Below are 115,343 nucleotides of genomic sequence, written 5' to 3'. Positions count from 1 at the left end.
ATTATGCGCCATAATCAGCGTCGGTTTATTGACTTCTTGAATCACGTTGGACACCGTGAACGTTTTTCCTGTTCCGGTTGCCCCAAGCAAAGTTTGGTGTTTTAGGCCGCTATTTAAGCCAGCAACTAATTGCTCAATTGCGCGCGGTTGATCTCCAGATGGTTGATATTCTGAGACGAGTTCAAATTTATCGGTCAATGTGAGTCCCCCATTCCTGCTTCATTTTTTTCTCCACTTTCAGCTCTTCTATTTTACCATAAAGCACAATTATATCCTAGCAAAAACCGAAAATACGTTCGGTTGTTTTTGTAAAACAGAAAGAACGCAATCATTTTGATTACGTCCTTCTTTTTCTATTTTACCACTTTATCGCATATTTACCTATTTATGTGCTTCCTCTCGGCCGCGAATACGTTTCAACATATTTGTTGCTACCATAAACCCCACTGTCATGGAAAAAGCATCAATTATAATAAGCCACCACGTATCCGTGTAACCAAGTTTGGCGCTAGCAGCAATGAGTCCCACCATTAAAATCAACGCCACAAAACGATTTAACGTGACACGCGCAAAAATAATGACAAGTACGCCCGGGAAGAAAATTGCCGATAAAATTTGGTCCAGCATCGTTCATCTTCCTCTCACCATTTCGCTAGTTTTGTCCGTCTTGAAGCGCTTTTGTTGTTATTTCAGCCGTAAGTTCTGGCAAGTCCGTTTTGCGAATGCCTTTTTCACCAAGCATGTCTGGTAAAATTTCACGCAAGAAATATTTCACACTTTCCATATCACGATACTCATAAATTGTTGCGAGTGCTTCACTATAAATTTCAACAAAAATATTTTCTGGGTTGCCTTTACGAATTTCGCCAAATGATTCGTACAACAAGTCAACTTTATCTGAAATGGCTAAAATTTTCCCTTCAAGCGTCATATCTTTACCTTCTTTTAAAAGATGGCGATAAGTCGGCTGAAATTCTTCTGGTATTTCCCGCTCAATAAAATTTTGCGTCATGCTTTCTTCCACTTCAGAGAGCATTTCACGGAGTTCAGCTGTGGCGTATTTGACGGGTGTTTTAATATCGCCAATAAAAAGCTCCGAGTAGTCGTGATTTAATGCGCGCTCATATAGTGAGCGCCAATCCACTTCATTTCCTGCTTGCTCTTCCACATTTCCAAAAAACTGAGCGATTTGTGTCACTTTAAATGAATGTTCTGCCACTGAGTGCTCTTGATATTTAAATTTCCCGGGACAACGATAAATGTTTTCTAAATCAGATAAACTTTGAAAATATTGATGAATGCCCATCAAAATCACTCCTTCCATTCATTATTCTTCGCGTTTTTGATTTTTGTTTGCTGGATTCGTATTTTCTACTTCGCGCATAATGAGCGCGGAACCGTATCCTAACAGCGCAATGATTGCACCGGAATAGGATCTGAAGTTTTCTGGAGCAAAAATGGCAATGATTGCTGAAAATAAAAACGTGGTTAAAATTCCCCAACTAAATAGCTTAGTGCCTCTTGAAGTGCCCACTTTCATTTGTGAATATATGCCAACATAGCAAACTGCTTGTATGAGTATAAATTGGATGACGCCGAGCACGATGACAACAGCCAATTGATTGTTCCAAATAAGTCCTAAAACCGTTACTGCAACCATCAAAATGATTCCAATAATCACTAACATTTTTTGTGTTGCCGTTAATTTTTTCAATGCTTTTCCCCCAAAGATTTGTTTGCTTTTACTTTACCATAAAAAAACAAATAATGCTGTAAGGCTACTCGTGGTGAACATGCCGGATAGCTTGCGCGAGTAGTTCTAGCACATGGTTATCATCTTGAGAATAAAAAATGGTCGTCCCTTGTCTACGTGATTTTACTAACCGCAAATTTTTTAAAAACCGCAATTGATGCGATACAGTCGTTTGGTTAAATTCAAGTGTCCGGGCGATTTCATTCACTGAATACTCTCGTTCCTGAAGTAAATTTAAAATTTGCACGCGCGTAGGATCCGCTAGTGCTTTAAATATTTGAGTCACATTAAAAAGGGTTTCTTCATCTAAGATTGAATGGTTCATTTCCTCACTCCATTATTATATGGTCATATATTCATATGATAGCGTTAACCAATCCATCACGCAACTAATGTGCCAACATATGCCTGAACAATTTGGTTAAATATGCACTTCATTTTGCTAGGTGTTGCATGCAAAAGAGTACATTTTTTCTATGAAGATGCGAGTGTGCTATACTTAACATTATAGATGTAAGCCCGTAGTTTAAACTTACCAAGGTGTCTACACGACAAGCAAATATTGTTCCCAAAAGTTTTTTTGAAAAGCAAGGATTCTAAAAAAAAATGTGATTTTTATAGGTACGCCACTTCATTCGACTTGTTTTACAAGGAAAACTCCCTTTTTATCCAAAAAACTTGCTCATACTTTAACAAAACGGGCAAACTTCTGATGCGAAATGAAAATTGATAACGTTTTCAAGACCTTGTAATTTATCACTCTAAATCTTAAGGAGAATCATGCATGTACTTATTTACTGGACTATTTGTATTTGCCCTCTTCTCAAATTTCATCGCTCAATTTATTCCTATTGGTGGAATCTTGGAAAACGGTATTGTACTTGTATTCCTCATTGCCGCCTTCTTTAAAGCTGTGTATGAATCTGCACAGGGCAAAAAAAGCATTTCAGGCAGCGGAATTTTCTTAATTGGTGTCATCTTTTTATTGTTCATTGTTGCGATGTCGCCGAATGCGTTTTCTCTGCATCAAAATACGCTTATCAATCAGCTGCTTACTTTTTTTAGTATGGTTAAATTTGTTTTGCTTTATTTAAGCGGGCAATATCTTTTTCAAAACATTGAGCTCACCTCTACCAAATCGTTTTTTACAGGCTTAGCTCGGTTCATAACACTTAGTTGTTTAGCCGTCTACATAATCAACTTTTTTATCCCTCTCTTGCAGCCATTTGATATGCGCTTTGACCGTTATACCTATTCATTTGGTTTCGGTCATCCTGCGCAGTTTGCCTTAGTTATTTTAATTTTATCAAGTTTAGCTACCTTTTTTAAACTCATTGATCAAAAAAAGCCGCCTTATCTTTATTTAGCGCTCAATTTCATTTTGATTTTTATTGCAGGGAGAAGTACTTCCATCGGCTTTTATCTTTGTCTATACCTTTTACTGCTTCTTTTTCCGTATCTTAAACGGATTCCAATTGCGATTATCGCGTTACTTGGTGGGGGATTCATTTGGCTAAATGCAGATCGGATTATGAATCAACTTATCGGAAACACACAAGAAGCTCGTGGCTTGTTGCTCAGAACTTCGTTTAAAATCGCCCAAGACTATTTTCCATTTGGCGGGGGACTGGGCATGTTTGGCTCCCATGCTGCGCGCGTCAATTATTCACCGTATTATGCGTATTACAATTTAGACAGTGTATGGGGACTCGCGCCAAGCAACCCCCAATTTGCCACGGATTCTTATTGGGCGATGCTGCTTGGCGAAGTAGGTTTTCTCGGTTGTTTGCTCATGATTATTCTTTTTGTCGCGCTACTGATTACCATCACAAAAAATCTTCCAACTACAGATATCAAATTAAAGTTTATCGTCATTTTACCCCTTGTTTATGCCCTCATCACAAGCCCAATTGACACCACTTTAGTATCGAAAAGCATTGTTGTTATCACATTTAGCGTACTTTATATGCGTATTTTCCTTCAAAACAAAAAACCTAGCATTAAATGCTAGGTTTGATAATCACGTAGGAAATAATTTTACAGATTCGTGCTTCTTTTTTGTGATTCTCGAATTCAAATACATCGGCGAAATAGACGTGCTGACCATTTTTTTGAATCATCGTTCCGTTAAGTGAGCCCAATTTGCCGTGCGATACAATGGTTTCAAGCTCTAGTGATTTTATTGGTTCAGAATGGCTGAAAAGCTCGTTCATAAAGTTAGTTCGGCCACGGATTTCAAATTCACCTGGGACACTCCAAACAAAGTTTTCCACCAAAAGTGCTTCTAGGGTTTTACGGTCTGCTTTTGCTGTTGCGATGGTGTAATCCCGCATGATTCGACGTTTAGGTGCGTTGTCACAGTCGGCTGGTACGATGATGGTAAATGCTTGATTCCCGTATTTTGTTTGAAACGCTAATCCGCTCTCGGCTAGCGCTTTCCGCAGTATTTCAATTGCTTTTGGACCAACTCCGTGCAAAGCGAGGAGTGTCTTTTCGTCGTACGCTACGACTTGTTCTAACGTCGTAATTCCCTCGGCTTCCAAAGCTGATGTTGCCGGTTTGCCAATTTTCGGTAAGTTCGTCATCCACTTCGCCCTCCCTTGTTTACGAATATTATAGCATAACTATGCAAAAAGCGTGTCCCTCCCACAAGGAACACGCTTTTGCTATTGATTCAGCTCTTCAATTTCGCCGCTCTCCAAGTACACAATCCACTCTGAAACGTTTGTAATATAGTCACCAATCCGCTCCAAATTTTGCGCAACTAGTAGTAAATGCGTAATATCCTCTAAATGCTCAGGATCTTCTTGCATTAAATCAATACATTTTTTCGAGACTAGACGGTGCAATTTGTCGACTTCGTTATCGCGGGCTGCAATTTCGCGGGCAGCGTTTGCGTCTCCTGCTAGGTAGGCGTTTAAAACGTCATGAAGCATATTTTTGACGATTTCGCCCATTTCAGGAATTTCCGGAATCGGTTTTAGCGCTTTGCTGTTGCCAAGATGAATTGTCGCTTTCGCAATGCTGACAGCGTGGTCGCCAATTCGCTCCAAATCGGAACTGGCCTTCATCACCGTTACAATTTTACGTAAATCTGTTCCAACTGGTTGTTGGAGGGCAATTAATTCGAAGGAGCCTTGTTCAAGCGATAGCTCCATGTCATTAATTGCTTTGTCTTCCGCAATGACTTGTTCTGCCAGCAATTGATCTCTTTCCACTAGCGACTTGACTGCCTTAAAAATTGCTTCGTTTACAAGGACGCCCATTTTCAACAAGTGTTGGTGTAACTCATTTAACTGCTCTGTAAATAATTTTCTTACAACCATCTATGCACACTCCTTATCCAAATCGACCAGAAATATAGTCTTCTGTTTTTTGTTCTTTCGGGTTTGTAAAAATCGTCGTCGTATCGGCAAACTCAACAATCTCGCCGTTCAAAAAGAAAGCTGTTTCATCGGAAATACGCGATGCTTGTTGCATGTTATGCGTCACAATGACAATCGTATAATCTTTCTTTAGCTCTAAAATAAGGTCTTCTACTTTTGCGGTTGAAATTGGGTCAAGCGCCGAAGTTGGCTCGTCCATTAAAATGACTTCCGGTTTGACGGCCAGCACCCGTGCGATACAAAGACGTTGCTGTTGCCCGCCTGACATCCCTGTTGCTGGTTTATCTAAGCGGTCATGAACCTCTTCCCACAAAGCCGCCTGTCTTAAACTGCGCTCAACGATAGCATCGAGTTCCTTTTTATTTGTCACGCCGTGCATGCGCGGGCCATATGCGACATTGTCATAAATGGAAAACGGGAATGGATTTGGTTGTTGGAACACCATGCCCACACGCTTTCTAAGGTTTACCATATCTAATTTCGCTTGATTGACTTCTTCATCTGCAATTCGAATGCTTCCGGTCGTCTTCACATTCGGAATCAAATCATTCATGCGGTTTAGCGTTCTTAAAAACGTGGACTTCCCGCAACCTGATGGGCCGATAAGCGCCGTCACATAGTTTTCTTTAATCTGTAAGGAAACTTGTTTGAGGGCTTGTTTTGTTCCATAAAATAAATCGACTTTGTCCGTCTCAATCATAAATTTCGTTGCTTCAGCAGTTTCTACCAATTTATTCGCCTCCCCTTATCCAAAGTTTCCTGAAATATAATCTTCTGTACGTTTTTCTGCCGGATTTGTGAACAATTCTGTTGTGCTCGTAAATTCGACCACTTCGCCTAAATAGAAGAAAGCTGTATAGTCGGATACACGAGCCGCTTGTTGCATGTTATGCGTCACGATAACAATCGTATATTTTTCCTGTAGTTCATTAATTAAATCTTCTATTTTACTTGTGGAAATCGGGTCAAGCGCTGATGCTGGTTCATCGAGCAAGAGAACTTTCGGCTGCATTGCAATGGCACGAGCGATACAAAGACGCTGCTGCTGCCCGCCGGAAAGTGAAAGCGCACTTTTGTTGAGGTCGTCTTTTACTTCGTCCCAAAGCGCTGCACCGCGCAAGCTTTTTTCCACACGTTCCATCAATTCTTTTTTATTTTTCATGCCGTGGCGTTTTAAGCCAAACGCAATATTTTCATAAATCGATTTTGAAAATGGGTTCGGCTTTTGAAACACCATACCAATTTCCTTGCGCACTTTGTATAAATCGACTTCTTTACGGTTGATATCAATGCCGTTATATAAAATTTGTCCGTCCATGCGGCAGCCTTCAATTTCATCATTCATTCGGTTTAAAGCTCGTAAATACGTGGATTTACCGCAGCCAGAAGGCCCGATAAGAGCCGTCACTTTATTTTCTGGGAAAGCAAGATTGACTCCTTTAATCGCATGGTTATCACCGTAATAAACGTGAAGATCCTTCGTTGCCATCGCGTGACTATCCATTTCAAAAGGAGGAACAATCGCTTGTGTTTCTTCGACTTCCACATTTATTGGCATCGTTTTTGTGATCATCATTTACAAAACTCCTTTTAAGACGAAGACGTCATTTTTTTGAATACAACTTTTCCAAGGATACGCGCTAAAATGTTGAAAAGCAGTACAGAGAGAATGAGCACCGCCGAAGCACCATCCGAAACTGCACGTGCATCTGGCATGATTCCTTCTCCGTTAATTTTCCAAATATGAACCGCAAGCGTTTCCGCAGGACGGAAAATATTTAATGGCGACGTAATCTCAGCCGGATTCCAGTTTGTAAAATCAAGCACCGGCGTACTTTGCCCCGCCGTAAAAATGAGCGCCGCCGCTTCGCCGAACACCCGACCAGCTGCCAGAATAATTCCGGTAATAATCGCTGGTAAAGCTGCTGGGATTAAAACGCGCGTAATGGTCTCCCACCGGGTTAACCCGAGAGCCAGTCCTGCTTCGCGCTGAGTGTTTGGAATCGCATTTAAAGCATCTTCCACTACTCGAATTAAAAGCGGTAAGTTAAAAATCGTGAGCGTCAGTGCTCCGGAAATCACCGAGAAGCTCCAGCCCATTTGAATAACGAATACGAGGAAGCCGAAAAGGCCGACAACGATAGATGGAAGTGAACTTAAAACTTCGATTGTTGTCCGAATCAAGTCCGTCAACCAATTTTTCCGAGCGTATTCCGCCATGTAAATTCCCGCGCCTAGCGCAATCGGAACTGAAATGATCATTGTAATAATGAGCATGTAAAATGAATTCCAAATTTCAGGTCCAATCCCGCCGCCCGCTTGGAATGATTTCGGCGGTGTCGTTAGAAACTGCCAACTAAGTTGCGGGACACCTTTGACTAAAATATAACCGAGAAGGCTTGCTAAAATGATGACGATGATAGCTGCAATGGCATAAAATACGCCCGTTGCAATTTTATCTTTAGTTTTTACATTCATTTCGCTTTCCTCCTACGACCGATGAATCGGATAATGATGATGAAGAATAGGGACATCGCAAGTAATACCATGGCAAGCGACCATAAAACGTTATTTTCAAGTGTACCCATGACAGTATTTCCCATACCCATCGTTAAAATACTGGTTAAAGTGGATGCCGGCTCAAATAATGAAGTTGGAATAACTGCCGAGTTCCCGATAACCATTTGAACGGCTAAAGCTTCGCCAAATGCGCGTGCCATACCGAATACGATGGCGGTCATAATACCTGCTCGCGAGGAGCGTAGCACCACACGCCAAATGGTTTGCCATCTAGTTGCCCCAAGCGCAAGAGAAGCCTCGCGGTAGTGACGTGGCACCGACTTAATCGCGTCCACAGAAAGCGATGTGACCGTCGGCAAAATCATAATTGTAAGAACGACAGTAGCCGCCGCAATTCCGAAGCCGCTACCTGAAATGTGTTCCCGAATAAACGGTACGACCACACTCAAACCAATGAAACCATAAACGACCGAAGGAATACCTACAAGGAGCTCCATGACTGGTTGTAAGATTTTTTTCCCAAAGCGAGGAGAGATTTCAACCATAAAAATGGCGGCGCCAATTGCAAGCGGACCAGCGATACATGCGGCTAGAAGTGTGACCGCAAATGATCCGATAATCATCGGTAGTGCGCCAACTAAAGCATTGCCTGCCGCATCAACTTTTGACGGATTCCAATCTGTTCCCGTGATAAAGTCAACAAATGAAACATTATTTACAAAAAAGGTGGATAAACCTTTTGAAATGACAAGATAAAGGATAGAGATTGCCGCTAAGATCATAATACTAATGCAGAGGAATGTAATGAGCTTTCCTCTTGTTTCTAAACGCGCTTTTTTCGATGTTTTTGTCAGATTTTCTTCATTAATGATTTCCAAGGCTAAAAACTCCTTTCAGTCCCTAACATGCGGGTAAGTCTCCCTTGTTAAACAAGAAAGACTTCCCGTAAGTAGCAGGCTTCCGGTCATTTTTTCCTTTGCCTGCTTATTTTTTTATTTTACGTCTGTTAATTTTCCGTCCGCGTCACGTTCCACTTTCATGGAGTGAATCGATTGGTAACCTAATTGTGGCACTAGGTCATTTTGAATCGTTTCGCTCGTCATATATTCCAAGAACGCTTTCGTTGCGCCTTTAGGCTCACCATTCGTGTACATGTGCTCGTAAGACCAAATTTTCCAATCGTTTGTTGCAACGTTATCTTCATTTGGCTCGACGCCATCTACTTTTAGACTCATAATAGAATCATCAATATAAGAGAAAGCAAGGTAGCTAATTGCGCCTGGCGTTTCGCTGACAATCTTACGAACCGTTCCAGAAGAATCTTGCTCTTGTGCTTTCATTGGCGTAGCGCCTTTTAAGCCCCATTTTTCGAAAGTAGCACGCGTTCCGCTACCTTCAGCGCGGTTGATAACTGTAATTTTTTCATTTTTACCGCCAAGCTCTTTCCAGTTTGTTACTTTACCAGTGAAAATATCAATTAATTGTTGTTGTGTTAAATCTTTCACGCCAACGTCTTTATTTGCAACAGGCGCCATTCCGACAACCGCTACTTTATGATCAACAAGTTTCGAAGCATCTACTCCGTCCTTCTCTTCTGCAAAAACATCGGAGTTCCCAATTTCAACTGCCCCTTGCCCAACTTGTGTTAAGCCAGTACCAGAACCGCCGCCTTGCACGTTAATTTGTGTTTTCGGGTTCTCTGATTGGAACTGTTTACCGCCCGCCTCTACAAGCGGTTGAAGTGCCGTTGAACCAACTGCTGTCACTGAACCAGAAACTTCGTCGCCAGTTCCATTTGCTTTATCACTCGATGAACTGCTCCCACAAGCAGCTAAAACTAACATTAACGCTGAAAGAACTGTAAGTAATCCCAAAACTTTTTTATTCATAATTTCGTTACCCACCTTATTTTTTAAATTAGTGTTTCTTACATGTCTAACTATAACCGCTCGTAGTTAAGCTCATATGTAGCTAATGTTAAGAAATTGTAAACCCGCTTGTTTTATGTAAATTCCGTTAAAAAGAGATGATAAAAACATGGTTTTTACGCCGTTTTCATTACAAAAATTTGTAGCTGCCGTAAATAAAAAAAGTGCCAAATTAAATTTGGCACTTTTAAGGACTTTACCATTTAGCATACGACCATAGAAGTGGATTTATTAATATCCGATGCGTTGCTGGGCCATATTGTCCATCCACTTTTAGACCATTACGTGCTTGAAAAGCTTTCACCGCTGCATAAGTCGCTGGACCATATTGTCCATCCACATCAAGCGTTGGATACCCTGAGTAATAATCTTTGCTGTTTACCACATGATGATAATTATTTAACCACGTTTGAATCGATGCAACATTATAGCCATTGTAGTATGCTGCTTCTACTTTTTGTTCCGGAGCAACGGTTGAAACACCAACAAAGCCAACTGATAAAATCGCCACCATACAAATACTTGTTAATACTTTTTTTAGAATCATGTTTTCCATCTCCTTCTCTTTAGTATGGAGTTTATTATATCATTAGAATAGTATGAATTGTGTGAACTTTTTAAGTATTTTTTTCAACACTATATAAAAAATCCATACTTTTTTATCACAAAATTGTTAGTTTTTAAAAGTAGTTTCATTTACGCCCATTAAATTCCCCTTTACAAACCACAAAAATATCCTCCTTTTTTGAAAAAAGGAGGATATTTCTTTAGTTATGTGATTTTGGTAAACGCACATAAAATTTAGTACCAACATTTTCCTCGCTAGTCACTTGAATGGTTCCGTCCATCATTTCGACTAAGTGTTTCACAATTGACAGACCTAAACCTGTTCCGCCAGAATGCCTAGTTCGCGCTTTGTCGACGCGGTAGAAACGTTCAAAAATGCGGTCTAAATCCTTCGCCGGGATTCCAATTCCGTTGTCTGCCACAACCAATTGGATTTCGTCGCCTAGGTCTTCTAGTTGGAGGACAATGCGGCCTTTTAGAGGCGTGTATTGAATCGCATTGGATAGCAAATTAATTAAAATTTGTTGCAAGCGGTCACGCTCATTTTCAATGAAAAGCGGCTTTTCATGGTCCCAAATTTGTTCAATCGTAATTTCTTTTAATGAAGCAAGCTCGCTCACCGTTTTAACCGACTGCTCCATCACTTCATTCATATTGACTAGCTCCACTTGAAGCGGCAGCGTTTTTTGTTCAATTCTCGACAAGGCTAGAATATCTAAAATTAAACGGTGCAGGCGGTCGCTTTCGTCTTTGATGATTGTTAAAAACTGCTTTAATAGCGCCTCATCGTACATCGCGCCGTCAAGAAGCGTTTCCGCAAAACCTTTTAGCGCCGTGACAGGCGTTTTTAGTTCATGCGAAACGTTTGCAACGAATTCTGAGCGGACGTTTTCCAAATGTCTAATTTGAGTAATGTCATGCAGCAGGAGGACTAGACCCGAAATCTCACCATCTTCCATCAAAATCGGCGATACGCTCGCATCTAAAATCATTTCTCTTGGGAAATAAATCGCAATTTCTTGTTGCTTCATGCGTTTGGTTTTCAGCGTTTCCTCAATCAATTCGCTTAAGCCGTAACTTTTAATGACCTCATAAAACGGCTTGCCCGTAATCTCCTGTTCTCCGAGAATATGGTACATCATTCGGTTCGTCATCACAATTTCCTTATCATGATTAATCAACATGACCCCGCTCACCAAATTTTCCACAATAGCCGTAAGTCTTTGCGAGTTCTCACGGATTTCAAACATTTGCGTTTCTAAACTTTCGGCCAGTTTGTTCACACTGCTGGAAAGATCCTGTAGCTCCCCGCTTGATTTCCCGTAAATTCGACTGCTATATTCGCGATTTGCTAAATCCGTTGAAACATCAATAATTTCCTGAACGGGCTTCGTAATCCGACGCGCAATCACAAAACTAATGAGCGCAATCAAAATGAGTGCCAAACTGAAAATCAGGAAGAGATTGCCCCAAAGCGTGTTGATTGCGGATTCTACCGATTCAAGCGAAACCGAAATTCGAAGCGCCCCAGCCGTTTCACCGTCTTGTACGATTGGCACCGCCACATAAAGCATACTATAACCGAGCGTATCACTTTCACGCGTCGCAATCCCAACCGAATCCCCATTTTGCAAAACTTCTTTAAATTCCGGGCGATTCGCATGATTTTCAAGTTGTGTCGGATCCTCTTTCGAATCAGCAATGACACGCCCGTCTTTATCAACTATCGTAATACGCGCATCCACTTCTTCTGTCAGCGGACTAAGCTCTGCCTGAATTTCAGCACTATTTTTATCTAAATCCGTATTTTCAATGTTTGTCGTATGCAAAAGCACCCGCGCCTCATCTTCCAACTGGCTTTCTTTCATACTTAAATAAGTCGTCTTCATCAGTTCGCCTGAAAACAAACCAACGATGCCCATTGTTACAAAAAATAAAATGAAAAAGGAAATCCCGATTTTAAACCATAACTTTTTCATAGCTCATCCTTTACATTCTCCATTTTATAGCCAAAACCGCGAATCGTCTTAATATAGCGCGGTTGTTTCGTGTCCGCCTCAATTTTATCGCGCAAATGACTTACATGCACGTCCACAATGCGCGTTTCTCCGATATAATCGTAATTCCAAACCGCGTCCAGCAATTGGTCACGCGAAAACACTTTCCCGCGGTGGTTCGCCAAATATAACAGCAGCTCAAATTCTTTCGGTGTTAAATCAAGTTGCTCACCGCGCATAAAAACCTCGTAGCTTTCCCGGTGTATTTCTAACTCCCCAATTTCCAAAATATTTTCAACAGAAGCAGGCTCTTTCTCGTCACGCACCTTATCCACACGGCGCAAAATGGCTTTAATTCTCGCAACTACTTCTCTTGGGCTAAACGGCTTCGTCAAGTAGTCGTCCGCGCCTAGTTCGAGGCCGATAATTTTATCAAGCTCCTCATCTTTAGCCGTCAACATCAAAATCGGAAAATCATATTTATCTTGGCGCAATTTTTTGGTCACTTCAATGCCGTCCATTTTCGGGAGCATTAAATCAAGCACAATTAAATCCGGTTTTTCCGAAATCGCAAGCTCATAGCCCATCTGACCATCTGTTGCCGTCACCACTTCATAGCCCGCTTTTTCAATATTAAATTGAAGTAACGTCACAATTGAAACCTCATCATCTACAACTAAAATTTTAGCCACAAAAATCTCCCTTTCCTGACAAATTCCGCACTTTATCTTAAATATAGCATGAATTTACAATTTCTGGATAGCAATACATCTATCTTTACAAAAACTTAAAACGAGCACCAAACAAAATCCAAATTTTGCTTAGCACTCGTTTTTATTTATCGTGGTTCAACTAAAAGAATCCCAAGCTCAAACGACTCATTATCGTATAGCGCCGTCTGTTCAATGCGCGGCTCCCCGTTTTGATCCATCACCTTCAAGCGACAGAAAGCTCGATTAATATTAAGCGCCTCATACATGTCCGCCCGCGTTTTAACCGCCATTCCGTTCACTTCCGTAATTTTTTCACCCGGCGTTAAATTCATTCGCGCTGACGGCGAACCCGCTCTAGCACCCAAAATTACAATGCCATCAGGTTGCGGCGCGTATTTTTGCGGTGCCATCTTATCATTTCGATAATAGCGCCACATAATCCAAAACCTAGAAATAATTGCGAGCACAAAAGCAAACAATGTCAGCACCGGTATCACAATACTCAATAAACCAATTCCCGCAATAAAGACCGCGAGCGTCATTACTTGTCCCGAAATCTGTTTGCTTAAAACTTGCGGCAGTTCCGAACGCGTCTTTTGCTCAAAACCAATAATAAGCGGCAATATAATGAGCGTATAAGAATCCGTTCCAATATTAAAGACCGGCCACCACTCAAACAAATGGGTGATTTCCGTCCCCGGAATGAAAACAACAAGTGGGATAAACCATAGCTTGCGCAATTGAAATGCGCCAACTAATTTCCCGCGCCTGCTTTTCCGAAGTGACGGAGAAGGTGAGCTTGCACTCGTGTGGCTGATTAAATAGGCTTCAACAAACAATGCAATCGCTAGTAAAAACGTCATTGCCACCATAAAATTATCTACATTTAAATTATCATAGAGTAAGTACTTATCTTGAAGCGGCCCAAATTGTATATCGAAATAATAACAATAATAAAAGACTAAACTCGAAATACCAATCGTAATCGCTGCTGAGCTTAAACGAAACATTGATGTAAGTAGTGCTAAAATTGTTATGGCATTAAAAATAACGAGCCATGAAATCATCACACTAAATCCAGAGAAGAACAATAGAATAGAGATTAAAAGCGCAACAAACACACCTAATGTGAAAAAGTTTTTAAGTTCTAGCCATGGTGAATAGATTCGCACGCTAAATGACTTACGTTCCCACTTGATGCGGTTAAATCCAGCAAGAATAACGAAGAGGATGGCCAAATAAAAGACCGGCTGAAGAAATAAACTCACCAAACCTTTTAAAATGATTTCGATTACTTCCATTTCCATCCCACCCTTCTACTTTCTTTCTATAATATTGGCGCCAGCAATCTGCTGACAGCTTCTTTCAATTTTATCCAAACCGAACGCTCTTTATAAAGTTCAGGCGTAAGCTGATAGGATTTCAAAATATCTTCCAAAAAGATATCTTCCAATTTTTGTGCAAAAGCCTTCTCATAAATAAACGCATTCACTTCAAAATTTAGTCTAAAACTACGAAAATCCATATTCGCCGTTCCAACCGAAGCAATTTCTCCATCAATGACAAGCATTTTGGCATGAATAAAGCCATTGTCATAAATGAAAATTTTCGCCCCCGTCTCCATCAATTCACCTGCATAACTTGTCGTAGCGCGGTAAACAAACGCATGGTCCGGCTTATTTGGAATCATGATACGCACATCAATTCCCGAAAGTGAGGCAATTTTTAAAGCCTCAAACAAACTCGCATCAGGAATAAAATACGGTGACTGCAAATAAATTGATTTTTTAGCGGAATTAATCATTTTAATATAGCCATTTTTAATTTGCTGCCATTCCGAATCTGGGCCGCTTGAAACAATTTGCAAACTCGTATGCCCACCACCATAAAAAGCAGGGAAATAACGCGCTTTATAGTCCACCTTATGGCTCGGCGCAGCCGAATTCCAGTCCATAATAAACCGCGTCTGCATCGCATAAACCGCTTTCCCGTGCACACGAAGATGCGTATCACGCCAGTAACCAAACTTTTTCGATAGACCCAAATATTCGTCACCGATATTAAACCCGCCAATATAGCCAACTTCACCATCAATAATCGCTAGTTTTCGGTGGTTTCGATAATTCAATCGAAAGTTAATCAGCGGAAGCTTCGAAGGAAAGAACGGCCTCACTATACCTCCATTTTTCTCCAGTTGATGAAAGAACGACTTCTTCGTTGTCCTTGAGCCCATGGCGTCATAGATGACTTTCACGTTTAGTCCCTCCGCGGCTTTCCTTTCAAGCAGGCGGACCATTCGCTTTCCAAGCTCATCCGAATGAAAAATATAATAAATAATATGAATGTGATCCGTTGCATTTTCAATATCCTTCATCAAGGCTTCAAACTTCTCATGCCCATCCACATAAACATCCACTTCATTGTCTTGCGTCAAGATTGCACCATCATTTACAAGTAGCAAATAAATTAAATCCCGATATTTTCTTACATTCGAATCACTAAACGGAAATTCTTTCTGTCGAATTAATTCAATTTGATTGTCTGTTGATTCTCTTATCCCAATTTTTTCCTGCCCTTTCCAGTCAAAAATCTTCTTATTTGAAAGTTTTCTACCAAATATCAGGTAAATAACGAATCCAAGGATAGGAATAAACGTTAAAACTAGCAGCCACGCCCAAGTTGCTGACGTATCTCTACGTTCTAAAAATACTGTTACCGCTGCGAAGAAAACATTTAAAATTAACAGGACAATGAGAATTGCTGTCAAAATCCCCATTTTGCTCTCTCCCTTTTTGATTTATTCTATCCAATCATATCATAAAATCCCCGTTTCCGCCCATTTTACAACAAAAAAGCAGATAAAATTACATTTTAGCAATTCTTTTCCAATAGCAAAAAAAGTTTGGAACAAAATTTTGTCCCAAACTTTTTTAAAACTTATAAATATGGTGCTGGATTGACCGGAACGCCATTTTTATGAATCTCAAAATGCAAATGCTGTCCTGTCGACTGACCCGTAGAACCCATAATTCCAATGTTTTGTCCTTGCATCACTTTTTGACCTGCGACAACACTCAAGCTTCCCGCACGCATATGTCCATAAAGCGTTTGATAACCATTACCATGATCAATTTCCACTACGTATCCGTAGCCTCCATAACCACTACCCGATGCTCCGAAACCGGAAAAAACAACCGTTCCACTTGCGGCCGCAAAAACAGGAACCGTTCCCCCTGCTGCAATATCTTGCCCTTTATGAGATTCATATTGCCCTGTTACCGGGTTTGTCCGCTCACTAAATCCTGAGGTTAAAATACCCGCGGCTGGTTTGATAAACATTCCGCCAGAAGATGCAGGCGCCGAGTATGAACTTCCTTGTGAAGGTTGCGACGGCGCGCTTGCGCTACTTGTAGTTTGTCTACTGCTCGCCTTACGCTTCGCTTCAGCAGCTTGTTTCGCCGCCATTTCTTTCTTATGTTGCTCTTCCGCATACGCGGCCGTTAAGTTCGCAGCCACTTGCTGTTCTTCCTTCGACAAATTGGCTTTTTGTGCTTCCAAGACAGCCTTTTCCTGATTTGTCTTATCTTTTTTCGTTGCTAGCGTAAGTAGCAAATCATCCTGCTCCGCTTTTTGACTCTCCAAATTATTTTTGATTACTGTAATTTGCGTAGCAAGCTGATTCAATTCTGCTAATTTCTTCTCAGAAGTATCTTGCATTTTTTTCAAAAGATCTTGATCTTCCTTCTGCTTCTTCATGATTTCCTGATCGGCATTCACAATCTCAGTAACAAGTGATGCCCTTCCAAAAAAGTCGGCAAAATCTTCTGCTTGTAGAAGTACGTTTAAATAACTCTGTCCGCTTCCATTCGTTTGAATCGCACGCGCCCGATTATCAAGCACACCTTTGCGCTGTTTAATTTCTTCTTTCAAGTCCGCAATATCAGCCTTTAATTGCTTAACTTTGCCTTCCTCCGTGACCACTTTCGCTTGTTGCTCTTTTAACTTCTTGTTCGTTGCTTCAATTTCTTTTGAAACTTTCTCTAGCGATGCCGCTACATCTTGTGACTCCGCTTCTAAGCTTTCCATCTCCGAGTTCTTTTGGCCAATATTGCCTTCCACTGAAGATTGTTGTTCTTGTAACTTTTTCTTTTGACTCTCCATACCATTTATATCATCTGCAAGTACATTCAGCGGTTGCGTAAGGAATGCAACAGTAGTCAGTACCATTACCCCAGATATTAATTTCTTTTTCATTTTTTGGAAAAACCCCTAACTTTTTTATTACTTTTGGCAAAAAAGGATAGAAAAATACCCTTGCCGCCAAGACAAAGGTACTTTTCTATTTTCAATACATCAAATTTATTTTTAGAAGTTAGCTACACGACCGTAACCAACTAAATACTTAGCCCAGTAGCCGCTAGAAATATTATCATACATAACGCCATTATTTTGTGCGTTAATCATTTGACCGCCACCAACATAGATACCTACGTGTGCGATTCCACTTCCATAGTTAAAGAATACTAGGTCGCCTGGTTTCGCTTGGCTAGCACTAATTTTTTGAGCAGCTGCATATTGTCCACCAGAAGTTCTTGGTAAGCTAATGCCTGCTGCACGGAAAGCGTAAGAAGTAAATCCAGAACAGTCAAATGCGCTTGGACCAGATGCACCTAATGAATAAGGTTTACCAAGTTGTGCACGTGCCGCTGAAATCATTGCAGAATATCCGCTTCCAGATGGTTGTTGTACATTACTGCTGGAAGAGCTATTATTGTTGCTATTTTTGTTCGCAGACGTTTTAGCCGTTGAAGATGATGATGTTCCTGAATTGTTATTTTCAACACCTGCAGTTGGCGCTGCCGCTGCTGTTAATGCGCGTGCACGTTCAGTTGCTGCCGCCGCTTGTTTATCACGTTCACTTACTAAGCCTGCTTTAGCATTTTCAGCACTTGCTTGGTCAGCCGCTAATTGTGCTACAACAGCTTCTTTTTCAGCTTTTTGTGCTTCAATTTTATTTTGTTCAGCTTCAAATTTATGAATCGCTTCTTTTTGAGATTCTTGTTTTTTCTTCACAGAAGCTTGCTTTGTTTTTAACGCTTCTTCATCATTTTTTTGATCATCCAAAATTGCTTTGTCAGAATCAACTAGTTGGTTAACTGCAGAAACACGGTTAACTAAATCAGAGAAATCTTCAGACCCTAAAATTACATCTAAGTATGCGTTGGAGTTAGAAGTTTTTTGCATTGCGCGTGCGCGCTCTTTAAGTACTTCTTCACGCTCTTTAATTCTCTCGTTGATTTCTTTAATATCACTGTTTAATTCTTTAAGCTCTTTAGTAGTATTGTCAAAATCCGCTTGAATTTTCTTAGCATTCTTTTGAGCAGCTTCCATATCAGCAACTAATTTAGATAGTTCAGATTCTAAATCACCTTTTTTTGCCTTTAAGTCGTTAATTTTTTTGTCTTGTGATTGAATGTCAGTATTAACGTCTGCAAATGCGTTTGTTGTAAATACCGGTGCGATTGTCATTACTGTTGCTAGTGATACTGCAATTAAAGCGTTCTTTTTCAAAGAATTTACCTCCTAAAAAGCTCCCTAAGCTTTTCTTTGTTTTTTTTGTTATTATTTTCGTTCTTAAACTTTTAAAAATCTTCTAATTGAGATAGCACTTCCCCAAACACCAATTAAAACGCCGATAACAATAATTAGCGCGCTAATTTCATACGCAAAAGGTGTCGGTGGTAAGAGCGAAAGTGATGATGTTGCAAGTTTCGGGTTTAATAGGTTATACGTGTTAATGTAACCTACAAAAGTTAATACAACTGGAATGATTGAACCGATAAGACCCAACCACGCCCCTTCTAAAACGAATGGCCAGCGTATAAACCAGTTTGTCGCCCCAACAAGTTTCATGATTTCAATTTCTTTTCTTCTTGAGAAGATTGCAATCTTGATTGTGTTTGAAATGAGGAACATCGCTGTTAATAGTAACCCAATGCTTAATACTATACCAGCATATCTTGCCCATTGCAATGTATCAAATAATTTATCTACGGTTTTTTCACCATATTCTGCATCATCTACGTATTTTAATTTTTCAATCTTAGTTGCTACAGTCTTCGTTTGTTCTGGCTGTTCTGCTTGAACGATAAATACATCATGAAGTGGATTATCTTGCTTGAATAACTCGAAATTCTTTCCATATGTTCCTACTAAATTCTCCAATTGTTCATCTTTAGAGGAGAAAGTTACAGTATCCACACCGTCAATCTTTTCGATGTTTTTCTTTAGCTCATCTTCTTGTTCTTGTGTAGCTCCGAGTGAAATATGCACGTTAATTTGCACATCATTTTCAACATCTGAGGCTAGCTTATTCATATTCATTAAAATGGAGAAGAACACGCTCACAAGAATAAGTGTTACTGTGACTGCACTCGCTGCTGCAAAAGTCATCCAACCATTTCTGTAAAGACTTTTGAAGCTTTCTTTCATATGTCTTCCAAAGGTTTTAAATTTCATATCCATATTCTCCTTGCTGCTCATCACGTGCGATACGACCATTTTCGATAGCAATAACACGATGTTTCAACGTGTTCACAATTTCTTTGTTGTGTGTTGCCATCACAATCGTAGTGCCTTGACGATTAATTTCCTCAAGGATATTCATGATTTCCCATGAAGTATCTGGATCGAGATTACCGGTTGGTTCATCGGCAATCAAAACTTTTGGCATATTCGCGATGGATCTAGCAATCGAAATACGTTGCTGTTCTCCACCTGAAAGCTCATCTGGTAGCATTCTAACTTTGTGCTTTAAATTAACTAAATCTAGAACTTCCATAACACGTTGTTTAATTTCAACCGGGTCTTTTTCTACTACTTCCATTGCGTAGGCAATATTTTCATATACCGTTTTGCTAGAAAGTAATTTAAAATCCTGGAAAACAACGCCAACATCACGTCTTAAATATGGAATTTCTCGATTTTTCAAGTTGATTAAATCAAAATTATCAACTTGAATGTTTCCTTTGGTCGCTCGTTCTTCACGATAAATCATTTTTATAAAAGTGGATTTACCTGCTCCACTTGGACCAACCACATAAACGAATTCCCCTTGGTCAATTTTGATATTTAGACCATTAGCAGCAGTAATGCCGTTTGGGTACTTCTTATACACGTCTTCCATCAATATCATTTTATCACCTAATTTGCCTTTCTTAATAAAGCGTCATTTGTAAGGTAATGCAATGATAACCTTTGACATAAAACTGTTATGCTGTGCCGGATACACTTCAACACAAAGTCTATTATAACATCCTAGTTTTTCATCAGTAGGTTAATTGCATTACAGTTATATTTCAGCCTGTGACAATCTCATTTGTTAACTTATAAAGAACTTTTTCGTATGTTTAAAAACTAAATTTTTGAGTTTCGTTTTGAGTTGGAATTACAACCTATTTTTAGGCACATTAAAAACCATCTACATGGTCCCTCTTTCCACTGCTCCTATTGTATCCTTTTTCCCCTCAAAATAACATTACAGCCAGATTAAAAATGATTACAGTTTCCAACGATTGGGATAGACCAGTCTTCCTTACTACCTCAACTTGTTTGCATATGCACAGATGCTTTCTGTCATATATCTGTTATATAAAAAAGGTGTAACTAATCACTTGTATTAGTTACACCTTTTTTAGCAAGCCGCTCACCGCACCATACTCAGCTACTGACAAACAGTAAAACTCTAGGCAAAAGGGAGCGGAATACAGGCTTTAACAGCGAAGATTGCCGTTTGTCATCCATATCGCGTTACACCGTAAAACCTTCACCCATCACTTCACTAGCGCTCATCACAACAACAAACGCGTTGGCATCAATTTCCTTCACCACTTCTTTCAGCTTCGGAAACTCTCGTTGTGAAATCACACAAAGCAAAATTTGCTTTTCATCTTCGGTATAACCGCCTTTAGCAGAAAGACGCGTAATCCCTCTATCAATTTTGAATAAAATCGCCTGCCTAATTTCCTCTTGATTTTCAGAAATAATAAGCACCGTTTTGGACTGGTTTAAACCGACTTGAACCAAATCGATTGTTTTGCTAGTCGCGAACAAGGCAATTAAGGCGTAGAGGCCCGACTCAATACTAAAGACAAACATCGCCGAAATCACGACAAGCCCATCAATGATTGCCACACAGATGCCTAGCGACAGATGGAAGTATTTATGCACAATTTGGGCAAGGACATCAGTCCCACCAGTGGAAGCCTTCCCGCGAAAGACAATTCCAAGCCCGAAGCCCACTAAAATGCCGCCAAACAAAGCAGCGATAAGCGGTTCGTGCGTCCACGGAGCAAAATCCTGTGACAGATAAACAAAGAGCGGAATGGTCATCGTTCCTATAAATGTTTTAATCCCAAATTGGTAGCCCAAAAAGAATACACCCGCAATGAAAAGCGGAATATTGAGCGCCCACTGGATAAAAGCTGGCGTCCATCCCGTCAAATAATTCACAATTGTACTAATACCACTTACGCCGCCAGAAGCAATGTGATTGGGGAGCAACAGCACATTAAAGGCTATCGCAATAAAGGCTGCCCCCAAAACAACATACAAATAATCTAGCGTTTTCATAAGCCACAATTTTCTCGGCGCGCGATTTCGTTTTTTAGTCATACGAACACCCGCCTTATTGAATGCGCGAACGCAAATATGCATTCACGAATTCATCCAACTCACCGTCCATGACAGCTTGTGTATTCCCCGTTTCCACATTCGTCCTGTGATCCTTCACCATCGAATATGGGTGGAAAACATACGAGCGAATTTGGCTACCCCAGCCGATTTCCTTTTGTTCTCCGCGAATTTCTGCTAGCTCTGCCTCTTTCTCCTCTTGCTCTTTTTGATAAAGCTTTGCCTTAAGCATTTTAAGCGCCTGTTCCCGGTTTTTCAATTGCGAACGTTCCGACTGGCAAGTAACCACAATTCCAGAAGGCATATGCGTCATCCGCACAGCAGAATCCGTCGTATTAATATGCTGACCACCAGCACCCGTCGCGCGGTACGTATCAATTTTCAAATCTTCCGTCCGCACTTCAATTTCAATATCATCATCCATTTCAGGCATCACATCAATCGACACAAAAGACGTATGGCGACGACCAGATGAATCAAATGGCGAAATCCGCACCAAACGATGCACGCCTTTCTCAGCTTTTAAATAACCATAAGCATTATGCCCTTTAATGAGTAGCGTAACGCTTTTGATCCCCGCTTCGTCGCCCGCCTGATAATCCAGTGTCTCCACCTTGAAGCCTTTTTTCTCCGCAAAACGTTGATACATACGTAAAAGCATCGAACCCCAGTCTTGTGATTCCGTACCACCAGCCCCAGGATGAAGCTCTAAAATTGCATTATTTTTATCATAAGGATCACTTAACATAAGCTTGAGTTCAAACTCATCAAGCTCTTTTACAAACGTCATGAGTTCCGCTTCCAGCTCATTTTGCAAATCAGCATCCGTTTCCTCACGAAGGAGCTCCAAGCTCACCTCTAAATTTTCCTGTTCTTCTTCTAATTTATGAAAAGCATTGTAAACCTCTTTCAAACCATTCGACTCATTGATAACTTTTTGCGCCGCCTGTTGATCATTCCAAAAATTTGGATCAAGCATTTGATCTTCCAACTCCGCAATGCGCACCTCCATCGTTTCTAAGTCAAAGAGACCCCCTAAAGTCTGTGATTTGGCTCGCCGTTTTCTCAAGCGAATTACGAATTTCTGCTAATTCCATAGTTATTTCCACCTTTTTTTATTATTCTAAACTTATTTTAGTATATAAAAATCAAGAGCATAAAGCCAGAACATTTTTTCCGAAGAAAAGGAGCGCCAAAATAGCGCCCCGAGATTTTTATGCTTCCTTACCATGACAATTTTTATATTTCTTACCGCTGCCACAAGGACAAAGATCGTTACGTCCGATTTCCTCACCCTTAACAACTGGCTTGCGTTTCGCTTCTGGCTTCCCTTCATCCGGATTAACAGCTTCCCCTTTCGCCACTTGCTCACGTTCAAGGTTCTGTCTAATTTCAGCTTTCATGATGTAGCGTGCAACATCTTCATCGATTGAAGAAATCATTGCCTCAAACATCGCGAAACCTTCCGATTGATACTCACGAAGCGGATCAATTTGACCATACGCACGCAAATGAATCCCGTCACGAAGGTGATCCATCGCATCAATGTGGTCAACCCATTTCGTATCCACAACACGAAGCAGGACAACTTTTTGGAACTCATTAAATTCTTCTTCAGGTAAAAGCTGCTCTTTTTCGTCATAAGCTTCTTTAATTTTTTCTAAAATAAAGGCTTCAATGTCTTCCGTGATACGACCTTGTAAATCATCTACCGTAATCGCGCCTTCATGAAGTAAATTCGCATCCACATAATCCACAATACCTTGTAAATTCCAATCTTCTTCAGCCTCATGCGACGAAGCATTTGAAATGACAACATAATGAACCGCACGTTCAATCATTTTTTCAATAATTTCACGCAAGCCATTTTCCGCTGTAATAACATCATAACGCTGTTTATAAATCACTTCACGTTGTTGACGTAAAACATCGTCATACTGAAGAACTTGTTTACGAGAATCGAAGTTGTTTCCTTCAACACGTTTTTGTGCAGACTCAACCGCCCGACTAACCATCTTGCTTTGAATCGCTTCCTCATTCATTCCGAAGCGTTCCATCATACTCTTCATGTTGTCAGAGCCAAAGCGACGCATTAACTCATCTTCCATCGAAAGATAAAATTGTGTCACCCCTGGGTCCCCTTGACGACCCGAACGACCACGCAACTGATTATCAATACGACGTGACTCATGACGTTCCGTACCAATTACAGCTAAACCACCCGCCGCAACCGTTTCCTCATCAAGTTTAATATCTGTACCACGACCGGCCATATTCGTTGCGATAGTAACCGCGCCGTGTTTCCCTGCATTCATAATAATATCCGCTTCGCGCTCATGTTGTTTCGCATTCAAGACGTCATGGCGAATCCCTTTGCGTTTCAACTTGCTCGCAATCAATTCAGATGTTTCAATTGCCACAGTACCAACAAGAACAGGTTGCCCTTTCGCATGGCGCTCAGCAATATCTTCCACAACCGCATTAAATTTCGCATCAATTGATGTATAAATCAAGTCTGGGCGATCATCACGAACAATTGGGCGGTTCGTTGGAATTTCAATAACACGCATATTATAAATATCGCGGAATTCTTCTTCTTCCGTTTTCGCCGTACCCGTCATCCCCGCCAATTTTTTATACATACGGAAATAGTTTTGGAACGTAATCGTCGCCATCGTTTTCGACTCATTTTGAATCGTCACATGTTCCTTCGCCTCTAAAGCTTGGTGTAAACCTTCACTGAAACGACGACCTTTCATAATACGACCCGTAAATTGGTCAACAATTAGAACTTCATCATCTTGAACCACGTAATCCACATCAAGCGCCATCGTGTAGTTTGCTTTCAGCGCTTGCGCAATATGATGCAGCAAAACAGTATTTTCTAAATCATACAAGTTCTCAACATCAAAATATTTTTCACCACGTGCCATACCTTCTTCGGTTAAATTGACAGATTTTGTTTTAATATCAACCGTATAGTCTTTCTCCTCCGTCAAAGTCGTCACAAAAGTGTCTGCGCGAACATATAAAACATTCGATTTTTCAGCTTCACCCGAAATGATTAGCGGTGTACGCGCCTCATCAACTAAAATCGAGTCAACTTCATCAATAATCGCGAACGAAAGCGGTCTTTGTACCATTTGGTCTTTATAAACCACCATGTTGTCACGTAAATAATCAAAACCTAATTCATTATTCGTACTATACGTGATGTCACACGCGTATTGTTCCCGTTTCTCCTCGCTAGAAAGTGCATTTAAATTTAACCCAACCGAGAGACCTAAAAAGTTGTACAACACGCCCATTTCTTCCGAGTCACGTTGTGATAAGTATTCATTGACCGTAACAACGTGGACACCTTCACCAGAAAGCGCATTTAAATAAACCGGTAACGTCGCCGTCAAAGTTTTACCTTCCCCGGTTTTCATCTCTGCAATGTTACCTTCATGAATAACAATACCACCCATAAGTTGAACACGGAATGGATACATGCCAAGCGCACGTTTTGCACCTTCACGCGCAACAGCAAAAGCTTCAACTAGAATATCATCTAAAGTTTCACCTGCTTGCACACGTTCCTTGAATTCTACTGTTTTTGCTCGAAGATCGTCGTCTGAAAGCGCCGCTGTTTCATCAGCCAGTGCTTCAATTTGATCGGCTTTCTTTTCAAGATATTTGATATCTCTTTTACCCGATTCAAAAATCTTTTTTAACATTCCTGCCATAATTGATTCTCCTCCACATAAATTGACTGCTACCTCTATTTTAAATTTCCAGATTATCTTATACAAGATACACTTATTAATTTTATCACTTATTCTCCAAAATTGAAAATAGGATTGATTATTTATACCCCGATTTATAAGCTACCAACCATTATAACACCTTATACCCAAAATAGATGTGGATATTGTGTGAAAAAGTTTAACTTCCTGAAAAAAATTTTGTTTTTTTGGTTCACATAAAAAAACTACTTATAACTTCTTTCACTGCAATTTGGTCTATACCATATTAATATATATCTTATTTTTCCATGTTTAGCCTCGATTTCCTCGGGTATTTTCAAGAGCACGACCAAATCGCGCTCACAAATGTAAGCGCGTACAAAAAGAAGGAGGGTTTTTATGTTAACTCAAAAAAGAAGATGGATAGCAGGAAGTGTTTTAGCAGGTATTGTTGCAATTGGACTTAGCTTTACGGGAGGCGAAACAGCCAAAGCAATAACAGATGATGCCACAATCATGCCAGACCTTACAAGCAAACAAGTACTCGTAGGTTATTGGCATAGTTGGAAATCAACTGGAAATGATGGCTACAAACAAGGCACATCAGCAGACATCGCGTTAAAAGATGTAAACTCAGCTTACAATGTCATTCCTGTTGCCTTTATGAAAGGCGATGGCGTTAACCGCATTCCAACATTCAAACCAGTTGGCCAAACAGATAACGAATTTCGCGCCCAAGTCGCGGACCTAAATAAACAAGGACGAGCTGTACTTTTAGCTCTCGGCGGTGCTGATGGACACGTCCAACTGCAAACTGGCGACGAGCAGGCTTTCGCAAATGAAATTATTCGTCAAGTTGAAACATACGGCTTTGACGGCCTAGATATCGACTTGGAACAAACTGCCATCACGGCAGGAAACAATCAAACCGTTATTCCCGCGGCACTAAAAATAGTAAAAAACCATTACGCAACAGAAGGAAAAAACTTCATGATTACAATGGCGCCTGAATTCCCTTACTTAAAACCAGGCGGTGCCTACGAAACGTATATTACTTCCCTAAATGGCTATTATGACTACATCGCACCACAACTATACAACCAAGGTGGCGATGGCGTCTGGGTGGACGAAACGAACCAATGGATTGCGCAAAACAATGATACCCTCAAAAAAGAATTTTTATACTACATGTCCGATTCGTTCATTCACGGAACACGCGGCTTCCTTAAAATTCCTGCCAACAAATTAGTCTTAGGTCTTCCAGCCAATAACGATGCTGCCGCAACCGGCTACGTCATAAATCCACAAAACGTTTACGATGCCTTCAACCAATTGAAAGCTGACGGCACCCCACTTAAAGGACTCATGACCTGGTCCGCAAATTGGGATGTCGGTAAAGATAAAAACGGCGTCCTTTATAACAATGGATTCGCAAACGCATACGGTCCATTTTTAGGAACTAAATAAATAAAAAACGTCCTGCTCGATGTGGCAGGACGTTTTAATTTCAAATTAATTTGTTTCAATCAAACCATATTTTCCGTCTTTACGACGGTAAACGATATTTGTACCATCAGATTCAGCATCTGTATAAACATAAAAGCTATGCCCTAACAGATTCATTTGAAGTACCGCTTCTTCACTATCCATTGGTTTCAAATCAAATTGTTTTGTACGTACAATTTCTAAATCAGATTCATGTTCATCTGGTGCGCTTTCACTAACTTCTCCAAAAGCAAAGAAGTCTTGTTGTGCACCTTTATCACGCATTTTACGATTCACTTTTGTTTTATGTTTACGGATTTGTCTTTCTAATTTATCTGCAATCAAATCAATACTTGCATATAAATCTCCGCTTGTTTCTTCAGCACGAAGAACAAGATTTGGGAGAGGAATTGTTACTTCAACCTTTGCATTTTTATCAGAGTAAACTTTTAAATTCACATGCACATTTGCATCTGGAACCTCTGTAAAATAACGTTCGAGTTTATCGATTTTCTTCTCAACGTAATTACGAATCGGTTCTGTTACTTCAATATTTTCACCACGAATGTTGTACTTAAGCATTGTAATTCCTCCTTTGGGATAAAACAAAAATTCTTTCGAAGAAGAAGCTTCTCTTCTTACTTCTAGTCTAAGGTATAATGCCACTTTTTGCAAATATTTACTTAGGCAAATACGGAATTTTCGTCTTCTCCTACTTTACTAATTCATTCCACTTTTTCTAAAAAACAAACCTCATTTTCAACTATTTTCCGAATAAAGCAGTAAAGTAAATCTCTTCAACACTTTTTATACAATATTTTCCAATGAATTCTTGCTCACGCTCCTTTTCCCATTCTACAATAGTGAATATATTTAAATAAGCAACCTCATCCATTTTAGTTACGTGAGCAACCTCAAGTCCCGCTTGCTTTAACACTTCTAGCTCAGGATTATAGCCTAAATCATCGTTTATTTTTTCCGTTTCAATATACAGTAACTTATCAAAACTATAGATTTCGGCTATCAACTCACTAAAGACCCCAACTAATGCATAATCACCTAGTTTTAAAAATCGTTCTAGCAATTCTTCAACAAAAATCGATTTCTTAAAAAGGACTATTTTATTTTCCGCACTCAACTCCTCACAAATAAACTCTTCACGGCAATTTGAGCACATCAGGCTTTTTTTGTACGGAGATAGTAATGTCTGCCAAGTAAATTCTCGTTCAATTCGTTGGTAGCAAATGCAGCATTTATTTGTCACCAAGCAGCCCTTCTTCCCACCCGATTTTATTCATAAGTTTAATATGTTGAATAGCTCGCATCATTTCGTTTGTTTTTCCAAAATGAAAAAAACAAACTTCACCTGCCGGAAAATCTCGCTTCCTTCCAACTCTTCCCGCTATTTGAACCAGTGCCGCTTCAGTGAAAATTGAACCCTCGCTACCAAAAACAGCTACTTGTACATCTGCAAATGTCACGCCGCGTTCTAAAATAGTCGTCGTAAGTAAAATTTGGATAGCTCCATCTCGTAGTTGTTGCACTTTTTCCTTGCGTAGCTTGTCCGCTGAATGGACTGTAGTCAACTGCTCAAATCCGTATCGTTTCATAACTTCACTAAATTCAAACATAACATCGATTTTTGGGAAGAAAATTAAGATGGGCTTCTTTAATTTTGCATAGCGCATTATCCAAGTTAAAACTTTTTTGGAAATCCGTTTTTTATTTAGCTGTTTTTGCCAATCTCCAATCCAGCAATTATGTGGCACAGGTAACGGAAAGCCGTGATACCTCGCTGGAATTTTTACGTAGTTGCGTTTTCCTATCAAGCACTCCTGTTGCCATTTTCTTTCTGGCGTTGCCGTCACAAAGATTTGGATAGCTCCTTCGCTACCCGCTTTTCGAACCGTGTATTCAAGGCAAGGATCTTTGGCGTATGGAAAGGCATCGACTTCATCAATAAATATCAAATCAAAGTAGCGATAAAAGCGCATCAATTGATGTGTTGTTGCAATGACAAACGTTTCATTGTTGAAAACTGCCTCTGAATCCCCGTAAAGGCATACTTGTGGAACATCAGGAAAAACATCTTGCAAACGTGGCGCCAGTTCAATGCATACGTCTACTCGCGGTGATGCTAAACAAATTCGCAAGCCCTTTTCGAGACCCGCTTCAATGCCCTGAAACATCATTTCCGTTTTACCTGATCCTGCGACAGACCATAACAAAAGTGATTTCTGCTCTTGAATAGCATTTAATATCGCGTCAGCTCCCCTTTGTTGCGCAAACGAAAGCACACCTTCCCACATTAACGGTGCCTCAAAATAAATTCGTTCTGTTTCTGCTGGCTTTTGATAATAAAATTTCTGTAAGCTGCTCACTCGTTTCATTAGCAGACAATTTCTGCAATACCGTTCATTGCTAGGCAAATTCGCAAAACGCTCAGCTTGATTATTCCCGCACCTAAAGCAAAATGGGCTCACATCTGTTTCAACGATACTTGGCAGCGCCTCATAATTTTCCAGATGCGTTACCTCGTTTTCGAAATATAAAATACCTTTTGCCATAAATCACCTCGTCCACTTAGTTATACCTTATTTTCGTTTTCTTTGCAGAAGCTAAAACCACTTTTTCGAGGGGTAAAAATACGGTTTTGTCTTAGTGAAAAACATGATTTCCTGTACCGCAAAATATGATTTCCGCTGCCAACCCAACTTTTTTATACAAAAAAACTCAGTGATCTAAATCACCAAGTTTTTAAGTTTATTTAATTGACCATGTGAGGCCTAGTGCTCCCTCGCCTAAGTGCGTGCCGATAACTGGGCCGAAATAGCTGAGGTGAAATTCAACTTCTGGAAACATGCTTTGTAACTCATCTAACCATTTTTGCCCTTTTTCAGGCGCATTTCCATGAATAACATAAGCTTGTTCCGCCTCATTTTTTTGAACTGCTTCTTTCAGGACTTCTTCAATCCGCTTCAATGCTTTTTTTTGCGTGCGCACTTTCTCAAAAAGAACGATTTGTTTATCTTGGAAATGCAAAATCGGCTTGATTTGCAACAAGCTTCCGATGATAGCCTGAGCTCCCGTTAAGCGTCCGCCGCGCTGTAAAGTATTTAAATCATCAACCATGAAATACGCATCCATGGTATTTTGAATGGCTTCGATGTGCGCTAAAATTTCGGATACGTTTTTTCCTTCCGCAACCATTTGAGCGGCACTTAATACGATTGAGCCTTGAGCCATGCAAGCAATTCCCGAATCAATGCCGATAACTTCAACGCCGTCAACCGAGTTGCCTGCAGTCACTGCATTTTGGTAGGTCCCACTAATTCCACTTGTTAAGTGGATAGTAAGCACTTTGTTATAGCCTTCTTGCTTGAGGGTTTCAAAAAGTGTAATGAAGTCCCCTGGCGCAGGCTGTGAAGACGTAGGGAAATTGGTTGATTCTTTTACCTTTTTATAAAAATCGGCTGTACTTAATTCTACTTCTTCTTTATAGGCAACGCCATCAATGATGACCGAAAGAGGCACCACATGAATTTGGTACTTTTCAATCAATTCGGCTGGTATATAGGCTGTGCTATCTGTGACAATTGCAATTTTTTCTTTTGACATGGCTTCCCCCTGAACCTTTTAACGGATGTAAACCCAGCCATTTTTTATGGCTGTTACAACAGCTTGCGTCCTATCGTTCACTTTCATTTTTTGCAAAATACTGCTAACGTGGTTTTTAACCGTTTTTTCACTTATAAATAGAGTTTCTCCAATACCACGGTTACTTTTTCCATCTGTAAGTAATTGGAGAACTTCGCATTCTCTATGCGTTAAAATATGGAGTGGCATTTTCACTTCGGGTTGTTGATAACCATAAATGCCTTGCGCTGTATTTGTGCTTGCTAAATGGCGATATTCACGAATAAGCTTAATTGCAGCTTTAGGGTGAATGTATGCGCCGCCCGCATCTACAATTTTAATGGCATCCACAAGTTCTTTTGCATCCATTTCTTTTAGTAAATACCCCACTGCACCGGAGCGAAGAGCTTCGGTAACATATTCATCTGAATCATGGATAGTTAATACGATTACTTTAATACTTGGAAATTGTCTTACTAACATTTCTGTTGCATCTAAGCCGTTAACTGTTGGCATGTTAATATCCATTAGGACGATATCTGGTTTGTATTCTCTAACTTTCGCAACGATATTTTTTCCATTTTCTGCTTCTGCAATGACATCAAACGAGTCTTCTAACTCTAAAATTCGTTTAATTCCTTCGCGAAACAATTGGTGATCGTCGACAATCATAATTTTGAGAGTCATATAAATACTTCCTCCTCTGATTTAACCAAAATTCATTTACCGTTTGTAATCATTGTTGGTTTTCTAGCCCTAAAGTATCCCCTTAAATACACCTATAGTAAGTTTCCTTCATCTGCTCTTGAAACAAATTCTATTACTGCTATTCATTATCCTTTTCCACTCTGAAGATATGTTTCATTTTGCCTATATGAAAAGATATTTTCAGCAATATCTCTATCTAAAGTAATAGTATAATTTATTATAACATGAATTTAATCCCGCTTCATCAAGAAGGATATCTTTGCTAAAAAAAATTATATACAAGCTACTTTATTTCGGCTAAAATGAAAGCAACTATGAACTTCTATTTTGTTAGGAGGAAACTATGTTAGAACAATATTTAACGATTAAAGAACAAGGCGAATGCGAAACGATTATACAAAAATCACGCTTTATTTGTTATATTGCACGAGCAGAAGATGAGACCACGGCTCAAAATTTCATTGCGCAAATAAAAAAAGAACATTGGAATGCTACTCATAATTGCTCTGCCTACCTTATTGGTGCGAGAGATGAATTCCAAAAAGCGAATGATGACGGGGAACCAAGCGGAACAGCTGGCGTTCCAATGCTTGAAGTGTTGAAAAAACGACAGCTAAAAAACGTTGTGGCTGTTGTCACTCGTTATTTTGGCGGTACAAAGTTAGGTGCTGGCGGTTTAGTTCGCGCTTATGGTGGCGCTGTTAGCAAAACTTGTGATGAAATTGGTATAGTGGAACGCAAATTAGCTACTATTGTTCATTTTACAATCGAGTATAGTCAACTAGGTAAATTTGAAAATCTTCTAGAGCAAAGAAATTACCAGCTTATGGATAAGCAGTTTACAGAAATGGTAACGTTATCTGTGTTTGTTGACCAAGATGATTTATCTTCTTTTAAAGCATGGCTAACAGAAATTTCTAGTGGACAAGTTTCTTGTACAGAAGGAGAACAAAAATATCGTGAGAAGGATGTTTAATTAAATGCGTACAGATTTTTTTCAGGCTCTTCCAGCTATCATTCAAACAGATAGATTGCAGATGAAGCGAACGTCAATCATTGATGCACCTGCTTTATTTACAATTTGGTCAGATATGGAAGTCGCTGAATACATGAATATCGAACAATTTACAACTGTCCGTCAAGCCGAGGAAATGATAAAAGCCATTGAAGCAGAACCACATGCTTGCCGTTATACAATCTTTTTTAACAATCGAATTATCGGCTCACTTGGCATTAATGAATTCAATTCATTAGATAATACTCTCGAAGTTGGTTATGAGCTTGCTAAAGAATTTTGGAACAACGGTTTTATGACAGAATTATTAAAGGCTTTTTTCAAACAAATTCAAAACTGTTTAACCTTTTCTGGTGTTTCTGCAAAAGTTCTCCCTGAAAACACAGCTTCTATTTTCCTACTAGAAAAGCTTGGTTTTAAGCTCACTACCAAAACTTCGGAGCTTGATCTTTACACACAAAATGTAAGCCCAATTTTTATTTACAAGTTTTATTTTAGCCAAAAGTAAGCTTTCATTTATATTACATTTTTGAAAGCTTGTATGTTTTCGATGTTTTTTTCATAAATAGTTAGGTATAATGTAAAGATGAGTACTATAATTTCAAAAGACAGCTAAAATTTAGGAAATCTTAAATTTTATGTAACAAACTGGTTGCTTATAAATGGTACAATTATGTTTATGTTTGTTGTTAGCAAATGAAAACGACATTTTAAGGAGAAAAAGATAATGGATAATGGCTTTAACGGTCGCCAGCGTGCAACCAAATACAAACGCCGTCGCAGGATACTTTACTGGATACTCATACCAATTATGCTTGTCATTTTAGTTGGTGTAGGATATGGTACTTTCTTATTTAGCAAAACAAAATTAGCTGCAGATAATTCATACGATAACGTCCGAAACGGGCAGGCTTCAACTTTAAGAACAAAAGATATTGATCCGATTAAAGATAGTTTTTCTGTTTTAATTATCGGTGTCGACACAAGCGAAAAACGCGCCTCTGATGGTAATCCTCGAAGCGATTCACTTATTTTAGCCACAGTAAACGTTAAAGATGCTCGTGTAGAAATGACCAGCATCCCTAGAGACTCCTATGTTCATATTCAATCAGACAAAAAAGGCATTGACAAATATACAAAAATAAATGCTGCTCACGCTTATGGCGGTCCTGAGCTAACTATGCAAACCGTCGAAGAAAAATTCCAAATTCCAATTGATTACTATGTTCGTTTTGACTTCGATGCTTTCCTTAAGATTATCGATGCCCTTGGCGGCATCACTGTTGATGTTCCTGTTTCCTTTACAGAACAAAACTCAAAAGATGAAGCTGGTGCAATCACACTCGAAAAAGGTAAGCAACGTTTAAACGGGGAAGAAGCGCTGGCTCTTGCTAGAACACGCCATATTGATAATGATATTGAACGTGGAAAACGCCAGCAATTAATTATTGAAGCCATCGTTGAAGAAGCTACAAAATTCTCATCCATCAATAAATACTCAAGCATCATTGACGCTGTTGGCGAAAATATGAAAACGAACCTAACATTTAATCAAATGCTTTCTATTGCAAAATTCGGTATGACCAATTCAATTGAAATGAAATCTCTAAACTTAGAAGGGCAAGATTCTCCGCAAAACGGCGTATACTATTACGCTCTTGATGAGAATTCTGTGGAAAGTGTTGCAAATGAGTTTGCAAATGAACTAAGCATCACTTCCCCTTTCCCAAACGCAGCACCTTACAAAGATCCAAATGATAGTTCATCTTCTAGTAGCGAATAATGATAAAAATAACCCTGAGCCTCACACGGCTTAGGGTTATTTTCGTTTTCGATGAATTTTTTGAAGTACATTTAAAACAGGACGATAATCCTCACCGATAAGCCCGATAAATTCGACAACAATCTCAATACATACGAGAAGTAATGCAAGGAGGATAACAGAGCCCCATGTCGTTGAGAACGAAAATACAAATCCAGTAAGCGAAAATAGAAGTGCCATACAATAGATGAGCAGAACTGTTTGCCGTTCAGTGAAGCCCAGCGCCATGAGTCGGTGGTGAATATGCGAGCGGTCTGCTGCAGAAATCGGCGTTCTTTTTTTCAACCGACGAATGATGGCAAAAAACGTGTCGGAAAGCGGTACCCCTAGGATGATAAGTGGTACTAATAGCGAAATAAAGGTAACATTTTTAAACCCCATTAGCGAAAGCACCGCTATCATATAACCTAGAAAAAGCGCGCCAGTATCCCCCATAAAAATCGAGGCTGGAGGAAAATTGAAAAGTAGGAAGGCCAAAACCGCTGCAACGAGAAGCAGCGCAACTGGAGCTACAAACGCATCGTTTAAAATAAGTGCCATACCAGCGATTGTCATTAATGCAATGATTGAAATCCCACTTGAAAGCCCGTCAAGACCATCAATTAAATTTAACGCATTTATAATAGCAATAATCCAAATCATAGAAATCGGAATCGCCAACCAACCAAAATCGAGTTGTCCATAAAACGGAACATTAATAAATTCAATAACAACATTTCCCCAGACCGTTACACAAAACGCTGCAAGTAACTGCCCTAGAAGCTTCAGCTTAGGTGACAATTCAATAATATCGTCAATAATTCCCGTAGCAATAATGATTAAAGCCCCTATATATACTGGTAAAAAGCCCGTTTTATCAATTGGCGCTAGAAAAAAACCGATTGAAAAGCTTATAAAAATTGCAAGACCACCAAGTGTCGGTGTCACCTTTTTATGGCTGTGTCGTTCCCGCGGCGCATCGACCGCACCTATCCAAATTGCAAATTTACGCACAATTGGAATTAAAATAACCCCCATCAAAAAAGTTACGATACCCCATATGAACAAATCTGTTTCAGCTCCATTCTCTAACCTAGCAAAATCTCCCATTCGGCTTGTGTAAATCGTTGCAAGTTTTTCTCGTCTATTTGAACTCCAAGCCCGGGACCACGCGGAACTTCAATTTCTCCATCTACAAGTTCAAAATTCTCTTTTATTATATCATGTTTAAAATAACGTTTGGTAGCTGAAATATCTCCTGGAAACTGAAATTCTTCCCGAGCTGCCAGTGCCAAATTATGCGCACGTCCGACTCCTGCCTCAAACATCCCTCCGCACCATACAATTAGTCCGTTTTGCTTACAAAACTTCGTGATTTCAAGCGCCTCAGTATGACCACCGACACGCGCCATCTTGAGATTAATTGCTTTCGCACTACCAAACTCATGCGCTTGAAATACATCTGCTGTAGAACGAATATTTTCATCCAAACAAATAGGTGTTCGAATTTGTTTTTGTAAAAAGGCATGATCCGCTAAATCACGCACGCCAAAAGGCTGCTCAATCATGGCAAGACGAAGTTCATCCATCTTTTGAAAAAGCGACGTTTCAGCACGTGTATAAGCCGAATTGGCATCGGCCATCAGAATTAAGTCCGGAAAATTCAATCGTACTGCTTGTAAAAATTCCAAGTCTGAACCCGGTTTAATTTTCACCTTCACACGTTTATATCCCTCGTCTACATATTTCTGAACAAGCGAAACCAGTTCTGACGCCGAGTTTTGAATACCAATACTCACGCCAACTGGAACTACCCTTCGCTTCGCACCTAAATAGGCAGCTAGCGAAACGCGACTACGCTTAGCAAACAAATCATAGCACGCCGAATCAATCGCAGCTTTAGCCATTTCATTCCCTTTTATCCAAGAAAAAAGTTCACGTACATCACTTGGCTTTGTTAGCGTTTTTCTTTTCAGCCCTGGGAGTAAAATCGTTCGAATAATGTATGCAGCTGTATCTAATGTTTCCTCGGTATAATCTGGCAAAAGAAACGCGTCTAGCTCTCCGTATCCAGCCATTCCATTTTCATCCACTAATTTTATAAGAAAAAATGTTTTCTCCTCCAAAATGCCATAACTTGTTCGAAATGGCTCGTTAAGTGGTAGACTTACTTTAAAAAGTTTCGCGCCTTGAATTCTCATTTTCGCACCCTCTTATTTTCACGATTTACAGCTCGCATAAATTGCGGAATTGCAAAAAAACGACGCCATCTTGATGGATTAGTTACAAAGCGATATATCCACTCAATTCGGAGTTTTATAATGATTTTTGGGGCCCTTTTAATTGTTCCAGACAAAATATCAAAAGAACCTCCTACACCCATAAATATCCCTTTTTCAAACATACTGAAGTGCGACATAATCCATTTCTCTTGTGCTGGCGATCCTAATGCCACAAAAATAAAATCAGCATTGGATGCTTTAATTTCTTGAGCAATTTCCGCACTTTCTTTCAAGTTAAAATAGCCATGTCTACAACCGGCCACTGTTAGTTTAGGAAAACTATTCTTCAATTTTTCTTTAAGTGCCTCATTCACTTCTGGCTTAGCGCCTAAAAAATACACTTTTAAGCCATGATGTGAAGCTTCCTTTAAAACACCTTGCATCGTATCAAATCCCGTCACCCGTTCAGGTAGCAGGCTTCCTTGACGCTTAGCGGCCATAATAATTCCAACACCATCCGGCGTAATATAATCCGCCTTTAACACAATTTGCTTAAAGTCAGCATCACTTCTCGTGTTCATCACGATTTCAGGATTCGCCGTCACGACAAAGCGCTTTTTATGTTCTAAAGAATCTTGTAAAAGTTGCCTTATGAAATCAGCTTGTGTTGTATGTATAAAGGGGATTCCTAAGATTTCAACATTTTTTGCGGTCATAATTTCTAACTCCTGTTTTATTGAAGATTATACTTTAGTTTACCATAAAAGCTGTTGAAGTCCTATACTGATAGCGGAAAAACCACACACATATTTGCATGTGGCTTTAAACCATTGCAACTGCTTAGATTATTGTGTTGTTTCTGTGGAGGATTTCTCTAGAAAATTCGGTCTATTGGAATTTAAGTACCTTATTTTTCTAGTTAACACTTCCATGACATAAATTCGATTTTCATCTTTATTGACATAACTTCTTGTTTGCAACTCCCCCACAAGTCCAATTAGCATGCCCTTTTCGCAGTAATTACACATTTCTTCTGCTCTTCTTCCCCATGCGACACACGGCACAAAATCAGCGTCCTGATCAAAGCGCTTCGCTTTTCCAAATCGATTTAATGCCAAAGTGAAATTTAGTACCACTTTGTCATCAGAAGTTATGCGCAATTCGGGGTCCTTCGTAAGTCTGCCTACAATCGTTACTTGATTTATCATTCTCAAAATACCTCATTTCCTAATTTTGAACTATCATACAAGACCTCACTTTTTTTGTAAAAACATTAAAATTACATTTTGAGCAACTAAAATGTCAAAATCAATTGATTTTCTTACGTATTTTTTTATTTTCAAAACTTTTTACCCCTTCAAATTATCATTTTAGGTATTTTTCATTTTTTTTATTTCGTGCTACGATAACTACAGAAATTTATAGCATAAGAAAAGCCTAACTTTTTAAGGTTAGACTCTTCTCTATCATTATTCGGTGTCGCTTAGTGCAACCATAATCTCGGCTTCACAAACGACATCGCCTTCAACTGTGGCTTTTACATTTGCCTTAGCAAGTGCCCCGCGCAATCGCGTGATTTCAGCTTCTAATTTCAACTGATCTCCAGGAACAACTTGACGTTTAAAACGGCATTTATCGATTCCTGCAAACAAACCGATTTTCCCTTTGTTTTCAGGACCTTGCACAATCGCAATTCCACAAGTCTGCGCTAATGCTTCAACAATAAGAACTCCTGGCATTACAGGATATTCAGGAAAATGCCCATTGAAAAAGGGTTCATTCACAGAAACATTTTTTATTGCTACTACTCGTTTGCCGGCTTCCATTTCAACAACTCGATCAACAAGTAAAAATGGATAGCGATGTGGCAAAATTTCTTTTATTTGCTTTATATCTAACATAATTAGCACCTTTCTAACCGCGTTTCTTTTTACCTAGTGATTCTAGAAGCACTCCTGTTCCAATTGCTACAACATCAAGTGGACTTTCAGTAATTAAAACTGGCACCTTTAATTCTTCTGACATTAAATCAGCTAAGCCATGGAGCAATGAACCCCCACCTGTCATGATGATTCCTCGATCAATAATGTCCGCGGATAATTCAGGTGGTGTTTTTTCTAATACTTGTTTAGCAGAGTGGATGATATTTTGCAATGACTCGTGCAATGCTTCTTCCACTTCGTCACTTGATACTGTGACCGTTCGAGGCAGCCCACTAACTAAATCGCGACCACGAATATCCATAGTTTCTTTTTTCAAATCTTTTACTGCAGTTCCAATAGTCATCTTCAATGTTTCTGCAGTTCTCTCACCAATTAATAAATTGTATTTTCGTTTTATGTACTGAAGGATATCTTGATCCCACTGGTTACCTGCAACTTTGACTGACTGACTTGTTACGATATCACCCATGGATAGAACTGCTATATCCGCTGTCCCACCACCAATGTCAACAACCATATTTCCACTTGGCTCAAAGATTTCCATACCTGCGCCAATTGCCGCAACTTTCGGTTCTTCTTCTAAAAAGACTTGTTTCCCGCCACTTTTTTCAGCAACTTCTCTGATTGCTTTTTGCTCCACAGAAGTAATATTTGTTGGGCAACAAATTAAAATACGTGGTCTGGAAAAGAATGTTTTTAGATTTAATTTTTGTAAAAAGAAACGTAACATTTCTTGAACAATATCAAAGTCTGCAATAACGCCATCTTTCATTGGCTTAATGGCGGTAATATCACCTGGTGTACGACCAACCATATTATAGGCTTCTGTTCCTACTGCCAAGACTTCCCCAGTTTTATTATTTACGGCTACTACCGCGGGTTCATTAATTACGATACCTCTACCTTTTACATGAATTAATACATTAGCTGTTCCTAAATCGATTCCAACATCTTTAGCCAAAATTTATTACCCCTTTCTCTGTTGTCTAACAGTCACTACTCTCACATTTTGAATTATAGCATAATTTACTTCTAGTCGAAAACTTTTTTTAAAATAAAAAAAGAACTTTCCAGAAGAAAGTTCTCACTCAGCAATTATTTTGCAAAAATAGCTTCTAACCCTTTTTCATTAATAACTTCATTTGAAACACGTTCAATGTCTGCGCCTAAGCTTCTCAACTTACCATGGAAGTCATTATAACCACGATCCAAATATTTTAATTCCGTTACTTGTGTATAGCCATCTGCAACAAGTCCAGCTAAAATGAGGGCAGCAGCAGCACGTAAATCTGTTGCCGCAACTTCAGCTCCTTGAAGCTTTGCAGGACCATTAATAATAACTGAATGCCCTTCAATTTTCATATCTGCATTCATACGACGCATCTCTTCCACATGCATAAAACGATTTTCAAAAACTGTTTCCGTCATCACGCTAGTTCCTTCACTAAGCATTTGAATGACCATCATTTGCGACTGCATGTCTGTTGGAAACCCTGGATGCGGCATTGTTTTAACATCGACAGCTTTTAATTTTTCCGGACCAATAACTCGAACGCCGGTTTCTTCTTCAATAATTTGCACACCCATCTCTTCAAGCTTAGCAATAAGTGAGCTAATATGTTCTGGAACAGCATCTTCAATAAAAATATTACCTTGTGTAATGGCTGCTGCAATCATGAAAGTGCCTGCTTCAATGCGGTCTGGAATGATAGAATGTTCTGTTGCAGTCAATTCTTGTACACCTTCAATACGAATAACTTCTGTACCGGCTCCGATAACACGTGCGCCCATTTGGTTTAAGAAATTGGCTAAATCAACAATTTCAGGTTCTCTCGCAACATTTTCAATAACTGTTGTTCCTTCAGCAAGCGTTGCCGCCATCATAATATTTTGAGTTGCACCAACACTTGGGAAATCTAAATAAACTTTTGCACCTTTTAAGCGGTCAGCAGTAGCCTCAATATATCCATTTTCGATTTTCACCGTGGCTCCCATAGCTTCAAAACCCTTCAAATGAAGATCTACAGGGCGTGAACCAATTGCACATCCGCCTGGAAGTGCAACTCGTGCACTACCTGTACGCGCTAATAAAGGACCCATAACAACAATGGATGCTCTCATTTTACGGACATATTCAAAAGGAGCATCAGATGAAATTTCACCTGTTGCATCAACAGTCACAACATCGCCTTCAAACGTTACATCTGCTTGTAAGTACTTCAACACTTCATTAATTGTATATACATCCGATAAACTAGGAACATTTGTTAACACACTTTTACCTTTACTCGCAAGGAGTGTAGCAGCAATAACTGGCAATACAGCGTTTTTCGCGCCTTCAACTTTTACGCTACCAGTTAGCTTTTTCCCTCCACGTACAATCATTTTTTCCAAAATATATCCCTCCGCGTTAGTCAAACTTCAAAAAATCTATTTTTAATTTAATTATATGGAATTTAATACACATCTAAATCATTTTAACATCATTGCCACTCAAATATCAACATAATTTAACTAAAAAACAATCTATACTCTATGTTTATTTACCGATTTCACAATTTCTAAACATTTCATTAAAGTAATTGCGTAAGTTGCTTAAATGCTGATAAAAACTCTAAGAAGAAACTGCTTAATAAATAACCAATAACAATAGAGAGAATTGCAAATAAGAGCCTTGCTTGAATCACTCGATTTTTACTGATAAATTTCTCATACCGAACAGCTTGCAATGCCCAAAATACGATAACAATGAACAAGAGATGAGAAATAATGATAGTTGCTGGTTGTTCCATGACAACGTTGTACAAATTAAACACACCTTTATTAAGAAAATAAACACTTGTTCATCTTACCAAAAAAAGCAGTAAAAAGACACGAAAAAGCCCCATTTAATAATGGGACTTTACAGATTTAATGTTTTTTCGCGTGAATTCGGTTAATGGCTTTTTGCAAAGCAACTTGAGCCATGATTTCATCCACTTTTTGATCTTTAGCTTGTTGTAATCGTTCTTCCGCACGCGTTTTCGCACGCTCTGCACGATCAATATCAATATCTTGTTCACGCTCGGCAGTATCAGCCAGAATATTGACTTCCTCGCCGTTCACTTCCATAAAGCCACCATTAACAGCAATCCATTCTTCACCTGACTCTTGCTTCAATCGAACAACATCGATTTTAAGTGGTGCTACAAGTGGTACGTGACCATGTAAGATACCGAGTTCACCGGCCTTGGTTCTGGCGATAACCATATTTGCTTTACCTTCATAAACAGGGCCATCTGGAGTAACGATACTAACGTTTAGTTCACTCACACGTATCTCCTCCTGTTTTTATTAAACTTCGATTCCTTGAGTTTTAGCTTTTTCCAAAACTTCTTCGATACGTCCTACTGAACGGAAAGTATCTTCAGGAATGTGGTCATACTTACCAGCTAAAATATCTTTAAAGCCTTTTACTGTTTCATTTACAGGAACGTAGGAACCGGATTGACCTGTAAATTGTTCAGCAACATGGAAGTTTTGTGACAAGAAGAATTGAACGCGACGCGCACGTGCAACAGCTTGCTTATCTTCATCAGATAATTCATCCATACCTAGAATCGCGATAATGTCTTGCAATTCTTTGTAGCGTTGCAATAATTGTTGTACTTGAGTTGCAACCTCATAATGCTCTTCTCCAACAATTTCTGGAGAAAGCGCACGTGAAGTAGAAGCAAGCGGATCTACCGCTGGATAAATACCTTGTTCAGTTAATTTTCGTTCAAGGTTTGTCGTTGCATCTAAGTGGGCAAAGGTCGTTGCCGGAGCCGGATCCGTATAGTCATCGGCTGGCACATAAATCGCTTGAATAGAAGTAACCGAGCCTACATTTGTAGACGTGATACGTTCTTGAAGCTGACCCATTTCAGTTGCCAAAGTTGGTTGATAACCTACGGCAGATGGCATCCGACCTAACAAGGCAGAAACCTCTGAACCAGCTTGGGTGAAACGGAAAATGTTATCAATGAATAATAGAACATCTTGGTGTTCTACATCACGGAAATATTCAGCAATTGTTAAACCTGTTAAAGCAACACGCATACGCGCACCAGGTGGCTCATTCATTTGGCCAAATACCATGGCTGTTTTTTCAATAACACCAGAATCTTTCATTTCAAAGTAAAGGTCGTTACCTTCACGCGTACGTTCTCCAACACCAGCGAATACCGAAATACCACCATGTTCTTGAGCGATATTATGGATAAGCTCTTGGATTAGTACTGTTTTACCTACGCCGGCTCCACCGAACAAGCCGATTTTACCACCTTTTACGTATGGTGCTAATAAATCTACAACTTTAATTCCTGTTTCAAGAATTTCTGTTGTTGTGGATAGTTGGTCAAAAGTTGGTGCTGAATGGTGAATTTTGTTGCGTACAACGTCATTCGAAATTGGGGCATCTAAATCAATTGTATCTCCTAAAACATTAAATACACGACCTAGCGTGATATTCCCAACAGGTACCGTAATCGGGCTGCCTGTATCCACTACTTCCATACCTCTTTGAATTCCATCAGTGGATGCCATTGCAATTGTACGAACGACATCATCTCCTAATTGGATAGCAACTTCTAAAGTAAGATGATTTGTAGCTTGTTCTTTTGACTGAGTTTGATATTCCACTGTAAGGGCATTGTAGATTTCAGGCAAATTTCCGCCATCAAATTTAACGTCTACAACTGGACCCATTACTTGGATTACTCGTCCTTTCGTCATGCGATTTTTCCTCCTTACTTACGGTTTCGCAGGTTAAGTCGTTTCAAATAGCTTACTATTCGAGCGCGGCTGCACCACCAACGATTTCGGTAATTTCTTGTGTGATCGCAGCTTGGCGAGCACGGTTATACTGAAGTGACAAGTCACCAATTAAATCTTGTGCATTATCAGTCGCGCTTCTCATTGCAGTCATTCTAGCAGCGTGTTCAGCTGCCTTGGCATCGAGTAGCGCCCCGAAAATTAAGCTTTCTACATATTGAGGTAGTAGAACTTCTAGAATTTCTTGTTCGGAAGGTTCAAATTCGTAGACGGTTAAATCTTTTTCGGTTTCTGCGCTTGCATCTTTGAACTGTGTGAGCGGAAGTAATTGCTCACGGCGAAGCTCGCTTGAAATCGAGTTAATGTGATGATTGTAGTAAACAAATACTTCATCATACACACCGTCTTCAAACATTTGAACGGCATTACTTGCAATATCTTTGATTTCAGCAAATGCTGGATGATCTGAGATTCCTTGAACTTCAAGGACAATATTCATCTGGCGTGTTTTGAAGAAATCACGGGCATTACGCCCTATCGCGATAATCGCATATTCTTCACTAGAACTATGCTTGGTCGAAATTTCTTGGAATACTTCTTTAATTACAGAACTATTGTACGAGCCAGCGAGCCCTGTATCAGAAGTAATCACGATGTAACCTGTTCGCTTGACAGGTCTTGAAACTAGCATGGGATGGTCGGAACTGTTTCCTGTCGCAGCAATATGCGTGACAACATCATGGATTTTGGAAACGTAAGGCGCATAAGCACGAGCATTTGATTCCGCTTTTCCAAGTTTCGAAGCCGATACCATCTGCATCGCTTTCGTAATTTGACTGGTTTTCTTCGTCGATGTAATTCGTTGTTTTATATCAATTAAAGATGCCAAAGATTTTCACCACCTTTTATATTCCAATTCGAAAAAATTTATTTTTCCTCGCTTGGAACAAAAGTATTTTTAAATTCATTTAGTGCGCTATCTAGTTTTTCTTCATCAGGAAGAGATTTTGTCGTACGAATCTCTTCTAGCAATTCAGAACGATTATGGTCGAACCATGTATTCATTTCGGACTCAAAACGGAGAACGTCATGAACTGGAATATCGTCCAGATAGTTGTGCACCAATGCATATAAAATTAAAACTTGTTTTTCTACTTTTAAAGGTTTGTGTAAATCTTGTTTCAACACTTCAACTGTGCGTTTACCACGTTCTAGCTTGGCACGCGTTGCTGCATCTAAATCTGACCCGAATTGTGAGAAGGATTCTAGCTCACGATAAGCGGCTAAATCAAGGCGAAGTGTTCCGGCAACTTTTTTCATAGCTTTAATTTGCGCTGATCCACCAACACGGGATACTGAAAGTCCGGCATTAATCGCTGGTCTTACGCCCGAGAAGAATAGGTCAGATTGCAAGAAGATTTGTCCATCAGTAATAGAGATAACATTTGTTGGAATATAAGCGGAAATATCCCCTGCTTGTGTTTCAACAAACGGAAGAGCTGTAATGGAGCCACCACCAAGTGCATCACTTAGTTTTGCTGCACGCTCTAACAAACGGGAATGCAAGTAGAAAACATCCCCTGGATAAGCTTCACGACCTGGAGGACGACGAAGTAGCAAGGAAAGTTCACGGTAAGCTGCCGCTTGTTTGGATAAATCATCATATACGATTAAAACGTGCTTGCCGTTATACATGAATTCTTCACCCATTGCTACACCAGCATAAGGAGCTAGATATAGTAAAGGCGCTGGTTGTGATGCGGCTGCGGTTACTACAATTGTGTAGTCGAGCGCACCATGTTTACGTAAAGTTTCAACAGCTGTACGAACTGTTGATTCTTTTTGGCCGATTGCGACATAAATACAAATCATATCTTGGTCAGCTTGGTTTAAAATGGTGTCAATGGCAACGGATGTTTTACCCGTTTGACGGTCACCGATAATAAGTTCACGTTGTCCGCGACCAATTGGCACAAGGGCATCAATTGCTTTAATACCAGTTTGCAGTGGCTCTGAAACTGATTGACGTTGCATAACGCCTGGTGCAACTGCTTCAATTGGACGGGTACCTGTTGTTTCAATTGGGCCTAGGCCATCAACTGGCTGCCCTAGTGAGTCAACAACACGCCCGATGAGCGCATCACCAACTGGTACTTCCATAATTTTACCTGTACGACGAACTTCATCGCCTTCACGAATTTCAGTGTAAGGGCCTAAAATGATGATACCGACATCATTTGTTTCCAAGTTTTGGGCCATACCCATTACACCATTTGAGAATTCTAATAGTTCTCCGGCCATTGCATTATCAAGTCCATGAGCACGCGCGATACCATCACCGATATAAGTAACAGTTCCTACTTCACTTACTTTTAATTCGCTTTGATAGTTCTCGATTTGCTGCTTAATAATGGAGCTGATTTCTTCAGCCTTAATGCTCATCAATTTCACCCCTCGTTAAAACGGGAACTAGGCTTTTATTTGCCGTTCCATGTCCTTTAATTTCGTTTTTAGACTATCATCATAAATACGGGTTCCGATAACCACACGGATGCCACCTAATAAGGATTTATCTACATGATTTCGAATATGAAGTTTGTTCTTATTTAATTTTTTCGCAAAAGCTGCCGAAATAGCTGCTTGTTCTGCGTCAGAAAGTGGGACAACAGAGTAAACATCTGCTTCCGCTATACCTTCTAAATCATTTACACGCGCCGCGTAGACGTCGGCAATGACCATTAAATAATCTTCACGACCACGATCAATTAATAGAAAGATAAAATCTCGAAGCGTTTCGTTAACATCTTTAAAAACGGCGCTGGCAAGACTTTTCTTTTGCTCAGTCGTAAGTGTCGGATTTTCAAGTAGTTTTACAAAATCTGGATTCGTCGTTAAAGCTTCTTTCACGGTGGAAAGTTCTTCTTTAAACTGCGCAACAAGATTCTTTTCTTCAGCTACTTGAAAAATAGCCGTGGCATAGCGACTTGCAACTTCCAAATCCTTACTCATTTGTCATCGCCTAGCCTTTCGATGTAATCTTGAATCAAATCGCTTTGTGCTTTTTCATCCAGATTTTTCTCGATAACTTTCGATGCAATTAGAACGGATAGAGAGCCGACTTGTTCACGAAGTGCAGAAATAGCATCTTCTTTTTCGCGAACGATTTCGGTTTTGGCTTCTTCTTTTAATCGTTCTGATTCTTGACGTGCCGCTTTAATGATTTCTTCGCGCTCTTTTTCACCAAGTTGCTTGGCATTTTCAATCATAGTTTGCGACTCAACACGTGCTTGTTTTAGTACTTCGCGTTGTTCTGCAAGTAAGCTTTCCGCTTGTGTGCGACTTTCTTCTGCAGAATCTATTTCTGAAGCGATGTGTTCTTCCCGTTCTTTCATCACATTCATAAGTGGTTTCCATGCAAAAATACGAATGAGAACCAATAGAAGTGCAAATGTGAATAACGTAAAGAAACTATCGCCGACTGTAAAACTACCTAAGACTAAATGTGGTTGTAACACGTCTGTTTCACTCCTTTCCAAACATTCGCTAAAAACCTCGCATTTCGTTTACTCAAAGAAACGGGGTGAGATTCCCCGATTTTCTTTGATGACTGATTATTTATTCAGTACCATGAACGCAATTACGACTGCGATGATAGGAAGGGCTTCAACCAAACCGATACCGATAAACATGATTGTTTGTAGCATGGAACGAGCTTCTGGTTGACGAGCAACCCCCTCGACTGTTTTAGAAACAATAAGACCATTACCAATACCTGCACCCAGTGCACCTAAACCTACTGCGATTGCAGCTGCAATAACACCTAAAGACATAATTAATATCCTCCTCAAATTCTTGTTTTATTTTTAATTTATACGAATTGCTTAATGTTCATCACTAACTTTGTGTGACATATAAACCATTGTTAACATTGTGAAAATATAGGCTTGGATTGCTCCGATGAATACTGAGAACCCTTGCCATGCAAGTGCCGGAATAATAGCAAGAACTCCGGTAAACACATTAATATGCGCAAGTTGTGTTGCGATAATAGTAAGCAAAACTTCACCGGCAAATATATTACCGTAGAGCCGCAATCCAAGTGTTAATGTGTTGGCAAATTCTTCCACTAATTTTAATGGAAATAGAAATTTCATTGGGCTAAAGTATGTGCCCACAAAATAATGTTTGAATCCTCGCATTTTAACACCATAATAATGAGTTAGTGCCAATACCATAATGGCAAGTGTTAAAGTTACAATTGGATCAGCTGTGGGTGAACGCCACCATACTTCATCGTGAACAGAAACGGAAGTAATAACCCCCAGCATATTTGCCACGAAAATAAACATTATTAGAGTAATACCTAACACATGAAATCTTCCACCAGTTTTCCAGTCCATATTACTGTTGATAATACCGCGCACAAAATCCATCACCCATTCGATGAAATTTTGTTTTCCTGTAGGCCGGCGTTTTAAGTTCCGTGTACAGAGAATAGCAATTGCTAGAACGATAATGCAAGTAATAGAAATCATTAGGACATTAGATAAATTGAAATCTAATCCTAAGAAACGGACCACGGGAAAGTTTTCTTCCAATTTGGTTCACCCCTCTCTTTTTGTTAACTTTTTTTTCTCCGATATAAGGAATAGAGTATGAAATCTAAAAAGATGACTGCATAGGCAATCCCTAGACCAATTATCACGCTATAGATATGAAAGTATTCAGGAATTTGAGTTGCGATCATTGTCGCAAGTACCATACTCCCCATTCTTGCTGTTGTTCCCATACCATAAAATCTTTTGTTTTCAGCCAGTGCCCTTGTCATTGCCTGCGTCCGTCTCATGAGCAGCCAGTAATTAAACCAGCCAACGATTAGTCCCAGTTTTAGCCCTAAGAAAATATGTACATATGGCGTGAGAAACCATCCAATGAGGCATAGAGCAATAAAAATAACAAGATACTTCTGATGACGATGGTACATTCCTATTAGCGATTCTAACATGTAGTTGCAGTCCTTTCTGTTTCAGTTGTATTTCCCAAATTGCTTCATCATTCGGAGCAAGTTGTAAAACTTTGTGAAAACAGACACATTTTACAACTATTTTTATTTCCTCGCGACACATGAAAGCCTTATCAGCGTGTCAGTTCTAAGAATACAACAGAAAAAAGGGAAAAGTCAATATACTTTCACAAAACCATCATATTCTTACTAGATAATAGTACCATAATCTAGCGAAGGCATAAAATATTTGACTGCGTTTTTGTTAAAAAAAGCTAAAAATCTCATTTACAAGGAATCTACCAAAAATAAACACCTCCGATTCGCTGAAAAGAACCGTGCTATAATTTGATTTCGTATCGTGTTTATTTTCACAAACAACGCTAAAATAAAAAAAGCTTTCACCTATATTGGCAAAAGACTTCATTATTTTGCAAACAACGCAAACCAAAAGTTCTTTCCCAATAAAAGAACGGAAAAAACCATGATTCATCATCCTAATTATATAACGCCCAAGCATCCTCTAAATTCTGTCAGCACAAGTGCCGGCGGGATTCGTATGAATGCTTTACAGCGTTCTATCCCTAGGTTAAATGAAAAGCTAGTTTTTTGGGCTCTCTAGTTTATAACATTGAACATCTTATCACATGTTCACCAAAACCTCTAGTCAAATCTGATCATGTAACACATCTGTAACAATAATGCGGTTTCATTTTGTTTCTACATCAAAGCGACCACAAAACGTAGTCGCTTAAATCTTATATTTTAAAATCAGTTGGGCGCTTCGTCCCATTAAAATGATGCGAAATTGCTTCTAAAATCCGTTTGGAGGCTTCTCCGTCACCATACGGATTGGCCGCTTGACTCATTTTATCATGTGCTTCTTTGGAATCGAGCAAAAGAAGAGCTTCCTTGATTAGCGATTCTTTTGCGGTACCAATTAGCTTTAGCGTGCCGGCTTCGACTCCTTCGGGGCGTTCAGTTGTATCGCGCAGGACTAGGACGGGAACGCCCATGCCAGGCGCTTCTTCTTGGACGCCGCCGGAATCTGTGAATACAAGGTAGGCTTTCTTTAAGAAGTTATGGAAATCAATTGCGTCAAGCGGTTCAATGAGGTGGATTCGGTCGTGGCCACCTAAAATTGCCATTGCTTTTTCGCGCACTGCAGGATTTTTGTGCATCGGATAAACAAGCTCAACATCTTCTCTTTCCTCGACGATTTGGCGCACTCCTTCAAACATGCCTTGCATGGGGGCACCTAAATTTTCGCGACGGTGCGCGGTCATAAGAATAAGACGGTTGTCGCCTAATTTATCCAGAATCGGATGACTGTAGTTGTCTTGAACGGTAGTTTCCAGTGCATCGATTGCGGTATTCCCTGTTATGAAAATCGTTTCTTCTACTTTATTTTCGCGTAAAAGGTTTTCTTTCGATGTTTCTGTTGGTGAAAAATGCAAGTCAGCCATTACGCCCGTTAGCTGGCGGTTCATCTCTTCTGGAAAAGGTGAATATTTGTTCCATGTTCTTAGGCCTGCTTCAACGTGTCCGATAGCGGTTTGCTCATAAAAGGCTGCTAGTGCCGCCGCAAAACTTGTCGTTGTATCTCCGTGAACGAGCACGATATCGGGCTTTTGCTCGCGAATAACCTCAACTAGTCCAGATAGAACGCGCGACGTGATGTCGCTAAGTGTTTGGCCTGCTTGCATAATGTTTAAATCTATGTCTGGCTTTACTTTGAAGATTTCAAGTACCTGATCTAACATTTCTCGATGTTGCGCGGTAATAACGACCGTCGACTCGAATTTTTCGGGTGCGCTTTCTAATGCTAAAACGAGCGGCGCCATTTTAATCGCTTCTGGTCGTGTTCCAAAAACACTCATGACTTTAATCTTTTTCATCATACAGACTCCTTAGGTTATTTCGTTCCGAATAAACGATCTCCTGCATCGCCCAAACCAGGTACGATGTAGCCTTCTTCGTTTAGTTTTTCATCTAATCCAGCAATGTAGATTTCCACATCTGGATGCGCTTTTTGCAAGGCTTTTACGCCTTCTGGTGCAGCGACAAGACACATAAATTTCATGTTTTTAGCCCCGCGTTTTTTAAGTGCATCAATGGCCATAATTGCGGAGCCACCTGTTGCAAGCATTGGATCCACGACGATGAAAAGTCGTTCCTCCACGTCAGATGGTAGCTTAACAAAATATTCAACTGGCTCAAGTGTGTCGTGATCGCGGTATAGACCGACGTGTCCGACTTTCGCTGCTGGAATCAGTTTTAGAATGCCATCTTGAAGTCCTAGTCCTGCGCGTAAAATGGGGACTACGCCTAGCTTTTTCCCTACAAGTGATTTCGCTTTTGTCACTTGAATTGGCGTTTCCACTTCCACTTCTTCCAGTTCCATATCGCGCGTAATTTCATAAGCCATTAAAGTTGCCACTTCGTCAACAAGTTCACGGAACGCTTTTGTCCCCGTATCTTTATCTCGAATAATCGTTAATTTGTGTTGGATAAGTGGATGATTTAAAACATGTACTTCCGCCATTTTCTTCTCTCTCCTTTAAATTCAAAAATTACCTCTACATTATTGTATCAGAACATCGCACGAGTGCAATACAAAAAACTATTACTTTTTAACAAAAAAAAGAAGCAGACCGAAAAGATCCACTTCTTTATACTGTTTAAAGCTCCGGATAGAGCGGGTATTGGCTTGTTAATTCGCTTACCTGCGTTCCGACTTCCTCTAGGACACTTTCGTCCTCTAAGTTATGCAAGACCTTGGCAATAAGCTCACCGACGATTTGCGTTGCGGCCGTGTCAAAGCCACGTGTCGTGATTGCTGCTGTCCCAACACGAATGCCGCTCGTTACAAACGGACTTTCCGTTTCAAATGGAATGGCGTTCTTGTTGACCGTAATTCCAACGCTATCAAGCGCCTCTTCGGCTGCCTTGCCTGTAATTCCCAACTGATTTAAATCAATGAGTAATAAATGATTATCCGTGCCGCCAGTTAAAACTTGAACCCCATTTTCCTCAAGCGTCTTAGCAAGCTGTTTCGAATTTTCAATAATCCGTGCCGCATACGTTTTAAATTCTGGTTGAAGTGCCTCGCCAAAGGCAACCGCCTTACCAGCAATGACGTGCATTAGCGGACCACCTTGAATGCCTGGGAAGATGGCTTTATTAATTTTTGCTTCCCATTCAGCTTTCGCCAAAATAAGACCGCCGCGTGGGCCACGCAACGTTTTATGTGTGGTTGTCGTTACAAAATCGGCATATTCTACAGGATTTTGATGTAGGCCTGCCGCCACTAAACCAGCGATATGCGCCATGTCTACCATTAAGTATGCGCCCACTTCATCCGCAATTTCACGGAATTTCGCAAAATCAATGGCGCGCGGATAAGCACTTGCCCCTGCGACAATCATTTTTGGTTTGTGTTCTAACGCTGTTGCTCTTACAATATCATAATCAATTTGCTTCGTTTCTTTACTCACACCATATTCAACAAAATTGTACAATAAGCCACTAAAATTAACTGGGCTTCCGTGCGTTAAATGTCCACCGTGCGCTAAATTCATCCCTAGAACAGTGTCCCCAGGCGTTAATACAGCTTGATAAACGGCCATATTCGCTTGTGCTCCGGAATGCGGTTGCACGTTGGCATATTCAGCACCAAACAATTGTTTGGCACGATCTCTTGCTAAGTCCTCCACAATATCCACGTACTCACAACCACCATAGTAACGTTTACGCGGATATCCTTCTGCATACTTGTTTGTCAGTACCGATCCCATAGCTTCCATCACTTGTTCGCTAACAAAATTTTCAGATGCAATTAACTCAATGTTATTTCTTTGTCTTCCAAGTTCTAAACGAATCGCATCAAAAACTTCCTTGTCTTGCTTTTGCAGATAAACCAATACGAGGACCCCCATCCTTTTTTTATTATAGTGTGAATTTTTGTATTATCCATAATATTACTTGAATCTGGATGAAAATCAAGTATTTTTTGCGATTTTTTAGTAAATTTTGAAAGTGAAGCGTTTCACTCAGAAAAACCGCTCCACAACTCATTCAGTTAGTTAAGTATTTATTGCCAGCTGCTTTTTCTAAACGGTTCATAATCGCTTCACCAATTCCATCTCTGTCATATGGTTCTGCTAAAATGAGCGTTACGTCTGTATGATCAAAAAGACGTAAGCCGTCATATAAGCGTCTTGCGATATCTTCCATTTTTTGTTTGCTGCCGATTTTAATTATATTTACGGACGCATTAATTTCGCTGGCGAGTTCATCTGAAACTAGCAAGCCAACACTTTCGCCATTTTCCTCAGCCTGTTTAATTTGCTCTTTCCAAAAAGCAATATCGCCTTTTACGAGATAAACTGGTGCTTCAGGGGCGTAATGGGTATATTTCATGCCCGGTGCTCTTGGGGTTTCTTCTTTTGTTTCAATATTTTTAGCTGATTTCACTTGACCGATAACTTTTTCAATTTGTTCGATTGATACGCCACCAGGGCGCAAAATAGTTGGTATTTCTTCTGCAAAATCGATAACAGTTGATTCTAAGCCTACGCCTGTGCTTCCGCCGTCAATAATGGCGGCAATTTTTCCGGTTAAATCTTCTTCTACGTGCCGAGCGGTTGTTGGACTTGGACGTCCAGAACGATTAGCACTCGGGGCAGCTACTGGGCGCCCTGTTAGGCGAAGCAATTCTAAGCCTACTGGATGAACAGGCATCCGCACACCGACTGTATCTAATCCAGCGGTTGCATTTTTCGCAATACTACCTTTTTTCATTGGCAAAATAAGCGTAAGAGGCCCTGGCCAAAACACATCAATTAATTTTTGTGCTTTTTTAGGAATTCGCTCGATGAACTCGTCCATTTGGCTCGCACTCGCAATGTGGACAATAAGCGGATTATCAGACGGGCGTCCTTTTGCTTCAAAAATTTTCTGTACGGCTTTTTCATTTGTTGCATCTGCTCCTAAGCCATACACGGTTTCTGTCGGGAATGCGACTGTTTCGCCGTTTCTTAGAAGCTCTGCTGCTTCGTTATAAATCTGTTTGCCTTGATCAATATTCCAAAGTTTCGTTTCCATCTTTGAAAAACTCCTTTTTTGACTTCTATTCTCTATTTTAACCGTTTTAAAGCTTTTTTTCACCCGTCTAACTAAAAAAATCGGCATATTTCCGATGAAACTGGGAAATTACGCCAAATATAAAACTAAATCAGTTATCCACATTCTGTGGATAATAATTTTGTCAATGGGGATAAGTTTTTGTGAACCTGTGGATAATGTTAATAAATGTGTTGATAAGTGGATTTTTAATATTAAAATTTGGTTAAAAATATTTTTTTGCACAAATTGTTATCCACAGATGAAAATAAAATTTAAGACGCACCTTCGCAGGAACGTCTTTATACCAACATATTTGAGCAAACCACAATGCGATCTTTATTGTTAATATCTTTGTGGATAACTACTTCTGCTTGTGGAAAACTTTTTTGCAATAATTTTTGGACGGCTTTGCCTTGTGCATAACCAATTTCAAGTCCAATCCAAAACTTTTCATTGACTAGCTGGGGTAAATCATTAGCGAGGCGCTCATACATTGCTAAGCCTTCGTTTTCGGCAAATAGCGCAAGCTCTGGTTCATTTTTCAACACATAATCGGACATTTCTTTTCGCTCGACTTCCGCAATATACGGCGGATTGGCAACAATCATATCAAAAGTTCGGGCTGCCGCCTTGAACGCTGCTACTAAATCGGTCTGAACGAGCTCCACTTCCACTTCTAAAACTCGGCTATTTTTTTCTGCTACTAAAAGAGCTTCTTTGGATATGTCTGAAGCCGCTACAGTGAGACGTGGCACGCTTTTTTTCAGCGCGACAGCAATTGCTCCACTTCCTGTACAAATGTCTAAAACCGTGCGTATCGCTTCTTTCTGGGCTACTCGTTCTGCAAGCAAAACGAGTTCTTCCGTTTCCGGACGTGGAATAAGCACGTTTTGATCCACATAAAAATCAAAACCATAAAATGGCGCTGTATTTAAAATGTACTGGACGGGCTCACCGTCTAAATAACGTTTAAAATCCGCCTGAAACTGCGCTTCGCTTTCAGCAGAAAGCCCATCCGAAAGGCGCGTCCACAATTCTGACCTTGTGTATTCTAGGCGTGTTTCAAGTAAAATTTCAGCGGCATTTAGATCTAAATGCCGCTCTTCTAGAATTTGTTTTGCTTCTTTTAGTACCGAAGAAATTGTTTTATTCTGCATCGTTTAAATGCTCCAGCTTGCTCGTTTGATCTTCCAAAATGAGCACATCGATAATTTCATCCAATTTCCCTTCCATAATTTGGTCGAGTTTTTGAATCGTTAAGCCGATGCGGTGATCCGTCACACGATTTTGCGGGTAGTTGTATGTCCGAATCCGCTCCGAGCGGTCGCCTGTTCCAACAGCCGATTTACGCGTTGCATCGTATTCTTCGCGCGCTTCGCTTTCAAACTTGTCAAAAACACGTGCGCGTAAAACTTTCATCGCTTTTTCTTTATTTTTAATTTGTGAACGTTCATCTTGCATGGACACCACAATCCCAGTCGGAATATGTGTTAATCGAACGGCTGACATCGTCGTATTGACACTTTGTCCGCCAGCCCCAGTTGAGGCGAACGTATCTGTGCGAATATCTTTATCTTGAATATCGATTTCAACATCTTCCGCTTCTGGTAAAATTGCAACGGTTGCCGTGGACGTATGAATGCGCCCGCCAGATTCGGTTTCTGGGACACGCTGAACACGGTGAGCGCCGTTTTCGTACTTTAGGCGAGAATATGCTCCGTCACCTGTAATCATGGCGATAACTTCTTTGTAGCCACCAATTCCGGTTGGGTTTGCGTCCATAATTTCTACTTTGTAGCCACGCGATTCTGCATAGCGACTGTACATTCGGAATAAGTCACCAGCGAATAAAGCCGCCTCATCGCCGCCCGCCGCCCCGCGGATTTCCATAATAACGTTTTTATCATCATTTGGATCTTTGGGTACAAGTAAAAGTTTCATTTTTTCTTCGAGCTCTATTTTTTCTTCCTGCAAGCCAGAAAGTTCTTCCTTCGCCATTTCGCGCATATCGTCGTCGAGCTTTTCCGAAAGAAGCTCTTTTGTTTCCTCAATTTGACTCGTCACTTCTTTATAATGACGATAAGTTTCAACCGTTTCAGCAATTCCCGACTGTTCCTTTGACAAATCACGCAAACGCTTTGGATCAGATACAACTTCTGGATCACTTAAAAGTTCATTTAGTTCCTCGTAGCGGTTTTCCACCGCTTGTAATCGGTCATACATATTCTTAGCACCTCACTTAATCTGCTATCGGCGGATGAGCGTGACATTTCCGACAAACTGGATAGTACTGGTCATTTCCACCAATTAAAATTTGTTCTCCTGTATAAACAGGCTTCCCTTGGTCGTCTACACGTAAAACCATCGTTGCTTTTTTGGCACAAAACCAACAAATCGTTTTCATTTCTTCGATTTTATCCGCATAGAGTAGTAAATATTTCGATCCTTCGAAAAGCTCATTTTGAAAATCATTCTTCAAACCATACGCAATAACTGGAATCCCTAATTCATCCACAATATTGGCCAGTTCAAACACATGATGTTTTTCTAAAAACTGCGATTCATCTAAAAGCACACAAAATGGTCGTGGATGCATTCTTTTCACTTCTTCAAAAATATTCGTATCCGAGAAAACCGGTGTCGCATCACGTTTTAAACCAATACGGCTAGAAATCACGCCCACCTTATCGCGGTCATCAATTCCTGATGTAAAAATCACAACTGGTTTATTTTGCTCTTCATAATTATGAGCCACTTTTAAAATTTCAATTGTTTTACCGCTATTCATTGCCCCGTATCTAAAAAATAACTGCGCCATCACCTTTGCCCCTTTTCTTAAACTCTTTTCCTATTCTAACACAGCCGAAGAAAAATTGGGATAATGAACAAAAAAAATCGAGTGCAAAAAGCACTCAATTTTAGAATTTATTCAAATACAAGCGAGCCGCTCCCCTCAACTTCAAGCGCAAGCACATTCGCCTCCGCATCAAAGCCTTGAAGCACACTCATTAGGTTTGTTTTCTTGTCATGCGGGGCAAAAATTAAAATCGTCGGACCTGCACCACTTAAACAAGTCGCGTAAGCACCTTCTGCGCGCGCAATTTCGCGAATTTTAACAAGATGAGGCACTAGCTTTGCACGATATTTTTCGTGCCATAAATCGCGCTCCATCATCTCTCCCGCAAGCGTCATGTCATTTTGGAGCACGGCCGCAATCATCACGTTCGAAATCGCGCTCGCAGACACCGCCTCTTTATACGCAAGCATTTCGGGCAAAACATTACGACTCTCACTGGTTAAAAGCTCCGTTTTAGGAATAAACGCTAAAATCGCGCAATTTGGAAACAGGTGACGCACATAAAAATCAGCGTCCTTAAGTTTTGCGCCTACGACCAAGTTGCCGAGCACGGCTGGCGCCACGTTATCTGGATGCCCTTCAATTTCAGCCGCGATTTCAACTTTCCGTTCTTTCGACAAGCCAAGATTTCCTAGAAAATTCGCGAGTTCAATTCCCGAAACAACAGCAGCCGAGCTACTCCCCAAACCGCGTGCAGTTGGAATATCGCACGTCATTTTAAGCGCATGCGGCGTTAAATCTGGCACAAGCGATAACGCCGTCGAGATAATGACATTCGTTTCGTCATTCGGGATGCCGCCGCCTAAGTCATGCTCAATATGCCATTTTGAGCTAGCTTCCCCAATTTCAAGCGTCAAGTAAAGAGTTAGCGCGAGACCGCACGAATCAAATCCCGGCCCTAGATTGGCAGTCGTTGCAGGTACACGGATACGCATTAGGCGTTCACTCCGTTTTGCAGGTGCGCGCGCATTTCATCGACGTTTTCAGCATGAATGATGTTAAAATCATGCACACTCATCGCCGTGTCAGGGTCTTTAAGGCCATTTCCAGTAAACACACAAACAACGGTTTGACCCGGCTTGATTTTACCATTTTTCACATGTTGAATGACGCCTGCAAGCGATGCGGCTGAACCCGGTTCGATAAACACGCCGTCTTGCCTAGCCACTTTTTTGTATGCATTTACAATTTCATCATCTGTCACGGAGTCGATATAGCCATTTGATTCGTCGCGTGCAGCTTCTGCCAAACTCCAACTCGCAGGATTCCCAATTCGAATCGCCGTCGCAATCGTTTCCGGATTCGCAATTGGTTCGCCTTTTACGATTGCCGCTGCCCCTTCCGCTTCAAAGCCGTGCATCGCCGGACGTCCAGACGCGAATTTGTCGTCCCATTCTTTGAACCCTTTCCAGTAAGCCGAAATATTTCCCGCATTGCCAACTGGGATGGCCAAAACATCTGGTGCCTGTCCAAGCTGTTCGCAAATTTCAAACGCAGCCGTCTTTTGACCCTCTAGGCGGTAAGGGTTGACTGAATTTACGAGAGTCACCGCTTCCGTTTCTGCTAATTTTCTAACCGAATCAAGGGCTTCGTCAAAGTTCCCCTGAATCGCGATGATGTCGGCGCCGTACATAACAGCCTGTGCGAGTTTCCCGAGTGCCACTTTGCCGTCCGGGATAACGATGTATGCTTTCATACCCGCACGAGTTGCGTAGGCTGCCGCTGCCGCTGATGTGTTCCCCGTCGAGGCGCAAATAACCGCCTCAGCACCTTCCTCTTTCGCTTTCGCAACCGCCATGACCATGCCACGGTCCTTAAACGAGCCCGTCGGATTTAGTCCTTCGTATTTGCCGTACAAGTTCACACCCAACTCTTTGGATAAATGAGGCAAAGGAATAAGTGGCGTATTGCCTTCCGCAAGCGAGATGAGCGGTGTACGTTCTGAAATCGGTAAAAAATCTTTATATTTATCAAGAAGTCCTTTATACATATTACTTAACCCTCCACAACTGCATATTTAGTCAAAATGCGTATTTCTGGTTCTTCTTCTGCGCGGTTTAGTGCCACACTTAGTTGCGCCTTGCTAATTGAATGCGTCACGATCACAACCGTTGCCGTGAATTCATTGAGTGGCTCCTGAATAATTTTATCAAATCCGACGCCAGCTTCAGCAAAAATTTGCGTTAATTTTAAAAATGTCCCCGTCTTGTCGTCCATTTCCAAACGTAAATAATACTTGGAGTAAACTTTTTCTTTTGGCGTATGTTTCGTTTCGTGAATGAAGCTATTAAACGCGTTTCCGTTTGTGCCAAGCTTACTATTTTTCGCCACCGTAATTAAATCGCTGACAACGCTAGTCGCGGTTGGCAATTCGCCAGCGCCAGGACCGTAAAACATTGTTTCGCCTACTGCTGCACCGGTTACAAAAACCGCATTATTCTCATAGTTCACTCCCGACAACGGGTGTGCTCTTGGAAGCAGAACTGGTCCAACGTCAACACTTACCGAACCGTCTACTTCTTCCGCACGGCCAACAAGTTTCACCTTGTATCCTAATTGATAGGCTGTCGAAATGTCTAGCGGAGAAATTCCACGAATACCCGTTGTTTCGACATCATCTAAACGAACATTCATACCGAACGCTAGTCGTGTTAAAATAACCATTTTGCGCGCCGCATCAATTCCGTCCACATCACTTGTTGGATCAGCTTCTGCAAAACCTAGGTCTTGCGCTTCTTTTAAAACATCATCATAACTTTTATTTTCAGTAGTCATTTTTGTTAGCATGTAATTGGTCGTCCCGTTTACAATACCCATCACTTTTTGTATTTTATCTGCCGCTAAGCTGTTTACAATTGTTCGTAAAATCGGAATGCCGCCTGCCACACTTGCCTCATAAAATAAATCGCAACCATTTTCCTGTGCAACCGTAACAAGTTCATCTCCGTGGATAGCAATTAAATCTTTATTCGCTGTTACAACATGTTTCTTGGCTTTCAATGCGCGCAAAATATACTCACGTGCAATATCAATGCTACCCATAACCTCAACAACAACCGCAATTTCTGGATCTTCAAAAATATCATCCGGTGTGGTCGTAAGTGTAAAACCTTTCGCCTCGTATCTGCGATTTTTTTCAAGATCACGAACAAGCACTGTTTTAACGGTAATATTGTAGCCCGTCACTTGACTAATTTTTTCTTGGTGTTCTTCTAAAATATGAATGACGCCACTGCCGACTGTCCCAAAGCCTAGCACGCCTACTTGTAAATTTGCTTTCACATGAAAACCTCCTTATTAAATTGTTCACTTTTCAAAAAAGTAATTAGTGCTATTATACGCAAATCCTGACATAAAAGTAAAGCTCATTTGCGAACTTTCCCATTTTTTTAATTTAACTGACAACTTTTCGTCAAAAAGAAAAACACACCCCATTAAATGAGGTGTGCGCAGTATTTCGATTATTAAGCTTCCAACATACAGAATTATTTGATTCCGTATTTTTTGTTGAAGCGGTCCACACGTCCGTCGGCAGTCGCGTGTTTTTGTTTACCAGTATAGAATGGGTGTGAATCAGAAGAGATTTCGACACGTAGTAACGGATATTCGTTACCATCTTCCCATTGAATAGTTTCACTTGAATGTTTAGTAGAACCAGACAAGAATTTGAAATCAGTACTAGTATCAACGAAAACAACTGGACGGTATTCAGGATGAATTCCAGCTTTCATTTCTTTTCAACTCCTTCGCCCTGAATCATCTGAAACAGAGTAATTAACTGCAGAAAACACACAGTACAATAATTATAACAAGCACAGCGAAAACAAGCAACAGTTATTTTTTAAACATTTGTTCTTGTAACAGCTCAAAAAAGGCCTGATTCGTATCTGTCTTTTTCATCGAACGAATAAATCGCTCTGACATATCTAGCGAGTCCCCTTGAAGCGGCATTGTTTTTCTGATTTTCCAAAGCTGCTCTAATTTTTCTTTTGGAAGCAGCAACTCTTCTTTACGCGTACCTGAACGGCGAATATCAATCGCAGGGAAAACACGACGCTCAGCAAGTTGACGGTCCAAATGAAGCTCCATATTACCCGTACCTTTAAACTCTTCGTAAATCACATCGTCCATTCGCGAACCCGTATCAACTAAAGCAGTTGCCAAAATCGTCAGACTCCCGCCTTCTTCAATGTTACGCGCCGCTCCGAAAAAGCGTTTCGGACGGTGGAAAGCCGCTGGATCAATCCCACCTGAAAGCGTTCGGCCACTTGGCGGAATAACCAAATTATACGCACGCGCCAGACGAGTAATGCTGTCCATCAAAATAATGACGTCACGCTTCTGTTCTACAAGACGCATCGCACGTTCTAAAACGAGTTCGGCGACTTTAATATGATTTTCCGGAACTTCATCAAATGTTGAACTAGCAACGTCCGCTGAGACCGACCGTTCAATATCCGTTACCTCTTCTGGACGCTCATCAATTAAAAGTACGATTAGTTCGGCTTCCGGGTGGTTCATCGTAATTGCATTCGCAATTTCCTTAAGCAAAATCGTCTTCCCTGCCTTAGGTGGCGCAACAATTAGCCCCCGCTGACCAAAACCGATGGGCGCAACCATATCAATCATTCGCATTGAAATTGGGAATTTCCCTGTTTCAAGCGCCATCTGTTTATCCGGATAGAGCGGCGTCAAGCCAGGAAAATGCACACGTTCTTTCGCCACTTCAGGATTCTCACCATTGACTGCTTCTACGTGTAGCAAACCAAAATAGCGTTCATTTTCTTTTGGCGGACGCACCTTTCCAGAAACTTTATCACCTGTTCGTAAATCAAATCGTCTAATTTGCGAGGCCGAAATATAAATATCCTCCGAACTTGGCGAATAATTAATTGGGCGCAAAAAACCGAACCCTTCAGAGGGAATGATGTCTAAAACGCCTTCCATGAAGAAAAATCCCTCTTTCTCCGCATTCGATTTCAATAGCGCAAAAATAAGTTCTTTTTTCGTTAATTTGCTATAATACGCAATTTTGTGTTCTTTCGCAAGCGCATAAATCTCTTTGATTGTCAGGCTCTCTAAATATGCTATGGACAGTTTAGCCATATGTGTACCACCTTTTTTTATTTTTGTTTAAACTAGGGATTTGAAATAAATGGAAGGAAAAGACGGGGCAGAGGAATTGCCCCGCTTTTGTTTTAGAAGGCTATGCCAAATTGCTTTCGGCGATTTCTTTATAAATATCCGCTCCTAAATCGGAGAGTTTTTGAATAATATTCCCGTAACCGCGCTCAATATGCTCAACGCCTAAAATTTCCGTTTGGCCTTCAGCAAGCAAACCAGCGATTACAAGGGCGGCGCCCGCGCGGAGATCGGTTGCCGTTACGCGTGCACCAGAAAGGGGTGTTTTCCCGTAAATAACAGCCGTTCGTTCATTTTGTTTAAACTGCCCGCCCATGCGCATGAGCTCGGCGATATGCTTAAACCTGCTCGGGTAGATTGTGTCCGTCACAATGCTGTCCCCGTCCGCTTGTGTTAAAAGCGTCGTAAATGGTTGCTGCAAATCCGTTGGGAATCCAGGGTAGACGTAGGTTTTCACGTCCACTTTTTTAAAGGCAATGGCTTTTTTGACTAAAATGGAGTCTTCTGAAATCTCTAACGGAACGCCCATTTCGGCTAATTTCGCCGTAATCCCCTCCAAATGATCTGGAATGACATTTTGAATCTCAACGCCGTCGCCTATTGCGGCCGCTGCAATCATATATGTCCCCGCTTCGATTCTGTCCGGAATAATTGTGTGGTGACAACCGTGTAGTTTCGGCACGCCAGTAATGCGAATAGTGTCCGTTCCGGCCCCTTTAATGTTCGCGCCCATATTAGACAACAAGGTAGCAACATCAATGATTTCCGGCTCTTTTGCCGCATTTTCAATAATCGTCTTACCTTCTGCTAAAACAGCAGCAAGCATAATATTAATGGTGGCACCTACACTGACAACATCCATGTAAATTCGCGCGCCACGCAATTTGTCGGCACGCAAATAGATTGCGCCTTGCTCGTTAGTTACCGTTGCGCCTAGCGCCTCAAAACCTTTAATATGCTGATCAATTGGTCGCGGCCCCAAATAACATCCGCCTGGCAAACCAACAACCGCCTTTTTAAATTTACCAAGAAGCGCGCCCATCAAATAATAAGAAGCACGTAATTTTTTTACATTTCCATTCGGAAGTGGCATATCCACAATAGTACTAGGGTCAATAATCGCGGTTTGGCTATCCGACTTCACTGAACCACCTAGTTCAGAAACAATATCATACAATGTATGAACATCAGAAATGTCTGGAAGACCTTCAATCGTCACTTCAGAATCTGCCAAAATAGCTGCTGGAATTAAAGCTACCGCGCTATTTTTAGCCCCATCTACGACAACTTTTCCAGAAAGTCGTTTTCCCCCATTAATTACTAACCGATTTTCCATGCCAATCCCTCTTTCTTTTAATCTCACTTGCTATTATCTCTAAATCCTAACACGTTTGCAAGCTAATCGCCACTAAACCCGCTTACTGCTCGGATTTCTTCGTCATTTTATTTTTATCCGGAATAGCAATTGCAATTGCACCAAAAACAATACAACTATAATACGTAATGATGCGCCACAAAAGTAGCGCCGTTAAAAGTTTCACGGAAACGAGCAGCGGCCCAAACAATAGCGTAAAGGTATATTCCGCACCACCCGTTCCACCAGGCGTCGGCACAACTGTCGCAAACATCATAATAAACGCATGGAACGTTATCACCATAAAAAGATTTAAATTCGAAACCCCTATTCCTAGTAAAATAAAATAGGGAATGACGAAATACGCCCAAAGTTGCAAACTCGTATATATGCTCGCACTCCAAATGAGCTTCCTGTCATGACTAATACGCCCACTTTCTTCATGAAAAGACGCAATTTTATCATCGACAACCGCTTGAATTTTTTGGATCCGTTCTTTCTTCATGAACCAACTAAACGGCTTCAAAATAAGGTGAACCAATTTCGCAGTGAAGCGGTAACTTTTCCCTACTAAGATAAGTCCAACGACTACCGCCAAATGCACGGTGAAGCCAATTAAAACCAGATATTTAACTTGTGGGAGAGCGCCTGTTAATAAATAGTGAAAACCAAAAATGAGGACGACGATGAAATTGATGACAATCATCGCCTGATAAATGATGAATTTAAATAATAAGATGGAGCTTGCGACACCAATGTCTAGCCCTTTCTTTACGAGCGCGTATAATTGCGCGGGTTGTCCGCCTGCTTGCATCGGGGTGATTGTATTGAAGAACTGACCAATCATCGTAATGCGGAACGAGGAAAAAAAATTTTCTTTTTGGAAAGTAGGCAAAATGCTTTTATGTAACACAACCGCTTCAAAAAGCCAGTAAATCAGCATAAACAAAAATGCAACGAGCAGCCACCATACATTGACGTTTTTAATTTCTTGGATAAATTGCTCCATATCAACGCCGCGAAACTGCCAAATGATAAAAGCGCTACTAATGATGAGAATTAAAAAGATGTTCAGCCAATTCTTACGCGCATTTTTGCTTAACTTCACCTAGGTTCACTTCCTTACTAAATCATGATAAAATTCATCCCAAATCGCTGTCAAACGGTCCTCCGAATAAAATTCCGCGCCGCGCTCTGCTTTTTCTAGCAGCGCTGCATATTTATCGTCATTCGCTTTTAATTCTGCAATTTTAGTAATGAAATCCGTATTATTTTGCCCTTCTTCATAATAACCAGACAAAATTTCTTTGTATAAATCAAGGTCGCGAAGCAGTACTGGAACGCCTGTACTCATCGCCTCCAAAATCGCCATGGGGAAAAGTTCATTGTACGACGGCATAAAAAATAAATCTGCCATATTGAAGCAGCCATTCATTTCCGAGCGGTCAATGATCCCAATGAATGTCACATTCTCAGGCGGTTTGTCATAAATTTTTTTCAGCTCCTCATAGCCCGATGTAATCTTCCCAAATGAAAAGCCCCCCGCCCAAACAAATTGCACGTCAGGCAATGATTTTGCGACTTCAATAAAGTCAAGCACACCTTTTCGGTGCTGTACTTGTCCTACACCAAGCACGACAAATTTATCAGCGGGAATTTGATATTTTTTGCGAAACATTTCTTTTTGTTTTTCATCCGAAAAAAATGTTTTTTTAGAAACAAAATTAGGGATATAGTGGATTTTTTCTGAAGGAATGTCATACGCTTCTAGTTTTGGTATGAAAGAAGGGTTTACAACGACAATCTCATCCATTCTCTTATAAAAAGAAATTAAATATTTATAAAAAACAGCACGGGCAATTCCCGGTAATTTTAAGCTACCTTCCATCGTTTCTGGTAAGAAATGGACATAGCCAACCCGAACCCCGCGCTTTTTCTTGAAAAAAGTAGATAAATAAAAATGAAAATCTACCGTATGATAATGTGTAATCTCCGTTTTATGAAATTTATTAATCGACATCTCGATTTTATCTTTCAGCCGTTCATCAAGCAGATTAACAAGTTCTCTGTAAGCAGAGGCTACACCTTGCCCTTTCACTTTTTCTGCCGATGAAAGCATAGTTAGCTTAATCACGACGCGATGACCTACCTTTCCGTATATGCGTATTCGATGTTAACGAAAAAACTTGCGATGCCATTTTACTCTTAATGAGCGTTCGTTGCCTGTTCAGCCGCTTTTTGTTTTCCACCGAATAATAAATATCATATATTTCTGCATAGGTTGCTTCAATTCGCTCACCAAAATGGTCTGCGGAATAATTATCTACTTGTTTAAGTGCATTTTTCGCTAACTCTCTTGCCAGCTCTTCATTTTGAAGCGCCATAATTAATGTTTCGGAAAGCTCATCGTCTGTTTCAAATAAAAATCCAGTTTTTTTATCCACTAAAATGTCTTCGATGCTTTCATCCTTTTTCGCGACAACCGGCAACATTGAAGCCATCGCCTCTAAGTAGGTTAATCCTTGTGTTTCAGAAGTTGAAGCACTCACAAAGAAGTCACCAAGCTGGTAGTAGTCGCCAACTTCACTCCACTCCACTGCGCCCGTAAATATGACCGCATGCGAAAGCGAAAGCTCTTCCACCAACTCTTCTAATTCTTTACGAACTGGACCATCACCAACCACTACTAATTTGGTAAAAGGGAGTTCAGCTAAAACGCCTGGCATGGCTTGAATAATCGCATCAATATTTTTTTCATGCGCCACACGTCCCAAAGAAAGGATAACCGCATCCTGCTCTCCAATACCCAACTGCTTTTTCATTGCCGCTATTTTGCCTGAAGAGGCTTGATCGCACATTTGAATGTTCGTGCCAGTTGGAATCGTATAAATATGTTTATAAATTCCGCATTCCTCTAGATGATGGCGCACTTTTTGCGTCGGTGCAATAAGTGCCTCATAACTATCACAAAAAGATTTTGTCATCTTGCGCACCATTTTTGGTGTTAAAATTTTACCATTAGCAATATAATGCAAATAATCCTCATACATTGTATGGTATGTATGAATGGATGGAATGGAGTATTTTTTAGCAATTTTTTTACCGAGTAAACCTAAAGAAAACTCCGTATGCGTATGAATAATATCTAACTTTAATTCGCCAACAAGGCGGATAAACTTGTTCATGCCCGCAATCGCAATTCTTCTCTCCGGGAAAAACACAAATGGAATACTTGGCAACCTAAACACGCGTCCCTCTTCGCTTTCTCGATCAGCATTAGGGTCGGTTGTTGTAAATATATATACGTTATGTCCTCTTTTTCTTAACTCCGTCTCCATTGTTAAAATGGACGTAGCGACCCCGCTGATTTGCGGACTGTAGGTATCGGTAAAGATTCCTATATTCATTACTATCCCTACTCTCTTTCCGTGTTGGTTCATTCATCAAAACGTTCTTTAATCTATCATCATATATTATACATGTTTATTAATAGCTTTTTCATGCGCCCTTAGAACGATTTTTTTCTAAGCATTTCTAGAAGCTAATGATAAATTTTGCAATTTCCACCCCTATAACTGTTTTAATGATAACATAATCTACTTACTTTCACACAAAATATAATTTTTAACAGGTTTTAAGGAACAAAAAAGAAGCAGAACGATTTCTGCTCCTTCCATAACCATTCAATTTTTGATTTACGCTTTACCGTTAGAACCAAATTCTTGAATTTTTTCAGTAACTGTTTTAATGATTGCATCAACACCAGGTCCGATAACTTTACGTGGATCGTAAACTTTATCGTCAGTAGCTAATTTTTCGCGAACAGCTGCAGTCCAAACAATTTGGCACTCAGTGTTTACGTTGATTTTGCTGTGACCTAATTCAATTGCTTTTTTAATTTGGTGTTCAGGAATTCCAGAACCGCCGTGAAGTACAAGTGGAGCACCTGTAAGTTCGGAGATTTCTTTCATTTCATCAAAGCCAAGTTTTGGTTCGCCACTATATGGACCATGAACAGATCCAAGTGCAGCTGCTAATGCATCAATACCAGCTTCTTTAACAACGCGCAGACATTCTTCAGGATTAGCGTAACTAATTCCGCCTGTAACGCCGTCTTCAGTACCACCAACAGTACCAACTTCAGCTTCTACAGAAACACCTTTAGCGTGAGCATAGTCAACAACTTTCTTAGTCATTGCTACATTCTCGTCAATTGGGTGATGCGATCCGTCGATCATTACGGATGAGAAACCTGCGTCGATTGCTGCTTTACAAGAATCAAAGCTTGAACCATGGTCTAAATGGATAGCAACAGGTACAGTGATTTTAAGATCTTCAACAAGACCTTGTGTCATCTTAACAACCGTATTGAATCCTCCCATATATTTAGCAGCACCTTCAGATACTCCTAGGATGACTGGTGATTTTTCAGCTTCCGCAGCTTTCAAAATAGCTTGAGTCCATTCAAGGTTGTTGATGTTGAATTGACCTACAGCATATTTCCCAGCTAATGCTTTTTTCAGCATGTCTGTCATGTTAACGATAGGCATAATACAATTTCCTCCCTCAGGAATTTAAAATTTGAATTTCCGCCGCGAAAAATAGTGGCAGCTATTTTTCCCTAACACGTCTATAATAACAGATTTGTGATTCATTTACCATAAAAGTTGCGAATTATTTTCTGAAAACGCTTTAGCCCCTAGGGTTTAAAACGCCCTCTAATCTTCCTTCCTATAAAGCCTAGCGCTCGCCACCTCTTGATTCGCAAAAACGCGCAAGGCTTCCGGTAAAACTTCCAATTCATACGGCGCATTTCCGCCATAAACGCCGTCATAACTAATATTTAAAACTTCCTTAGATTCCAATTTGACACGTTTCACTTGGCGATGGATTACGTGCGGGCTTTCAAGATGCGTTCCGCGTTTTAATAGCAGAAATAGCGAAAACAATTTGGCTGGTGATACCTTTTTTAGAATCAGCAAGTCAAAATAGCCATCATTAATTTTGGCAGGCGGACAAAGCGATTCAAGCCCACCGACCGTGTGGGAATTGCTCACAAAACAAATTAGCATCTGACCCTTGAAGCGCTCGTCGTCAAATGTAATTTCGACAGGCGTCGCTTTGAGATTTGGCAGCATCTTTAAGCCATCAAAAAGGTACGCCAGACGCCCATAACGATTCTTTTTCGCCTCCGGCACCGCGTATGTAATTTCCGTAATTTTTCCAGCAGCTACATTATTAATAAAAAATTCGTCCTGATTCGCCTTGCCAATATCGATGCCAACAGTCTCGCGATTAATAATGCTGTTTAGCGCTTCAAGCGGATCTTTATTCACGCCCAAAGCCCGCGCATAGTCATTCGTCGTTCCCATCGGTAAAATTCCTAAAACGGGGCGTTTAGACGACTGCATGATTCCGTTCACAACCTCATTCACCGTCCCGTCACCGCCAGCCGCAATGATGGCCGAAACACCAGACTCCGCTGCTTTTTTAGCAAGCTTCAAAATACTTTTAGGCTCACTTGTAGACGACACAAGCGTCACGTCAAAATCCGCCTCATTCAACTTCTCTTCAACGAGCGGCATCCACTTCCGGAACTTATTTTTTCCAGCCGCTGGATTGTATATTAACACTATTTCTTTAATCAAACCTTCCCCTACTCTCCCTTTTATGCTAAATTCAGTTTGCAATACACGTAGGGATATTGTCAAATTTAAAAGCCTCCTAGACATAGAAGGCTTCAGACTAATAAAAAACGGACATTTTCGGAGTTCTTGCCTGCGCTTCGCCTCACTTCTCACATGGTCGGACAAACTACGTCCTCCCTGTTTTCAGTTATCATGTACTCGAATACACGCCATCTCAACGTTTGTCATCAGCCTGATTGTGCGTAATACGTTTTGTTTGGCTTACGTGTTTGGCATTTTTCTACAAGGCTGGATTTAACGTATTAGCGAAACTTTGGTTTCAAGACATTATTGTAACTTGAAAAATCTTCCTTCGCCTGATATTTTTCGAAAAAAGCTGGCTCAATCGTAAACAATCGCTCTAAAAACAGTGTTTCAACTTTGAAGATCGTTTCGAGTTCAGCCAAACTAATCACTTGATTAGATAAAATGAGCTCCAAAATATTTCGGATTTTCCCAGGCCGTTTAAGTGGGATTTCTGAATCAAGCGGCTCCACAAATTTATATTTTTTTTTCGCAAGCTGTCTGTAAAAATAACTATTTTGCTGCGGCGTAAGAAAACCTAATCGGTATGCTCGCATTTCTAAAGCTTGAATTGATACATTGTATTTCGCCTTAAGTTCCATATAGGAATCTGGATTAGAAATATGCCGAAGTTCTTGCAAATCTTTAACAATATTTTTTTTCGGTAATAAGAAACAAGCGGCAAATAAGTTGGCTTCATTTTCAATTTTATTATAGTCTTCTTTGTCTAAAGCTAGCATATCAATATTGTTATGCATCAACAAGTGACCTAGTTCATGCGCCAAATCAAAATTTCTTCGCACTGCCGATTTCTTTATACCGAGAACAATAATGGGTATTTGACTAGCTGACCAAGCACTATAGGCGTCGGTTTTGTCGCCTACATCCTTCTCTACAATATGAATGCCAGACTTCTCAAGTTGAAGCAGCAAATTTGCATTATCATCTGTTACACCAATAAATTCTTTTGCTAGTGCAGCGATTTCCTCAATACAATTTTTTGATTCGCTTCTCTGATAATACATCTTCAAGCATTTTTCTCTTAGACTTAAAATAGTACTCTTAGGCGAACTCAGGAAGCTTTCTAGCGATGTAATAACCTCGTGAACAAAATTCAAATATTCCGTCTCTGAAAACGCCCGCTTTCGGCTAGTCATATCGGCTGCACGATAAATAATTTGTTCTTCTTTAAACACACTCGGAACTTTTAATTCTTGTAAGAAAAACTGTGTTTTTACTCCAAAAAGTCTTTTAAGTTCAACAACGATTTCAAATTTAGGGTTCGTTACTTGATTTTCAAACTGCCAAACAGCTTGTTCAGAAACCCCAAGCTTCTCCCCTAGTTCTTTTCGTGACAAGCCGTACAAGGCTCTGACCCTTTGAAGATTATCACCTCTAAACACAACGATTTCCTCCTCATTTAGTTTCCAATTTCTTCGCCTTCTTCTGGTAGCGTCGTATATCCATAATCCTCAACACTACCAAACTCAACTTCACCAGAAATCGATTCATATTCATTTTCCTGGATAATGACATCACTGCTTTGTAAATATGATGATAGTTTCTGTACACTATGTAACTCCCCAGTTTCGGCATCTGGTGCTACAATTTCTACACTTATAATCTCTTTTGTATGGCTATCCGTTTCATATGTCACAATATAAAATTCCGAAAAATTTCTTTCTCGGATTTCTTCTGTTTGCTCCCATTTTTCAAAATCCAAAAACTGTAATTGGATAGAAACGCCTTCCTTTTTCACCCGTCCTTGACGGAGTTCCTGAATCCATGGATTATTTACTTTCGCTAAGTCTACTAGATATTGGCTTTTTTTATGCGAAGTTTGGAACGTTCGTTTCAGCCGCAAAATATTTTTAACAATAAATAGACACTTGTTATCTTTTCTACCAAAAGCAAATTGAAGATATTCCCAAGATTCACCCGCTTTAGCGAGTTGGTCTTTTTCAATTAAGCCCGTGAGTTTTCTTGAAACAGCATCATCAATATGGTTCCCTTTAACAAAAGCATAACTTGCCGAAACTTTCAATTCTTCCTTTTTTGTCTACGTATTTCTAAATAGTCTTTATATCCTTGTAAGATGCCATCTACAATGGCTTGAGCTTGTTGTTCATTCACGATTTCTCTATTCATTCTCATACCTCCTACAATGTTGTTATCTAACATTATAGCACCAAGCAATCACAAAAATAAATCAAAAGCTACATTTTTTTCTTTTTTTATAAAGTAATTACACAAATAATGCAACTCAGCCTGAACCTGAGTTGCACTCACATAATTATTTAACTGCCGCGCCGATAAAGCCTTTGAACAAGCTTTGCGGACGATTTGGTCTGGAAATGAATTCTGGGTGATATTGACAAGCAACAAACCACGGGTGATCTTTTAATTCTACCACCTCAACAAGACGGCCGTCAGGGCTAGTTGCTGAAACAATCATGCCTGCCTGCTCCATTTGTTCACGGTAGTCATTATTGAACTCATAGCGATGACGGTGACGTTCCTCGACAATCGTTTCCCCATAAGCTTCTGCCGCTTTCGTGCCTTCCTTAATTCGTGCAGGATAAAGCCCCAAGCGAAGCGTTCCACCCATGTTTTCGATATTTTTTTGCTCTGGGAGTAAATCAATGATATTATGTTTTGCTTCGGGGTCGATTTCAGCGGAATGCGCCCCGTCAAGCTTAAGAACATTTCGCGCAAACTCAACTGTTGCCAGTTGCATACCAAGGCAAATTCCAAAGTACGGTACTTTGTTAACGCGCGCATATTCAACAGCAAGAAGCTTTCCTTCAATTGCCCGGTCGCCGAACCCTCCGGGAACTAAAATCCCATCTGCATCTTTCAAAAGTTCCGTAACATTTTCTTTTGTGACTTTTTCCGAATCAATCCAGTCAATTTGAATCTCCGCATCATGTGCATACCCAGCATGCCGTAACGCTTCCGCTATAGAAAGATACGCGTCTTGTAAGGAAACGTATTTCCCAACGAGCGCAATCCGAACTTTCTTCGATAAATTTTGCACGCGGTGTACAAGCTCCGTCCACTCAGTCATTTCAGCTGGTGGCGCGTCTAATTTCAAATGGTCGAGCACGATTTGATCCATTTTTTGTGCTTGTAACGAAAGAGGCACGTTATAAAGCGTATCTTCATCGCGGCTTTCGATAACTTCGGATGCTTTAATATCACAGAAAAGGGCAATTTTTTCCTTCATTTCTGTGGAAACGGGTTGTTCTGTGCGTACCACAATAATATTTGGTTGAATGCCTAAACTACGCAGCTCTTTAACACTGTGCTGAGTGGGTTTAGTTTTCATTTCGCCTGCTGCTTTAATGTAAGGAATGAGTGTTGTGTGGATATATAGGACATTTTCAGACCCAACATCGCTTTTGATTTGGCGAATCGCTTCAAGGAACGGAAGTGATTCGATGTCCCCCACGGTTCCGCCAATCTCGGTAATGATAATATCTGAATTTGTCATTCTTGCCGCTCTAAACACGCGGTCTTTCAGCTCGTTTGTGATATGCGGGATAACTTGAACGGTTCCGCCAAGATAGTCGCCGCGGCGTTCTTTTTTAATGACCTCTGAGTAAACTTTACCTGTTGTGACGTTGCTATATTTATTTAAATTAATATCGATAAAGCGCTCATAATGCCCCAAATCTAAATCTGTTTCGGCACCATCATCTGTTACAAAAACCTCACCATGTTGATACGGGCTCATTGTTCCCGGGTCCACGTTAATATATGGATCGAATTTTTGAATTGTCACACTTAATCCGCGGTTTTTCAGCAGTCGCCCAAGTGATGCTGCTGTAATCCCTTTACCAATAGATGAAACTACGCCACCTGTTACAAAAATATACTTCGTCATTAAAAAATCCGACTCCTTCCTTTTCCAAAAAATAGCGGTTAAATGGACTTAACCTTCGGGGTGAACTCTATTACTTCAAAACGTCCCTACAAATAAAATCACCAAATGCAATTAAATGTGCTTGCACTTGGTAATTAGGAAATATTTTATTCAGCTTCCGCCAAATAAAAAACGCTCCTACTTTCATAAAAAGTAAGGGAGCGCTAACTGAACATATCCGTCCCAATTAAGGGAGCCCAAATAAAATACTACATATGAAACAAGAATAAGTCAAGTGTTTATTTTTTGTAAGCGACATCATCGCTTTGTACGTCCTAAAAAAAATCACCCGAATAATTTTCGGGTGATTTTTCATTTTATTCTTCTGGATCTTCCGTGTAATCTCCGTCGCTATAGTCATCTTCTACTGTAGCAAGTTCGCCTTCAATCCCGTCAGGCAAGTGGTCATCTGCGTCCTCGTCTTCATCGACTAGGCCGTCTGAGAGTGAAATTTCTTCTTCTCCGAGTTCTTCCACTTCGTCATCTTCTTCGTATTCGATATCGTCATCCATGATATCTTCAACCTCTTCATCTTCATCATCGTCGTCATCTTTTTTACGTTTTTTCTTCGGTTTCGTTTGTGTTTGAACTTCTTCATCAATGGCATCAATTGGATACCAAGCGCGAAGCCCCCAAGTGTTGTTTCCTAGTGAAATAAAATTACCGTCGATGTTCATATCTGTATAAAATTGAACTAAACGCTCTTTCATTTCGTCATCTGTCAACTCTAAAAAGTTTTTAATTTCTTCAACTAATTCTTTAAAATTAATAACTTCTCGACGATTTTCTAAAACATAATGCGCGACTTCAATTAAAGATACTTCTTTCCGCTCTTCTTGAGATAAATTACTTAAATCCAAAGCTGGCACGCCCTTTCGTTAAACTACATTTATTGTTTCTTTCATCATTTACTTTTTATTCAACTTAACCATTTTACATGTTATCACTGGCAAGCACAACCATAAATTTTACATCTGTCAACTTTTCTTTACGATTTGATACCCTATGTAGAAAAATAAAATGGCCATTAATAAAATCGGAATCGAACCAAGTTGAAAATTATACAAAATATAAATTGCGATGCACAGAAATACAAAAAGCAGCGCTAAAGTTACTATTCGCTTCATTTTAGAATCTCCCGTCATCAAAATGCCTCCGTGATTTAACTTTAAAACATTTTGTTATTCTCGTCAATGACTAGGCTGGAAGAAAAAGTTCGGCAAGCGATACACCGCCTGAATGCCGAACTTCCATTTCATTACATCTTTTCAGGAGCTGAAACACCAAGTAGTTTAAGGCCATTACGAAGCGCAATTTTAACTGCTTGAATTAAAGCTAGTCTTGCTTTTGTCAGCTCAACAGCTTCTTTATCAAGAACCTTATTGACATTATAGAAACGATGGAATGCACTAGCTAAGTCATTTAAATAGCGTACAATTCGGTGCGGCGCGCGTTTTACTGCCGCTTCAGAAACGACATCTGGAAAATCGCCAAGCACTTTTAACAAATCAAATTCCGTTTCGGTTTTTAATAAACTTACATCGGCGGATTCTTCCGCACGAAGATCTTGCTCTTCACCTGATCTTAAAATGCTAGCAATTCTGGCATGCGCATATTGCACATAGTAAACTGGGTTTTCGTTGGACGTGGATTTCGCTAAGCCCATGTCAAAATTCATATGCGTATCTGAGCTTCTCATCGCGAAGAAGTAGCGCGTTGCGTCAAGGCCAACTTCTTCAATCAAATCGCGCATTGTTACTGATTTCCCTGTGCGCTTACTCATTTTAACTTGCTCGCCATTTTCATAAAGGTGAACGAGTTGGATGATTTCTACTTCAAGTTGTGTCGGCTTATAGCCTAACGCTTCAATTGCAGCTCTCATACGTGGAATATACCCGTGATGGTCGGCTCCCCAAACATCAATCAGCACATCAAATCCGCGGCTCAATTTATCTAAATGGTAGGCAATATCCGGGAAGAAATACGTATAACTGCCGTCCGACTTAATGAGCACCCTGTCTTTATCGTCATCAAAGTCCGTGGTACGTAGCCACGTTGCTCCTTCTTCTTCAAAGACATATCCATTAGCCTTTAACTTTTCAAGAGCAGGAAGGATTTTATTATTTTCATAAAGAGAAGTTTCAGAGAACCAGTTGTCGAAGTGCACCCTGAACTCGTCCAGATCCGCTTTTAATTTCGCTGTTTCAAATGCAAGTGCATCTTTCTTAAACACCGCATGGCGCTCTTCCTCGCTTGTTTCCACATATTTATTGTCGTATTTATCCGCAAGCTCTTTCCCGAGCGCAATAATATCTTTTCCGTGATAGCCATCTTCTGGAAACTCTTTTTCAAGCCCTAGCGCCTCAAAGTACCGCGCCTCAGCGGACAGCACAAGGTTATTAATTTGATTTCCCGCGTCGTTAATATAATATTCACGCGAAACATTAAACCCTGCCATGTCTAAAATATTGGCCAAAGAATCGCCAATCGCCGCTCCGCGAGCATGACCAAGATGGAGATCTCCGGTTGGATTGGCGGAAACAAATTCAATTTGAATCTTTTCCCCTTTCCCAAAGTCCGATTGACCATACTTTTCATCCTCATTCAAAATGACCGGCACTAAATTGGTTAGGTAAGAATTATCCATAAAGAAATTAATGAATCCCGGCCCAGCAATTTCAACCTCTTTAATCAGCGCATTATTCGTGCCGATTTCAGCCACAATACTTTCGGCAATTTGACGCGGCGCTTTTTTAGCCACACGCGCTAATTGCATCGCGATATTGGTTGAGTAGTCTCCGTGTGATTTTTCTTTTGGTACTTCAAGTAAAATATTAGGTATGCTATCTTCATCAATCGCAAGGGCCGCGATTACAGCTTGCTTAATCCCCGCGATTAAATCATTTTCGTTTTTTTGAATGATGTTCATTCGTTCATTTCCTCCTCTATTCGCATGTTTACTTCGTATGAGCCGATAAAGGCTCCACCACTAAGTAAATCGTACTGAAAAGCAATTTTTCCGCTGAGCGGATTTTTTTCAAACGCTTCCGTGTAGCCAATCAATTCTGACTCAAAAACTAGCTTTCCAGCCCCGGAATCTACTGAAGCAACACTTCGCTTTTTATCTTTAAAAAAGTGCATGCGCATACTTACAGCGCCACTGCGGAGCAACAAAAGTTCTTCCTTAGAGATTTTAAGAACTGAACGTATTACACCAGCAACTTGTTTTTCTTCATAGTGAAGATAATGACTGTTTTCATCTTGATAAAAAACACCAGATACAGACATTTCCGTTTTTTCTTCTGCATTCATCTGTCTGACAATATTTGTAATATGAATTTTTACGGGCGTGCGTGTTTTCGTCATTTTTATGACACCTTTCCAAACAGACGTGTAGACGTACTATATTATAGTTAAAAAAGACTGGAAAATCAACCTAACTCAAAATAAAATGCCTGTCCAAAAGGTCATCATAAGTTCCAAGATTTTAGGAATGAAAATATTAAAAATCGGACCAATTGTAATCGCATAAAGTGGCGTTAAGGCGATAATTAGAAAAATTAAAAATGCATATTGCTCAAGTGGTTGGATTTTCGCACGCAATCGATTGGGCAAAAACTCCACTAAGACTTGATAACCGTCTAGTGGTGGAAACGGGATTAAATTGAACACAAACAACACGAGGTTTAGTTGAATAAAAATCGTCAAAAAGATCGACCAAATGGCATCGATTTCGCCAATTCCTAATCCTCCCGTAAAATAAGAAAAAATGCCCACTGCTAAAAAAGCCAGTAACAAATTACTAATTGGTCCAGCAAGAGAAACGATAATACTTCCTAATCGGCGTTTCTTTAATTTAAATCGATTTACTGGTGTCGGCTTTGCCCAACCAAATCCAACAATAACCACCATCAAAAGACCTATTAAATCTACGTGGACTAGCGGATTAATAGAAAGTCGCCCTTCATTTTTCGCCGTGTCATCTCCAAACGCGAGTGCGGTAATAGCATGAGCCCATTCATGAACAGTAAAAGCAATCAAAATAGCGACCACAACGTATGGCAGCATTTCTAACGGATAGGCTAAAAAATTACTCATTTAAATTTCCTTTCGAAAGTGAATTTTTTGATATATAATAATGATAAATAAAGATGATATCGAGGTGATTAAACGTGCCCATCATAACTATCAAATTTTTAGAAGGTCGAAATGATGACCAAAAACGCGACCTAGTGAAAGACGTGACAGATGCTGTTTCTAAAAATCTAAATGCACCTAAAGAAAATATTCACGTCATTCTAGAAGAAATGAAAAAAACAGATTATGGCGTCGCCGGCGTGCGCAAATCAGACTCATAATCCACCTGCAAGCTTGTCTGATTATGTGAAAAATTAGGCAGAGCGCAGGGATCGCCGTTTGTCATCAGTCTGGAAAGCCCTTTTTAAAGGGCTTTTTAGCTGTTCTGCTTTTCATGAATTAACGTGACCATTTCTTCTGCGATTTCGGCTGGAATACGACCATTTTCAATAAAATCAAGCGGAAAATATAGTTTGATATCGGTACGGATTTTCCCGCCAATGGATTCAACAATTGGTGATTCCGTAGATAATTCTTTTAAATCTCCGTTGGGTAGAAGAAGTTGAATAGGCGATTTTCCTGAACTAGCGCCTGGTTTATAGAGATCATATGGTAAATCAGATGAGGAGTCGACAACTAAATAATAGGCTGGATCAACTTCAGCTTTTTCAAGACAGCCTTTTAAACGATTGTAGAAATCGGCATCCTTAGATGGATCGTAATCCACGTAACGAAGCAAACGTCGGTTTAAGAAGCGATTGCATAAGTCACTCAAAATCTCATCATTTTCATGCTGCCAAACAGAAAAATAAAACGTTAAAATCGAATCGTCGAGCGCAATATATTCCTCTAAACACACTTGTTCTTTTAAAAAAGGGATGATTTGTACGGGCGACATTTTGAATTCATAGCCCGCTAAATAAAGCGACTTGGCGCGATTTAAAATCTTCCACAGTAAAACCTCACCACTTCTACTTACAGGATGGAAATAAACTTGTTGGTACATTTGATAACGGCTCATTAAATAGTCTTCCACAGCGTGCATGCCAGAATATTTAATGATGACACCATTTCCATCTGGGCTTGGACGTAAAACGCGTAGAATTCGTTCCATGTCAAACTTTCCGTAGCTAACGCCCGTATAATAAGCGTCACGCAATAAATAGTCCATTCGATCGGCATCGAGTTGACTTGAAATCAATTTTACAAGCGTTTGGTTTTCGTGAGTCTTATTTATGATAGAGGCTACTAGGCTCGGGAAGTCGTCTCCAGCCCGAAGCAGAACTTCTCTTACCTCGGTTTTTCCCATAATAATCTTTTGGGTGTAAGCTTCATGGTCGGTATGAAAAACTTTCTCAAAAGCGTGCGAAAACGGGCCGTGTCCTAAATCATGAAGTAGCGCTGCGCATAGAACCGTCATGCGCTCCTCGTCTGACAACTGATACTCACCTGCAAAAGTAACATCAATAATTTGGCGTACAATCTCATACACGCCTAAAGAATGGTTAAAACGACTATGCTCAGCCCCGTGAAACGTTAATGAGGTAGTGCCGAGTTGCCGAATTCGCCGCAAACGTTGAAATTCCTTTGTTGCAATTAAATCCCAAATCATTTGGTCAGATACGTGTACAAAACCATGAACGGGATCTTTAAAAACCTTGCCTTCATCTAGTTTCTGATTCACATAACCCATATTACGTCACACCCCTTACATAATCTTTCTATTTCTCTCTAAAATACGCTCATAATACGTCGGAAGCATATCCAGTTCTTCCGCAGAAAGCGTACTTGAAAACAAATCGTCCGCATAAAATCGCATGCTGTTCAGTAAACGCAATACGACATCATTTAAACTGAGTTCCGTATCTAACAGCTTTGAAAGTGTACTCATGACACGTTTATCCACATCTGGAAAATGATATTTATCTTGCAAATCTTTTCCACTCTTTTGGTAAAAAGAACGAATTAATTCGGCGCGCTCATCTTGATTTCCGTCTATGCCTAGATAAATTTGTACCGCGACCCCTCTTGCCATGCGGCGCTGAGAAATACCAGCAAATTTCTTTCCATCTATGCTTAAATCATAACTCCCCGGGCAATAGGAATTTTCAATTTCATAAGCTTTAATAACTTGATTAAAATCCGCAAACATATCTTGGATTAATGTGAGCATAGTATCGTAGCCACGATTAATTGCAATGCCTTTTCGAACATCTGGTAAAACAAGAGAGAGATTTAAAATATCTCGATCCAAGACGACGGCAAGACCACCTGAATTCCGAAGCACTACTCGGTAGCCTTCTTTTTCCAAAAAACGAATCCCTTCTTGCAAGTTCGGAAGCTTTGTATCTTGTATCCCGATTGAGACTGTTTTCTCGTGCACCCAGCCGCGAACTGTCGGTGGACTTAGTTCAGCCCCGATAAAACGGCAAAGCGTGTCATCCGTTGCATATGATTGAAGTGCATCAAAAGCCGGATTTGGCGTAGTCTGATCTAAAAAACGCCATTTTTCTTGCTTAAGTAAAGTATTTTCTAAAATCATCACCCACTGAAAACCTCCACATTCTTTTTTGTCATTATAACATAACCAATTTAATGTGTGGGTAGAACGGCGGAAAATAGCTCTTTTACTTCACTTTTCTTGCTTTTATAAGCAAAACAAAAATCCCAACCGTTATTCCGACCAATAATTTTATTATAGGTTGCTTTTTCAAGGAAATCCCTCCAAAAACCCGATTTTTATTTTAGTTCCCATATTTTCTGTTCCAAAACAAAAAAAGAACGAGGCTTGTGCCTCGCTCAATATATGAAAAGCTTAGGGAGCTTTTTAGAAATTTTAGTAATCGTAGTGATTACGTTTTGGTTTGCCATTCCAAATCTTGTTAATCAAGAACACAATCCCTGCTAAAATAAGGATTGGGAGCAAGAAGTGTAAAGTAACTCCAATAATTTTAAAAACAATGTTTAAAGCAATAATCGCTAAAATAATTGTGAAGAAATATTTCCAAAATTGATTCATATCTGTTCCTCTTTTCTAATTTTATTTGGCCGATACAACGGTCGTGTCGTTTAATTCTTTTGTTTGCGTAACCATGTTGTTGTCTTGAATCACAAGGCGATATGCCTTGTCTTCTTTTAAAGGTTTATTTGAATAAAACCGAAGTTTCATTGTTTTCCCTGTTGCTGTTTTACATTCTTCATTAAAAGCATAGCCTTTAAAATTGGATTTTGTAACTTTTTCGCCTGGGTTTGTGATGGACACAGTATATGTATCTGCTGCTTGCGCAAAGGGCGAAGCAAGTTCAACAAACACCATTGTGATGACAAAAATTGCGGCTAAGACGCCAAACCAACCCTTTTTCATAATTTGTAACCCCTTTTGTTTAACTTGATAAATTGATTATAGTTAAAATTTCATTTCTTTACGAAAGGCTGCAGGCTGAAAATTTGTACATCGCCAGACTGATTTCAATTTCAGCCTAAAAAACCCCCGCATTTAATGCCGCGTCCTCCAAAAGTTAATTTTTTTTGGAGAATCGCTCATAATGCGGGGGTTTTACTTATTGTTTAGCTATCCATTTATAATTTTCCGCGCCGATTGGGTAGGTAATGTAGTCTTGTAAATCGGGATTTTGTAAATAGGCACGACCGCTTTGGTATAGCGGGATTAAGACGGCATTTTCTTTCAATAAGATTTGCTCGGCTTGTAGCAGGGCATCAAATCGTGCGTTTAAATCATTGGAAAGTTTTCCTTTTGCGCCTAGAACAAGCTCATCGTATTTGGCATTACTAAAACCTGTATGATTACCAGGGCTGTCTGTCAAAAATAGATTCAGGTAGGTGAGCGGGTCTTGATAGTCGCCGCCCCAGCCGCCTAATAGCAACTCAAAATCTTGCGTCACATCTGCTTTAAAGCTCACTTGCGTAGGCACATTTTTCAATTTGATAGTTAAGCCCGGCAAATGGGTTTCCAACTGATTTTGAATGAACTCAGATTGTTTCTTTTGGAGCGATGTGTCGCCAGCTGTTAGCGTTAACGTAAGATTATTTTTGCCAATTTCTTTTAATCCTTTTTCAAAATACCGTTTCGCTTCTGCTTGGTTGTAAGGAATTAGGCTTCCATTAAGTTTACGGAAGTCTTCGCCATTTTTAGGACTGAACATGATTTCACCCGGAACAACTCCGTCAAGCGGTTTCGAACCGTTGGCAAGAAGTGTATCCACCATGCTAGCTTTATCAATCGCTTCCGCAAGTCCGCGGCGAATATTTACGTTAGCTAACTCCGTTTTCACACCGTCCTTGCCTTGGTTCATTTTCATGTAAACAGAGCGCCCCGTAAGTGATGTATGGAAATTTTTATCGCTTTCAAACTGCTTAACAAAATCGCCATCAAGCTCAATACGATCTAGTTTGCCAGTATTATATAAGTTTAAAGCTGCGTTAGTGTCTTTCACAACCGTTACATGAATTTTATCAGTACGCACATTTTTAGCATCCCAATATTTCGGATTCTTCACGTAATCCCAACTTAGCTTCGTACCATCCCAATTTTCCAGAGTATAAGGTCCGTTTGAAAGCAATGTTTCGCTTGATGTGCCGTAACGGTTACCTTGTTTTTCAAGCCACGCTTGTTTTTGCGGGAAGAAAGTTCCCGTTGTTAAAAGCTCTTTGAAGATGGGCACAGGGTTTTCCAATTCGACTTGAAGCGTCTTATCATCAAGCGCTTTAACGCCTAATTTATCCGGATCCATTTCGCCCTTTAAAATTGGCGTGGCATTTTTGACGATTTCTTCCATTTGTGGCCCATAAGCTGCCGCCGTTTTAGGATCCACAACGGTTTTCCAAGCGTATTCAAAATCTGCCGCTGTAACTGGGGAACCGTCTGACCAATTGGCCTCTTTTTTTATTTTAAAAGTAAGGGTTTTGCCATCATTTGTTACGTCTGGTTCGCTTTCAGCCAGCGCGAGTTCTGGCTTCCCTTCTTTATTTAAACGATAAAGTCCTTCGAAAACTTGATTGATTGCCCGAAAACTTACACTGTTGTCTGCTAAAATTGGGCTTGCATTTGGAATCGCACTCGTTTCCATGATATTCACTGTTTTGCTTGTTTTTTTGTCAGCAGATTCCCCCGTATTGTCCTTTTCTGCTCCACAAGCAACGAGTAGCGCTAAACTGAGTAACAACAAACTTATAACGACTTTTTTTCGCAAACTTTGTTCCTCCTTTTTATCGTATCTCTCCTTTTGGAAGCGCTTTTCTTCACATCAAAAAAGACGGTGCGCTGTCATCTATGTACAGAACTTCCGCCTTTTATTATATATGGAACTGTATTACTTGTAAATAAAAACTGTATCACTTTCACTTCTTATTAAGATACACTCCGGAACCTACTACGATGACGCACATGCCCGCAAACATACTTATCATCAGGAAGCTTGGGTCATTTGTCATGAAAATTGCTAAAATTAAACAGGAAACACCAGAAACAGTAAGTGTCACAATGGTAATTTTTTTCCATAAGTTTTTAGAATAGGCATCCACTTTCTTGAAACCTAACATTCTTAAAAACAAAAACACCTTTTTTGAGTAGGATAAATACGCGGCCACAAGAAGCATGAATGAGCCTGCGGCAATAAGTGCAAAGCGGCCGGTAGGGATTTGATAGCCGAGTCCATACGCGATAATGCTAAGCTGAATGATGGCCAACAAAACAAGGAGCAGCCTAAAACAATATTCGAATTCTAATTTACTTTCTTCTTTTACTTTTTCTTTCCCATAATATTCGGTACCGGTAAACATAATCATCAGAAACGGCATTAGGACGAGTCCCAGCCATTTTTGCATAAACATGTCTGGAGAGAAATCGCTTCCGAAATGTACGGCTATTTCAGTTGGGAGTAGCGGATAACACGCGATGGAAGCGACCACCGTGATAAAAATTATCATACTTGGAAAAGTTCCGACTTTCTTCATTTCTCTCACCTTCTTTTAAAAAATTAGGCTAGGTAGGCACTCAATTCTTCGCGATTTGCGAGTATTTTCACGTTGGGCGTGGCTTCTAATTCAGCTTTCGTTTGCTTGTAGCCTTCTTCTGTGAGCGCACGCGTTGCGGGTAAATAAATGGCCACGGAAAATCCAGCTTTAACCAATTGAAGAGCAGTTGTTTTGACACAAAAATCAAATGCGAGCCCGCCGATTAGGACGGCATCAAATTCGTTTTGGCGAAGGTATTCGATGACGCCGGTTGAGAGTTCTTCGCGGATATCGTGATAACATGCCCCGTAAGGATGGAGATTTCGCTCCATACCCTTCCAAACGAAATAATCATATTCGGTGGGCGCTGGTAGTCCTTCTAGGAGCTCAAATCCTTTCGTGCCGGGTTCGCAGTGTCTAACCCATGTTAAATCGGCATTCGGGTAATCAAGCGGTTTTAACATATCTGACGGGTTCTGGACAACCCAGACGGCGTTTCTTGGGTGGGCATCTTTGCTACCAATTCGGGCAGCGCCAAATTTGGCCATGTATTCGAGTTCTGGGACGATTTCCTCGGCGTTTGGGACGGGCAATTCATTTGGGCAAACTGGACTAAACCCATTTTGTGCATCCACATCAAAGGTTGCAAGTTTCATTTTTATTCCTCGTTTCTATAAACTAATTGTGCAAATTGACCAAAGCGTTTGACATCCTCTAAGACGAGATTATGGCGATCATCGGCTTCAAAAAGCGGAATGCCTTCGCCAAGTATGATGGGCGCAATGGTTATCACAAATTTATCAATAGCTTTTTCTTTTAAGAATTGCTTAACGAGTTCGGCTCCGCCTACAAGCCAGACGTGCTCCCCATCAATTTCGTTTAGCCATGAATTAATATTTCCGGAAACAAAATCGGCGTATTCGTCTGCCGTACCCGCTTTTTTATTCGAAAAAACATATACGTCTTTCTTACTATAAGGGAATGAGTCCGTTAACGAAAAAATTTGTTTGTACGTGGTACGACCCATAACGACTGTGTCAACGTTATCAAAGAAAGCTTGGTAACCTGCATCGCCTTCGCTATCAATACTTTCAAGCCATTCTACACTCCCTAGTTTATCAGCAATATAACCATCTAGGCTAGTCGCAATATAAAGCGATACTCGTTTATCTGTCATCGTAATCAAATCCTTCCACAACTAATTTTCCAACCATATGTCCTTCTTCAATGATTTGGTGCGCTTTTCGAAGTGTTTTCGCATTTATTGGCGCAAGTACCTTATTCAACGTGGATTTCAATTGACCTGTTTCTAAATAAATAGCGGCTTGCTCTAGAATTTCGTGTTGTCTAATCTGATCTTTTGTTTGATATTTCGACCGTGTAAACATGAACTCATAACTGAAAGTAGCGCTTTTATCTTTTAATACACTCATCTGAACTGGCTGCGTAAGTTCAACGATGGAACAAATTTTCCCTTGCGGCGCAATCGCCTGCTCCATGAAATTAAAATGTTGATAGGTGTCGTGTAAACATAAAATGTAATCCACCATTTGAAAACCCACTTTTTGGAGTTCTTCCAGCATATTTGCTCGGTGATTAATAACAAAGTCGGCGCCGTGAGCTTTCGTCCAAGCTACCGTTTCTTCTCGACTTGCGGTGGAAATCACAGTTAGCCCCGCTATTTTCGCTAGTTGCGTCGAAACAGAACCCACACCACCTGCACCATTTATGATTAAAATGGATTTTCCTGCTGCAACTTGCAAGCGGTCGAACAACGCTTCAAATGCGGTGATGGTCGTAAGCGGCATTGCGGCCGCTTCTTGGTTCGTCAAATTTTTAGGTTTGTGTCCCGCTAATCGCTCATCAATTAGTGCGTATTCGCCGTTACTCCCCTGCCTAGTCACATCACCAGCAAAATAAACTTCTTCGCCAATTTGGAAAAGCGACACCCCGCCGCCAATTGCTTCCACAGTTCCGACTGCATCAAATCCTAAAATTTTCGGTTCTTTTTCAACTTGACTTTTTGGGGCGCGAAGTTTTGTATCCACAGGATTGACTGAAACGGCTGCAATTTTAACAAGCAAATCATGCTTTCGGGGAGCCGGCAAAGGCATTTCTACATCTATTAAACTTGCTTCATCAGAAATTGGTAAGTAGCGATATAGACCAACTGCTTTCATTTTTATCCACCTCTTCTTGGTTACCTATTCCCCGATATTTCAAAAATAAAGCGTAATTCATTTAAAATTTTGATTACAAAAAAAGCGGTTAAATTTGGCAAATTGTTAATAATTACACGAACTCCTCTCACGCTTACGGCGAAAACACATAGATGTAAACGCTATCCATTTTTCAAAACAATAATGTCTAAATTGTTCTTTTATATGTTCCTTTTTCTCCATAAAAATTAGAGAATGATGAGGTGGTTGTCAAAAAGTTGTCACATTTAGACAGTAGTAATAGGGTCTATTAACACAAAAATTTCTGTTCTTTTTTTGTATACTAATTAAGAATACAAAGGAGGCCTCTAATTCATTTATGGAGTATATAAGTTCGGATATCTCGATACAAAGCATGCTAGAAGAACTAAATATTAATAAAGTTTGTGAAGCGCATGTCGTTAAATTTATGGCAAAAATGGGACAAACTATTTTTGACTCAAACAAGAGTCAAACTTCTGTTTTATTTGTCGTAAGCGGGTTGGCAAAAAAAATAAATACAGATTATCAAAGCGAATTTATTATTAATTTATTAAAAACTGGGAATGTAATTGGACTATATAACGGGTTAACCAATCAAGCTCACTCAGAAGAACGAGTTATTGCCATAACCGCATGCACTGTTATTAGCGTAGATAAAGAATACTTGCTTAACTACTTAGCCATCCGACCCGCTTTTATGGAACTACTAATTCGAGACATGTCAACTACTATTACAAAAACTCACAAACGTATGATGTATCTTTCCAATTTATCACGAGAAGATCGAGTTGCAGCTTCCGTGCTAGACTTATCCAGGGAAATCGGTATTAACGAAGGGGAACATACGATTTTACCAAAAGCAATTACAAAGAAAATATTGTCTGATTATTCGAGAGTTGAGTATCGGTATTTCCAAAAACTTTTTTCGAAAATGAAAACCGAAAATTTGATTGACAATAGAGGCCCTCGTATCAAAGTTAATCAACAACTTCTAGAATCGAACATTTCTTACTAAATGATTCAGAATTATACATATTTTATACAAGGAGGTGCATCGTATGTAACTGTTGAAGAATATTTTTAACCCACAAAAATTAAGAGAATTGATAAAGGAGCATATTATGAAAAAAGGAATTATTTTAAGCGTGGTAAGTATCTTATTTGTTGGCCAACTTGCCACAACCATTCTGCCTGTTAGTGCATCTGCAAATGAAGGCGAAGCGCAAACAAATTTAAACGAGGCAAATGGCATTACAGTAAATACATTTACAGAGCTACAATCAGCACTTCTCGATAACGAGATAACAGATATCACATTAGGTGCCGATATTACATTAAGTTCCACCTTATATCCTCGTGGTACAAACAAAACCATTCATGGTAATGGTTTCACAATTAATGCCAATTTCAAACAAATTAAATTAGTTTCTTCTGGAGCAGTTGCCAAAATGGATAATATAAAAATTATCAATACAGACGTTTATGGCCTATTTTGGAGCGATGCTAACGATGTTAAAGTTACTTACAAAGATGTTGAACATACGGGGAGACAACTGGTTTACTTACCTTTTGGAGAATTAATTCTTGACGGGCAAGTATCTAGTATGTCAACTAGTGAAGAAGTTTACCAAGGTAATAAAATGACCGTTTTACCGGGTGCCACTGTTGATTTTGAATCAACTACCATAAACAGATCATTAGCACCCGTCACTCTAATGAAGACTGACAGTCAACTAATTGTTGGGGAAGGTGCCCATTTAAACATTAAATCAGCTGCGGCAAACATTTGGGGAACAACAAACACAAAACTTATAAATAATGGACATATGGATCTAACATCCGACCGATATCAAAATATTCACTTAAGTACTTATAGCACTATGCAGTTTAATAACGGTAGTACTTTAAAAGCAAACTCTGGTGATACAGTTGAAGAAGCTCTAGAAGCAACAAGCGGTTCTATTTTCGTACAGTCTGGCGCAACTTTTGAAGTCACCTCAAAGGGTACTCAAGGAACGATTATTACTGGTGACCAATTGGTTTTTGAAGATGGTTCAAATTTCTCTATTACGAACAACAATGATAGGGGTGCTGTTTTTGGCACTTACTCACGTTCTAGCGATGTTACGCTTGAATCCCAAGAAGGAATCCAAGTTTGGAATCGCGGCGCATTGACTTCTGAACCTATTAACTATGCTGGCCCATTAGTAGCCACCTTCAATTTGAACGGCTATTCATCAGGTGTATCACAATCTAAATTAGTTTCTAACAACATCAATTTCAAAGATGATTTCAAAACAAGCTCTACAGGAAAAATCACTGGTGGTAGTTTCGCGAAAGTTGAACTAATTGAAACGACGATTAATTCATTAACGGAGGAATCGACAACCGTTACTGGAACGGGCGAACCAAATTCGCTAATTGAAATCAAAGCAAATAACTCTGTACTTGGCTCTGGAACAATTGATAGTGAAGGCAACTATAGCGTCACAATTCCTGCCCAAGAAGCTGATACAGAAGTAACGGCTCAGGCGACTTTTAATGCATTAACATCTAACGTGGCTTCTACTACAGTTCAGGCGATTACTCGGTCTGGAACAATTACTCCTAACGCTTTTACAATTGGGGATGAAGCTATAACTGGTGAGTTTACGGGGGATGTTACATCCGCACGCCTTTATGTGAATGACACTTCAACGAATGGCGGTGACTTTAAGGCTGACGGGACATTTGAATTCCCTGTATCAACCGAATCGATTAAAGTTGGCGATACGGTCGAAATCGTAGCTTTAGACAAAAATGGTGAAGAATTGGATCGTAAAAACGTTGAGATTATTAGTAATTTGAGCGGTACGCTTAGCCCAGCTGCTTATTTAAATGGAAATTCAAACATTACTGGGGAATTCACTGGTGATATCAACTATGCACAGCTTCTAGTAAATGATGTGCACGTGAGCTTTGGCGGAACTTTTAGCGCTGATGGTACGTTTAGCTACTATGTTGCACCTGGGACAATTAAGCTTGGCGATACCGTAACACTTCGAGGCATTCACAGAAATGATTCTGGAGAGAGAGAAGTCCTTGATACGAAACAAGTGGAAGTTATTCCGCAAGGTTCTCTTACAACTGAACCATACTCGCTTGGCACATCAAATATTGGCGGTTCATTCACTGGTGATATTAATTTTGCTCGACTTTTAGTAAATGGCATACCTGTTAGTTGGGGCGGAACTTTCAACACAGATGGAACTTTCAGCTTCTATGTTAACCCTACGCAAATTAAACTTGGTGACGTTATTACCATCGAAGGGTTCTACCGCACAGCTTCTGGGGAAACTGAAATTCTCGATACAAAACAAGTGGAAATTGCAGCGCTAGAAGGTACCCTTACTCCTGATGAATACTCACTTGGAACGTCAAATATTACAGGTGAATTTACTGGGGACATTAATTTTGCACAGCTTCTTGTAAACGGTGAATCTGTTGGTTGGGGTGGAACTTTTAATGCTGACGGAACTTTTAACTTCTATGTTAAATCTAACCGTATTACTTCTGAGGATACCGTAACACTTCGAGGATTTTACCGTGATTCTGCGGGAAATACGGAACTAATTGATACAAAACAGGTGGAGATTGCAGCGATAGCCGGTACTCTTTTGCCAGACGCATATGCAATTGGCGCTTCGAACATTACAGGGCAATTTACTGGCGATATTAATTTTGCACGCCTACTTATAAATGGCGAGTCTATTGCATGGGGCGGAACTTTTAACGAAAATGGAACTTTCAACTTCTATGTTAACCCTACGCAAATTAAACTTGGTGATATCGTCACAATGGAAGGATACAATCGTACGACTACTGGTGCGACTGAAATTCTTGATACAAAACAAGTGGAAATTGTGACTTTAGAAGGCACTCTTTCCCCTGATGTATATGAAATTGGTACTACAAATATTACGGGGCAGTTTACTGGGGATATTAATTTTGCACAGCTGCTCATAAACGGTGAATCTATCGCTTGGGGTGGAACTTTTAACGAAGATGGAACTTTCAGCTTCTATGTTAATCCTACGCAAATTAAGCTTGGCGACATCGTCATAATCGAAGGATTCAATCGTGCAACTTCTGGAGATACTGAGATTCTTGCAACAGAACAAATTGAGATTTCAGCTTTAGAAGGTACTCTTTTACCGGACATCTATGCACTTGGTACTTCGAATATCACGGGGCAGTTTACTGGGGATATTAATTTTGCACAGCTGCTCATAAACGGTGAGTCTGTAGCTTGGGGTGGCGTTTTTAACCCAGATGGAACTTTCGCCTTCTACGTTAATCCTACTCAAATTACACTTGGGGACGTTGTTACAATCAAAGGATTCAATCTGGCAGTTTCTGGGGAGACTGAACTCCTTGATACGAAACAAGTAGAAATCGCGACTTTAGAAGGTACCATTACTCCCTCTGACTATACACTAGGATCTTCAGAAATTACCGGGGAATATACGGGGGATATTAATTTCGCACGATTAGTTGTAAATGGAACGCCAACAAATCGCTGGGGCGGCGTTTTTAATCCAGATGGAACTTTTAGCTTCTTCATCTCACCAAACTATATTAAATCAGGCGATGAAGTTGAGATTCAAGCGATGTATCGCACAACTACACGTGAAACCAAAATTTTAGACACAGAAGTAGTGACGCTTGTTAATCCGTAAGTAAGTGATTGGTTCGCTAGTTGCGGCTAGCGAACCGTTTATTAAAACAAATGAGGTGCAACTTTTATGAAAAAAGCTTTAATTAGCATTGGCCTAAGTAGTGTATTACTACTAACGGCGTGTTCAAGTGACGGGAATCAAGAATATAAAGCAGAGAAAACTGAACAAAAGGCAAAAGCTGAAACAAAGGATACGGTTGTAGACGGGCTTAAAATTGTAATCAAAAATCAGGAAGTAAATGAAAAAGTGACGGAGAAAGAAACGCAGAAATTATATACTTTTACAATTTCTGGTGAGAATATGGCGTCTACCAATAAAGGACTGGGTGCGGTGGATTTTGTTTTAAAAACGAAAGATGGTAAGGAATTCGAGGTCGATCCTTCGATGGCGATGTTCGGCGATGAAATTAAGCCAGGCAAAACACTTGAAGGCAAAGCTTCTTTTGCAATTCCGGAAAATCAAACGGCGATGAAACTTATTTATAAACCACTAGATAAAGAATTGGCTGAGTGGGATGTGGAGGAATCATGAAAATTGTCATAATTGGACTGGGCTATATTGGACTTCCGACTGCGCTTATGTTCGCGAAACACGGGGCGGATGTCGTTGGGGTGGATGTTTCTAGGCGGGTGGTAGACTTTTTAAACGCTGGGCAGGTGCCCATTGAAGAGTATGGTTTAGCGGAATATTTGACGGACGCGCTGGCGAAGCAGAAATTTAAAGCGAGTTTAACAGCTGAAACCGGTGACGTGTTTATTATTGCCGTTCCGACGCCGAATGTGGAAGATGAATTCGGGAGTTGCGACCTAACGTACGTCAAACAGGCGATGGAGTCGATTTTGCCACATTTGAAATCGGGCAATACGATTATCGTTGAATCTACCATCTCACCGCGCGTAACGGAGGACATTATCCAACCTTTAATCCAAAAAGAAGGGTTTGTTACTGGCGAAGATATTTTTCTGGCGCATTGTCCGGAGCGTGTTCTTCCGGGGAAAATCTTGCACGAACTTGTTTACAATAACCGCATTATTGGCGGGGTCACAGAGAAGTGCACCGAAAAGGTTAAAGAAATATACGGCCTTTTTGTGCAAGGCAAATTGCTGAGCGCGACTGCGAGTGTCGCAGAATTGTCTAAGCTGATGGAAAACACATATCGCGACACCAATATTGCGCTCGCCAATGAACTTGTCCAAATCGGCGACGAACTCGGCATTGATGCGCTAAGCGTAATCGAGCTGGCCAATCAACACCCAAGGGTAGATATTCACCAACCGGGTCCTGGCGTAGGCGGCCACTGCCTAGCCGTTGATCCACATTTCATCATTGCAGAGGCCCCGAACGAAGCACGGCTTATCCGCCAAGCAAGGCAAATAAATCGTAATATGCCTAATTTTATTTTCCAAAAAACACTCACAATTATGGAGGAAAATAATGGAAAAACGATAACCGTATTAGGCTTAGCCTACAAAGGAAATATAGACGACACGCGTGAAAGCCCCGCCCTCCAAATTGTAAACCAGCTGCAAACCTTAACGGCGTATGACATTCGTACATTTGACCCTTATGTAGCAAGTTCAGATACATATAGCCTTGAATCGGCTCTTTTAGGGAGTGACTTAGCGCTCGTTTTAACTGACCATGATGCATTTAAGGCGATGCCTGATAACATCATTCATGGTATGAGAACCCCCATTTTATTCGATACAAAGAATTGTATTTCTAGAAAAAATGCTTTTGAACAACACTTTACACTCGGCCATCTTCCGACTGACAAAAAAAGAAGCAAAAGCTTTATAAACTAGGAGAATATTATGAACGAACAAATTGATTTAAAACAAATTATGCTTGCTATTCGCAAAAATGGTTGGTGGATTGTTGGAATTGTCACAATGACAGTTCTTTGTATGTTCATCTATCTCCAGTACATCGCCACTCCTATTTATCAAAAGAGCACACAAATTTTAGTTAATCAGTCTGAAAGCTCGCCAAATGATAGTTTAGATTCACAAACTGTGCAGGCGGACTTGCAACTGGTAGACACGTACAGCTCAATTATTTTAAGTCCGCGGATTTTAAATGGCGTTGAGCAAGACTTGGGAAATCTTTATGACACAGAGGAACTAGCAGAAATGATTCAGGTAACAAACGCGACTAATTCACAGGTCATTGATATAAGTGTTAAAAATCCAGATCCAAAACTAGCCGCTCAAATTGCTAATTCCACTGCTAAGGTATTCACTAAAGAAATGCCGAGTATCATGAAAGTCGATAATGTGACTACTTTATCAGAAGCCCAGTTTTTAGGCAACGAGACGCCGATTGCGCCTCAAAAAACTTTGTTGCTTATACTCGCCGTATTTATGGGACTTTTTTTCGCATTTTGTTTTATTTTCATCAGATTATTGTTTAAGCGTACGTTTACCTCGGCAGATGAAATTGAAGAGATTTTACAGCTAAATGTGCTGGGTGAAGTGAGTACATTTCATGCTTTTGAACGGGCCAAAAAAAGACTACAAAAAGGAGCCAGCTAAATGCGTTTATTCAGAAAAAAATGTTCCAGTACTGAAGATAATAAAAATAAGCGAGTCACTTTCATTACTTCTCCGGAATTAGACACTGAACAATTCGATATGGAATCGAGTTCGCAGACTTTTGAGCATGCCTTGCCACAACAAAATTGGCTACTTAAAATTGCTGGTTTTACAGGAATTTACTTCGACTTTAGTTTTATTTTCATCAAATTATTATTCAGGCGTACGTTTACTTCAACAAATGAAATCGAGAAATTTTTACACATACATGTGCTCGGTGTAGTGAAATTAATTCAAATAAGTGATGAAATCCCAATGAAACTAAGAAAAGGAGCAAGGTGAATATGTATCCATCAAATAAAAATTCTAGAAGCAATTACTACTCTCCTACAAGTGAACAATTTAAATTAATTCGTACTGGGATTGATTTATCTGGAATTGATAAAGATAGGCAAGTCATTTTAATTACTTCTCCAGAATCAGGCACTGGAAAATCCACCGTAGCCTCCCACCTTGCAATCGCTTATGCCGAAAAAGGGGCACGCACACTTTTAATCGATGCCGATATGCGTAGACCTATGTTACATAAACGATTTTCAAAAAATTTACATCTTGGTTTGTCCAACGTGATTACAAATGAGATCGAGTTAGAAGATGGGCTCCAAGAGGTGTTGCTAGATTCAGCGTCATTCGCTCTTTTAACTAGCGGCACAATACCTCCGAATCCAAACGACTTACTTTCCTCTCAAAAAATGGCTAATCTTATCGGAAGATTACGGGAATGTTTCGATAAAATCATCATTGATACGCCACCTATCACAGTTGTTTCAGATGCACTTGTTTTAGCGGACGAAACAGATGGTACCATTTTGATTTGTAGGTATCAAAAGACTTTAAAAGAACAAGCAAAATATGCAGCCAAGCAACTTCAGCTTTCAAAAGCTAAATTAATTGGCGTCATTTTTAACGGTACAAAAAATACCGAAAACTATTATTACTAAGGAGCTAAGTACATGGAACAAAGTAAACTCAGCATGGCATTCCAAGCGACTGATAAAACAAATTATACGAAATGGAAGATTCGTTGCGACCGTTTTTTAAGCGTGTTTGCGTTACTTCTCCTGTCCCCGCTTTTTCTCTTCGTAGCGATTTGCATTAAAGTGACTGACTGGAAAGCTCCAGTTATTTTCAAGCAAGAGCGTGTAGGAAAAAATGGGAAAGTTTTTTATATGTACAAATTCCGAACGATGTGTACGGATGCTGAATCCCAATTAAGTACGATTTTAAAACTAAACGACGTTACAGGTGCGATGTTTAAAATGAAAAATGATCCTCGCATAACAAAAATCGGCCGCTTATTGCGCAAAACGAGCTTGGATGAGTTGCCACAAATTTGGAACGTAGTAAAAGGTGATATGAGCCTTGTTGGGCCTAGGCCGCCGCTACCGCGCGAAGTTGCCGTTTATTCTACGTACGATAAACAACGCCTTCTTGTCACTCCTGGTTGTACGGGATTATGGCAGGTAAGCGGACGAAACGAGCTTAGCTTTGAGGAAATGGTGGAACTGGATTTGCATTATATTCGCCACCTGTCTTGGAAAATGGACTTTAAAATTTTTTTCAAAACTTTTGTTGTCCTGCTCGTACCAAAAGGAGCGTATTAGCGTGAAGAAAGAAAAGAGAATTCATTTGCTGGGCAGTGACTTAGATGCGCTTACGATGAATGAAACGCTCCTGCGTATTGAGCACCTTATTTTAAACCAAAAGCCGAGTCAACATGTTGTGATTAATGCGAGCAAAATAAATTTGATGGCGGAGGATGCGGCGCTTCGGGCGATTGTAAATGAAAGTCCGCTTGTGAATGCAGATGGTCAGTCTATTGTTTGGGCGGCGCGTTTTCTAGGCTATGATGTGCCGGAACGCGTGACGGGAATTGATTTATTTGAAAATTTGGTGGCTCTGGCGGCACAAAAGAGCTGGCGGCTCTACTATTTTGGGGCGACGGAGGAAGTGGTGAAGTGTGTTGTAGACAAGCATTTGAAAGCTTATCCGGGTTTAGAGATTGCGGGGTTTCGCAATGGCTATTTTGATGATTTAGAATCGGTTCAAATTGCGCAGGAGATTCGGGCCAGTCGTGCGGATATATTATTTGTCGCTTTTTCCTCCCCAAAAAAAGAATTTTGGGTTCACAGCCACAAGGAAATGATGCAAGTGCCTTTTGCGATGGGTGTTGGCGGGAGTTTTGATGTGCTTGCTGGTAAGACAAAACGCGCGCCAAGATGGATGCAAAAAGCTGGGCTGGAATGGTTTTACCGCTTTATACAGGAACCTAGGCGCATGTTTAAACGCTATATCATCGGGAATTTCCGCTTCCTGACACACGTTCTTCGGGAAAAAAGCAGACGAGGCATAAGATGGCAAAAACACCGCTAAATATAGCTGTTTTTATTGTACTTGTTGCGATTTTCCCGCTCATTGATTTCTTAAATGGTTTTTTCCTGACATCTGGTTATATGATTCCCATTGGCATTGTCTATCGTTTTTTCTTTTTTATCTTTCTCATTAGCATGATTTGTATTGAAAAGATTCCTAAGACGGCTTTAACGTTTGTCACCTTCCTGTTTATTGCTGGCAATCTTGGCATCTTGCTTTTCCAAAGTATAATTTTACAAAATCCATTCACTTGGATTGCTGCGGATATTTCTGTATTTGTTAAATATTTTTTATGGGCACTCATTCCGTACTATATTTATCAACGAAAAACGCTATTTCAAGCGCTGCATTATGAAAAAATTTTTATTGTCATCAGCCTACTATTTACGGTACTTCTACTTGTCCCTTATGCACTAGGTGTTGGGCACCAGACTTATGATAATTCAGACGCTGGTTATAAAGGCTTCTTTTTTGCGAATAATGACACAAGTTTTGCTTTTATTGTATCGCTAACCTTTACGGCTCAAGCACTCATTCAATCGTTACAAGGAAGATGGAATTTCCGCTTGCTGTTCTTTCTTCTGCTTTATTCCGGAAATATGCTTTGTTTATTACTCGTTGGGACGAAAACTGGCATTGTTTATGGTGTTGTGATAAGTGTCATCGTGCTCATTCGCCTTTTATTTTTCGTTAGATATCGTTCAGTGACACAGAAAATCTTCGTTTGGTTTGCTTGTCTCTTTTTAGTTGGGTGGTTGCTCGTTCGCGGCTTGGCCTATGCGGGACAACTGATTGCAGGGACGTACGACCGAATGGTGTATTTTTATCATTTATACGACGGAAATTTAGTTCGGTTGTTAACGAGCTCAAGAAGTGATTTTTTGGAAGGCGGATTAAGCTTTTTCCTAGATAGCTTACACCCTATTTTCACGGTAGCTTTTGGTCAAGGTTTTGAATATCGATTAGAACAGTATGGCCGGCTTGGATTAATCGAAATGGATTTTTTTGATACGTTATTTGGGCTCGGCCTGTTCGGGATCCTACTTCTTGTTACTTTGTTAGGCTACTACGGTGTGATTGCGTTAAAAAAACAAAATCGTTCGCTCCATAGTTTTCTCTTTTTCATCATTATTCTATATAGTTTTTTCGCCGGGCACGTCTTGTTTTCAGCGCTCTCTTCAACCCTTTTAGGACTTGTTTGCGGCGGGATTATTTTATCAAAGAAAGAGTGAGATTCATTTGAAGAAATTATTAATTCGGTTTGGGCAATTTTCAATCGGCTCACTCGGCGCGGCGCTCCTCAATTTAATATTGATACCTATCACAACTTACTTTTTAACGCCCGCAGAATACGGGAAAACAAGTATGTTTCTACTCGCGCAAACGCTTCTTATTTATGTGATTTACTTAGGATTCGATCAAGCTTTTACAAGGGAATTTCATAGTTACGCGCAAAAAACGCGTTTGCTTATTCAATCGATGATGACGCCGCTTTTTACTTCATGCATTTTAATTGCGGGCATGTGTCTATTTGCTTCTACAATTTCCGAATGGCTTTTTGCGGATTCAAATTATGAAGTTGCTGTTTATTTGCTTGCTTTCTCCATCATTTTACTCATTTTTGAACGTTTCATTTTATTGTTTGCTCGAATGGAAAATCGAGCGATTACTTTTTCTATTTATTGTATTGGTATTAAGTTGGCCATTTTAGTTGGCACAATCACGGCATTGCTTTTATTTGAGCCTACTTTTATTACCGTTGTTTACGGCATGTTAATTGGGCAGATGATTGGGGATTTCATTCTTATTTTGTTTAACTTGCCACTGTTTAAAACGTTCAGGCAAAAACCGGACAAAGCGCTCATTAAACATCTTGCTAAATTTGGCTTGCCTGTCGCAATTGGTACTTTTCTTTACAGTTTATTTCTCATCATCGACAAATTATTTTTACGCTACTTCTCGAGCTTTGACGAGCTTGGGATTTATACTGCAGCGTTTAAAATTGCCAGTGCTTTAATGGTTTTGCAGGTGAGTTTTGGGAATTTCTGGATTCCTACTGCATACGAATGGTACGAGCAGAAAAAGCCCGTCATCTACTACAAAAGGGTGAGCGATACGGTCATGTTTGGGGTCGCGTTCTTTTTCCTCGCTATGCTTTTCTTTAAGGACTGGATTGTCGTGATTCTCTCGCCAGCGTACAGCGAGGCACAATATATTTTCCCGTTTCTCTGCTTCTATCCGCTCATGATGACGGTTAGCGAAACGACAAATCTCGGCATCGTTTTTTTAAAGAAAAGCGTGCTAAACATTTACGTGTCGATCATCGCCCTCGTCATTTCTGTCGCGCTAAACATTGCGCTCGTCCCAGTTTATGGCGCAATTGGAGCCGCTATCGCAACGGGAACCGCCTTCATCAGCTACTTTCTCGCCCGCACTTTTTTCTCCATGCGCATTTGGGAAGGCTTTTCCGTCACACGCCACATCATCGTAACGGGGCTGTTATACGGTTTATCACTTTACAGCGTTATTTTTAAAGACACTTTGCTCGAAAAAGGACTCGTTTTAAGTGCGCTCATCTTCCTGATTGTCCTTTATCAAAAAGAGCTCAAACAAACGTTTCGTTTACTTCAAAAGAAAGGAATTAAAAATGAATGAACATTTTAATGGTCGGTCCAAACCCAAAGGAAAAAGGCGGAATGGCAACGGTCATCGCGAATTTCAAACAGTATTATACGAGTGATACGCATCATTTATTCTTTTTCAGTTCATGGTCTGCGGAAAACAAATGGCAGACTGAATGGCGGGCGCTTCGTTCGATTCGGCGCATCATTTTTGAAAAGAAAATTGATATTGTGCATTTTCATGTCGCGCAAAAGGGCAGTTTCTTTCGAAAGGCCTTTTTAAAAAAATTAGTTCCAAGCCATTGTAAAACGGTATTTCATATGCACGCATCACATTTTGATGTATTTTATAAAAAAAGTAACCGCATGTTGCGATTTTGGATTCGTCGAACGTTTAATCAAACGGATCATGTGGTGGTTTTAAGCGGGGAATGGGCGGAATTTTACCGGAGGCTAACTAAAACGCCGATTTCGGTCATTCAAAACGCGGTGCATCTTCCTGAAAAGCCCCTTTATAATAAAAAAGCGCGTACGATTGTGACGTTTGGGCGAATCGGCGAGCGAAAAGGAAGCTATGATTTGCTTAAAGTGGCAGCGCGCATTCAGCCGGCGTTCCCAGATGTACGTTTTGTGCTCTACGGCGACGGGGAAATCGAAAAAGTCACGGCTCAAATTGACAAGCTCGGGCTTACAAATGTGGCACTAGGCGGCTGGATTTCAAAAGAGGATCAGCAGGTCATTTTAAAAGCGAGCATGTTGCACTTTTTGCCGTCCTATCACGAAGGCCTACCTATGGCAATTTTAGAAACCATGGCCGCTGGAATTCCAAACATTTCCACACATATCGGTGGCATCGCAGACGTCATTGAACACCAGCAAAACGGCATTCTGACCGCACCAGGCGATGTTGCCAATATGACGAATCAACTAACTAAACTTTTAGAACAACCTGCTCTTCGGGAAAAATATGCGGAAAGCGCGCGCCAAAAAATTGCATCTGGCTTTTCAATTGAAACCTACCACACAAATTGGTCTGCTTTTTACAATCAGTTGATAACATGTTAAAATTTACATTCCAGACAATTTATTGTTAATTTTTTTACTAGGAGTGTTGTATGCGAGTTATTAACTTTTTTAAAGGTATGGCTATGGGAACCGTCGAAACAGTTCCCGGAATTAGCAGCAGTACCGTCGCCATGTTGCTTGGTATTTATGAAAATATTATCGATGCGCTTCACCATTTAACGACCAAAAAATGGAAAACGCACATGCTTTATTTGCTCCCCATTTTAATTGGAATGGCATGCGGAATGGGCGTCTCCGTTTTGGTCGTGCACTATTTACTAGAAAATTACAACGTCCAAGTTCACGCTTTATTTATGGGGTGTATTCTCGGAATGCTCCCATTAATTTGGCAAAGCGGCAAAAAAATCGGTGAGCGCTATCAATTCAAGCATTTTTTCATCATGGTGCTGTTTTTTGCTTTTATTTTAATCTTAAATTTTTCGCTTGAAGAAACGCATTTCCAAATTACACAAGCTACCGCTTTTGATTATGCCTATCTCTTTTTTGCCGGCTTTCTAGCTAGCATCGCACTTGTTGCCCCCGGCATAAGCGGCGCGCTCATTTTGATGATTCTAGGCGTTTACGAAACCGCGCTTGATGCGCTAATAGACTTCGATTTTAAAATTATCATCGCCATGGCATTAGGCGTTCTTATCGGTATTCTCGTCACAAGCAAACTCATTCGTTTTCTCATTCAAAAATTCCGCACCGCTGCCCACGCCGGAATACTCGGACTGCTTGCTGGCTCATTTTTCATTCTTTTCCCAAAAGAAAATTTTACGGTTTTCGAATTCATCATAAGCTTTATCATTCTAGTTGTAACCACTTTCGCTGTATACAAATTCAGCTTTAGACAATAAAAAACTGCACCTATAAGATGCAGTTTGATACAAAACAAAATTACTATGCCACATTAGACTGGTGAGAAATGATGAGATTCTAGGCAAAGCCGTGTGCCGCATCATTTTTTATCAGTCTAACTTTTTTCGTCTAATAAGTCGCTCTCATTAAATTTAATTTTCGCCTCGCAATGCGGGGTTTTCCATTTTAATTTACGCGACATTTTTTCTTCATCATTTTTTTCAAAAAGAAGCTTGCTCCCTTTACTTAGAAGCGGAATTGCAATTAAAACGCCGACAAGGGTTAACAGAGCAATAAAACCAATAAAAATTAAACTTGCACCGATGGCAATAACAAAGGCTTTTTTCAAGAAATGTCCAATATCAAACTTTTCTTCCAAATTCATCAGCTCCCTATCTTTATCGATAGTTTTATCATATCATGAAACGATGCTAGCGGCGAATTTTAGCCCAAAATGTGCTCTTCCAAAAAGAGAGCTAAACCACCCTCATCATTTGTTTTTGTGATAAAATCGGCACGTTCCAAAGCGAGCGGTATGCCGTTTTGCATCGCGACACCCATTTTGGCTAACATGAGCATGCCAACATCATTTTCATTGTCCCCAAACGAAACGGTTTTCGCTAAATCAATGTAGCCATGTTCGGCTAAATAGTTCAGGCCATGCGCCTTATCAATCCCCGGGTTCATAATGTCGATCAAATTTTTCGCGGAGGCAAGCACAGATAAATCAAATGGGCGAAGCGCCTCTTTAATTGTTGCGCGCTTTTCGGCGTCTTCTTCAATCACCAAAATTTTCAGCGGGAATTCGCCATCTGCAAGCTCATCAAGCGGCGTTTTCGTAATCGTAATCGGCACTTGTTCGTTTTCAGGCAGCACTTTATTTTGTTCGTTAAAAAACGCAATTTTACCAGAATTAGATGGTCCTAAGATTCGTTTCGTCGTATAAATGTGATAATTCGCATTTAGCGGGCGAAGCACTTCCAATACACTTTCAATTGTTTCTAGCGCTAAATCGCTTTTAAACAAAATCTCACCAGTTTGAAAATCGCGCACGAGGCCCCCGTTGCAAGAAATTACTGGTTTTGTAATTTTTAGCTCGTGAATAAATGGTAAAATCGCTAAATCTAAACGACCAGTTGCCAGAAATAAATTTTTTCCGTCTTTTTGCCATTCAAGCAAACGCTCTTTATTATGCGGGTGAATCGCGTCCCCCGCGCTCACAAGCAGCGTTCCGTCCATATCTGTCACAATCGTATCAATCGTCAAGTCTATCGCACCTTTCCCTTCATATACTCGTCATTATAACGGATAATCGCTAAAAGACGCAAGACGAGGAGCCCTTTTGTTTAAAATATTCGCTCTGGTTTGGTGTACACATTCATCGTGTCTTGACGAATGAAACCGACTGTCGTAATGCCAAGTTCAGCTGCCATATTAATCGCGAGTTCAGTTGGCGCCGAACGCGATAAAATGATACCGCAGCCAAGTTTCGCCGTTTTTACTAAAATTTCCGATGAGATTCGCCCACTGAAAATGACAATTTTATCCGAAACGGTAATGTCGTTTTTTAAACAATGCCCGTAAATCTTGTCGAGTGCATTATGCCGCCCAATATCCATTCGACTGCAGATTAGCCCGTCAGGCGTGGTGAGCCCCGCATTATGAACGCCGCCCGTCTGATGAAATGTGCCCGATGTCGCTTCAAATTCGCGCATTCTTTCAAAAATTTGCGCCACCCCAATTGAAATCCCCGTTTCATTGTAACTTTCAAGCAAAGAGGCATCCGATTGGAAATAAAAATTTTCTCTTGATTTCCCGCAACACGACGTAATATAACGCTTTGCGCGATACTTGGCGTTAAATTGGTTGACGAAATTCGCCGTCACATGCGCGTGCCCTGTCGCCTCAATGATTTCGATTTTATCGATGTCCGAAACGCCACGAATGACACCTTCTGACGTTAGAAAGCCCACAATTAAATCCTCTAAATATTCCGGTGTGCAGACGATGGTTACAAGTTCTTGTTTATTCACATAAATGGTCAGCGGATATTCCACAGCAATTTCTGCCGTTTTTTCATGTTTTATCCCATTTTCATACCGAATAATGCTTTTTTGTACGCTCACATCCATCGTGCCAGCCCCTTCCAAAGAAAGCCTCCAGCAATTTGGAGGCTCGCATTTATTTTAAATTTTTACCCATTTCTTTTAAAAATGTAACCCCGTAACGCAGCGTGCGGTTTACATCAGGATCTTTTAGCGCCTTCATTAAACCAAACAGCCCCAAAATCTCCTCGTTTTCCGCCGCCGCCTGAGCAGCCTGAGTCGCTTCTTTTATATTTTCAAGCATCTTTTCAGTTGTTTCCGGCTTTGTTTCTGTTAAAAGCTGGCTCGACAACATCAAATTGTTTATCGCATTCGTAACGGGTTCTTTGCGCCACTCATTTAAAACGGTTTTCGTAATATCTTCTTTCGCCTTCATCGCACTATTTACGGTTTCAAGCGCGCCTGAGTCGCGCAACAATTTGACGAGTTCGAGTATTTCAAGAAAACCAGATTCATCGGCGGCAATGCCTTTTTTAAGCTCAGCTAGGCGGATTTTTTCCTGTTCTTCTTTTGACGGAGTCGTGTCGCGAATTTTCGATATCGGTTCAGCCATTTTGTTTCTCTCCTTTACAGCCACAGCTTCCGCCGCATGCACAATTTACTTTGGAAATCGGTTCATAGTCCGCACGCTTCCATTTCCGCTCAACTTCTACGCCATTTTGCGGATAACGTTTGCGGTTTCGTGGATTGTGGTCAGGAAGCGGATTTTTTCCTTCTTTTTCCAGAACCTTCATTGCCACTTTCGTTTGCTTATAAGCTGGCGTTTTCGTCCGCACATCGCCCGCACTAGACGTAAGCAAATTAACCGCTGTTTCGCTGCTCACCGAATGCATCGGCACATAGACTTCCTTGCCTTTCATTCGGTCAGTCACAACGGCGCGGAGCTTAATCCGACCATAAGGAGAACTAAGGCGCACAAGCGAACCACTTTCAATTTCACGTTCTTTCGCAAGTTCAGGCGAAACCTCGACAAACACTTCTGGAAGCTTGTAATCAAGCCCTTTTGATTTATCCGTCAAATTCCCCTCGTGGAACTGTTCCAGCAAGCGTCCGTTGTTTAGCTGCAAATCGTACTCTTCCGGAAACTCAATCGGTGGAACATACGGCAACGTTGAAAATTGTGCCTTACCATCAGGGAAATTAAAACGTTCTTTGTATAAAAGGGGCATATCTTGACCTGCTTCATCAACCGGCCAAACGAGACTACTGAAGCCTTCCAAGCGGTCGTAGCGGACCCCACGGAAAAACGGTGCGAGACTCGCGATTTCGTCCATAATGTCACTTGGATGTGCGTAATCCCAATTGGCTCCGCAGGCACGTGCCACTTCTTGCGTAATCCACCAGTCGGGTTTTGAGTCCCCAAGTGGCTTCATCACTTCATACAAGCGCTGTACGCGCCGCTCCGTATTCGTAAACGTCCCTTCTTTTTCGAGCGAAGGCGACGCCGGCAAAATGACATCCGCAAATTGCGCGGTTTTGGATAAGAATACATCTTGTACAACAAAGAAATCTAATTTCGCAAGCGTTTCCTGTACGTGATTCACGTTTGAATCCACCCACGCCATTTCTTCCCCTACAAGGTACATCGCGTGCAGTGTTCCCGCTTCAATCGCATCAAGCATCTCATTGTTTTTCAGTCCCGGTTTATCTGAAATTGATACGCCATAAGCCGCTTCAAAACGTGCGCGTACCTCATCATCGGCTAGGGGCTGAACACCAGGCAAGACATTCGGCAAAGAGCCCATATCGCAAGCGCCTTGCACGTTATTGTGCCCACGTAGCGGGTATGCACCAGCGCCTTTTCTGCCAAAGTTTCCTGTCACGAGGAGTAAGTTCGCGATTGCTGAAGATGTATGCGAACCCGCGATATTTTGTGTAACGCCCATGCCCCAACAAACTGAAGTGCCGTCTGCTTCGTGCACCATTTCGGCAATTTCCTTAAGCGTTTCCACGGACAGTCCCGTTTCTTGCTCGGCATACTCCAATGTGAACGGCTCAAGGAATTCGAGGTAGTCTGCCACATTTGAAATTCGGTGATTCATAAATTCGGCATCATGCCAGTTTTGGTCGATGATATATTTGGCAACAGCCGTCAGCCAGACAAAATCCGTCCCTTGTTTCGGGTGAATAAATTTATCAGCGCGTTCTGCCATTTCGTGACGTCGCAAATCTGAAACGAGCATTTTAGCCCCGTTATATTTTTGGGCACGTTTAATTCGGCTCGCAATGACAGGGTGTCCATCAGCCGGGGAACAGCCAACTAACATGATTAGCCCAGCTGATTCAATATCGTCAACCGTACCTGAATCGGCGCCAATGCCGACAGTGCGTGTTAGCCCATCAGATGCAGGCGCCTGACAATACCGTGAGCAGTTATCGACGTTGTTTGTCTCAAAAACTTGGCGAGCGATTTTTTGCATCAAATAATTCTCTTCGTTTGTGGTTTTAGATGAGCTAATAAACCCGAGCGCATCGTTGCCAAATTTCGCTTGTGTTTCACGTAAGCGCGTCGCCACCGTTTTAAGCGCCTCTTCCCAGCTCACCGGCACAAATTCGTCCCCTTGCCGAACGAGCGGCGATGTGAGCCGTTTATCACTATTCACGAAATCCCAGCCAAATTTCCCTTTGACACATGTCGCAAATTTATTAACTGGACCTTCGCCAGTCGGTTCCACTTTCAAAATTTTACGATCTTTTGTCCACACTTCAAACGTACAGCCGACCCCGCAAAATGTGCAGACGGTTTTCGTTTTTTTCGTCCGCGTATCGCGCATCGCCGCTTCCATTTCAGAAACAGCAAAAACAGTTTGATAGTTCGGCTCCACTTTTTTCACCATATCAATCATTGGTTCAAGCACATCTTCGTCTAAACCAGTCATAAAACCAGCTTGACCAAGCATCGATTTCTCCATCATCGCATTACATGGACACACGGTAGAACAAAGTCCACAAGACACGCAAGATGAAAGATTTGCTGGCCGGTCGTCATCCCAAATAACCCGCGGCTGCTCCCGCTCCCAGTCAATCGACAGCGTTTCATTCACCTGAACGCTCTGACAAGCTTCCACACATCGCCCGCATAAAATACATTGGTCGGGGTCATAACGATAAAACGGGTGCGAAAAGTCATTTAAGTAACCTTTTTCCCGGTAAGGTCGTGTTTGCCCTTCAATCCCTAACATTTCAGTCGTATTATGTACGCGGCAATTGCCATTATTATTATCGCAAACCGTGCAGTAAAGCAGATGGTTCTCCAAAATTCGGTCCATCGCTTCTAGCTGAGCATCAGTTGCTTTCTCTGAATCCGTTTGTACTTCCATTCCCGCTTTAAACTCGGTACTGCACGCCCGAACAAGCTCCCCGTCCACTTCACACATGCACGTATCGCAAGATTGAATTGGCCCCATTTGCTCGCTATAACATATATGCGGGTGTTTGATTTCTTTTTCATTCAAATAATCTAAAATTCTTTTTCCCGAGTCAACTTCATGTTCCGCCCCATTTATCTTGACGGTGATTTTTGTCCCCATGACTTTTCCTCCTCCATCATTCGCTCTCTATAGAAAACGGTTACATCCGTTATATTATACCAGTTATCATGTGAAAATTACAGTCAAAACCATAATTGAGAACGCTTATCAAGTAAGGCGGTTATGCGTTTTTAAGAGGACGTGAAGTAAGTGAAAAAAAGCACTTTCCTATCCAGCAGGAAAAGCGCCTTTACTCCGAACTGTTTTCATTTTCTTCTTAGCCATTCTATGATAGCAAAATAAAGACCTGCAATCAGTAAGATACCAAGCGCCAACCATCTAATACTAATTTCTGTAATGCCGTTGTAGGAAATAACAATAATAAGCATGGGAATCACTAGAACTAGCACATATAAAAACTTATACGCTATTTTATTTCGAAGCATAATAAATCTTTCGTCTTGGGTTCTACGTTCTTGTTCTTGCTCCTCTTCCATCTTTTTTCTTCTGGATAACACGCCTAGTGTAGCACCAATGATTATAAATATCACCGTCACATACATGTCCACACCCATGAATTCTTTTAAGTTCTGTCCCCATAAGATACTAATTAAAAAAAAGACCCCTAGAAATATAACTATTGTATTAAAAATTTGCTTTATTTGATAATTTGTCATCTTGCTTCACCTCTGTATGAAAATAATTCTTCTATAGTTTTATCGAAAAAAATAGCCAATTTAAAACTAAGCTCTAAAGTAGGATTGTAATTTCCTTTTTCGATAGCATAAATTGTTTGTCTAGAAACGCCAACGGCTTGACCAAGATCCTCTTGAGAAATTTCTTTTTCCTCACGATACTTTTTCACATGATTGACAATAGCCATTCTGCAACACCCTTGTAAACTTTACTTTACATTCATTATATGTAATAACCTCAAAAATGTAAAGTAAAGTTTACATTTTCTATAAAGCTCCATAACTTCTCCCACCTTGCATCCTAAACAAAGTAGCCAATATTTTATCTATCATTAGCATCATTTTTCGAATCCTTGCCATTATTTCACGTGTAATGGGCTTTTTTACTAATTAAAAAAATCGAGAAACACAGCCCTAAAAAGGCGATGTTTCTCGATTTTGTATATCACTTACCAAATATATTCTTAATCGAATCGAGCAATTCCCCGGCGCCACCTAGTTGTTCGGTCACTTGATCGACGACGTTGTTTACTGGTTCGGTTACATTCTGGGTTATTTCTTCGGGATTCAATTGGTCGGTTGCGTTTTGAATCGTTTCCGATGCCGTTTCAGTTGCATTTTGCGCGGTTTCTTCGGCATTTGAAGCAACATCAGAAATTTTTTCTGCGCTTCCTCCAAGGAGTTCATTTACTTTGTCACCAGCTAGATTTTTTAAACTATCAAAAAGTGGCAATAGACTTCTCTCCTTTACTTTTGATTACCCGTAGTATAGCACAGATTTTTCGGAATCTTTCGTTTTGACACAAAAAGTAATCAGGAAGTAAAATTCTTTACAATTCAAGCAAACCTTTTTGTTGCAAATCAAAAAAATGTTCGTAGAAAGCGCCTTCGCGCAGTCCATATTGCGAGAAAACGAGCCGGTCAGAGTCCAAGAAGCGCATCAGCGCAATAAGCGGCGCCATTCCGGCTGCAATAATATCAGCTCGGTCGCGAGAAAGTCCGCCAATGTCGCCGCGACCTTTTAAGTTTTGTGATACCACTTCTTTGAAAATATCGTATACTTCAAAGTCGCGCATTTTAAAACCGTGCAAATTCTCAAAATCTAAAATTTCGCGCCGACGTCGTTCGATTTTGGCTATCGTTCGGTTACTTCCACCAAGGGCAACAATTGGCAAGTTATGTCCCCGGCGAAGCCACCAAACGCCCGTGTATAGTTTATCCATGAATGTCATAAGCGCAAATAAATCGCCGGCCGAAATCACATCTTTTTGGGTAAATCGCTCGCTTAGATTGACAGCGCCATACGGCAAACTGATAAGATTCACGGCCCGACCATTTTGGACTAAAACGAGCTCCGTGCTGCCACCGCCAGTATCAATAATGACACAATTGGTTACCGGCAATGTGTTAATGATGCCTAAATAGTCGTAATACGCTTCTTTAGACCCTTCAATCACTTCTAATTCAACGTTCGCCTCCTTCTTAACGCGCTCTAAAAACTTCTTTTGATTGGTTGCTTGACGTGTGGCTGCGGTTGCTAGTGCGCGGAGCGTTAGCGAATCAAATTCAAGGCTTTTTTCCCGAAAGCGTTTTAATGCCGCAATAGTTCGTTTCATCGCATTGTCCCGAAGAATTTTTTCCTCCCCCATTTTTTCCGACAAGCGCACCATTTCTTTTTCTTGGCAAACGACCTCGAAAGTGGCATCATCGTTTATTTTCGTAATCGTCATTCGCACCGAGTTTGACCCTAAGTCAATTACGCCAAAGTGTTCCATACCTATTCCTCCTCATTTTCACGCCCAACAATAGGCTCAAATATTCGTGCTTGTATGTTTTTATCAGCTCGTTTTGCTAGCTTTTTCTTCGTCGCTTGGTCCATGAGCAATTCTTGGACGTTAAACGGTGGTCGACCGCGCTTGTCTAAACTTTGGTAAGAGCCGTCTGCGAGCAATTTCCGTGTTTTCACGTTATCGTGAAACATTTCTGCAAACTCCAGCTTAATTTGCTCTCGAATGGCTTTTTCACGAATCGGAAACATCAACTCCACTCTTCGGTTTAAATTGCGGTGCATTAAATCGGCGCTGGATAAGTAAAGCAAGTCGTCCCCTGCTGCGCCAAAATGATAAATCCGACTATGTTCTAAAAAGCGCCCAACAATGGAGTGTACTTCAATATTTTCACTCAGGCCGGGCACTCCAGGCTTCAAGCAGCAAATTCCGCGCACAATTAGCTTGATTTTAACGCCCGCAGAAGACGCTCTGTAAAGCGCTTCAATCATTTCCGAATCGGATAAAGAGTTCATTTTCATCTGGATAAAGCCGGGTTTTCCTTGTTCCACCGCTTTTATTTCGCGCTGAATCAGGTCAAGAAGCATGTCGCGCAACCAAAGTGGCGCAATCACAAGTTCATAGAAAAACGGGGGTTCCGAATAGCCTGAAAGCATGTTAAAAATGTTCGTGGCATCAATACCCATTTCCGCGTTAGCCGTTAGAATTCCCATATCCGTGTAAAATTTCGCCGTCATATCATTATAGTTGCCCGTTCCCATGTGCATATAACGCCTGATGCCATCTTCTTCCCGCCGCACAACAAGCGTCAATTTACAATGTGTCTTCAATCCGACAAGCCCATAAATCACGTGGCAGCCTGCCTTTTCGAGTTCCTGCGCCCAGTGAATATTATTTTCCTCATCAAAGCGCGCCTTCACCTCTACAAGAACTGTCACCTGCTTCCCGTTTTCAGCCGCTTCGCCCAAATATTTAATAATTGGTGAATCACCCGACACTCGGTAAAGCGTCATCTTAATCGCCAAAACCGCCTCATCGGCTGACGCTTGCCGCACAAATTCAATCACCGGCTCAAATGAATCATATGGATGATGAAAAAAGTAATCCCGCTCCTTAATTTTTGCAAACAAATCAGCTTGCACCAAATCCGTTTCCACATATGGCTTAAATGGCTTATAGAGCAGCTTCTCGTCATCAACCGCACTCGCCAGCTTATTTAGAAACGTCAAATCAAGCGGTCCTTTAATCAAATAAATGTCCTCGTCACTCACTTTTAGAGCTTTTATTAGCCTTTTGTTTAAATGTTTACTAATATTCGCGTCGACCTCTAGGCGTATGACATTGCTACGTTCACGCTTTTTAAGTTGCTCTTCAATTTCTTTCAGCAAATCAGACGTATCTTTTTCCGCAACGTCCATATCCATGTTGCGCATCACCCGGTAACACGCGGTTTCTTTAATCTCGTAACCTACGAAAAAGCGTTGTAAATAATAGATGAGGATCTCCTCGAGTAAAATAAAATCGTGTTCGCCTTCCGTAGAGGGGAGTTTAACCAGCCGTGAGAAAATGTTTGGCACTTGAACTGTTGCGAATTCCTTCTTTTTTGGATTGCCTTCTTTGTGAATAAAGACTGCTATGTTGATGCTCGTGTTCACGATGAGTGGAAATGGTCTGGATGAATCGACGGCCATGGGGGTGACAACTGGGTAAACTTCTTGCTCGAAGAAATGATGCACAAATGTTCGTGCCCGCTCTGAAAGCTGGTCCATTTGCAGCAAGCGAATTTGCTTTTCCTGTAACCGTTTATTAAGCGTCCGATTCCAAGTTCGGTACTGCTTATCCACCATTTTATGTGTCACTTCGGTGATTTCTGTGAGCTGTTCTTTTGGCGTAAGCATTGCGGCATCGCGTTCTTCAAAGCCGACGGAAACCATTTTTTTCAAACTAGCTACGCGCACCATGAAAAATTCATCTAAATTGCTCGCCGTAATCGCCAAAAATTTAATCCGTTCAAGCAGTGGATTATTTTTATCACGCGCTTCTTCTAAAACACGGTCGTTAAAAGCAAGCCAGCTTCGTTCCCGATTAATGAAATTCACTTTATCCTCACTCATTTTTGTTCACCCTTTTCTTTCAAATGCGCTTTGATGCCGTATACTTCTTCAAAAAAGCCAGCTTTTTCATTAAAGGTCCACTTTTCAAGCATTAAATCATCGTCCGCCCACACAGAAATTAAAACATGTTCTTTTTTCAAAGAAAGCGAGATTTTCGTCACTTTTTGTTGATGGCTATCGTCCAAAGAATCGGCTAACCGTAAAATTGCTGTCAGTTTCGCTGTCGTGAGCCGGTTTTCAATCGGCAGCTTCTCAAAATGATGCAAATTGAGCGATGGCGTTTCCGTACTATGGTAACGCGCAATCGCGCCAACCATTTGGAGTTCCTCTGCCGATAAACCGAGAATTTCCGTCGCTAAAATAATATATTCTGAATGCGCATAATGATTATTCATATCAATGTAGCTTCCAATATCTTGCAAAATCGCGGCAATCTGAAGCAATAAACGCTCACGTTTTGTCAGTCCGTGAATCGGCTTTAATTGGTCGAAAAGATGCAGTGCAAATTTCTCCACCGCTTCCGCATGTTTTCGGTCCGTCTTGTACCGAACCGCAATATTTCGCGCCGACATCACAATATCTTTCGAAAAATCATGGGATAGCGTTAACTTTTTCTGCCGAATCATCTCCTCCACCAAAATCCCGTCCACAAGCTCCGCATCAGAAAGCAAAATTTCAGACGCCTGCGTCACCTTCAGAAGCTCTTTTAAAAGCATCGCCGACGGGAGTAACTGCGAAATCGAATCAAACGAAAGTTCATACTTTTTGGCTAAAACTTTTTCCGGAGTTTCCAGTATATGCGCATAAAGCGCGGCAAAATAGGCTTCTGTGATTTTATCCTCTGCCTTCTCTACAAAGGCCCTTTTAAAAAAAAGCAAGTCGGTGCCAATCAAAATGAAATGCTTATACGCTACGTCTTTCGGTGCAAATTGCGCATAATCACGGATTTTACTAAAAATAAAGTCCTCAAGTAAATCGGCAAAATTACTCGTCCGCTCCTTTAGCTCCGATAAAAGTTCCCGTACACGCAAGGGGCCGAGTTTAATATTTCGTGAGAACATAAAATTGCCTTCATCATAAACCGTAAGTTGAATGCTCCCCGTGCCAATATCAATGAGCATCGTGCCTTCTTGAATCAGCTCACTAAAATTTTTCGTCGCATTTGCCGCCGCCTGACTATGCAAAAATCGCTCCTCCGAATTGGACAACCATTCCAGTTCGAGCCCCGTCCTAAGCCGAATTTGTTCCTTTACATATTCCGCATTTGACGCTTCTTGAATCGCCGAAACAGCCACCGCTAGACTGTCCTCTATCGCATACTCACGCATAATATTAACAAAACCAGAAAGCGCAACAGATGTGGCTTCAACCGTTTCGAGCTCAATCTTCCCACCATTAAAAATATCCGTCCCAATTGAAACCTCTGCTTTTATGTACTCTAAAACGGTTTGTTTGCGCATATCCATGATTTTTAAAATAACATTTTGTGAACCAACTGTAATGGCTGCGAACCAATTTGTTCCCATAAACTCTCACCTCCCGTGTTTCTTTCTATCTATATATCCTTTTGTAAGAAAGCCTAACCCTTTTTCCCATAAAAAAAGAAGCTCTTAGGCTCCTATTCTTTGCTCCATTTCGTATAATAAAATAATCCGATGATGAGTGCGAATACACTCGCAAACGGGCGAATGTGGAACGTGGTATATGTGCTTGCAAAAACAAAACCCATAATCGCTGAAAATGCGGCTAGAAACAGCGAAAGAAACATGACAAATGACTGATTATCTTTATTGAAAAAGAAAATACCGCCAATAACTAGCAGTAAAATCGAGTTAATCCAACCTGCGACTTCTGTCAAATAGCCCGAGAATGCAAACAAATTTTCGTTTGGAAAATATACACCGTGATTTTCCGCTTCATTGATGATTCCAGCAATCGCAACGATTGCTAGCAAAATACCTGTTACTTTCTTTATCATGCTATTCCCTCTTAAAAATGACATATATTCCATTACATACAAATTTAACATTTTTGAGCGCAAAAGAAAACCAATGCGGAAGAAAAAGGGAAACCGCATTGGTTATTCTTTGGGAGATATACATCTTATGAAAAAGAGTATGTTATTAGCTTGTAACTTTATAGTACAATTCGCTTTTTACAAGACTATGTAAAAAGTATGAAAAAATAATGAACGTTTACTTTTTACTTAATTCTGCTTCTCGGTTTATGGTCGCCGCTACGCTATGCATCACAGTCGCAACAAACGCATCGTCCATCAAACTACTCACTCCGGCGATTGTCGTGCCTCCTGGCGAGCAAACTTGATCCACCAATTCATACGGATGAGTCCCGCTTTCCAAAATCATTTTGGAGCTCCCGAGCACGGCCTGTGACGCCATACGAAGCGCCTCTTTTTTCGCTAAACCAGCTTTAACCCCAGCCCTCGCAAGCGAATCAATAAAGATGTAGATGAACGCCGGCGAGCTCCCCGCAATCGCTGTAAATGCGCTGAAATTCTTTTCTTCGATAAAAGCAACTTCCCCAACGGCAGAAAAAATAGTCTCCACCGCTGTTTTGTCTTCATCCGTTGTAAGCGAATTTCCGCAAACGCCCGTCATTGATTCCCCGATTGTCGCGTTCACATTCGGCATGACGCGCATGATTTTTAAGTCAGATCCTGCCAGTTCTGCGAGCGCCGCGAGATCAAGTCCCGCTGCAATTGAAACGACGAGTGGTTTTCTCTCCGCTAAAACCGCTTTTAAATCTGGCAAAATCAATTCGAAGACATACGGTTTAACCGCAAGCACTACAACGTCCACCGCGCGAATTAAGTCTTCCGCCGTCTGTTTCACTTGAACGCCCGTTTCCAAAGCAAATGCCTCCGCTTTCGCCGCCGTCCGGTTGTAAACAAAAATATCCTCCGCGCGCATTTCCCGCACAAGTCCGCGAATAATTGCCGAAGACATGTTGCCAACTCCAATAAATCCCACTTTCATCTTAAAATCTCCCTTCTAGCACAAAATAGCGACCATCTTCTGAAATACCTTCCGAAACCTTCTTAAAACCCAATTTTTCGTAAAAAAGAAGCGCATTTTTATTTTCTGCGACACACTTCAACGTAAAGGCATCATGCGAAGTAGCAAGCGCTGCCTGAATTAATTGCCGTCCAACCCCGGCGCCCCGCGCATTTTGACTAACATACAAGTGGTGAATAAAATTCTCCGGCTCATAAATCCCGACAAATCCCAAAACCTCACCCGATTGTTCTAAAACGAGCACCCGCTCGCCGTCTGTATCCCGGTCAAAGTCTCTTTCGGAAATCTGCTCTTCTTTCTCCCAATCAAATTCCTTGGTGCGAACTTCATTATACAGCGCCCGAAGCGCCGTCAAGTCCGCATTTTCCATCTCACGTATTTTCAAAAACGCCACCTCACATTCCTTTAAACTATACCATCAGTTGCGCGATTGAACAATATAAATACGATTCGTTTCTTTGAAAAATCCCGTTCCAGAACTGGAACGGGATTTTTCAAGCAAGCCTTACTTACGAATTGGCTTCATTTTCATATTTTTTAACAACAGCTTCTTTTGGACGATCTTTAATAAAGAAACTTAAAATCATACCTAGCGCTGAGAAAATGACTGCCACTAAAAAGGCCGCCGTCATCCCATTTAAGCTCGCATCCAATGCTTTTTGCGCAAAGTCTTGCGGATTGGTCGCCATAAGTTCTTTTCCTGGCATATCGTTTTTGGTCACGTTCGTAAGCACCGTTATAAGCACCGCCGTCCCAATTGACCCCGCAATTTGGCGAATCGTATTATTCACAGCCGAACCGTGATTAATCAACTCATTCGGCAGTGCATTCATACCCGCCGTGCTGACCGGCATCATAACCATGGAAATCCCTAGGAAACGAATCGCATAAAATAGCATGATATACCAAAGTGGCGTATCCGCCGTCAAGAAAATAAATGGAATCGTTCCGGCTGTTAAAATTGTAAGCCCCGTAATCGCCAGCAATCTCGCGCCGATTTTATCAAAAATAATCCCTGTAATCGGACTCATAACCCCCATCACAAGTGCTCCCGGTAGCAGAAGCAGACCCGATTGAAGCGCCGATTCCCCGCGAATATTTTGAATATAAAGCGGCAACACAATTTCCGCGCCAATCATCGCCATCGTAACAATCGAACCTAGCACAACCGATAACGAAAACATCGGATAACGGAATACCCGAAACTCAAGAATCGGATTTTCAATTTTTAATTGACGGAAAACAAAAAGGAAAATCACAACAACGCCCACAATAAGCGTTGTAATCACCGTCGCATCCGACCAACCATCGTTCCCTGCAGAACTAAACCCGTAAAGCAAAGAACCAAACCCGATTGTGGATAAAATGATGGATAAAACATCAATACGCGTATCTTTCAGCGTAACCACTTTTTTCATACCGAAAAAAGCTAGAATTACGTCGAACACGGCAATTGGAACTAATACCCAAAACAGGACGCGCCAATCGTACGAATCAACAATCCACCCAGATAACGTCGGCCCAATTGCAGGCGCAAAAGCAATAACTAGACCCATAACCCCCATTGCAACCCCTCTTTTTTCACGAGGGAAAATAAGTAAGAAAATGGTTTGTAGTAATGGCATCATAATACCTGCACCAGCCGCCTGAACAATCCGCCCAGTTAATAACACTGGAAATGAACCGGCTAATGCCGCAATAACAGTCCCGATTGTGAAAACAACCATCGCCGTAATAAATAAAACTTTAGAACTAATTTTTTCAATTAAAAGAGCTGTAATAGGAATCATAATCCCATTTGTAAGTAAAAAGGCTGTCGTAAGCCACTGTCCTGTAGCTGCCGTAATATCCAAATCTTTCATAATCATCGGTAACGCCGTAGCTAGTAGCGTTTGGTTAAGTACCGCAACAAACGCACCAATTACCATCGTCACTACGAGGAGATTTCGATTAAACGGCTTTCCATGTACATCTACAGGTTTTTCCGCTGCAATAGTATTCAATTATAGTTCCCCTTCCTTCACTCGTTTTCCAAATGAATAAGAGTAGTATAATCTAATAAAACTTATAAGTCAATAAAAAATGACCAACCCGTACATTTATTTATAAAAGTGAATTAATTTGCATCTCGAGGACCTGAATTTCTCGGTCTAATGCTTTTGGTGCCTGCTGTTTCAAATAAAGCAGTGCGCCTTGAATCATAAAATCTCGTGGTGTTTCGCGGTTATTAATTTCCGAAAGGAGCGCATTGAGTGACTCCTTATACTGCCACTTGTCCGACTCCGCCACATCTTGCTCTTCAATTTTCCCTAAAAGTTGATCAATCGTTTTCCGAAGTTCCACCATTCTGCGCTTCTTAAGATCCAAATGGCTAGGAATAAAACACGCTACATCTTGCTCCGTAATTAAAATATCCCCTGTTTCCTTCAAATCCCCCACAACTGCGTCCATCCGGTTCAGCACATACTTCACAACATCCTGTATCCGTCGTTTCCCCTCCTCCGTCTTAGAAGTCGCAAACACAAACATAAATGTCATTCCAGTGAGCAGCATCGTCAAATCATTCACATACGGCCTAGTATCCTCACCATACACAAGTAAAATCTGATTTTTAATCCATTCCAAACTCCTCAAACGAACGCTCGCCAAAAACTGATTAAAATCATCATCAATCATCGCCTGTGAAAAACTAATGTTCAAAATCTCTGCATTCTTCGTATGAAAAGTAATCAAAAGCTCCACACAAGACGCAAAATTCTCCTTCATCCCCCCCGCCTGGTCCCCCATCGCCCGGTCCAGCTTCTGATAAAGAACAGAATACTCTTGTTTAAAAATAACAATAGCCAATTCCTCTTTAGAAGTAAAATAATTATAGAAAGTGCCTTTTGAAATCCCACTTGCCTCAACAATATCCGCTACAGAAGTCAATAAATATCCTTTTTTTCGAAAAATATTTTTCGCTTCTGTTATAATCCGCCGCTTTTTATCTTTCAAAATCTCAACTCCCTTAAAAATTTATACTACTAGTATAATAAAAAAATACATCTGGTTCAATCTTTCTTTATCACAAACAAAAAAACCTCGCAATCCACTGCAAGGTTTCAACCATTTAAATGTAATTCTGATGCCGGCTGCAAGAGTCGAACTCGCGACCTACTGATTACAAATCAGTTGCTCTACCAACTGAGCTAAGCCGGCCTATGAAGTAATTAATATCCAAGAAGCCACTTGCCGGGTTTGAACCGGCGACCTCTTCCTTACCATGGAAGCGCTCTACCAACTGAGCTAAAGCGGCAACTAATGCACAAAAAAATGGCTCCACAGGTAGGACTCGAACCTACGACCGATCGGTTAACAGCCGATTGCTCTACCACTGAGCTACTGTGGAATAATACATTGCCCGGCAGCGACCTACTCTCACAGGGGGAAGCCCCCAACTACCATCGGCGCAGAGAAGCTTAACTACCGTGTTCGGGATGGGAACGGGTGTGACCTTCTCGCCATAACTACCAGACAATGAAAGAAAGAACGTTGTTCTCTCAAAACTAGAGAAGAAAAGTGTTGAGTTACAAAGTAACGAAAACCAGATTAAAAGGTTAAGTCCTCGATCGATTAGTATTTGTCCGCTCCATATGTCGCCATACTTCCA

Annotated in this window: 115 protein-coding genes, 3 tRNA genes, 1 rRNA gene and 1 pseudogene (1 of these 120 running past the window's edge); 19 read left to right on the top strand and 101 right to left on the bottom strand. The window is 40.6% G+C overall.

Going from position 1 to position 115,343, the window contains the following annotated elements:
• The 5 genes from uvrB to CFS04_RS06205 form a co-directional block, all read right to left on the bottom strand.
• Nucleotides 1-198, bottom strand: partial view of an excinuclease ABC subunit UvrB gene (gene uvrB, locus CFS04_RS06225; RefSeq protein ID WP_088809753.1) — the beginning only. It extends 1,776 nt beyond the left edge of the window; 198 of the gene's 1,974 nt are visible here — the first part of the coding sequence; the start codon lies at nt 196-198; its stop codon lies beyond the left edge, outside the window.
• A 183-nt stretch (nt 199-381) separates the two neighbouring features.
• Nucleotides 382-624: a CsbA family protein gene (locus CFS04_RS06220; protein ID WP_240310354.1), complete on the bottom strand. Its 243-nt coding sequence runs from the start codon at nt 622-624 to the stop codon at nt 382-384.
• A 28-nt stretch (nt 625-652) separates the two neighbouring features.
• Nucleotides 653-1,306 carry an HD domain-containing protein gene (locus CFS04_RS06215; RefSeq protein WP_088809751.1) on the bottom strand — a complete coding sequence of 218 codons (654 nt, stop codon included), beginning with the start codon at nt 1,304-1,306 and terminating at the stop codon, nt 653-655.
• 21 nt (nt 1,307-1,327) lie between these two features.
• A complete protein-coding gene (locus tag CFS04_RS06210) occupies nt 1,328-1,714 on the bottom strand; it encodes a hypothetical protein (protein ID WP_088809750.1) in 387 nt (128 codons plus the stop codon).
• 64 nt (nt 1,715-1,778) lie between these two features.
• Nucleotides 1,779-2,078, bottom strand: a complete 300-nt coding sequence (locus tag CFS04_RS06205) for a metalloregulator ArsR/SmtB family transcription factor (protein ID WP_007474071.1) — start codon at nt 2,076-2,078, stop codon at nt 1,779-1,781.
• Between the two features lie 459 nt (nt 2,079-2,537).
• On the opposite strand from CFS04_RS06205, the gene CFS04_RS06200 reads away from it, so the two are divergent.
• Complete coding sequence (locus CFS04_RS06200; protein ID WP_088809749.1) at nt 2,538-3,764, top strand: DUF4408 domain-containing protein; 1,227 nt, start codon at nt 2,538-2,540, stop codon at nt 3,762-3,764.
• On the opposite strand, the gene CFS04_RS06195 is transcribed toward CFS04_RS06200, so the two are convergent.
• From CFS04_RS06195 to secA, 19 genes are all read right to left on the bottom strand, one after another.
• Nucleotides 3,754-4,338 (bottom strand): DNA-binding protein, encoded by a 585-nt coding sequence (locus CFS04_RS06195; RefSeq protein WP_088809748.1) that lies wholly within the window; start codon nt 4,336-4,338, stop codon nt 3,754-3,756. The genes CFS04_RS06200 and CFS04_RS06195 overlap by 11 nt on opposite strands.
• A gap of 81 nt (nt 4,339-4,419) precedes the next feature.
• A complete protein-coding gene (gene phoU, locus CFS04_RS06190) occupies nt 4,420-5,079 on the bottom strand; it encodes a phosphate signaling complex protein PhoU (RefSeq protein WP_088809747.1) in 660 nt (219 codons plus the stop codon).
• A gap of 13 nt (nt 5,080-5,092) precedes the next feature.
• Complete coding sequence (pstB, locus tag CFS04_RS06185) at nt 5,093-5,839, bottom strand: phosphate ABC transporter ATP-binding protein PstB (protein ID WP_220387112.1); 747 nt, start codon at nt 5,837-5,839, stop codon at nt 5,093-5,095.
• Nucleotides 5,840-5,884: 45 nt separating this feature from the next.
• Entirely contained in the window at nt 5,885-6,712 is an 828-nt protein-coding gene (gene pstB / locus CFS04_RS06180; protein WP_088809844.1) for a phosphate ABC transporter ATP-binding protein PstB, read from the bottom strand.
• A 17-nt stretch (nt 6,713-6,729) separates the two neighbouring features.
• Nucleotides 6,730-7,617, bottom strand: a complete 888-nt coding sequence (gene pstA, locus CFS04_RS06175; protein WP_088809745.1) for a phosphate ABC transporter permease PstA — start codon at nt 7,615-7,617, stop codon at nt 6,730-6,732.
• The gene (gene pstC, locus CFS04_RS06170; RefSeq protein ID WP_088809744.1) at nt 7,614-8,537 is read right to left on the bottom strand and encodes a phosphate ABC transporter permease subunit PstC; all 924 of its coding nucleotides are present in this window, start codon (nt 8,535-8,537) and stop codon (nt 7,614-7,616) included. The genes pstA and pstC overlap by 4 nt, the downstream gene beginning before the upstream one ends.
• 114 nt (nt 8,538-8,651) lie before the next feature.
• Nucleotides 8,652-9,548: a phosphate ABC transporter substrate-binding protein PstS family protein gene (locus CFS04_RS06165; RefSeq protein WP_088809743.1), complete on the bottom strand. Its 897-nt coding sequence runs from the start codon at nt 9,546-9,548 to the stop codon at nt 8,652-8,654.
• Between the two features lie 235 nt (nt 9,549-9,783).
• The gene (locus tag CFS04_RS06160; RefSeq protein WP_220387111.1) at nt 9,784-10,143 is read right to left on the bottom strand and encodes a peptidoglycan-binding protein; all 360 of its coding nucleotides are present in this window, start codon (nt 10,141-10,143) and stop codon (nt 9,784-9,786) included.
• Between the two features lie 211 nt (nt 10,144-10,354).
• Nucleotides 10,355-12,133 (bottom strand): two-component system histidine kinase PnpS, encoded by a 1,779-nt coding sequence (pnpS, locus tag CFS04_RS06155; RefSeq protein WP_088809742.1) that lies wholly within the window; start codon nt 12,131-12,133, stop codon nt 10,355-10,357.
• Nucleotides 12,130-12,843, bottom strand: coding sequence for a response regulator transcription factor (locus CFS04_RS06150; protein ID WP_088809741.1), 714 nt, complete (start codon nt 12,841-12,843; stop codon nt 12,130-12,132). Before CFS04_RS06150 ends, pnpS begins: the two co-directional genes overlap by 4 nt.
• 146 nt (nt 12,844-12,989) lie before the next feature.
• A complete protein-coding gene (locus tag CFS04_RS06145) occupies nt 12,990-14,165 on the bottom strand; it encodes a hypothetical protein (protein ID WP_088809842.1) in 1,176 nt (391 codons plus the stop codon).
• 26 nt (nt 14,166-14,191) lie between these two features.
• Entirely contained in the window at nt 14,192-15,640 is a 1,449-nt protein-coding gene (gene cls / locus CFS04_RS06140; protein WP_088809740.1) for a cardiolipin synthase, read from the bottom strand.
• Between the two features lie 161 nt (nt 15,641-15,801).
• Entirely contained in the window at nt 15,802-17,118 is a 1,317-nt protein-coding gene (locus tag CFS04_RS06135) for a murein hydrolase activator EnvC (protein WP_088809739.1), read from the bottom strand.
• 111 nt (nt 17,119-17,229) lie between these two features.
• Nucleotides 17,230-18,435, bottom strand: coding sequence for an NlpC/P60 family protein (locus tag CFS04_RS06130; RefSeq protein WP_088809738.1), 1,206 nt, complete (start codon nt 18,433-18,435; stop codon nt 17,230-17,232).
• A gap of 63 nt (nt 18,436-18,498) precedes the next feature.
• Entirely contained in the window at nt 18,499-19,383 is an 885-nt protein-coding gene (gene ftsX / locus CFS04_RS06125; RefSeq protein WP_088809737.1) for a permease-like cell division protein FtsX, read from the bottom strand.
• The gene (gene ftsE / locus CFS04_RS06120; protein ID WP_088809736.1) at nt 19,373-20,059 is read right to left on the bottom strand and encodes a cell division ATP-binding protein FtsE; all 687 of its coding nucleotides are present in this window, start codon (nt 20,057-20,059) and stop codon (nt 19,373-19,375) included. The genes ftsX and ftsE overlap by 11 nt, the downstream gene beginning before the upstream one ends.
• A gap of 614 nt (nt 20,060-20,673) precedes the next feature.
• On the bottom strand, nt 20,674-21,537 hold the full coding sequence (locus CFS04_RS06115; protein WP_088809841.1) for a YitT family protein: 864 nt from the start codon (nt 21,535-21,537) through the stop codon (nt 20,674-20,676).
• A 13-nt stretch (nt 21,538-21,550) separates the two neighbouring features.
• A protein-coding gene (gene prfB, locus CFS04_RS06110) for a peptide chain release factor 2 (protein ID WP_117584601.1) occupies nt 21,551-22,652 on the bottom strand; the annotation gives its coding sequence in 2 pieces (ribosomal slippage) (nt 21,551-22,579 and nt 22,581-22,652; 1,101 coding nt in all).
• Between the two features lie 117 nt (nt 22,653-22,769).
• The gene (secA, locus tag CFS04_RS06105) at nt 22,770-25,283 is read right to left on the bottom strand and encodes a preprotein translocase subunit SecA (RefSeq protein ID WP_088809734.1); all 2,514 of its coding nucleotides are present in this window, start codon (nt 25,281-25,283) and stop codon (nt 22,770-22,772) included.
• A gap of 399 nt (nt 25,284-25,682) precedes the next feature.
• Between secA and CFS04_RS06100 the strand changes: the two genes are divergently transcribed.
• The gene (locus tag CFS04_RS06100) at nt 25,683-26,750 is read left to right on the top strand and encodes a chitinase (protein ID WP_088809733.1); all 1,068 of its coding nucleotides are present in this window, start codon (nt 25,683-25,685) and stop codon (nt 26,748-26,750) included.
• A 45-nt stretch (nt 26,751-26,795) separates the two neighbouring features.
• Here the strand turns inward: CFS04_RS06100 and hpf are convergent, their stop codons facing one another.
• From hpf to CFS04_RS06075, 5 genes are all read right to left on the bottom strand, one after another.
• Complete coding sequence (hpf, locus tag CFS04_RS06095) at nt 26,796-27,350, bottom strand: ribosome hibernation-promoting factor, HPF/YfiA family (protein WP_088809732.1); 555 nt, start codon at nt 27,348-27,350, stop codon at nt 26,796-26,798.
• A 181-nt stretch (nt 27,351-27,531) separates the two neighbouring features.
• Nucleotides 27,532-28,032 (bottom strand): hypothetical protein, encoded by a 501-nt coding sequence (locus CFS04_RS06090; RefSeq protein WP_088809731.1) that lies wholly within the window; start codon nt 28,030-28,032, stop codon nt 27,532-27,534.
• Nucleotides 28,022-29,335: a DEAD/DEAH box helicase gene (locus CFS04_RS06085; RefSeq protein ID WP_088809730.1), complete on the bottom strand. Its 1,314-nt coding sequence runs from the start codon at nt 29,333-29,335 to the stop codon at nt 28,022-28,024. The genes CFS04_RS06090 and CFS04_RS06085 overlap by 11 nt, the downstream gene beginning before the upstream one ends.
• Before the next feature lie 196 nt (nt 29,336-29,531).
• Nucleotides 29,532-30,386 carry a DegV family protein gene (locus CFS04_RS06080; RefSeq protein ID WP_088809729.1) on the bottom strand — a complete coding sequence of 285 codons (855 nt, stop codon included), beginning with the start codon at nt 30,384-30,386 and terminating at the stop codon, nt 29,532-29,534.
• 18 nt (nt 30,387-30,404) lie between these two features.
• Complete coding sequence (locus tag CFS04_RS06075; protein ID WP_088809728.1) at nt 30,405-31,091, bottom strand: response regulator transcription factor; 687 nt, start codon at nt 31,089-31,091, stop codon at nt 30,405-30,407.
• 364 nt (nt 31,092-31,455) lie between these two features.
• On the opposite strand from CFS04_RS06075, the gene CFS04_RS06070 reads away from it, so the two are divergent.
• From CFS04_RS06070 to CFS04_RS06060, 3 genes are all read left to right on the top strand, one after another.
• The gene (locus CFS04_RS06070) at nt 31,456-32,088 is read left to right on the top strand and encodes a YigZ family protein (protein ID WP_088809727.1); all 633 of its coding nucleotides are present in this window, start codon (nt 31,456-31,458) and stop codon (nt 32,086-32,088) included.
• Nucleotides 32,089-32,092: 4 nt separating this feature from the next.
• A complete protein-coding gene (locus CFS04_RS06065; protein WP_088809726.1) occupies nt 32,093-32,635 on the top strand; it encodes a GNAT family N-acetyltransferase in 543 nt (180 codons plus the stop codon).
• Between the two features lie 219 nt (nt 32,636-32,854).
• Nucleotides 32,855-33,910 (top strand): LCP family protein, encoded by a 1,056-nt coding sequence (locus tag CFS04_RS06060; protein ID WP_088809725.1) that lies wholly within the window; start codon nt 32,855-32,857, stop codon nt 33,908-33,910.
• A gap of 36 nt (nt 33,911-33,946) precedes the next feature.
• On the opposite strand, the gene CFS04_RS06055 is transcribed toward CFS04_RS06060, so the two are convergent.
• The 43 genes and pseudogenes from CFS04_RS06055 to CFS04_RS05845 form a co-directional block, all read right to left on the bottom strand.
• Entirely contained in the window at nt 33,947-34,996 is a 1,050-nt protein-coding gene (locus tag CFS04_RS06055) for a glycosyltransferase family 4 protein (RefSeq protein WP_088809840.1), read from the bottom strand.
• A gap of 20 nt (nt 34,997-35,016) precedes the next feature.
• Complete coding sequence (gene menC / locus CFS04_RS06050) at nt 35,017-36,129, bottom strand: o-succinylbenzoate synthase (protein WP_088809724.1); 1,113 nt, start codon at nt 36,127-36,129, stop codon at nt 35,017-35,019.
• The gene (locus CFS04_RS06045; RefSeq protein WP_088809723.1) at nt 36,126-36,866 is read right to left on the bottom strand and encodes a WecB/TagA/CpsF family glycosyltransferase; all 741 of its coding nucleotides are present in this window, start codon (nt 36,864-36,866) and stop codon (nt 36,126-36,128) included. The genes menC and CFS04_RS06045 overlap by 4 nt, the downstream gene beginning before the upstream one ends.
• A gap of 129 nt (nt 36,867-36,995) precedes the next feature.
• Nucleotides 36,996-37,358, bottom strand: a complete 363-nt coding sequence (locus CFS04_RS06040) for a single-stranded DNA-binding protein (RefSeq protein ID WP_088809722.1) — start codon at nt 37,356-37,358, stop codon at nt 36,996-36,998.
• A 261-nt stretch (nt 37,359-37,619) separates the two neighbouring features.
• Nucleotides 37,620-38,051 (bottom strand): 3-hydroxyacyl-ACP dehydratase FabZ, encoded by a 432-nt coding sequence (fabZ, locus tag CFS04_RS06035; protein WP_088809721.1) that lies wholly within the window; start codon nt 38,049-38,051, stop codon nt 37,620-37,622.
• Between the two features lie 13 nt (nt 38,052-38,064).
• Entirely contained in the window at nt 38,065-39,054 is a 990-nt protein-coding gene (gene mreB / locus CFS04_RS06030; protein WP_088809720.1) for a rod shape-determining protein MreB, read from the bottom strand.
• 134 nt (nt 39,055-39,188) lie between these two features.
• Nucleotides 39,189-40,487, bottom strand: a complete 1,299-nt coding sequence (gene murA, locus CFS04_RS06025) for a UDP-N-acetylglucosamine 1-carboxyvinyltransferase (RefSeq protein ID WP_088809719.1) — start codon at nt 40,485-40,487, stop codon at nt 39,189-39,191.
• Nucleotides 40,488-40,666: 179 nt separating this feature from the next.
• Nucleotides 40,667-40,900, bottom strand: a complete 234-nt coding sequence (locus CFS04_RS06020) for a DUF1146 family protein (RefSeq protein WP_088809718.1) — start codon at nt 40,898-40,900, stop codon at nt 40,667-40,669.
• Nucleotides 40,901-41,003: 103 nt separating this feature from the next.
• On the bottom strand, nt 41,004-41,405 hold the full coding sequence (locus tag CFS04_RS06015) for a F0F1 ATP synthase subunit epsilon (RefSeq protein ID WP_088809717.1): 402 nt from the start codon (nt 41,403-41,405) through the stop codon (nt 41,004-41,006).
• 21 nt (nt 41,406-41,426) lie between these two features.
• On the bottom strand, nt 41,427-42,848 hold the full coding sequence (gene atpD, locus CFS04_RS06010) for a F0F1 ATP synthase subunit beta (RefSeq protein ID WP_088809716.1): 1,422 nt from the start codon (nt 42,846-42,848) through the stop codon (nt 41,427-41,429).
• Nucleotides 42,849-42,903: 55 nt separating this feature from the next.
• Complete coding sequence (locus tag CFS04_RS06005; RefSeq protein ID WP_088809715.1) at nt 42,904-43,776, bottom strand: F0F1 ATP synthase subunit gamma; 873 nt, start codon at nt 43,774-43,776, stop codon at nt 42,904-42,906.
• A 38-nt stretch (nt 43,777-43,814) separates the two neighbouring features.
• Nucleotides 43,815-45,329, bottom strand: a complete 1,515-nt coding sequence (atpA, locus tag CFS04_RS06000; RefSeq protein ID WP_088809714.1) for a F0F1 ATP synthase subunit alpha — start codon at nt 45,327-45,329, stop codon at nt 43,815-43,817.
• 27 nt (nt 45,330-45,356) lie between these two features.
• Nucleotides 45,357-45,896, bottom strand: a complete 540-nt coding sequence (locus CFS04_RS05995; protein WP_088809713.1) for a F0F1 ATP synthase subunit delta — start codon at nt 45,894-45,896, stop codon at nt 45,357-45,359.
• The gene (gene atpF / locus CFS04_RS05990) at nt 45,893-46,402 is read right to left on the bottom strand and encodes a F0F1 ATP synthase subunit B (RefSeq protein ID WP_088809712.1); all 510 of its coding nucleotides are present in this window, start codon (nt 46,400-46,402) and stop codon (nt 45,893-45,895) included. Before atpF ends, CFS04_RS05995 begins: the two co-directional genes overlap by 4 nt.
• A gap of 96 nt (nt 46,403-46,498) precedes the next feature.
• Nucleotides 46,499-46,717 (bottom strand): F0F1 ATP synthase subunit C, encoded by a 219-nt coding sequence (atpE, locus tag CFS04_RS05985; RefSeq protein WP_003723467.1) that lies wholly within the window; start codon nt 46,715-46,717, stop codon nt 46,499-46,501.
• 51 nt (nt 46,718-46,768) lie between these two features.
• A complete protein-coding gene (gene atpB / locus CFS04_RS05980; protein ID WP_088809711.1) occupies nt 46,769-47,485 on the bottom strand; it encodes a F0F1 ATP synthase subunit A in 717 nt (238 codons plus the stop codon).
• A 6-nt stretch (nt 47,486-47,491) separates the two neighbouring features.
• Nucleotides 47,492-47,892: pseudogene (locus CFS04_RS05975) on the bottom strand (ATP synthase subunit I).
• A gap of 755 nt (nt 47,893-48,647) precedes the next feature.
• The gene (gene wecB, locus CFS04_RS05965; protein ID WP_088809708.1) at nt 48,648-49,787 is read right to left on the bottom strand and encodes a non-hydrolyzing UDP-N-acetylglucosamine 2-epimerase; all 1,140 of its coding nucleotides are present in this window, start codon (nt 49,785-49,787) and stop codon (nt 48,648-48,650) included.
• 17 nt (nt 49,788-49,804) lie between these two features.
• Complete coding sequence (gene upp / locus CFS04_RS05960) at nt 49,805-50,434, bottom strand: uracil phosphoribosyltransferase (protein ID WP_088809707.1); 630 nt, start codon at nt 50,432-50,434, stop codon at nt 49,805-49,807.
• A gap of 136 nt (nt 50,435-50,570) precedes the next feature.
• On the bottom strand, nt 50,571-51,812 hold the full coding sequence (gene glyA / locus CFS04_RS05955; RefSeq protein WP_088809706.1) for a serine hydroxymethyltransferase: 1,242 nt from the start codon (nt 51,810-51,812) through the stop codon (nt 50,571-50,573).
• A gap of 154 nt (nt 51,813-51,966) precedes the next feature.
• Complete coding sequence (locus CFS04_RS05950) at nt 51,967-52,995, bottom strand: L-threonylcarbamoyladenylate synthase (protein ID WP_088809705.1); 1,029 nt, start codon at nt 52,993-52,995, stop codon at nt 51,967-51,969.
• A 320-nt stretch (nt 52,996-53,315) separates the two neighbouring features.
• Complete coding sequence (gene prmC, locus CFS04_RS05945; RefSeq protein ID WP_088809704.1) at nt 53,316-54,173, bottom strand: peptide chain release factor N(5)-glutamine methyltransferase; 858 nt, start codon at nt 54,171-54,173, stop codon at nt 53,316-53,318.
• Nucleotides 54,163-55,239 (bottom strand): peptide chain release factor 1, encoded by a 1,077-nt coding sequence (gene prfA / locus CFS04_RS05940; protein WP_088809703.1) that lies wholly within the window; start codon nt 55,237-55,239, stop codon nt 54,163-54,165. The genes prmC and prfA overlap by 11 nt, the downstream gene beginning before the upstream one ends.
• Before the next feature lie 16 nt (nt 55,240-55,255).
• On the bottom strand, nt 55,256-55,834 hold the full coding sequence (locus CFS04_RS05935; protein WP_088809702.1) for a thymidine kinase: 579 nt from the start codon (nt 55,832-55,834) through the stop codon (nt 55,256-55,258).
• Between the two features lie 107 nt (nt 55,835-55,941).
• Nucleotides 55,942-56,808, bottom strand: coding sequence for a homoserine kinase (gene thrB / locus CFS04_RS05930; RefSeq protein WP_088809701.1), 867 nt, complete (start codon nt 56,806-56,808; stop codon nt 55,942-55,944).
• Entirely contained in the window at nt 56,808-57,863 is a 1,056-nt protein-coding gene (gene thrC / locus CFS04_RS05925; RefSeq protein WP_088809700.1) for a threonine synthase, read from the bottom strand. The genes thrB and thrC overlap by 1 nt, the downstream gene beginning before the upstream one ends.
• Before the next feature lie 5 nt (nt 57,864-57,868).
• Nucleotides 57,869-59,155: a homoserine dehydrogenase gene (locus CFS04_RS05920; RefSeq protein ID WP_088809699.1), complete on the bottom strand. Its 1,287-nt coding sequence runs from the start codon at nt 59,153-59,155 to the stop codon at nt 57,869-57,871.
• Between the two features lie 203 nt (nt 59,156-59,358).
• Nucleotides 59,359-59,604 (bottom strand): type B 50S ribosomal protein L31, encoded by a 246-nt coding sequence (locus CFS04_RS05915; RefSeq protein WP_007476851.1) that lies wholly within the window; start codon nt 59,602-59,604, stop codon nt 59,359-59,361.
• Nucleotides 59,605-59,707: 103 nt separating this feature from the next.
• Nucleotides 59,708-60,979, bottom strand: a complete 1,272-nt coding sequence (rho, locus tag CFS04_RS05910) for a transcription termination factor Rho (protein WP_088809698.1) — start codon at nt 60,977-60,979, stop codon at nt 59,708-59,710.
• A 100-nt stretch (nt 60,980-61,079) separates the two neighbouring features.
• A complete protein-coding gene (locus CFS04_RS05905) occupies nt 61,080-62,351 on the bottom strand; it encodes a UDP-N-acetylglucosamine 1-carboxyvinyltransferase (RefSeq protein ID WP_088809697.1) in 1,272 nt (423 codons plus the stop codon).
• 82 nt (nt 62,352-62,433) lie between these two features.
• The gene (locus CFS04_RS05900; protein WP_088809696.1) at nt 62,434-63,477 is read right to left on the bottom strand and encodes a lysylphosphatidylglycerol synthase transmembrane domain-containing protein; all 1,044 of its coding nucleotides are present in this window, start codon (nt 63,475-63,477) and stop codon (nt 62,434-62,436) included.
• Nucleotides 63,478-63,483: 6 nt separating this feature from the next.
• Nucleotides 63,484-64,503: a glycosyltransferase family 4 protein gene (locus CFS04_RS05895; protein WP_088809695.1), complete on the bottom strand. Its 1,020-nt coding sequence runs from the start codon at nt 64,501-64,503 to the stop codon at nt 63,484-63,486.
• The gene (locus CFS04_RS05890; protein WP_088809694.1) at nt 64,496-65,776 is read right to left on the bottom strand and encodes a glycosyltransferase family 4 protein; all 1,281 of its coding nucleotides are present in this window, start codon (nt 65,774-65,776) and stop codon (nt 64,496-64,498) included. The genes CFS04_RS05895 and CFS04_RS05890 overlap by 8 nt, the downstream gene beginning before the upstream one ends.
• 288 nt (nt 65,777-66,064) lie before the next feature.
• Nucleotides 66,065-66,919, bottom strand: a complete 855-nt coding sequence (gene fba / locus CFS04_RS05885) for a class II fructose-1,6-bisphosphate aldolase (RefSeq protein WP_088809693.1) — start codon at nt 66,917-66,919, stop codon at nt 66,065-66,067.
• A 168-nt stretch (nt 66,920-67,087) separates the two neighbouring features.
• Nucleotides 67,088-68,017, bottom strand: coding sequence for a diacylglycerol kinase (locus tag CFS04_RS05880; RefSeq protein WP_088809839.1), 930 nt, complete (start codon nt 68,015-68,017; stop codon nt 67,088-67,090).
• 302 nt (nt 68,018-68,319) lie between these two features.
• Complete coding sequence (locus CFS04_RS05875; RefSeq protein ID WP_088809692.1) at nt 68,320-69,483, bottom strand: ImmA/IrrE family metallo-endopeptidase; 1,164 nt, start codon at nt 69,481-69,483, stop codon at nt 68,320-68,322.
• A 17-nt stretch (nt 69,484-69,500) separates the two neighbouring features.
• Nucleotides 69,501-70,124 carry a hypothetical protein gene (locus CFS04_RS05870; RefSeq protein WP_088809691.1) on the bottom strand — a complete coding sequence of 208 codons (624 nt, stop codon included), beginning with the start codon at nt 70,122-70,124 and terminating at the stop codon, nt 69,501-69,503.
• Between the two features lie 249 nt (nt 70,125-70,373).
• Nucleotides 70,374-71,966, bottom strand: coding sequence for a CTP synthase (locus tag CFS04_RS05865; protein WP_088809690.1), 1,593 nt, complete (start codon nt 71,964-71,966; stop codon nt 70,374-70,376).
• A 356-nt stretch (nt 71,967-72,322) separates the two neighbouring features.
• Nucleotides 72,323-72,865, bottom strand: coding sequence for a DNA-directed RNA polymerase subunit delta (gene rpoE / locus CFS04_RS05860; RefSeq protein ID WP_088809689.1), 543 nt, complete (start codon nt 72,863-72,865; stop codon nt 72,323-72,325).
• A gap of 117 nt (nt 72,866-72,982) precedes the next feature.
• A complete protein-coding gene (locus tag CFS04_RS12990) occupies nt 72,983-73,132 on the bottom strand; it encodes a hypothetical protein (RefSeq protein ID WP_162859622.1) in 150 nt (49 codons plus the stop codon).
• 131 nt (nt 73,133-73,263) lie between these two features.
• Nucleotides 73,264-74,934 (bottom strand): arginine--tRNA ligase, encoded by a 1,671-nt coding sequence (gene argS / locus CFS04_RS05855; RefSeq protein WP_088809688.1) that lies wholly within the window; start codon nt 74,932-74,934, stop codon nt 73,264-73,266.
• Nucleotides 74,931-75,371, bottom strand: coding sequence for a DUF1934 domain-containing protein (locus tag CFS04_RS05850; RefSeq protein ID WP_088809687.1), 441 nt, complete (start codon nt 75,369-75,371; stop codon nt 74,931-74,933). Before CFS04_RS05850 ends, argS begins: the two co-directional genes overlap by 4 nt.
• A gap of 75 nt (nt 75,372-75,446) precedes the next feature.
• Nucleotides 75,447-76,103 carry a site-2 protease family protein gene (locus tag CFS04_RS05845; protein ID WP_088809686.1) on the bottom strand — a complete coding sequence of 219 codons (657 nt, stop codon included), beginning with the start codon at nt 76,101-76,103 and terminating at the stop codon, nt 75,447-75,449.
• Nucleotides 76,104-76,177: 74 nt separating this feature from the next.
• On the opposite strand from CFS04_RS05845, the gene CFS04_RS05840 reads away from it, so the two are divergent.
• Nucleotides 76,178-76,363 carry a 2-hydroxymuconate tautomerase gene (locus CFS04_RS05840; RefSeq protein ID WP_088809685.1) on the top strand — a complete coding sequence of 62 codons (186 nt, stop codon included), beginning with the start codon at nt 76,178-76,180 and terminating at the stop codon, nt 76,361-76,363.
• Between the two features lie 95 nt (nt 76,364-76,458).
• Here the strand turns inward: CFS04_RS05840 and CFS04_RS05835 are convergent, their stop codons facing one another.
• The 9 genes from CFS04_RS05835 to CFS04_RS05795 form a co-directional block, all read right to left on the bottom strand.
• A complete protein-coding gene (locus CFS04_RS05835) occupies nt 76,459-77,775 on the bottom strand; it encodes an HD domain-containing protein (RefSeq protein WP_088809684.1) in 1,317 nt (438 codons plus the stop codon).
• Nucleotides 77,776-77,790: 15 nt separating this feature from the next.
• Entirely contained in the window at nt 77,791-78,624 is an 834-nt protein-coding gene (locus CFS04_RS05830) for a biotin/lipoate A/B protein ligase family protein (RefSeq protein WP_088809838.1), read from the bottom strand.
• 294 nt (nt 78,625-78,918) lie between these two features.
• Nucleotides 78,919-79,101, bottom strand: a complete 183-nt coding sequence (locus CFS04_RS05825) for a hypothetical protein (protein WP_088809683.1) — start codon at nt 79,099-79,101, stop codon at nt 78,919-78,921.
• Between the two features lie 21 nt (nt 79,102-79,122).
• Nucleotides 79,123-79,446: a YxeA family protein gene (locus CFS04_RS05820; RefSeq protein WP_088809682.1), complete on the bottom strand. Its 324-nt coding sequence runs from the start codon at nt 79,444-79,446 to the stop codon at nt 79,123-79,125.
• 196 nt (nt 79,447-79,642) lie between these two features.
• Nucleotides 79,643-81,292 (bottom strand): peptide ABC transporter substrate-binding protein, encoded by a 1,650-nt coding sequence (locus CFS04_RS05815; protein WP_088809681.1) that lies wholly within the window; start codon nt 81,290-81,292, stop codon nt 79,643-79,645.
• A 148-nt stretch (nt 81,293-81,440) separates the two neighbouring features.
• The gene (locus CFS04_RS05810) at nt 81,441-82,055 is read right to left on the bottom strand and encodes an SdpI family protein (protein WP_088809680.1); all 615 of its coding nucleotides are present in this window, start codon (nt 82,053-82,055) and stop codon (nt 81,441-81,443) included.
• A 23-nt stretch (nt 82,056-82,078) separates the two neighbouring features.
• Nucleotides 82,079-82,711: a nicotinamidase gene (locus tag CFS04_RS05805; RefSeq protein WP_088809679.1), complete on the bottom strand. Its 633-nt coding sequence runs from the start codon at nt 82,709-82,711 to the stop codon at nt 82,079-82,081.
• Nucleotides 82,712-82,713: 2 nt separating this feature from the next.
• Nucleotides 82,714-83,232: a dihydrofolate reductase family protein gene (locus tag CFS04_RS05800; protein WP_088809678.1), complete on the bottom strand. Its 519-nt coding sequence runs from the start codon at nt 83,230-83,232 to the stop codon at nt 82,714-82,716.
• Complete coding sequence (locus CFS04_RS05795; RefSeq protein ID WP_088809677.1) at nt 83,222-84,235, bottom strand: zinc-binding alcohol dehydrogenase family protein; 1,014 nt, start codon at nt 84,233-84,235, stop codon at nt 83,222-83,224. The genes CFS04_RS05800 and CFS04_RS05795 overlap by 11 nt, the downstream gene beginning before the upstream one ends.
• A 358-nt stretch (nt 84,236-84,593) precedes the next feature.
• Between CFS04_RS05795 and CFS04_RS05790 the strand changes: the two genes are divergently transcribed.
• From CFS04_RS05790 to CFS04_RS05730, 13 genes are all read left to right on the top strand, one after another.
• Nucleotides 84,594-85,271 (top strand): Crp/Fnr family transcriptional regulator, encoded by a 678-nt coding sequence (locus CFS04_RS05790; protein ID WP_088809676.1) that lies wholly within the window; start codon nt 84,594-84,596, stop codon nt 85,269-85,271.
• Nucleotides 85,272-85,377: 106 nt separating this feature from the next.
• Nucleotides 85,378-88,974: an immunoglobulin-like domain-containing protein gene (locus CFS04_RS05785; RefSeq protein ID WP_159457885.1), complete on the top strand. Its 3,597-nt coding sequence runs from the start codon at nt 85,378-85,380 to the stop codon at nt 88,972-88,974.
• A 66-nt stretch (nt 88,975-89,040) separates the two neighbouring features.
• Nucleotides 89,041-89,505, top strand: coding sequence for a DUF4352 domain-containing protein (locus CFS04_RS05780; protein ID WP_088809675.1), 465 nt, complete (start codon nt 89,041-89,043; stop codon nt 89,503-89,505).
• Nucleotides 89,502-90,779: a nucleotide sugar dehydrogenase gene (locus tag CFS04_RS05775; RefSeq protein ID WP_088809674.1), complete on the top strand. Its 1,278-nt coding sequence runs from the start codon at nt 89,502-89,504 to the stop codon at nt 90,777-90,779. Before CFS04_RS05780 ends, CFS04_RS05775 begins: the two co-directional genes overlap by 4 nt.
• 9 nt (nt 90,780-90,788) lie before the next feature.
• Nucleotides 90,789-91,508 (top strand): YveK family protein, encoded by a 720-nt coding sequence (locus CFS04_RS05770; RefSeq protein ID WP_088809673.1) that lies wholly within the window; start codon nt 90,789-90,791, stop codon nt 91,506-91,508.
• On the top strand, nt 91,509-91,850 hold the full coding sequence (locus CFS04_RS05765; RefSeq protein WP_088809672.1) for a hypothetical protein: 342 nt from the start codon (nt 91,509-91,511) through the stop codon (nt 91,848-91,850).
• Between the two features lie 2 nt (nt 91,851-91,852).
• Entirely contained in the window at nt 91,853-92,509 is a 657-nt protein-coding gene (locus tag CFS04_RS05760) for a CpsD/CapB family tyrosine-protein kinase (protein ID WP_088809671.1), read from the top strand.
• Between the two features lie 12 nt (nt 92,510-92,521).
• Complete coding sequence (locus CFS04_RS05755) at nt 92,522-93,172, top strand: sugar transferase (protein ID WP_088809670.1); 651 nt, start codon at nt 92,522-92,524, stop codon at nt 93,170-93,172.
• A 55-nt stretch (nt 93,173-93,227) separates the two neighbouring features.
• Complete coding sequence (locus CFS04_RS05750) at nt 93,228-93,941, top strand: WecB/TagA/CpsF family glycosyltransferase (RefSeq protein ID WP_088809837.1); 714 nt, start codon at nt 93,228-93,230, stop codon at nt 93,939-93,941.
• Entirely contained in the window at nt 93,923-95,173 is a 1,251-nt protein-coding gene (locus tag CFS04_RS05745) for an O-antigen ligase family protein (RefSeq protein WP_088809669.1), read from the top strand. The genes CFS04_RS05750 and CFS04_RS05745 overlap by 19 nt, the downstream gene beginning before the upstream one ends.
• Nucleotides 95,174-95,180: 7 nt before the next feature.
• Nucleotides 95,181-96,596, top strand: coding sequence for a lipopolysaccharide biosynthesis protein (locus CFS04_RS05740; protein WP_088809668.1), 1,416 nt, complete (start codon nt 95,181-95,183; stop codon nt 96,594-96,596).
• Nucleotides 96,593-97,627 (top strand): glycosyltransferase family 4 protein, encoded by a 1,035-nt coding sequence (locus CFS04_RS05735; protein ID WP_088809667.1) that lies wholly within the window; start codon nt 96,593-96,595, stop codon nt 97,625-97,627. Before CFS04_RS05740 ends, CFS04_RS05735 begins: the two co-directional genes overlap by 4 nt.
• A gap of 50 nt (nt 97,628-97,677) precedes the next feature.
• Nucleotides 97,678-98,487: a DUF368 domain-containing protein gene (locus tag CFS04_RS05730; protein ID WP_088809666.1), complete on the top strand. Its 810-nt coding sequence runs from the start codon at nt 97,678-97,680 to the stop codon at nt 98,485-98,487.
• Nucleotides 98,488-98,603: 116 nt separating this feature from the next.
• On the opposite strand, the gene CFS04_RS05725 is transcribed toward CFS04_RS05730, so the two are convergent.
• From CFS04_RS05725 to rrf, 20 genes are all read right to left on the bottom strand, one after another.
• On the bottom strand, nt 98,604-98,873 hold the full coding sequence (locus tag CFS04_RS05725; protein ID WP_369821517.1) for a hypothetical protein: 270 nt from the start codon (nt 98,871-98,873) through the stop codon (nt 98,604-98,606).
• 59 nt (nt 98,874-98,932) lie between these two features.
• Complete coding sequence (locus tag CFS04_RS05720; protein ID WP_088809836.1) at nt 98,933-99,727, bottom strand: Cof-type HAD-IIB family hydrolase; 795 nt, start codon at nt 99,725-99,727, stop codon at nt 98,933-98,935.
• Between the two features lie 107 nt (nt 99,728-99,834).
• On the bottom strand, nt 99,835-100,620 hold the full coding sequence (gene fdhD, locus CFS04_RS05715; protein ID WP_088809835.1) for a formate dehydrogenase accessory sulfurtransferase FdhD: 786 nt from the start codon (nt 100,618-100,620) through the stop codon (nt 99,835-99,837).
• Between the two features lie 49 nt (nt 100,621-100,669).
• Complete coding sequence (locus tag CFS04_RS05710; RefSeq protein WP_088809664.1) at nt 100,670-101,146, bottom strand: DUF1641 domain-containing protein; 477 nt, start codon at nt 101,144-101,146, stop codon at nt 100,670-100,672.
• Nucleotides 101,139-104,123 (bottom strand): formate dehydrogenase subunit alpha, encoded by a 2,985-nt coding sequence (gene fdhF / locus CFS04_RS05705; protein WP_088809663.1) that lies wholly within the window; start codon nt 104,121-104,123, stop codon nt 101,139-101,141. The genes CFS04_RS05710 and fdhF overlap by 8 nt, the downstream gene beginning before the upstream one ends.
• Nucleotides 104,124-104,329: 206 nt before the next feature.
• Complete coding sequence (locus CFS04_RS05700) at nt 104,330-104,740, bottom strand: hypothetical protein (RefSeq protein ID WP_088809662.1); 411 nt, start codon at nt 104,738-104,740, stop codon at nt 104,330-104,332.
• Complete coding sequence (locus tag CFS04_RS05695; protein WP_088809661.1) at nt 104,737-104,946, bottom strand: helix-turn-helix transcriptional regulator; 210 nt, start codon at nt 104,944-104,946, stop codon at nt 104,737-104,739. The genes CFS04_RS05700 and CFS04_RS05695 overlap by 4 nt, the downstream gene beginning before the upstream one ends.
• A gap of 257 nt (nt 104,947-105,203) precedes the next feature.
• Nucleotides 105,204-105,491 (bottom strand): hypothetical protein, encoded by a 288-nt coding sequence (locus CFS04_RS05690; RefSeq protein ID WP_088809660.1) that lies wholly within the window; start codon nt 105,489-105,491, stop codon nt 105,204-105,206.
• A gap of 97 nt (nt 105,492-105,588) precedes the next feature.
• Complete coding sequence (locus tag CFS04_RS05685) at nt 105,589-106,533, bottom strand: Ppx/GppA family phosphatase (protein WP_088809659.1); 945 nt, start codon at nt 106,531-106,533, stop codon at nt 105,589-105,591.
• A gap of 2 nt (nt 106,534-106,535) precedes the next feature.
• Nucleotides 106,536-108,659, bottom strand: coding sequence for an RNA degradosome polyphosphate kinase (locus CFS04_RS05680; protein ID WP_088809658.1), 2,124 nt, complete (start codon nt 108,657-108,659; stop codon nt 106,536-106,538).
• Nucleotides 108,656-110,185 (bottom strand): exopolyphosphatase, encoded by a 1,530-nt coding sequence (locus CFS04_RS05675; RefSeq protein ID WP_088809657.1) that lies wholly within the window; start codon nt 110,183-110,185, stop codon nt 108,656-108,658. Before CFS04_RS05675 ends, CFS04_RS05680 begins: the two co-directional genes overlap by 4 nt.
• A gap of 92 nt (nt 110,186-110,277) precedes the next feature.
• Entirely contained in the window at nt 110,278-110,637 is a 360-nt protein-coding gene (locus CFS04_RS05670; protein WP_088809656.1) for a hypothetical protein, read from the bottom strand.
• A 217-nt stretch (nt 110,638-110,854) separates the two neighbouring features.
• Nucleotides 110,855-111,655, bottom strand: coding sequence for a pyrroline-5-carboxylate reductase (gene proC / locus CFS04_RS05665; RefSeq protein ID WP_088809655.1), 801 nt, complete (start codon nt 111,653-111,655; stop codon nt 110,855-110,857).
• 1 nt (nt 111,656) lies between these two features.
• Nucleotides 111,657-112,079, bottom strand: coding sequence for a GNAT family N-acetyltransferase (locus CFS04_RS05660; protein WP_255377774.1), 423 nt, complete (start codon nt 112,077-112,079; stop codon nt 111,657-111,659).
• 124 nt (nt 112,080-112,203) lie between these two features.
• A complete protein-coding gene (locus tag CFS04_RS05655; protein ID WP_088809654.1) occupies nt 112,204-113,697 on the bottom strand; it encodes an MDR family MFS transporter in 1,494 nt (497 codons plus the stop codon).
• A gap of 100 nt (nt 113,698-113,797) precedes the next feature.
• Nucleotides 113,798-114,688: a TetR/AcrR family transcriptional regulator gene (locus CFS04_RS05650; RefSeq protein WP_088809653.1), complete on the bottom strand. Its 891-nt coding sequence runs from the start codon at nt 114,686-114,688 to the stop codon at nt 113,798-113,800.
• A 131-nt stretch (nt 114,689-114,819) separates the two neighbouring features.
• Nucleotides 114,820-114,892: transfer RNA gene (locus tag CFS04_RS05645), tRNA-Thr, on the bottom strand.
• Nucleotides 114,893-114,916: 24 nt separating this feature from the next.
• Nucleotides 114,917-114,989: transfer RNA gene (locus CFS04_RS05640), tRNA-Thr, on the bottom strand.
• Nucleotides 114,990-115,007: 18 nt separating this feature from the next.
• Nucleotides 115,008-115,082 (bottom strand) — tRNA-Asn (locus CFS04_RS05635).
• A 10-nt stretch (nt 115,083-115,092) separates the two neighbouring features.
• A 5S ribosomal RNA gene (gene rrf, locus CFS04_RS05630) occupies nt 115,093-115,208 on the bottom strand.
• Between the last annotated feature and the right edge of the window lie 135 nt (nt 115,209-115,343).

Origin of the sequence: Listeria sp. ILCC796 (assembly GCF_900186175.1) — a bacterium.
Taxonomy (GTDB): Bacteria; Bacillota; Bacilli; order Lactobacillales; family Listeriaceae; genus Listeria; species Listeria goaensis.
Note: the sequence above shows the minus strand (reverse complement) of the source record. Positions and strands in the feature narration are given on the sequence as shown.

Coding starts and splice junctions, on each gene's coding strand:
- CFS04_RS06070 (WP_088809727.1), top strand. CDS start 31,456: ATGTTAGAACAATATTTAACGATTAAAGAACAAGGCGAATGCGAAACG.
- CFS04_RS05825 (WP_088809683.1), bottom strand. CDS start 79,101: ATGAATCAATTTTGGAAATATTTCTTCACAATTATTTTAGCGATTATT.
- CFS04_RS05775 (WP_088809674.1), top strand. CDS start 89,502: ATGAAAATTGTCATAATTGGACTGGGCTATATTGGACTTCCGACTGCG.
- CFS04_RS06215 (WP_088809751.1), bottom strand. CDS start 1,306: ATGGGCATTCATCAATATTTTCAAAGTTTATCTGATTTAGAAAACATT.
- thrB (WP_088809701.1), bottom strand. CDS start 56,808: ATGCGTATCCGTGTACCTGCAACGACTGCCAATCTAGGGCCGGGATTT.
- CFS04_RS05730 (WP_088809666.1), top strand. CDS start 97,678: ATGCGAGTTATTAACTTTTTTAAAGGTATGGCTATGGGAACCGTCGAA.
- CFS04_RS06160 (WP_220387111.1), bottom strand. CDS start 10,143: ATGGAAAACATGATTCTAAAAAAAGTATTAACAAGTATTTGTATGGTG.
- CFS04_RS05805 (WP_088809679.1), bottom strand. CDS start 82,711: ATGAAACTTGCAACCTTTGATGTGGATGCACAAAATGGGTTTAGTCCA.
- CFS04_RS05790 (WP_088809676.1), top strand. CDS start 84,594: ATGGAGTATATAAGTTCGGATATCTCGATACAAAGCATGCTAGAAGAA.
- CFS04_RS05770 (WP_088809673.1), top strand. CDS start 90,789: ATGAACGAACAAATTGATTTAAAACAAATTATGCTTGCTATTCGCAAA.
- CFS04_RS06165 (WP_088809743.1), bottom strand. CDS start 9,548: ATGAATAAAAAAGTTTTGGGATTACTTACAGTTCTTTCAGCGTTAATG.
- prfA (WP_088809703.1), bottom strand. CDS start 55,239: ATGTATGACCGATTACAAGCGGTGGAAAACCGCTACGAGGAACTAAAT.
- CFS04_RS06040 (WP_088809722.1), bottom strand. CDS start 37,358: ATGATAAATCAAGTAACGATTGTAGGCAGACTTACGAAGGACCCCGAA.
- fdhF (WP_088809663.1), bottom strand. CDS start 104,123: ATGGGGACAAAAATCACCGTCAAGATAAATGGGGCGGAACATGAAGTT.
- CFS04_RS05795 (WP_088809677.1), bottom strand. CDS start 84,235: ATGAAAGCAGTTGGTCTATATCGCTACTTACCAATTTCTGATGAAGCA.
- CFS04_RS05850 (WP_088809687.1), bottom strand. CDS start 75,371: ATGACGAAAACACGCACGCCCGTAAAAATTCATATTACAAATATTGTC.
- pstA (WP_088809745.1), bottom strand. CDS start 7,617: ATGAATGTAAAAACTAAAGATAAAATTGCAACGGGCGTATTTTATGCC.
- hpf (WP_088809732.1), bottom strand. CDS start 27,350: ATGCTTAAGTACAACATTCGTGGTGAAAATATTGAAGTAACAGAACCG.
- CFS04_RS05685 (WP_088809659.1), bottom strand. CDS start 106,533: ATGGAACACTTTGGCGTAATTGACTTAGGGTCAAACTCGGTGCGAATG.
- CFS04_RS06045 (WP_088809723.1), bottom strand. CDS start 36,866: ATGACCGCAAAAAATGTTGAAATCTTAGGAATCCCCTTTATACATACA.
- CFS04_RS05820 (WP_088809682.1), bottom strand. CDS start 79,446: ATGAAAAAGGGTTGGTTTGGCGTCTTAGCCGCAATTTTTGTCATCACA.
- CFS04_RS05780 (WP_088809675.1), top strand. CDS start 89,041: ATGAAAAAAGCTTTAATTAGCATTGGCCTAAGTAGTGTATTACTACTA.
- CFS04_RS05695 (WP_088809661.1), bottom strand. CDS start 104,946: ATGGCTATTGTCAATCATGTGAAAAAGTATCGTGAGGAAAAAGAAATT.
- menC (WP_088809724.1), bottom strand. CDS start 36,129: ATGAGAATTCAAGGCGCGAAACTTTTTAAAGTAAGTCTACCACTTAAC.
- pstB (WP_088809844.1), bottom strand. CDS start 6,712: ATGATCACAAAAACGATGCCAATAAATGTGGAAGTCGAAGAAACACAA.
- proC (WP_088809655.1), bottom strand. CDS start 111,655: ATGAAAGTGGGATTTATTGGAGTTGGCAACATGTCTTCGGCAATTATT.
- ftsX (WP_088809737.1), bottom strand. CDS start 19,383: ATGAAATTTAAAACCTTTGGAAGACATATGAAAGAAAGCTTCAAAAGT.
- CFS04_RS05700 (WP_088809662.1), bottom strand. CDS start 104,740: ATGACAAATTATCAAATAAAGCAAATTTTTAATACAATAGTTATATTT.
- pstB (WP_220387112.1), bottom strand. CDS start 5,839: ATGATTGAGACGGACAAAGTCGATTTATTTTATGGAACAAAACAAGCC.
- CFS04_RS06085 (WP_088809730.1), bottom strand. CDS start 29,335: ATGGCAAAAGGTATTTTATATTTCGAAAACGAGGTAACGCATCTGGAA.
- CFS04_RS05785 (WP_159457885.1), top strand. CDS start 85,378: ATGAAAAAAGGAATTATTTTAAGCGTGGTAAGTATCTTATTTGTTGGC.
- rho (WP_088809698.1), bottom strand. CDS start 60,979: ATGGCTAAACTGTCCATAGCATATTTAGAGAGCCTGACAATCAAAGAG.
- CFS04_RS05905 (WP_088809697.1), bottom strand. CDS start 62,351: ATGGAAAATCGGTTAGTAATTAATGGGGGAAAACGACTTTCTGGAAAA.
- prmC (WP_088809704.1), bottom strand. CDS start 54,173: ATGCAGAATAAAACAATTTCTTCGGTACTAAAAGAAGCAAAACAAATT.
- CFS04_RS06115 (WP_088809841.1), bottom strand. CDS start 21,537: ATGACTAAAAAACGAAATCGCGCGCCGAGAAAATTGTGGCTTATGAAA.
- CFS04_RS05680 (WP_088809658.1), bottom strand. CDS start 108,659: ATGAGTGAGGATAAAGTGAATTTCATTAATCGGGAACGAAGCTGGCTT.
- argS (WP_088809688.1), bottom strand. CDS start 74,934: ATGAACATCATTCAAAAAAACGAAAATGATTTAATCGCGGGGATTAAG.
- fba (WP_088809693.1), bottom strand. CDS start 66,919: ATGCCTATCGTTAACATGACAGACATGCTGAAAAAAGCATTAGCTGGG.
- atpA (WP_088809714.1), bottom strand. CDS start 45,329: ATGAGCATTAAGGCTGAAGAAATCAGCTCCATTATTAAGCAGCAAATC.
- CFS04_RS05710 (WP_088809664.1), bottom strand. CDS start 101,146: ATGGCTGAACCGATATCGAAAATTCGCGACACGACTCCGTCAAAAGAA.
- fabZ (WP_088809721.1), bottom strand. CDS start 38,051: ATGTTAGATATAAAGCAAATAAAAGAAATTTTGCCACATCGCTATCCA.
- CFS04_RS05890 (WP_088809694.1), bottom strand. CDS start 65,776: ATGAATATAGGAATCTTTACCGATACCTACAGTCCGCAAATCAGCGGG.
- CFS04_RS06075 (WP_088809728.1), bottom strand. CDS start 31,091: ATGACTCTCAAAATTATGATTGTCGACGATCACCAATTGTTTCGCGAA.
- CFS04_RS05810 (WP_088809680.1), bottom strand. CDS start 82,055: ATGAAGAAAGTCGGAACTTTTCCAAGTATGATAATTTTTATCACGGTG.
- CFS04_RS05935 (WP_088809702.1), bottom strand. CDS start 55,834: ATGGCGCAGTTATTTTTTAGATACGGGGCAATGAATAGCGGTAAAACA.
- ftsE (WP_088809736.1), bottom strand. CDS start 20,059: ATGATATTGATGGAAGACGTGTATAAGAAGTACCCAAACGGCATTACT.
- CFS04_RS05735 (WP_088809667.1), top strand. CDS start 96,593: ATGAACATTTTAATGGTCGGTCCAAACCCAAAGGAAAAAGGCGGAATG.
- CFS04_RS06065 (WP_088809726.1), top strand. CDS start 32,093: ATGCGTACAGATTTTTTTCAGGCTCTTCCAGCTATCATTCAAACAGAT.
- CFS04_RS05865 (WP_088809690.1), bottom strand. CDS start 71,966: ATGACGAAGTATATTTTTGTAACAGGTGGCGTAGTTTCATCTATTGGT.
- CFS04_RS06080 (WP_088809729.1), bottom strand. CDS start 30,386: ATGTCAAAAGAAAAAATTGCAATTGTCACAGATAGCACAGCCTATATA.
- CFS04_RS05800 (WP_088809678.1), bottom strand. CDS start 83,232: ATGACAGATAAACGAGTATCGCTTTATATTGCGACTAGCCTAGATGGT.
- phoU (WP_088809747.1), bottom strand. CDS start 5,079: ATGGTTGTAAGAAAATTATTTACAGAGCAGTTAAATGAGTTACACCAA.
- CFS04_RS05765 (WP_088809672.1), top strand. CDS start 91,509: ATGCGTTTATTCAGAAAAAAATGTTCCAGTACTGAAGATAATAAAAAT.
- thrC (WP_088809700.1), bottom strand. CDS start 57,863: ATGTATAAAGGACTTCTTGATAAATATAAAGATTTTTTACCGATTTCA.
- CFS04_RS05915 (WP_007476851.1), bottom strand. CDS start 59,604: ATGAAAGCTGGAATTCATCCTGAATACCGTCCAGTTGTTTTCGTTGAT.
- CFS04_RS05830 (WP_088809838.1), bottom strand. CDS start 78,624: ATGATTTTAGAAAATACTTTACTTAAGCAAGAAAAATGGCGTTTTTTA.
- CFS04_RS05720 (WP_088809836.1), bottom strand. CDS start 99,727: ATGGACGGAACGCTGCTTGTGAGCGCGGGGGACGCGATTCACCCGCAT.
- CFS04_RS06200 (WP_088809749.1), top strand. CDS start 2,538: ATGTACTTATTTACTGGACTATTTGTATTTGCCCTCTTCTCAAATTTC.
- CFS04_RS05675 (WP_088809657.1), bottom strand. CDS start 110,185: ATGGGAACAAATTGGTTCGCAGCCATTACAGTTGGTTCACAAAATGTT.
- upp (WP_088809707.1), bottom strand. CDS start 50,434: ATGGCGGAAGTACATGTTTTAAATCATCCACTTATCCAACACAAATTA.
- CFS04_RS06135 (WP_088809739.1), bottom strand. CDS start 17,118: ATGAAAAAGAAATTAATATCTGGGGTAATGGTACTGACTACTGTTGCA.
- CFS04_RS05745 (WP_088809669.1), top strand. CDS start 93,923: ATGGCAAAAACACCGCTAAATATAGCTGTTTTTATTGTACTTGTTGCG.
- CFS04_RS12990 (WP_162859622.1), bottom strand. CDS start 73,132: ATGAAGCGAATAGTAACTTTAGCGCTGCTTTTTGTATTTCTGTGCATC.
- CFS04_RS05755 (WP_088809670.1), top strand. CDS start 92,522: ATGGAACAAAGTAAACTCAGCATGGCATTCCAAGCGACTGATAAAACA.
- CFS04_RS06195 (WP_088809748.1), bottom strand. CDS start 4,338: ATGACGAACTTACCGAAAATTGGCAAACCGGCAACATCAGCTTTGGAA.
- CFS04_RS05760 (WP_088809671.1), top strand. CDS start 91,853: ATGTATCCATCAAATAAAAATTCTAGAAGCAATTACTACTCTCCTACA.
- fdhD (WP_088809835.1), bottom strand. CDS start 100,620: ATGGATGTGAGCGTACAAAAAAGCATTATTCGGTATGAAAATGGGATA.
- CFS04_RS05750 (WP_088809837.1), top strand. CDS start 93,228: ATGAATGAAACGCTCCTGCGTATTGAGCACCTTATTTTAAACCAAAAG.
- CFS04_RS05845 (WP_088809686.1), bottom strand. CDS start 76,103: ATGAGTAATTTTTTAGCCTATCCGTTAGAAATGCTGCCATACGTTGTG.
- CFS04_RS05725 (WP_369821517.1), bottom strand. CDS start 98,873: ATGAATTTGGAAGAAAAGTTTGATATTGGACATTTCTTGAAAAAAGCC.
- CFS04_RS06060 (WP_088809725.1), top strand. CDS start 32,855: ATGGATAATGGCTTTAACGGTCGCCAGCGTGCAACCAAATACAAACGC.
- cls (WP_088809740.1), bottom strand. CDS start 15,640: ATGGGGATTTTGACAGCAATTCTCATTGTCCTGTTAATTTTAAATGTT.
- CFS04_RS05950 (WP_088809705.1), bottom strand. CDS start 52,995: ATGGAAACGAAACTTTGGAATATTGATCAAGGCAAACAGATTTATAAC.
- atpD (WP_088809716.1), bottom strand. CDS start 42,848: ATGACGAAAGGACGAGTAATCCAAGTAATGGGTCCAGTTGTAGACGTT.
- CFS04_RS05995 (WP_088809713.1), bottom strand. CDS start 45,896: ATGAGTAAGGATTTGGAAGTTGCAAGTCGCTATGCCACGGCTATTTTT.
- CFS04_RS06100 (WP_088809733.1), top strand. CDS start 25,683: ATGTTAACTCAAAAAAGAAGATGGATAGCAGGAAGTGTTTTAGCAGGT.
- wecB (WP_088809708.1), bottom strand. CDS start 49,787: ATGAAAAAGATTAAAGTCATGAGTGTTTTTGGAACACGACCAGAAGCG.
- CFS04_RS06145 (WP_088809842.1), bottom strand. CDS start 14,165: ATGGAAGTAATCGAAATCATTTTAAAAGGTTTGGTGAGTTTATTTCTT.
- atpE (WP_003723467.1), bottom strand. CDS start 46,717: ATGTCTTTAGGTGTTATTGCAGCTGCAATCGCAGTAGGTTTAGGTGCA.
- CFS04_RS05835 (WP_088809684.1), bottom strand. CDS start 77,775: ATGGGTTATGTGAATCAGAAACTAGATGAAGGCAAGGTTTTTAAAGAT.
- CFS04_RS05670 (WP_088809656.1), bottom strand. CDS start 110,637: ATGATAAAGAAAGTAACAGGTATTTTGCTAGCAATCGTTGCGATTGCT.
- CFS04_RS06205 (WP_007474071.1), bottom strand. CDS start 2,078: ATGAACCATTCAATCTTAGATGAAGAAACCCTTTTTAATGTGACTCAA.
- pnpS (WP_088809742.1), bottom strand. CDS start 12,133: ATGAAAAAGTTATGGTTTAAAATCGGGATTTCCTTTTTCATTTTATTT.
- secA (WP_088809734.1), bottom strand. CDS start 25,283: ATGGCAGGAATGTTAAAAAAGATTTTTGAATCGGGTAAAAGAGATATC.